Genomic DNA, 115,343 nt, shown 5'->3' with positions numbered 1-115,343 from the left:
TTATTACTCAACTCGTTGAGCAGCGCTTAGATAAGGACATATTTTTTGTTGGAGAAAGGAAGCTAGAAGTTGCTGAGGCAAGTATTTGGCTCTCACGTTTTCTGACTAAAGTAATTGAATATGTGATTAATTCTGTTCCCGCTGATGAGAACCAAGTCTTCAATCAGATCAGTTTGGCTAACCGGTTAGTAATGTGGCTTAAAGAGCATATTAACGATGATGATTTTATTAATGAAAATCTCATCGATAGCCAAGGTCGGATACTCACGGCTCTTTTTAACAAACAAAACCCGATAGCGACTGATTTACCTAAATATACGGCCGCCATATTTCCATTAACAGGGCTCACTCAAAGTGAGCTTTTTTGCGGGAGTAATGCGGGATTATCACTTGAAAGTGAGCTTAAGCGTGAGATCCGCTCATCGGATAAAATCTATTGGCTGGTGTCATTTATCAAGTGGGCAGGGATTCGCATCTTCAAGCATGAACTTGAGGAATTTACACGCAGTGGTAAAGAGTTACGCATCATCACTACATCTTATATGGGCGCGACTGATGCTAAAGCCGTCGAGTTTCTAGCTAGTTTACCCAATACCCAAGTCAAATTAAGTTACAACACAAAACGCGAAAGGCTGCATGCAAAGTCCTATTTATTTTTACGAAATACGGGTTTTCATACCGGCTATATCGGTTCTTCAAATTTATCGCATTCGGCATTGACGAGTGGGCTTGAGTGGAACCTTAAGATCACCACCCAAGAAATTCCCCACATTATTGATAAATCGCTCAGTACCTTTGAAACTTACTGGGAATCGAACGAATTTGAGCTTTTTAGCGGTGATGCGAGCAGTAAAGAAAAGTTAAACAATGCGCTCAAAGAAGCGAAAGGCAGTGGCACTGAATCGAGCTCATTTCATTTTGATATTAAGCCGTTTGCGCATCAGCGAGAAATCCTCGAACAGCTTGCCGTAGAGCGAAGCGTTCATGGCCGTTTTAAAAATCTCATCGTCGCGGCAACCGGCACGGGTAAGACGATTATTTCCGCGTTCGATTTCGCGCGGTTTTATAAACAACATCCAGAAGCCAATTTTTTATTTGTTGCCCATAGGCAAGAAATTTTACAGCAAGCCCTCGGCGCTTATCGCGGTGTGTTAAAGAACGATCAATTTGGCGAGCTATGGGTGGCAGAACATAAACCAAATAGTTACAAACACTTATTCGCATCTATTCAAAGCTTGAATCTGCAACTTGATAACTTGCCATTAGCGGCTGATTTTTATGATTATATTGTTATTGATGAAGTTCATCACGTTGCTGCGAGTAGTTACCGAGGACTATTAGAACATTTTGAGCCGACGATTTTACTTGGGTTGACGGCAACCCCTGAACGGCATGATGGTGTCGATATTCTGGCTGACTTCTGCGGTGTGATTGCCGCCGAAATACGTTTACCCGAAGCCATCAATCAACGGCATTTATGTCCATTTCAATATTTTGCGATCGATGATGAGACCGATCTTCGCAAGTTAAATTGGAGTCGTGGCCGATACGACGTCGCTGAGCTGAGCAATTTATACACTCACAATGAACAACGCGTGACGCGTATTATTCGTAGCCTAGCTGAAACCGTAACTGATATTGGCAATATTAAGGCGTTAGCCTTTTGTGTAACCAAGGAACACGCCGAGTATATGGCGAAGAAGTTCAATTTAGCAGGGGTTAGCGCCGATGTGTTGACCAGTGATAATAGTGAAGAGCGCCACCAAAAGCGGCAGAGCTTGGTCAGTGGCAAATTATCCATTTTGTGTGTGGTGGATATTTTTAACGAAGGTGTCGACATTCCTGAGGTCGATACCTTGTTGTTTTTACGGCCAACGGAAAGCTTGACCATATTCCTGCAGCAACTTGGCCGTGGCCTGCGTCTCACCGATGACAAGCAGTGCTGCACCATATTAGATTTTGTTGGCAATTCACGGGACGAATATGATTTTTCACAGAAATTTAGAGCGTTAGTTGGTAAAACCAATCAGTCGATAAAAGAGGAAATTCTCAATGATTTTCCGCATCTACCACTAGGGTGCCGAATTGAACTTGAGGAGAAAGCGCAGTCGATGATTTTGCGTAATATCAGCCGCGCAACGCTCAATGCCAATCGATTAACCAGTCTAATGGCAAACTTTAAACATCAAACTGACTTGCCGCTCACGCTAGGCAATTTTTTACGCATGAACCCGCAAGTGACCTTGGAAGACATTTATCGCATAAAGATTAATGGCCAAAGTGGATGGACCTTGTTAGTCGAGGCCGTTCAGGGGAATCAAATTGCAGAACCTACTGCGCAGTCCGATTTAGCCAAAGCCTATTATCGCGCGATTAACTTCCACTTACTCAGTTGCACGTCATTATCCTATTTAAAATTTATCAAACAGTTATGCCAAAATGATTTTGTCTTAAATGGGTTGGATCCTATTCAAAATCAGTTTGCTTTGATGTGTCATTATAACTTTTGGGATAAATCAGGAGCTGCTTTAAACGTTAACAGTTTAGCGGCTAGCTTGTTGATGTTACGCAATAAGCCGTTGCAAGAAGAGTTGTTGTCTGTTTTGGCGATACTGATTAACCGGATACACCATCAAGAAATGGATTTGGAATTACTCCAACCCACAGCGTTGAAAGTGCACTCTCGTTATACTCGTGAGCAAATTTTAGCGGCGATGGGTGCAAGCACATTTGCTGCTAAATCGCCTTCAAGGGAAGGTGTGCTTGCGATTAGTGAGCAAAATCTTGAATGTTTATTTGTGACGTTAAACAAATCAGAGAAGCAGTTTTCACCGACAACCATGTATCACGACTATGCCATTAGCGAGCATTTATTCCACTGGCAATCGCAAAATAGCGCACGGCCAGAACGTGGTCGAGGTCTGAGTTATATTGAGCAACAAAAGCTGGGGAAAACCGTGCTGTTGTTTGTTCGAGAGCAATCAAAAGATGAAAATGGCCGCACTATGGGATTCGTGAATTTTGGCAAAGTGCATTATGTCTGTCATAACGGTTCACAACCCATGAATGTCACATGGCGATTAGAACAGCCAATCCCTGATGTAATGTGGCATGACGCGGCCAAACTGGCAGTGGGTTAAATATTACTTTCCTAGTATTTTCCTAACTTCTCCATCAAAAACTCAATTAATACAGTCACTTTGGTCGGTTGGTATTTTCGCTGTGGATACACGGCGTAAATGCCATGTTCGGGTAGCGGATAGTCTGTAAGTAACGCCTGTAAATGTCCGGTTTGCAGAGCTGGCTCAATAATAAAATGTGGCAGGTTGGCGATACCTAGGCCATCGAGACAGGCTTGATGGATGGCATCACTATTATTCACCTGATAGTTGCCTTTGGGTTGAACACGTTGCACGCCATCGGGACTGTGGAAACTCCATTCCACACCATCTTGAAAGTAACTGTAAAACAAGCAGTTGTGCTGAGTTAACTCGCTAGGAGTCATGGGTAAACCGTGCTGCGCGAGATATGCGGGGGACGCGCAAATTACGCTCAAACAAGGGGCAATTTTACGGGCGATAAGGCTGGAGTCGGGTAATTCGCCGATACGAATGGCTAAATCAAAGCCGCCTGCGATTAAATCTGTGGTCTTGTCATCCATCTGCATTTGCAGCTGGATATCGGGGTAACGCCTTAAAAATTCAGCTATTAATGGCGCAATATATCTGCGTCCAAACACCATAGGTACTGAAATCCGCAAATTGCCTCTAGGTGTTTGCTGCAATTCGGAGATGGCATCTAATCCTTCTTGGGTGAGCTTTACAGCCGGGCGAATGTACTCGAAATAGCGCGCGCCAGCGTCGGTTAGGCTTAAGCTGCGGGTAGTGCGTTGTAATAGTTGAATCCCTAAGTGTTGCTCTAACTGTGTGATTCGTTTGCTGATGGCTGATTTACTGAGTCCAAGCTTTTGTCCCGCCGCAGAAAAACTACCGCATTCGACCACAGTGACAAAAATGGGTAGAGCAGAAAAATGTTCCATGTGCGTCCTATTCTGTTGAGGCGAGGTTGGTTACTGCATTTCGATTCGATGTAATCAGTCTTCACTTAAGCGGGCCAAGAGATAAACCAGACAGAGCATGTTTACTGTTGAGTTATGTTCAACGATAGGTTGCATTATCACGGCATTATCCGTCATGGATAAAGATAGTAGACTATTTTGCAACAAAAATGGTGTTCCCATAAATAGAATCTTGCGCCTGTTTTGTGCGTTCGATGTCATGTTGGATGAGGCCGACTGCATGATCCCGAGTTGAGTTTGGCGATGCGTTAATTTGCTATGGTGTTAGCGGCTTCCCTATACTGCCAGTGGTGGCAATTTTTAATTAGTTACATTTTATCTTTTGTTAGGAGTGTTATTTTGTCCTCAAACCAAACCTATTCCTCGGCTACGCCCTATGCTTGGGTGCTTTTCGACGCCGATGAAACGTTATTTTATTTCGATGCCTTTGAAGGACTAAAGTTGATGTTTGCTGGCTTTGGTGTTGAGTTTACTCAGGCCGATTTTGAGGAATACCAAAGGGTAAATAAACCGCTTTGGGTTGCTTATCAGGATGGCAAGATCAGTGCCGCAGAGCTGCAAACTATCCGTTTTGAGCCTTGGGCAGCAAGGCTTAATGTATCGCCACAAATCTTAAACAGTGCATTTTTAGCCGCCATGGCAGAGATTTGTGCGCCGCTGCCCGGTGCGCGCGAATTGCTATCTGCATTGCAAGGTAAGGCTAAGCTGGGGATTATTACTAATGGCTTTACTGAGTTGCAGACGGTGCGTTTACAGCGAACAGGCTTGCAGCATCATTTTGATATTTTAGTTATTTCAGAAAAAGTCGGCATTGCCAAACCCGATGTGGGTATTTTTGAGCATGCACTTGAGTTGATGGGGCGGCCAGCGCGTGAGCAAGTATTAATGGTGGGTGATAATCTCCATTCCGATATCCAAGGTGGTATCAATGCCGGTATTCATACTTGTTGGTACAACGTCCATGGCCATGCTGCGCCAGCGGGGATCACCCCACATTATCAAGTGAATTCCCATCAAGAGCTGCAACAGATACTGGGGCTTTAAGACAACATTTGGGGTACATATTGCCGTGCACATAATGCGAAAAGGGGTTAACCTTTGCAGGTTAACCCCTTTTCTAACAATCACTTAATCGAAAAGATTAGTTCATGCCATAGATTGCATTTTAGTGTTTTCAATGGTTTTCACATGTCTCTGTTTCACATAAGTTTTTATTAGTTATCAACAGCTAAGAGGATTTTAGTGTCTTGGTTGGTATTGATACGTATTGGTTCCTATGATGACATGAGGGTACATATGGGGGTACATGGATTTGACCCTTTTTCTGCCTTTATTGAGTGAAAAATGCCATGTTATACGAAACCAGTCTGCGCGCCTTAAACGGTAAATCTCAACCTAAACCGCTAGAGCTGTCTGATGGAAGAGGTCTTGGCGTACGAGTGTCTAAAGAAGGTAAAATCCGCTTTCAGTATCGCTATAAAATTCAAGGTCGGAATAAGCGAATGGACTTAGGCAGCTATCCTGACCTATCGCTCAGCAAGGCGCGGGATATCGCAGAGGAATGCCGCACATGGCTCGCTGAAGGACATGATCCCAAAATTAAGCGTTCTATGGGGCGAGAAAAATCATTAGCCCCCGTTACTGTTAGGCAAGCGCTTAACTACTGGATAGATGAATACGCCCGCGAGAATCGCGTCAACGTAGCTAAGTGCCTTAAGCAGTTTGAACTTCATCTATACCCCTACATCGGTCATTTTCCATTAGAACAAACGGAAACCCGTCATTGGATTGAGTGTTTTGACCGTATCCGTAAAGGCATTAAGGGCAAGCAGAAGCCAGCCCCTGTAGCATCAGGCCAAATTCTACAAAATGCGAAACAGGCGCTGAGGTATTGCCGAGTTAGGCGGTATGCTGTGAGTCATGTGCTTGATGATTTGATCGCCAGTGACGTAGGCAAGAAACAGGGGAAAAAAGATAGGGTGTTAACCGATGTTGAGTTACACGATTTATTAAGTGCAATTCGTGAGCGGCAAGGCAGTTTATATATGCGCTATCTGTGTCAGTTTTTAATCATTTTTGGTGCCCGTACACAGGAGTTACGGCTATCAACCTTTGATGAATGGGACTTAGAACGCGGCATTTGGACAGTGCCAAAAGCCCACAGCAAAACTGATAAGATCATCATCAGACCCATACCAGCTAAAGTAAGGCCGTTGCTTGATTTACTTTATAAACGCCACGGCCATACGGGTTACCTTTTAGGGGAGCTTAAAAGTGGTGAAACGGTCAGTGCTTCTGGCAGTAAATTTCATCAAAAACTAAAGCAAAATGAATGTTGGTCATTACACGATTTGCGGCGAACCTTCGCAACTAAGCTTAACGATTTAGGCGTTGCCCCCTATGTGGTCGAACAGCTATTAGGGCATACCCTTGGTGGTGTTATGGCTATTTATAACCGCAGCCAATACTTACCAGAAAAACAAGCTGCACTCGATATGTGGTGCGATTGGTTAGATTTACTGATTAATCCCGCTGACAATGTCGTGTCTATTAACGCGAAAAGGGCGGGTTAGGCTGGCCCGATGTTATAGACGTTGTTTGGTTCCGCAACATAGCAGTCTGGTAAATCCCTTTACTGGAAGCGACAGGGTCATTAAGCATGAACTCCATGCGTTCGCGTATGTAGCGTTTACAGCGAACCTCAATAGGGCTCAATGATTACGTCAATAATCGCCCATGACCAGCCATGGTATTCAGGTGCCATTTTTAGCGCCTCTAGTTGGCTTGCCTGTGGCGGTGGTATTTGGCGTTCGGCCAAATCTTCGAGAAACATTTTAGCGGCCTCATGAGCGTTGTTAAGCGCTTCGTCTAGCGTGTCGCCAGCTGAAAAGCAGTTGGGTAAATCGGGAAAGGTAACCCCGTAGGCGTGTTCGTTGTCGCCAGTTTCGATGGCCACTGGATATAACATAGTCATTCCTTAGTGATTTAAGCTTAACAACGTAGAGTCGCCAATCATCCTATAGCTATATGACAACGAGCGGCCCTTGTTATGGGGTGTTAGCTTTTTAAATGAAAAGCGCACGGGGGACATTAAAACGCGCGGCTAACTTTTGGATATGGGTAAGGCTCAATTGCATCTTGTCATTGACTATCATGGATACAGTTGCAGCATCGCCGATTTCGTCTTGAAAATCGCTATTATTTAGGCCGTGCTGAGTCATTAAAACACGCAATACTGCTGCGCCTTTATCGGTGTTATTCACCGTATCGTTAAAATCTTTGAATTCGTCGCTTTGTGCTTCGTACTCGCTAATCCTCAAGACGAGTAAGTCGAGCAACAACCCATTAGTCTCTTGGTCGCCAATTAAATCGTCGACCAAGTTCAGAGCCGCTAAATAATCCTGTTTGCTTCGAATACCAATGATAAATGGAATTTCGGTTTCTAATTCAGCCACCAGCTGCCTTACACGCGCAATATTCATATACGTTGCCATGGATTAACCCGTCGCTAACGATTATGCGCTTTGCTTGGGGCGTTCACAAATTAAACCGAGCTAACCTATTGCTAAATAACAAAAAGGGAGCATTGTATTGATTGGCTCAGATAATTGGCACCCAAACAACGGATTGGAGGTTTAGATGACAACAGTAAGGCTGTTAGTTGATGGCGAGGTTGATGTGTTTTTGCTGGTGGCTGAGCCTCGAGGTATGCGCCGCTCTTATGAGAAGGAGATCGACGCCCCGTATGAATTCGACTCGGTCCCCCCTGAGTGTATCCGCAGTCTTTCACATATTCTTGATGGATTCATGCTGTGTGGGCATATTTCCCATGAGGGCGGGGATGCGGTTATATGCTCAATACCCAAGATGATTGGGCTTTTGCAAAACATGGGTTACGAAGTTACCCCTGATGAAAATTATGATGCCATGGTCGAGGAGGCCGCTATTCCCCTGACCGATGCGCAGTTGCGCGCAATGAAAGCTGATATTCAGAAAGAGCGCGAACAAGGAATAGTGTATTAATGAGCCGAAAACCTCGAGATCGTCAGTTTGGCTGGTTGGCGTATATTTAGCTTAAGGAACCGTGCTCATTGCCTGACTGTGTTAAACCTTCACCACTAAGCTTAACGCTCTCGGTTTTACGTCTTGCATCGTAGAGCTGCTATTAGGTAATACCTTAGGGGTGTTATGGCTATCTATAGTCGCAACCCGTATTACCCGCAAAGGTCATCACACTGAATATAGGGGCATGGCTTAGAGCTCAACCCTGCTGAGAAAGTGCTCTTCATTAACCCCCATTAAAGCAGGCTAACAATGCGTCAGAGCGACGTAATCCGCACTGAGTCATCTACACCTTATTTCCATTATTGCGCGTTAATTCTGTTTTTAGCCGCATTTAAATTGATATTGATTGTTAACGTGGCAAGGAGGATTGATGTCTTCTTTATAACGTCAGGTTGTCAATACCGTTAAGCGCTTAGTATCTTTTTGATCTCGCACTGAATACGCTAAGGAGTATTGTGTATAATCGAGGCCATTATTGGTGCATAACACCCCATTACTTATACTGAGTGCTCATGGTCGAACAACATCAACAAGAGCTAAAAAAGCAGCTTTGGAACATTGCTAATACCCTACGCGGCAACATGTCGGCTGACGATTTCCGTGATTACATCTTAGGGCTGATTTTCTACAAATACCTGTCTGACAAGCTTAATCGTTATGCTGACCTCCTGCTTAAGCAAGACGGTTTACATTTTGCGAAAATTGATGAAACGAGCGCCGACGGCAAAGAGCTGTTAGACGCCGTTAAAGAAGAATCCCTCGATAACCTCGGCTATTTCTTTAAGCCGTCAGAGTTGTTTCATGTGCTTGCTGAGCGCGGTGAAAACGGCCAGTTTATTCTCGATGATTTGACCAACGTGCTTAACCATATCGAGCAAAGCACCATGGGTGAAGACAGCGCCGATGACTTTAATGGCCTGTTTGATGAGCTCGACTTAACCTCAAATAAGCTCGGCAAAAACCCTGATGCGCGCAACAAGCTAATTGCGCAGGTGTTAGCGCACTTAGACAATATCGACTTTCACCTTGAACACACCGAAATCGACATCCTTGGCGATGCCTACGAATACCTGATTGGTATGTTTGCCAGTGGCGCGGGTAAAAAGGCGGGGGAGTTTTACACCCCGCAGATGGTGTCGAAATTACTCGCCAAGCTAGTGACCCAAAATAACCCAAACCTGAAAAGTGTATATGACCCCACCTGTGGTTCCGGCTCATTGCTGCTTAGGGTCGCTAAAGAGGCCAATAATCCCGACCTTAAATTTTACGGCCAAGAGCAAAACCCAAGTACCTATAACCTTGCACGCATGAATATGATTATGCATGACGTGCACTATAGCCGATTCGATATTCAAAACGACGACACCTTAGAAGCGCCGCAGCATTTTGATTTACGCTTTGATGCCGTGGTAGCCAACCCGCCGTTTTCGGCGACATGGTCCGCCAGCCCCCTACACCTTAATAACGACCGTTTTGCCGACTATGGCAAGCTTGCGCCGCAATCTAAGGCCGATTTTGCCTTTGTACTGCATATGCTCCACCAGCTTAACGATACTGGCACCATGGCAGTGGTATTGCCCCATGGCGTGCTGTTTCGCGGTGCTGCCGAGGGCCATATCCGTCAGCATTTGATTAAAGACAAAAATTACCTCGATATGGTGATTGGCCTGCCTGCCAATATTTTCTTTGGCACTTCAATTCCCACCTGCGTACTGGTGTTTAACAAACACCGCCAAGCTGATGACAATGTGCTGTTTATCGATGCCAGCCAATACTTTGACAAGGGCACCAATAACAACCTGATGCGCGAAGAGGATTTGCAGCGCATTTTGGACGCTGTCGCCAAGCGTGAATCCATCGCTAAATTTGCCCATGTTGCCAGCCCTGATGAGCTTAAGGATAACGACTACAACCTTAATATCCCGCGCTATGTCGATACCTTTGAGGAGGAAGACGCAGTCGATCTGGCGCAAGTCGCTAAACAACTGGTGGCCAATGATCAGGCGATGCAGGCAATCGATAACACCATCGCGGCCTTCTGTGCGGAATTGGGGATTGACACGCCGTTTGAGGTGAAGAGCCGTGCTTAAGCCAAACGTTCAATTTTGTGAATTTTCTGGAAATAGCTGGGCAGAGCATTCCCTAGGTGAGGTCGTGAAAATAGAGAGGGGGCGGTTTTCTCCACGCCCAAGAAATGATCCCCAGTACTATGGTGGGGAAATTCCGTTTGCCCAGACGAATGATGTTACGTCATCCGACGGTCGCATAAAGCTGTTTTCTCAGACGCTGAATGAGAAAGGGTTGAAAGTCAGCAAGCTATTCCCAGAAGGGACTATTTTAATGACCATAGCAGCTAATATCGGACACTGCGGCATTTTGACTAGACCTATGGCATGTCCCGATAGCATTGTTGGTATCAATTGTAAGAAAGGGGTCTATAACCACTTTCTTAACATCTACCTCAATAGAGAACAACCTAGGATAGATTATCTAGCTCCTCGAGCAGCTCAAAAAAACATCAACATTGAGTTTTTAGCACCTTACAAGATTAGACTTCCTAAGACTCTCCTCGAACAACAAAAAATCGCTGACTTCCTCACTGCCGTCGATAGCAAAATTAGCCAGCTTACCGAAAAGCATCGCCTGCTTAACGAGTACAAAAAAGGCGTAATGCAACAGCTGTTTAGTCAGCGGCTGCGCTTTAAAGACAAGGACGGCAATACGTTTCCAGAGTGGGAAACCTATGCGCTAAAAAATGTTTTAGCGCTTCAGTCTGATAGTTTGAATATGCTAGACGAAACCACATACGAGCTCATCACCGTTAAACGTGGATTTGGCGGCGTAGTGAGCCGAGGATTTTTTAAGGGCAGAGATGTGCTCGTAAAAAACCAGTTCACAATCCATGAAAATGAGTTCGTTATTTCTAAACGACAGATAGTGCATGGCGCTTGCGGTTTAGTCCCTAAAGCGCTTGAAGGGGCAATTGTATCAAATGAATATAATGTTTTTCGCCCCGTAGAAAGTCGTTTGGATATTGATTACTTCAACCGCTTTGTCATCACGCCATTTATGCGTAAGGCATTCTTTATTAATAGTGATGGTGTCCATATTGAAAAATTACTTTTTAAGACGCAGAGCTGGCTGAAAACCAAAGTCAATTTACCTTGCTTGGCCGAACAACAAAAAATCGCTCAGTTTTTGCAAGCCATAGATAACAAAATCGCGGCCGTAGCCGAGCAAATTGAGCAAACCAAGCAATTTAAAAAAGGCTTATTGCAGCAAATGTTTGTCTAGGGCGTATTTAAGGATAAAGGCTGAATGACTGAAAATAATCAACCCCAAGAAATTGATATCGCCACACTACAAGAGAGCGTTGAGCTTGAATGCAAGCTTGCCAGTGGGCGTGATGGCAAAGGTGCACTGCCCCATGATATGTGGGAAAGCTATAGCGCCTTTGCCAATACCCGTGGCGGGTTGATTTTGTTGGGGGTGAAAGAAAAAAAAGGTCAGTTCAGCGTTGAAGGTATCGCGCAGCCAGCGCCCTTACTGAAAAACCTGTGGGATATAGTCAATAATCCGCAAAAAGTCAGTGTTAACCTGCTGAGTGAGGCCAATGTGCGCTTAGCAACGCTTGAGGGCAAAACCGTGATTGCCATTCAGGTGCCGCGTGCCCCCCGTGAAAGCCGCCCCGTATTTATTAATGGCAATCCCCTTAATGGCACTTATGTGCGCCGTTATGAGACCGACCAAAAGTGCCAACAGCTTGCCATCCAGCGCATGTTAGCCGAGCAAGAGGAAGTGCGTGATAACCGTATTTTTGAGCATTTCGGCTTAGAGGATATCGATGCTGAAAGCCTACGGGTATATCGGCAGATGTTTGTGGCGGCAAAACCGGATCATGTGTTTTTGACCTATACCGACCTTAAGTTTCTGGAGTCGATACGGGCGTGGCGCAAAGACAGGGCTACGGGTAAGCAAGGGCTCACGTTAGCGGGCATTGTGATGTTTGGTACATGGCAGGCGCTGCAAGATGCCTTGCCCTCCTACGCGTTAGATTACCGCGAACAAGACGGGCACAACGAACGCTGGGTTGACCGCATTTATACCGATGGCTCATGGTCGGGTAATGCCTTTGACTTTTATCGTAAGGTGTATCGCAAGCTGACGGCAGATCTCAAGGTGCCTTTTGGCCTTGTGGGCGATCAGCGTATTGACCACACCCCCGCCCATGAGGCAATCCGCGAAGCTTTAGTCAATACCCTTGCCCATGCCGATTACACGGCTGATGGCAATATTTTGATAGAAAAACATCCGGATTTTATTGGCTTTCGTAATCAGGGTTTAATGCGCGTGCCAATACAAGAAGCCATTGCGGGTGGCAATAGCCAATGCCGCAACCCCGCTATTCATCAAATGTTTTTAAACATCGGCTTAAGTGAAAAAGCGGGCTCAGGCGTACCTAACATCTACCGCAATTGTAAGCGGCAAGACTGGCAGATACCGCACCTGTATGAAAATGATGTGTTAGGCCAGACCTTGCTCGAATTGCGCATGGTGAATATTGTCTCAGAAGAGCTAATTCAGCGGCTGGTGGCACGATTTGGCGCGGGCTTTAATCAATTAAGCCAGCTTAAACGTACGATATTAATCACCGCAATGACAGAGGCGTGGTTTAACCATGAGCGTATTTGCTCGCTGACCTCTGAGCATACCCGTGAAGTGACCATTGCCTTAAGCCAGCTGGTTTCTGGCGGCTATTTAGAGTCATCTGGTCAACACAAAAGCAAGATTTATCATTTAAAAGGCATTGAGGTGCCTGCGCCTGATAATAATGCAGGCAAAAGCATTAGCTTTGTAACATCGCCCACAGACGTGCAGCTTTCGCTATTTGCGGCGGATTCGACAGTGCTCGCTACTGACGCTGAACATAGCGACACCGACAGCACTGATGAGCACGCAGTGGATATCGACAATAGAGGTCCGGACCTGACTCCGGATATCGACAATAGAAGTCCGGACCTAGCTCCGGACATGGGTAATAGTGGTCCGGACTTAGCTCCGGCTCATGAGGCCGCTTTCGATAAGCAGGCTCAACATTTATGGGCAAATTTAAAGCAAATTACCCAACCGCTCCTCGCGCAATCTGAACGCAAAAGAACCAAGGCGTCGATTGAGCAAGTGATTGTTGAACTTTGCCAAGCTGCGGAGCCGCGTTGTCTAAAGCTTGCCGACATTGCCCTTTTACTCACGATGAAGCCGGACACGCTTAGAAAAAATTATCTAAGAGAAATGGTAAAACGGCAGCAATTATATTTAGCCTACCCGACAGTGCCTAACCACCCAGAGCAGGGCTATACCACTAAAAATAATACACAACAGAACTAACACCGCTAAGGAAGGCAATACGACGCTATGGATTACCAATCAGAACAGCAACTTGAAAACAACCTAATCAAACAGCTCAGCACGCAAGGCTTTGAGGTTGTGAGCCTGCCAGATAATGCCGCGCTACTGGCGAACCTGAAAAAGCAGCTTGAGCGGGTGAATGGCATCGTGTTGTCTGATCGCGAGTTTACACAGGTGTTGGGTAAGCTTGAGGGCGGTAATATTTTTAGCAAGGCTAAGATGCTGCGCGACCAGCTGGATGTCAGCCTTGATAACGGCGATAGCTGTCATTTGACCTTGTTATTTGACACACCTGAGCTGGGGAAGCCTCATCGGAACCATTTTCAAGTCGCCCAGCAAATTACCGTTAAAGGCGTTTACCTTAATCGTTATGACGTGACGATTTTGGTTAACGGTTTGCCCTTGGTGCAAATTGAGTTGAAGCGTCGAGGGCTTGAGCTTAAGCAGGCGTTTAATCAAGTTAAGCGTTACCAAAAGCACTCCTATCATGCCAATCACGCGTTGTTTAATTATGTGCAGCTGTTTGTGATATCTAATGGGGTGAATACGCAGTATTTTGCCAATAACAGTGAGTTATCCGCTAAGCAAACTTTTGATTGGACCGATGTTAATAATCGGCGCATTGCTAAGTTGCCTGAGTTTGCGAGTGCATTTTTACAACCCGCCCACCTTACGGCCATGCTGTGTAAATACATCGTATTGAACGAGACGGAAAAGTGCTTGATGGTGCTGCGCCCCTATCAGTTTTATGCGGTTGAGGCGATTGTTAAGCAGGTGCAAGAATCGACAGAGCCCCAAGATGAACAGCGCTATCCTAATGGCTATATTTGGCATACAACGGGCTCAGGTAAGACCCTGACCTCGTTTAAAGCGGCGCAAATTATTACGTCATTAAGCGAAGTCGACAAAGTCGTGTTTGTGGTGGATCGAAAAGACCTTGATTATCAAACCGCCCTTGAGTTTAACGCCTTCTCGAAAGGCTGTGTTGATAGCACCGACAATACTAAGGTGCTGTTCCACCAGCTACTGGATAAGGCTGTGACGCCGCGTAAGGGGCAAAAGGAAAACCTCAATCGCAATACTAAGCTGGTGGTTACAACGCTGCAAAAACTCAACAATGTGGTAACGAAAAAGCGCTATCTTGATGAAATGGCCGCATTGAAACACAAGCGCATCGTGTTTATTTTTGATGAATGCCATCGCAGCCAGTTTGGCGACACCCACTTAAACATTACTCAATTCTTTAAAGCGGCTCAGCTATTTGGATTCACGGGGACGCCGATATTTACTAAAAATGCCATTGCTAAGAAATCAATCAAAAAGACGACCAAGGATTTATTTGGCGAGTGTTTGCACACCTATGTGATTGTTGATGCGATTCGCGACCAAAACGTGCTTAAGTTCGCTATCGAGTATGTCGGGCGTTACCAGTACAAAGACGGCTCGAATAATAATCTCGATATTGAAGTGGAAGACATCGACACCAAGGAGCTTTTAAGCTCGCCAGCGCGCTTAGAGAAGATTACCGATTACATTATTGCGAATCACAATCGCAAGACCCATAGCCGCGCTTACAATGCCATGCTGTGCGTGTCGGGCGTGCCTGAACTCATTCAATATTATGAATTGTTCGCTAAGAAAAAGGCTGAGGGTAAGCATAACCTTAAAGTTGCAACCATTTTTAGCTATGAGGCAAACGAAGAAGAGGAATACGAACTCGGCGGTAGCGATGTGGATGAGGTACGTGAGGTTGCCGCTAAGTATCTCAATGAAGGGCAAGCGAGCAAACTGCATAGCCGCGATAAATTAGAGGGCTTTATTGCCGACTACAATGCCATGTTTGGCTCTAGTTATAACACCTCCGACACTAAGCTGTTTTACGATTACTACAAGAACATTGCCAAACGGGTAAAGGCGAAAGAAATCGATATCTTGCTGGTGGTTAATATGTTCTTAACGGGTTTTGACGCGCCTAAGCTCAATACCTTGTATGTAGATAAAAGTCTTAAGCAGCATGGCCTTATTCAAGCATTCTCGCGCACTAATCGATTGTTAGACGAGACAAAGTCCCACGGTAATATCGTTTGCTTTAGAAACCTTAAAAAAGCCGCCGACGAGGCGTTTACGCTGTTTTCTAATAAACAGCCTAAAGAAGACATCGAGACCCCATCCTACAACGAGTTGCTTGCTGATTTTAACAGGGCCCATGCCGCGCTATTGGCAATTACGCCAACCGTGGATGATGTTGATACCTTGCCCGACGAAGACGCGCAAAAGCTGTTTGTATTGCAATTTAGAAAGTTATTACAGCTTAAAAACATGCTAAGCAACTTTGCCGATTTTGATATGGCCGAGACGGGCATGGATGAGCAAACCTTTCAAGATTTTACCAGTAAGTATGCTGACTTAAGCCGCCAGATCCGCGAGAACTCAACCAAAGAAAAAGTGTCAGTTTTAGACGATGTTGATTTTGAATTGGAGCTATTGCACCGCGATGAGGTCAATGTCGCCTATATTTTGCAGCTATTGCGCGACCTTCATGATGAGGATAGCGACGAAGGCAAAATTAAAAAACGCCAAGTTATCGCCAACCTTGTAGCGGCTGATCCAACCCTCTTGAGCAAAAAAGCATTGATCGAGAAGTTTATCAATGACCACCTCGACGGCATACCAGCGGGCGGCGACGTAGAAGAAGAATTTGAATTTTTCTGGGAAAAGGAAAAGCGTCTCGCGTTAGAAGCGCTTGCTCAAGAGCAGCAGCTCAACCAAGAGCGCCTACTCAAGCTGGTGGCGCGTTATGAGTTAAGTGATGAAATGCCGCTGCGAGAGGACTTTGCCGACGCCTTAGAGACTAAGCCGACCTTATTGCAGCGCAAGCGGGTGCTACCCATTATCACGGATAAATTTAAACGTTTTGTCGATACGTTTATGTCAGGATTTTAAACCGTAATTGTCTGGCTTCAGTTTTATGCACCTTGAATGGCGATATGAGAGCGCGTTACGTATCGCAATACACGGTTAAGCGTATCGGTGTATGCCATTGCTGCTAATGCGTTATTCTTAGTTTTGGGGCCATTGATGTCGGCTTTTTTTAATATGATCTCTACTGATTTAACATTTCCTAAAGTTCCGCTCAGTTATGGAGCGGATTGCACTTAGCAGAAAATACTGCGTTGTGACATGCGTTATAACCTGCATTTTGTTCCCGACTGAAAGTCACTTTCATTACAATCCCCATACATATGCTTCGGAATTGGCTGGCTTGAGTGATCACAAAAAAGTGATCACAGGACTATTAGACATATTTTGTGATCAGTTTTTCGAGATTACTAAAGCTCAATTATTTGAAAAATAGATTTTTTACCTAGGGTGTTTGATCAGGATTGTGCATTAAAAATCTAAATATTCAAAAAACAGAACAACGGTTAACATTTTTTTAACGTTATTTATAGCAAAATTACGATGAGTTGAGTAAACGAGGGGGCAGACTGAAAGTCGGCCATTTTATCGTTTATGCTCGATGTGGCTAAAGTAATAACCTTTGGCGGTGCTTGGCTTGCCATCTTTGGAGTCATTTTTAGCTAAATAACTAAGCCTGAATAGCGCTTTTTGAAAGGATGCAAGCGAATTACGTTGAATCTCATAGTCGCAATTTTCGGGGAAATAGGCGTTGATATCTACAACTAAGGCCAAGGCGTGTTGCACAATGTCAAAGGTGGTATTAGTGCTATTGGCTTTATGGCCATTGAGTAACACAAAGCAGTGATAATGGCATTTGTCGTCAGTGCTGTTTTGTTCTCTTACCCAGCCGAAAACTACGGTCGATTGGTAATATGATTCCAGCGACTTAACGACAATGCTTCTGAGTTTACTGATTTTATGATTGTGAGGTAAGGAGTCATATAGCGAGATATCGAAACGGATCATATAAGCCTTAGAATGCCACGACAGGAAAGCGCTGAGAACACTGTATAGCTTGTTAAGCAATGGTCGATTAATCCCTGAGCGAAATGACATTACTTTCCATACACGGCCTTCTATTACGACGTCTACCGTTGGTGTGATACTGGGCAATACCGCAGGCTTTGTATTCGGTGAAATAGTTAAAGCAGGTCTCTTAACAAAAGCTTGAGGCATAATAATATTTAATTACCTAGTGCAAAATCGTAACGGCTCAAGCTGTAAGCCTTATGGCATCCAGTTTTCAGCGTATTTATTTCGATTTATTCAATTCGACAACCCGCTAGAACAGCCCAAGTTGTCTCACTTCAACATTAAGAAAAGGGCAACGTGTTGCCCTTGTATCCTCGGCTAAAGCTATCGCTTAGCTTGACTTTCCCAGCGTAGATAATCTGATAGCCTTACCATCCATTGGTTTTGGTCTTTAAATGCTCTAGGTGCATCCTCGCCCTGTTGCAGCCAACGCCTCACTGTTTTGGTATTCCGACCTAGTCGAGCGGCGATTTGCGCGCAGCTGAGAACAGGCTCAACGGTATGAGTTAATGCGATGTACTCGCATAGTCGAATTTTCTTTGGTCGCTTGACGTTAGCCACAGTTGATTGAGTCATTGATTGCCCTCCATTTGCTTTAGCTCTACCACGGGGCAGGCGCGCACCCATGCGACTATTTCGCTGAGCTTCCAAACGTTAGTATTTGCATTTAGCTTGATGCGCTGAGGGAATTGCCCAAGTCGCTCCAATTGAAAGGCGTGCGCTCGACTTACCGATGTAATGAATCGGCGCTGTTGTTCATTGATGACAATCTCATTGGGCTCAGATTCAGGTGTAAAGAAGGATGTATTCATTCGTCTCTCCTAGGCTTCAAAGGGTTTTTGCCGCTTGCGTCGAGGAGTTTGCTTAAGATGCAACTAAAAATTAAATTTTCGGGGATTTTAGTGTTTGATTTCGAATCTGGGCGTTGAGGGCATTGTTTGCGGTTAAAAATTAATACCTATTCGCTGGTGGTTTGGCCACCAGCGTGCATAGAAGCGTTAGTGTTTTGGGGCGTTGTCTTGGCTTAACTGCCAGCGTTTAAATTCATTCGGGCACCAGCCGAGGGTGCGCCTATTACGATAGACTGGCGCGATAAGCTTTTGCGTTTTAACCCATCTATGGACAGTGGCGCGACTCTTTTGCAATGCTGCGCACATGTCAGTGATGCCTATCAACGGGTTGATGTCAAATTCAATTGACTGATTAACGCGATCGCTCGACATTATTTCGCGCCTTCAATTTGGTTATTTGAGTTAACGGCCTCTCTTGATTTGACCCAATGAAGTAGCTCGGAAAGCAACCATCCTACTGAACGATTTGAGATCCTTCTGCGTCTTGGATACATGCCTTTGCGTTCGAGTTGAAAGGCCTCGGCCCTACTTACCGAAGTAATGAGACGACGCTCTTTTTCCTTAACTATACGGTCGAACACAAGCTCACTGGCAATATCTGTGTCCATCATTGCTAAATTGACGTTTGTCATTCGTTTCTCCTCGTATTCATAACGCTTGAGTGCGCGGAAATGAATGTTGAGGGTGGCGCAAGTAAAAGCGAAATTTTAGGGCGTTTTAGTAAAAAGGCCGCATTCACGACAACTAAAAATTTTTCCATGAAATCTTTTAGGGGTGAATTTGTGAGGATAAAACGCAGAGGCAATAAAACAACGGGGGTACATATGGGGGTACATATAAGCAAAAACGGGCTTTTTCGTGAGAAAAAACCCGTTTTATTACAACAACCTAAGAGGAAATCTTAGTTCATGCCATATTTCTTTAATTTCTTACGCAGAGTACCGCGGTTGATACCTAGCATGTTTGCTGCGCGGGTTTGGTTGCCGCGAGTGTGTTGCATGATGATGTCAAGCAGAGGTGCTTCAACTTCACTTAGCACCATTTCATACACTTCTTGTGCTTCCTGACCGTCCAACTGTGCGAAGAAGTTAGTTACGGCACGCTTAACAGCGTCACGTAATAACTGGGGCTTGATAGTGCCGTTTGCGGTTTCGATTTTGCCAACGGTAAGCTGGTGAACTTCTGTGTTAGTTGTCTGATCAAACATTCTATTCTGCTCTTTATTAATTCTTTACTAATTCATCAAAATAATATTCCACGAGGGAATACTGTTCTGCAGCGGTTTCCAGCTGATTAAAGTCAGCCCGAAACTGGCGCTGATCCTCCTGGTCTAGGTACCATCCGATATGTTTTCTGGCGAAGCGGATACCCTTATATTCACCATACAAATCATAAAGTTTGGTGAGGTGTTCCAGCATCACTTGACGCTGTTCTACCACCTCAATGGGCGCTAGCTTATTACCCGTCTCCAAGTAGTGCTGGATTTCTCTGAAAATCCAAGGTCGTCCTTGAGCACCCCGTCCTATCATCAGAGCATCGACACCGGTGTAATCCAGCACAAAGCGGGCTTTCTCCGGACTGTCGATATCCCCGTTTGCGACAACAGGAATCGAGACATTCTGTTTAATTGCTTTAATGGTGTCGTACTCGGCGTCGCCTTTGTACATGCATTGTCTCGTGCGGCCATGAACGGCCAGCGAGGCGATGCCACAATCCTCGGCAATCTGGGCGATTTGAACACCGTTCCTGTGTTCAGGCTCCCAGCCTGTGCGAATTTTTAACGTAACGGGCACATCTACTGCAGCTACCACGGCTTGTAAAATGTCTTTTACGAGGGGCGGATTTTGCATTAAGGCTGAGCCAGCCAGCTTTTTATTCACTTTTTTTGCAGGGCATCCCATGTTGATATCAATGATATGGGCGCCTTGTTCAACGTTGAACTGGGCGGCCTGCGCCATTAACTCTGGATCTGCACCTGCAATTTGCACTGAGCGAATACCTTCCTCACCAGAATGTGTCATACGCTGGCGGCTCTTATCCGTATCCCAAACCTCAGGATTGGATGAAAGCATCTCTGACACCGCTAAGGCTGCACCATAACGAAGACAGAGATTACGGAAAGCTTGATCGGTGACACCTGCCATTGGTGCCACGATCAGCTGATTCTTCAGTTGATAGGGTCCAATCTGCATTTACTGTTTCACCTTAGCTCTTCAAAGGGGCGCTATAGTAGCCCTTTTTATTGGCCGTGAAAAGGTCAATAAATGACCTAGGAGCAATTTTTTTTCTTGACTTTTTAGCCTTGAGAAGTAATCGGTAAAATTAGTCTAAGCCAGTGGTGGCGCATGTTGCGCCACCCTTTAGCGTTATTTGCGCGTACCTGTCAAGCGGCTCCAATCTTCTTTGTGAGCCGCTTCGTCCATGTTGAACCATTGGCTATAAAAGTCAGAGATTTCTTGCGCTTGCTCTTTTAGGAGTCCAGAGAGGGCTAATTTACCGCCTGTTTTGACTCGGTCGGCGATAAGGGGGGCGAGTTCGCGCAGTGGGCCTGCGAGAATATTGGCAACTAATACATCGGCCTTAAGATCGGCGGGCTGATCTTCAGGCAGGTAAAGCTCGAGTTGGTCGGCGACATCGTTACGCTCGGCATTGGCTTTTGAGGCGTCAATGGCTTGATAGTCGATGTCGATACCGGTGACTTTTTTCGCGCCCAGTTTTAGGGCGGCAACGGCAAGAATGCCTGAGCCACAGCCAAAGTCGATCACTTCTTCGTTGCTTAGATCTAAGCTGTCTAACCACTCTAAACACAGTGCTGTCGTGGGGTGAGTGCCTGTGCCGAAGGCCAGACCCGGATCTAAGATCACGTTGACTGCGCTTGGATCGGGGACTTCACGCCAGCTTGGGCAAATCCACAGGCGTTTACCGAATTGGATGGGGTGGTAGTTATCCATCCATTCGCGAACCCAATCTTTGTCTTCAATTTGCTCGATTTTATGGCTGAAGTGTTCACCTAAAAACGGCAGGGTTTTCAGCATCTCAATGCTTGGGGTTAGATCGGTATCGGCTTCGAATAGCGCGACAACCACGGTATCTTGCCACAGCGGGGTTTCGCCCAGTTTAGGTTCAAAAATCGGGGTGTCTTTACCATCTTCAAAGGTAATGGAGACTGCGCCTTCTTCCATGAGTAAGTCGCTGATGGTTTCTGCATCATCACTGTTAGTGTTAATGCGGAGTTGGATCCAAGGCATGGGTTAAATCCTGTGGCTAGGGTTAAAAAATATCACGCTATTGTATACCCAAACCGCGCTAAATTGCAGAATTCGGTGGCAATTTAGCATTGTTCAATTAGATAAATGAGTTGCTGTGCAGCAGGGGATTGGCGAGTGATAAATGGATTTTATTCTACGCCGACAAAGAGTTAGTCAGTCATCCTTTTTGTGCGAAAATGCGAACCGGTCGTTTCGATTTTAAGTATAAACATATGAAATATAATGGTTAATTGGTTTTACCTTTGTTTGGTTTTTTACTTGCTTTTTGTGATCGCCTTCTAAGAGTTGACGCTGCTCCCGTGAGTTACCTCACGCTTTAAATCTGTGACGCTCAGCCGGGTATTTTGTTACTGCTATGGTGTAGTTTGCAAAGAGGTGTCAACAAACCATCAAAGGTAAAAGCAAGATGATAAGCGTAACGCGCGTTCACACTAGGGTGAAAACACAGGGGATAGGTCACCCTTGGTCGGCTAAGGCTGATCGATTACAGAGCGCGACAGGCATTATGTTGGGATGCTTCCTGTTGTTGCATATGCACTTCGAGTCGAGCATTTTGCTGGGCAAAGAGGCATTTTACCAAGTTGTACAACTGCTTGAAGGCGGTATGTTTAGTAGTACAGGCCATGGCTTTCCGATGGTTACTAAAGTCTTCTCGGTTTTTATGCTGTTAGTGGTGATATTGCATGCCGCAGTTGCGCTTAGGCGGTTTCCGGCACAACTGGGTCAGTGGCGGGCATTGCGCTCGCATTTAGGTGGCATTAATCACCGTGATACCCATGCATGGTTTTGGCAGCTCATTACTGGCTTTATTCTGTTTTTCCTGGTGCCTGTACATCTGTTTACCATGATCTTAAATCCTGAGATTGGCCCACATTTATCCGCCGAGCGTGTTTATCACGATAATGCTTGGCTGCTTTATGCCTTATTGCTGCCCGCAGTGGTGATCCACGCCATGATTGGTTTGTACCGTGTGGCAGTTAAGTGGGGCATTACCACTCAACGCTCCGGCTTACGTAAACTCGCTAAGGTATTGATTATCTATTTGTTGTGCCTAGGTAGCGCTAGCTTAGTTACTTATATGTTGATCGGCAGCGAGTTGAGTGTTCCTGTGCAGCCCTATGTGCCCCAGTAATTTGAATGCCAATCCTGCTGCGCGCGTTGCACTGAGATAATTCGCCGCAGGATTTTGTGTCGCTGCCACTCGTTTTTATTGGTTCTATCGCTAATAGTTAAGCATTCGATTAATTATTCGCCTCCTAGTTGATCTAACTCAGGTTTGTTGTTGGATTTGTGAGCGATATTAATTTTTAAAGATCACTTAATGAGCTTGGCTCAATAGAGCCTGTGGCGCGAGGCGAAAGCAATGGCAATCAAACTAAGTATAAAAAAATGGAGTGCGTGGCTGGATTTAAGCCAGAGTGTGTCGGGTGTCATTTTGGCGGTGTTTTTATGGAGTCACTTAGTGTTGGTGTCGTCCATTTTGTTGGGTGGCGATGCCATGAACTGGGTGGCGCGCACTATGGAGCTAAGTTTTCTCTCTAGTGATGGTCATGGCTATCCCTGGGTGGTGACTTGTATTGCCATCGGTATCGGCGCTTTAGCGTTAGTGCATGTGCTAGTGGCATTGCAGAAGCTACCGATGAGTTTGCGTCAGCAAAGGGCGCTGCAACAGCAGATGCAAGTGATTAATCATAGCGATACTCGCCTCTGGCGTTGGCAAGCCATTACGGGTGTGGTGATCCTTTTATTGCTGCCGGTGCATCTGTGGCTTATCGGCTCGGCGCCTGAAACCATAGGTCCGCAGGGCAGCGCTGAGCGGATTTGGAACCAAGGTGTATGGATGGTGTATTTGCCGCTATTGCTGACGGTTGAGTTACATGCGGCCATCGGGATTTACCGCGTAGCACTGAAGTGGGGCGCGGCGCGTGATCTTAATAGTCGCAGCCGTTTACGTAAGATTAAAACTATTGTGAGTATCGCGTTTGTCACTGTAGGGATTGCCTCTTTATTGGCATTTTTACCCCATGCGAGTTGAGCGAAATATAACAAAAGAGTGTTGTCCTAAAACAATAACAGCAGTACCCGTTAAGGAGCAGGCGTGAAACTGATTTATACCGATTCATTAGTGGTTGGTGCCGGATTGGCAGGGCTAAGGGTAGCCATTGCCTCTAAAGAGCGTGGGCTGGATACCTTAGTGCTATCGCTTATTCCTGCCAAACGTTCTCACTCCGCCGCAGCGCAGGGGGGAATGCAGGCAAGCCTTGGCAACGCAGTTAAAGGCATGGGTGATGATGAAGACGTGCACTTTCAAGACACTGTGAAAGGTTCGGACTGGGGCTGTGATCAAGAAGTCGCCAGAATGTTTGCCCATTGTGCGCCTAAGGCGGTACGCGAATTAGCCAACTGGGGCGTGCCTTGGTCACGCGTCAGTGCTGGTCCACGTGAAGTCATTGTTAACGCACAAAAAGTTACTCTACAGGAAGCCGAAGAAGCCCATGGGTTAATTAATGCCCGCGACTTTGGTGGTACCAAAAAGTGGCGCACCTGCTACACCGCCGACGGTACAGGCCACTCTTTACTCTATGCCATGGATAACAAAGCCATTTCGATGGATATTCCGGTTCATGAGCGCGTCGAAGCGCTGGCGATTATCCACGACGGTCAACGCTGTCACGGGGTGATTGCCCGCTGTTTAATCACGGGCGAGTTGCGTGCCTATGTCGCGAAATCGACCACGATTGCCACTGGTGGCTATGGCCGAATTTATGAAGTCTCAACCAATGCGATTATCTGCGAAGGCATAGGTCAGGCGCTGGCACTCGAAACTGGGGTCGCGACCCTTGGCAATATGGAAGCGGTACAGTTCCACCCAACGGCGATTGTGCCCGTAGGGATTTTAACCACAGAGGGTTGCCGTGGTGATGGTGGTTTATTGCGGGATAAAGACGGCTACCGTTTTATGCCTGACTATGAGCCTGAAAAGAAAGAGCTAGCATCGCGGGACGTAGTGTCTCGCCGCATGACTGAACATATGCGTAAAGGTAAGGGCGTCGATAGCCCCTATGGCCCGCATTTATGGCTCGATATCACCCTGCTTGGGCGCAAACATATCGAAACCAACCTGCGTGAAGTGCAAGAAATTTGTGAGAACTTCCTTGGGATCGACCCTGCAAAGGATTGGATACCCGTGCGTCCGACTCAGCATTACTCCATGGGTGGCATTCGCACCAAAGCCACCGGTGAAAGTCCGCAGCTCAAAGGTTTATTCAGCGTGGGCGAAGCCGCCTGTTGGGATATGCATGGCTTTAACCGCTTGGGTGGCAACTCGCTCGCCGAAACCGTAGTGGGCGGCATGATTATCGGCAAATATGTGGCTGATTTTTGTGAAAATAACAGCCTGGAAATCAACACCCAGCTTGCCGAAAAATTTATGCGGCAAGTACAGACTGAAATTGACACCTTAGTCGATGGCGATGGTCAAGAAAATCCCTTCGAACTTAAGCACGCAATGCAGCGAATTATGATGGATTACGTTGGGATTTTCCGTAACGGCCCAGAGCTTGATAAAGCGGTGAATGAGCTAAAAGCCCTGCTTGAACGTTCACGCAAACTCGGCATTAAGTGTAAAAAACGCCACGCCAATCCTGAGCTGGTAGAAGCTCTAAGGGTTAAGCGTATGCTCAAAGTCGCGCTGACCGTGGCCTGTGGCGCGGCAGCTCGCACCGAAAGCCGCGGTGCCCATGCCCGTGAGGATTATCCGCAGCGTAATGACCGCGATTGGCTTAATCGTACCCTCGCCAGTTGGCCCGATGCCAATGCGTTGGAACCCGTGTTGAGCTACGAGCCGCTAGATGTGATGAAGATGGAACTGCCACCGGGATACCGGGGTTATGGTATCGACAATGCGATTGCTCACCCCGATACCGCTAAACGTGAGCAACAAATTGCTGAAATTTTGGCTGGGCTCGGGGAGGATGCCGATCGCTATCAACGCCAAGCGGCGCTGATGCCTTTCGAGCTGCCGCCCAGCCTGCAAGCTAAAAATGAACGTTTAAGTGATACCTTACAAAAACCCTCTGCCAATGTGTTAGGAGAAAAATCATAATGACCCAAGGTCGCCAGTTAACCTTTAATATTTTTCGTTATGATCCACAGGAGCCAAACGATAAGCCGAAAATGGTGCGTTATCAGCTCACCGAAACGCCGGGGATGACAGTATTTATTGCCCTCAATAAGCTGAGAGAAGAGCAAGATACGTCGTTGCAGTTTGACTTTGTCTGTCGGGCAGGGATTTGTGGCAGTTGTGCCATGGTGATCAATGGTTTTCCGACATTAGCTTGCCGTACCTTAACCGCTAAATATCCCAAAAGTGAGATTACCCTGATGCCGTTACCTGGCTTTGAATTGATCGGTGATTTATCGGTTAACACGGGTAAATTTATGCGTGAACTCGCTGAGCGGTTAAAGCTATGGTTACATCCTAAGGCGAATGATATCAGCATCCATCGCCTCGAAGATCCTATGGCTCCTGAAGAAGCTGCTCGCCTGTATGAGTTGGAGCGCTGCGTCGAGTGTGGCGTTTGCGTATCAGCCTGCGCGACCAAGCAAATGCGCGAGACCTTTGTCGGTGCAGTTGGCATGATGAAAATTGCCCGCTTTGAACTCGATAGCCGTGATGCCCGCACTGCGGAGGATTTTTACCATGTGATCGGTAATCAGGATGGTGTGTTTGGGTGCATGACCTTGCTCGGCTGCCAAGACAACTGTCCGAAGGATTTACCCCATATGCAACAGATTGCTTATCTACGCCGAAAAATGGCGATGACGTTGGTTTAGCTTTATTTACGCAGTTGATTTAAAAATAGAAAGCGCCAAATTTGGCGCTTTCTTGTTGGTGATGCTAGCAAGCATAACTCTTATGGATCTCGACTTTCTCTACTAACTGCTCGGAGGTGGCGACAAAGGTATTAAAGTGTGGGCTTGCCATATGCGCATCCAGTGCTGCTTGGGATTGCCACACTTCATACATCCAGAACTGATTAGCATTATCTAAAGAATGATGCAGCGTATACTCAAAACAACCTGCCTCGGTGTGGGTGTCACTTACCAGTTGTTTGAGGACTTTAAAGAGTGAATCACTCTGGCCTGAATGCGCTTGGATTTGCGCAAAAACCGTGATTTTCATTGGCTAAATCCCTCAAGCACAATTTTACCAATCGCTTTGCCCGACTCAATTTGTGCATGGGCCTTTAGCAAGTTTTGCGCATTAATCGTGCCGTAATGCTCACCAAAGGTGCTTTTTACTTTACCGGTATCGATAAGCTCTGCAATGCGATTGAGTAGATGGTGCTGGGCAATCATATCCTCGGTTTGATACAGGCTGCGGGTAAACATCAGCTCCCAATGCAGCGACAGGCTTTTACGCTTAAGCTTCATCACATCTAACGGGGCTACCGGATCATCAATCAGTGCCAGTTTTCCTTGTGGTTTGAGCACTTTTACAATTTCGTCAAAGTGCTTATCGGTTTGAGTCAGGCTAATCACATGGGTGACATCGGCAATATCTAGCTTAGCCAGCTCTTCCGAGAGGGGTTTATTGTGATTAATCACTGCATCGGCACCTAAGGTTTGCACCCAAGTTGCTGATTCTGGCCGTGATGCGGTACCGATAACCTCTGCTCCAGTCAATTTGACCGCCAGTTGAGTGATAATCGAACCCACACCACCTGCGGCACCGATAATTAAAATACGTGCATCCGTGGCGGAGCCATCTTGTGGTAGACCTAAACGGTCAAACAGCAATTCCCAAGCCGTGATACTGGTTAAGGGTAAGGCTGCCGCCTGTGCGTTGCTTAAGGTTTGCGGTTTATGGCCGACAATGCGCTCATCCACTAACTGATATTCGGCATAACTACCACTGCGGCTAATATCGCCGGCATACCAAACTTCATCGCCTACCTTAAATAGGCTGACTTTGTCCCCGATAGCTTTTACAACGCCAACGGCATCCCAACCGAGGATTTTATACTCCCCAGCAGGCGCTGAGCTTGATGCGCGGATCTTGGTATCGACGGGGTTAACCGATATGGCCTTAACCTCGACTAACAAATCAAAACCCGTTGGAGTTGGTTTGGCTAATGTTATGTTTTCTAATGCATTATGCGCATCGACTGCGCCTGCTGTTTGGTAACCTACGGCTCTCATAATCATTCCTCACTGGCGACTCATGTCTGTCACTTGTCATTGAGCACCATTGTGTGAAATATTAACCTTTAGATAAACGGGGTAAAGTTTGTAATTTTTTCAAAGGAAATTTGATAATCATGTTGCTTAATGATCTCGCCTTATTTGTTCGCGTTGCCGATTGCGGCAGTATTTCGGCCGCAGCGGCCGAAATGGACCTCTCTGCTGCTTCAGCGAGCGCAGCGATTAAACGTCTTGAAAAACAGCTTGATACGAGTTTGTTTGTGCGCACGACTCGCAGCCTTAGATTAACCGCTCAAGGGGAGCGTTACCTGATCCATTGCCGCCGCGCCTTAAGTGATCTCGCCCTTGGAGAGCAGGCGATTGCCAGCGATAAAGGTAAGGTCTCTGGCACCTTAAGCCTGTCGGTTTCATCTGACTTTGGGCGAAACTTATTTGTCCCTTGGCTCGATGACTTTCTCTTGGATTTTCCACAGCTGCAAGTGCGTCTGCATTTGGGCGACAATATCAGCAGTTTTTACCACGATAAAATTGATGTGGCGGTGCGTTATGGTAAGCCGCAGGATTCTAATCAAGTTGCCTTTCCGATTTGCAGTGCCGACAGAGTGTTATGTGCATCGCCGGACTATCTTGCCAAATTTGGTCAACCCGAAACCTTAGAGCAGCTAACACAACATAATTGCTTGTTTTATAAGTTAGATGAGAGAACTCACGATCAATGGCAATTTGAGCGTGATGGCCAGGAATGTAAAGTCCGCGTCACGGGGAATCGTAGTGCCAATGATGCTGAAATTGCGCGCCGCTGGGCGGTAGCAGGAAAGGGGTTAGTGTTTAAGTCGAGCTTAGATTTGGCAGAGGATATTATGGCTGGGCGTTTAGTGCCCTTGTTACCAGAATATCGCGGCGAGTCGGTCAATTTATACTTAGTGTGCCCAGGACGCGAACATGTCACACCCGTGGTGTTACTGCTTCGCGAAATGTTACGTCGCCGTTGTAAAGAATTGCAAACTCAACTGGCTGCTCATCATATTATCCCAAACTACCGTTAAGCTATTTGCATTATGGTGGCATATGTAAATAATCGCACTGCATGTTGTTATTTATTGTTTTTAATCTGTTTTTAAATTGTGTTTTGTGGCGGTTTTTTCTGTTATGAATTGTGTTGTTTATGTTTAATGTCGCTAATTTTTTCTGATCTAACTCATATTTATTTTAATTGCATATGAGTTGTCGCTGGCTTGAGTTGAAAAGCATTTTTTTTCGTGCGTATGATGCGATAGATGTATCGTTTTGTATCTTTAACTGTGGGTCACAGTGGAGATTATTTATAGTATGACGTATTGACTGAAAATGTTAACTAAATTAGCCACAAAAAATTACTCAAAAATACCGAAACATCTTCATCCCATAGTTGGCGGATTACTGGTGCTCGGAATATTATGGTTGAGCTTATCGCTAAGTGTTTCTGCTAAAAATGAAATTTATTCTGTTGAAAAGAATGATTTTTTAATGGCTTCGACACTTGTGGCGCATAGTGAGTTTGTGGGCCATAAATCGACAATCGTACTGAATGAATATAGCGTTACACTTTGGAATTGGTTTTGTGAAACTAATTTTGAAAGCATATTTATTGGACTGTCTTTTTTTGTTTTATTTAGTGTTATTTATTTCATTTCAGCTATTTTTCTGCGTAGTTACATTCTTAATTTGGAACATTGTTATTCCATTTTACTTAATTGGATAAAGTCTATTCAAGCAAGTACATCCTAGCGCTATATAGAGCACATGCTCACTATCAATATTTTCATCAAAATATAAATCAAGGTTTTATTATGCAACCAACGAATAATCAATATTATTCGTCGATTTCTCGTCGACGAAATAAATGGTCTGTGCTTTTCTGCTTGCAGGTGATGCTGGCGAGTTTTTCATTTGTCGGCCAAGTATTGGCTGTCAATGAATTTGAGTTAGCCACGGATGCACAAGCTGCAAAATGGTCTGGCTACGTTAATGTTGGGTTTACCCGAAACATTTATGACTCGGATAGTTATTACGCCTATCAAGCCTATAACATCGATAGCCGGATCGATTACAAGGCAAATTGGGGCAATGTGCTGTTTACCCTTGGGGGCGAAAAGCAAACATTGCATGGCAAAGAGTCCAGTTTTTATGACCCTTTGCTGGAATACCGCACACCACTGTATGCCTTAAGCGATACCGTCTCATTCAAAGGCAGTTTAGGTGTGTATTTGCCCGCAGAGCGCGAATCAAAATTGGATAGGTTGCAATATGCACCGCGTATTGCTGCGTACTTATTTTGGAGCCCGCTAGATAACCTCAGTTTTTATTTTTCACCGCGCTATCGCTACAACGCTTACCAATACAAAACCGCTGGTGAGCGCGTGTTAGTTGAACAGCAACTCGATGGATTACTCGATGCTTATTGGCAAATTACGGCTAATTGGTATTTGGATGTGAGTGGTCGTTATCGAGTCTCCAAAAACTATTACGGTCGCCGACTCGACGATCAATTTACCTTCGCCCAAGAACTCGGTTGGTCGTTTAAGCCTGACTGGGTGTTGGCTGTTGGTCATAACAATAGTGGTCGTTTCTATAACCCAGAAGTGGGGACATCTCAGGGATTTGAGATTTATGACAAAAAGAGTTCAACCTTTTATTTGTCAGTTACTAAATATCTATAAAAACAGTAGTTAAGAGGAATCTATGAAGAAGTCCATGGTATGTCTGGCGATAACCAGCGCACTGACCCTTGTGGGGTGTGGTGCCGGTGATGAGCCTTATAAAGAACTCCCCAAAGATGAAAAGCAAGTCACCACAGCCGACATCGATAAAGCCACTGAGCGGCAATATCTCTACATTCGCAGCGTGGGTAAGGCTCCGCGTTATGCCGCCGAGGTGCGAGGTTTTACCCAAGGTGATCCTAAGTTGGTAACCTTGCATAAAACAGAGAATGGTATCCAAGTACGTCAAATTGACCGAGATAATATCGGATTAGGCCATGACAGCCGTTACCCTAATGAATATAACCAAGCGCCAGTGTTAACCATTCCTGGTGAATATATCGACTTTAAATGTACCGAAGATAAATGGCGTGAGTGTATTAACGTAGAGCAAGTTAACACCGATGCTAATTTAACATGGCAGGATAAGCGCTACTTTGTCCCCGATTTTGCCAAAGCTAAAATTGCCGAGTTGGGCATTAATGACATATTTACCTTTGGTGAATGTGTGACTGAAACAGAGGCCCCGCGTCTAGTGAATACTCAAGGCCAAAAAGGCTATGAGATGGATTTAGCTAAGGGCGTGGTTAACTTTGAAATTGAGCATACCTATCAGGCTTCACCAAGTTGCTTTAACCAATTTTACGGTGGCAACCTCGACAATCTATCCTTTACGACGACTGAGTTTATTTCGATTGTGGCGGTGGATCAGTTAGCCAGTAAAGACTATCAAGCGATTCCCTATGCCGAAAATGAAAAGGGCGCATTTGGTTTCTTTACCTCTTCCCATACTTACCGTGATGCGACTGATTCAGAGGGCGTTGACGGGTATGTGCGTACCTACATGAATCGCTTCAATCCGGCCAAATCGGAACTGACTTATTACTTGAGTAATAATTTCTACGATGCGAAAAATAAACCCTTTTTGGATGCTGCTATCGAGTCCGTGACGGCAATTAACATTCAAAACAAGTTGTATAAAACGGGTTTTCCACAGATAAAACTTGAGCAAGCCCACGATAAACGCCATGGCGACCTGCGCTATAGCAACATCACTTTATTTGATGAACCGCTGGATAATGGTTTGGCGGGTTATGGCCCATCCGCGGCAAACCCGCTTACAGGCGAAATTGTGAGTGCGCGAGTCAATCAATACAGCTCGAATCTAAAACAAGGCGCAGTACGTTACTATCGCCAAGTGCGTTTAGATTATAACAGAGGCAAATTGGACGCGAATTCAGTCACATCGTTAACGGGCGAGCCTTATGTGTCGAATCTGAACAAGCCAGATGTCAGCGTTGATACTGTGCCAGTTGAGGCGGCGGCATTTGAACAACCTACTCAGCAGCTTATTGCAGCACCCAAATCAATGTTATTAACGCCTAAGGATAATAGTCTCGATGCTTTGGCGGATTTTGATGAAAAAACACAAGCGTTTTGGTCTGAAAATTCAATGATGCATGTGGATACCGTGTTTGCTACAGGTGGTAGTAATCGTGAATTACCTCGCGGCATCAAAGGGCATGAAATTGATTGGAAAAAAGCCGAAATGTGGGTTGATGGCAAAGTGGGCGGTAAATTAGCGGCATTTGAAGATTTGCCGATAAGTTTACAAGACTCATTAACTACAGCCCTTGCTGCACAAGCATTTGCCGGCACCTTGACCCATGAATTAGGGCATACATTTGGCTTAAGACATAACTTTGCTGGGAGTCGCGACCACGACAATACCTTTAACCAAGCACAACTGACGGAGTTAAAAGCCGCCTTTAGCGATGCAGGTTACCCAGATATTACTGTTAATGCCGAGTTTTCGAGCCAAATGGACTACAACGTGAATCGGTTTGCAACCACGTTTGAACCCTATGACTTAGCGGCGTTACGTTTTGGCTATGCCCGCGAAGTGGAAACAAAGGCTAACGAATTTGTATCGCTCAAAGCGGAAGATGCTAAGCGTCGCGACGAACTTGCCAAAGGCATTGTTAACGGGGATACCCGATTTGGCGCGCTTTACAATATTGAGCAAAACAATAGCCTACGTCAGTATTCTTATTGCACAGATGAACATGTGTCCCTTAACAGCAACTGTAATCGTGGTGATGCGGGTAAAAACTTAGATGATATTAACCAGTTCTATATCGATAAGTATTTTGATAGCTACGAGACCATGAACCTACGCCATAATCGTCAATCTTTGTTTGAGGATCATAGTCTAAGTTACACCATCAATCGTAAAGTGCAGTTTGATGAGATACGTCAATTCATTGAAGATGTGAGCTTTTTAGAGCAATTATTTGGTCTATCAGAAAACTTTTTTGCTGGTGAGTGCGACCGACTGGCTGCGGCAGGTAGCGAGGCTTGGTATTGTGCGAATCAGCGGGCGATGAATCAGTCGGCCGACTTCTTCCTTAAGCTAGTGGGAGAAAACGACGCCACATTGGACGTCACATACAAGCAAGCTGATGGCAGCGTAGCGTTAAGACAGCAGTACAATTTTGCTAAGGTACTTGAGCAATATCGTTTTAAAAGCGGCGATATGAAGGCGCAATTTGAGCCGGGTGAGGTGATCAGTCAGTTCTCTGATTCCCCAGAAGCCTTGAAAGAGTTGATCATTAAATCGCAAATAAATCCTCAATTTCAGGATTTATTAACGGCTGATGTTAGCTTTTCGGGCCGCTTACTCAATGGTATTAAAACGCCTGCATCCTCACCTAACCATCCGTATGTGAATGAGCGCGACGTGTTAGGTGTATGGCCTGATAAATTGTTAGCCGTGCGAGCCTTAGTATCACGTACAACGCCCCGCAGCACATCGAGTCGTGGTTACAAAGCATTGGTTGATTTACCGAATGTGGGTCCAGTGTTCCAAGATATGTTGTGTAAGATGACCATGGGTGAAGGCCCTGGGCTGACTCGTGGTAATGCACCGCTCTTTACCGAAAGCTGTGGCGTGAGTGGTAAGCTCGATAGCTATCTGCCTTATTACACTGATTTTGCCCAACAAAGTATTGAGCCATTACCTAATTACGATCGTTCAGTTTCACGTTACTTCCAATTTGATACTGTTAACGGCCAACCAAAAGGTAAGAGCAATTTACTGCAGATGATATTACGGCAAGTGGTACTTGCATCGGTTGACAGTGATTATCAAGGCGAGCAAAAAGCCAGAGTATGGCGTGAATACGTCGGTATTCATCTAGCCGGCCCTGCATTAGCCACACAAGCGGAAGTGACAGTAAATGGCCGTGTGTATGCTGCGACCGCAGAAAACACTTTAGCATTGGCGCTGATCAACCGAATTAAAGAAATGGAAACCTTTAAGGCGCAGGTCGGCGAGGCCACGCTTGCCATCAAGTTAAACAACGGTACAGTAGGTGAGATCATTGATGGGCAACTAAGCCGAGATCAGTTAGTTCTCAGTTATTTGCCTGTGCTTGATTAAGTCACTTGAATCGAGTGAGCCGCACCCGCGGCTTTGCAATCCATCACCATGTGTAAAACGTAAAAAAAGGCCGCTCAGTGAGCGGCCTTATTATTCATACAATCTTATATGGCTTAAGACTTTGCGCGTTTCATCGCGGTGAAGAATTCTTCGTTAGTCTTAGTCATCGCCAGCTTATCAATGAGGAATTCCATTGCACTGACTTCATCCATTGGATTGAGGATCTTACGCAGGATCCACATTTTTTGCAGTTCGTCAGGATTTGTCAGCTTCTCTTCACGACGAGTACCGCTGCGGTTAAAGTCAATCGCAGGGAAGACGCGTTTTTCAGCGGCTTTACGTGACAGATGCAGCTCTTGGTTACCAGTACCTTTAAACTCTTCGTAAATCACTTCGTCCATCTTAGAACCGGTATCGACTAACGCAGTAGCGATAATGGTTAAGCTGCCGCCGTGTTCGATGTTACGTGCTGCACCGAAGAAGCGTTTTGGACGGTGCAGGGCGTTTGCATCCACACCACCGGTTAACACTTTGCCTGATGAAGGGATAACAGTGTTGTAAGCACGCGCTAAACGGGTGATAGAGTCGAGCAGAATCACCACGTCTTTTTTGTGTTCGACTAAACGCTTAGCCTTTTCAATAACCATTTCAGCCACTTGTACGTGACGGCTTGCTGGTTCGTCGAAGGTAGATGCAATAACTTCACCTTTAACGAGGCGTTGCATCTCGGTTACTTCTTCTGGGCGTTCATCGATCAGCAGAACCATCAATACTACTTCAGGGTTGTTGTAGGTAATGGATTGCGCAATGTTTTGCAGTAATAGCGTTTTACCCGCTTTTGGTGGCGCAACGATCAGACCACGTTGACCTTTACCGATAGGTGAGCATAAATCCAGAATACGGGCAGTGATGTCTTCAGTTGAGCCATTACCACGCTCCATACGCATACGTTCTTCTGCGTGGAGTGGCGTTAAGTTTTCAAAGAGGATTTTATTGCGAGAGTTTTCAGGTTTATCAAAGTTAACTTCGTTAACTTTTAACAGGGCAAAATAACGTTCACCTTCTTTTGGTGGACGAATCTTACCAAAAATGGTGTCACCCGTTCGCATGTTGAAACGGCGAATTTGGCTTGGTGACACGTAAATATCATCAGGGCCAGCTAAGTAAGATCCATCTGCACTTCGTAAGAAACCGAATCCGTCTTGGAGTATCTCTAATACGCCGCCACCGAAAATGTCTTCGCCACTTTTGGCGTGGGCTTTAAGGATGGAGAAAATAATGTCCTGCTTGCGAGCACGGGCCATATTTTCGAGTTTCATGTTTTCGGCTAGCGAAACTAGGTCGGATATCGGCGTGTCTTTTAATTCAGTTAAGTTCATGTTGGGGATCTTGTGTTACGCGACAAAGCTTACCGCGATCAATCAGTAAAGTTTGTGATTCAGGATAGTGATTGACGAGCGAGAAGTGGTTTAGTTAGAAAGAATCTGGTTATTAAAGTAGCACTAACAAAGCGGGGCGTCCAGAAATTTAGGGGCATTCCGGCACAATTTAATTTCAGCTTGTGCCGGAGGTCACTCATAACGACAACAAATTAGATTTGTGCGTCGATAAACTCTTTTAACTGAGTTTTAGAGAGCGCGCCAACTTTGGTCGCTGCCAATTCACCGTTTTTGAATAACAGCAATGTTGGAATGCCGCGAACGCCGTATTTCGCTGGCGAAACGTTGTTCTGGTCAACGTTTAATTTAGCGATAGTTACGCGACCGGCATACTCTTCGGCAACGTCGTCAAGGATTGGCGCGATCATTTTACATGGACCACACCATTCAGCCCAAAAGTCTACCAATACTGGTAAATCGGCCTTTAATACGTCGTTTTCGAAGCTGTCGTCGCTCAGGTATATAATTTTATCGCTCATGATGTTCTCCAGTTTGGTTGCCATTGCTGGTTTGTTAATGGCTTACCATGTATATTGGGGTTGAAAAATAGCTTTTCAAGTTACCTTTTACAATGTGGCTATTTCAAACGATCGAGTATCTTATTGCAACCCCAAATGGTATGCTTGCGCTATGAGCCAAACACATTTATCAAATCAAAAATTTGCCGACTTACCTCTGCATCCTGAGGTTAAACAGGCCCTTGCCGAGAACGGCTTTGAATTTTGTACGCCGATTCAGGCGTTATCATTACCCGTATTACTTCAATCAAAAGATATCGCTGGCCAAGCTCAGACGGGCACTGGCAAGACAATGGCGTTTTTGGTTGCCACATTTAACCATTTATTGTCGACCCCTGTTCCTGAAGGGCGTCAATTAAATCAACCGCGTGCCATTATCATGGCGCCCACCCGTGAATTAGCCATTCAAATTGCTAAGGACGCGATTTTACTCGCGAAACATACTCGCTTAAAGGTGGGGATTGTTTACGGTGGTGAGAGTTATGACGTCCAACGTAAAGTGCTTGACCAAGGTGTTGACATCTTAATCGGTACAACCGGACGGATTATCGATTATGTGCGTCAGGGCATTATTAGCTTAAATGCGATTCAAGCCGTGGTGTTAGATGAAGCCGATCGTATGTTCGACCTCGGTTTTATCAAGGATATTCGTTTCTTATTCCGACGCATGCCTAATGCCGATCAGCGCCTGAACATGTTGTTTTCAGCGACGCTTTCAATGAAGGTGCAAGAGTTGGCTTATGATCATATGAATGATCCGGTGAAAGTCGAAATTGCCCCCGAAGAAAAAACCTCAAAGAATATCAAAGAAGAAATTTTCTATCCTTCCCAAGAAGATAAGATGCGTTTATTGCTAACGCTGATTGAAGAAGATTGGCCTGAGAAAGCCATTGTTTTTTCAAACACTAAGCATAGCTGTGAGAACTTATGGGCTTGGCTTGAGGGTGATGGTCACCGTGTGGGTTTGCTCACTGGGGATGTGCCACAGAAGAAACGTATTCGAATCCTAGAGCAATTTACGCAAGGTCAATTAGATATCTTGGTTGCGACTGACGTGGCTGCACGCGGCCTGCATATCTCCGATGTTTCCCATGTTTACAATTATGATTTACCTGATGATTGTGAAGATTACGTCCACCGTATTGGTCGTACTGGGCGAGCGGGTAACAAAGGGGTATCAGTTAGTTTTGCCTGTGAAGAATACGCACTAAACTTGCCAGCGATTGAGACTTATATTAATCACTCAATCCCAGTGAGTAATTATGACCGCGATGCCTTACTGGATGATATTCCACAGCCAGCTAAGATTCATCGTAAACATCCAGCGGGAGCTCGTAATTTACGTGAGCGCTCTGGGGTGAGTCGTACTCAAGGTGCACATCGTAGTGGTGGTCGTCCACCTCGCCATGACAGGACGCGTAGACAGCCGTAAATGCCAACACCCGCTTATGCTGCCATTACTTTAGGCTCTAACAGTTTTAATATGCTGATCGCTAAAACAAAAGGTGGTCAGCCACATATTATTGCTAAGTACAAACGTAAAGTAAGGTTAGCCGAAGGGATTGGCGAAGACGGCTATTTATCACAGGAAGTGATGCAACGAGGTTTAGATTGCCTCGCCATGTTTGCCCAAATGTTAGCACTGCATAAAGTCCATCCTAATCATGTTGCTGTGATTGCCACAGCAACACTGCGTACTATCAATAACGCCGACGAGTTTAACCAGAGGGCAATTCCACTTCTCGGTCACCCGATTGAGATTATTTCGGGCATGCGTGAAGCTGAGCTGATTTATCAAGGTATGGTGGCAACAACCTGTGGCCAAGGTCGACGCTTAGTGATTGATATTGGTGGAGCAAGTACCGAATTTATTATCGGGGATGGTCATCAGGTTCAGTTTAAGACTAGCTTGCCTATGGGCAGCGTGACCTTTAACCGCCGTTTCTTCAACAACGCTCCGTTGCAAGAGCTCGATTTTGACGATGCTAAACAGGAAGTGCTAGCAGTCTTAGGTGAACATAGGCAAAGGCTAAAAGACTTAGGATGGCACTGTGTGGTGGGGGCTTCTGGCGCAGTGCAATCTGTGGTCGAAGTGCTAATGCACCGTAAGCAGTCTGAAATAATCACTTTGGCTGTGCTGACACAGCTGAAAGCGGAAATCCTCGCCGAGGAAGATGTGAGTCTTGAGGGGATTATCGGCTTAAGCGCCGAACGTGCGCCGACATTTGCCGCAGGGGTGGCGATTTTACTTGCGCTCTTTGAACTCTTAGGAATTGAGCAGTTGGCGCTATCAGGTGGAGCATTGCGTGAGGGTGTGTTAGTGATGCTGGCGCAGCGGATTTTAGAAGAAACGATTTAATACGATTGGTATAACCTCACATCTATTATTAAAAGACAAAGGCCGCCAAGTTTACTCTTGGCGGCCTTTGTTATTATTCGGGTACAGATTACTTTAAGATCTCGGCTAAATCTTTTTCGAGCGAAACGGTTGGGCGTTCAACAATGCGGCCAATTTCTTTACCTTGTTGTTGCACGATAAAGGTAGGAATACGTTTGAATTCGTATTTTGCCGCCAGTCCTTCAGGGTCTTGCTTGCTGCGATCGACACCAATATAAGTCACTTTAATATTGGGGTTCGCCACTTCTTCGATAATGCGGATAAAACGTGGCGTTTCGCGATGACAGTCTGGGCACCAAGTACCAATAATCACGACGATTTCTGTTGGTTCTGTGACTTTTTTGAGTGGTGCTAAGGCGTCGGTATCGACTTGGTAGCTTTTGTAGCCCTCAGCAAACTCATTGAGATCTTTTACTAAATGTTGCGCTTCAACTACACCGGTTAAAATCACTTCTTGTTTCTCCTCGCTGCAGGTGGCAATCAAGCCCTGTTTTTGCTCTTCAAAGCCACAGCCGCCATTTGCTAGTACTTGGCAACTAAAAAATAACGCGGTCGTGGCGAGTAATGCTTTAACGTTATTGTGCATGATATGCCCTCAAAATCGAAGAAGAATAATGAATTTGCATTCAAGCACTAATTTACGTTTTGTAAAAGTTGTGAATGAATTAGCTGCAAGCCAGATCACGTATCGCTAATGTAAATCTGGCTGTTACCCATAAAAAGATGTGATTAGTTTTGTGCTAATAGCTTGGCGAGGATAAGTTTATTAGCATCAGGGAAGTCGTAATGGGTGAGCTCGTGCTTATCGACCCAGACGATTTGTTGTCCTTCAAGACCTTGCGCCTCGCCCGTAAAGTCACTCACAGTGTGAATATCGAGTAGTACCTGTTTATCTGGGTAGTCGTAGCTTAACGCCATAAAAGGTTCGCTCGAATGGACGTTAAGCGCCACTTCTTCTTTTAACTCACGAATTAAGGCTTGGGTAACGGTTTCGTTTTGCTCCACTTTTCCACCGGGAAATTCCCATTTGCCGCCTTGATGTAAATGCTCTGGGCGCTTGGCGAGTAGGATTTGTCCGTCAGTATTAAGAATAATGCCCACGGCAACATGAATACGTTTTGTCATAAATTTCTACTTATCACTGTATGAACAACAATCCGAGACTCGTCGGTTCTGGTCGTTGGTAAATACACGGAGTTGTTGTATGAGGCTTATTCTTTAAAGAAGCTTTCTTCGTCGTAACCAAGTTCGTCTAAAGCGTCGACATCAAACTCAGATTTGACTGGAATGGCGTGTTTCTCCGATGCCCAATCACCGAGATCGATCATCTTACAGCGCTCACTGCAAAAAGGTTTGAACTCTGACTGAGGGCTCCATTGTACTGGGGTTTTACAAATTGGGCAGTTGACGGTTAACGGCATAATGGGGATCTCTTGATTTACTGCTGAATAACGAATAACGAATAACGAATAACGAATAACGGTTATCAATGGCGTTAGTGTAAAGGCTTCACGCGCAGGTCGCTAGTAAGAATTCGATGCTACGGTCTGAGTGGCGTTGTTGATCGAATTGTACAAAATGAATGGCGTAACGATTTTTATGGCCACTGATCGTGGGATAACAACCGTGGGAAGCATCGACTTTGACTCGAACTAATGACAGGGCTTGAGTGCTATCCCCTTGATAAAAACCGGCATGAGCGGTGGCATTATCGAAATCAGCGGTACTGCGGGTCAGTTGAAGCAAAAGCGTGATGGGTGTGAGTAGGGGATCGAAATGACTTATCCAAGCTTGATAATCCTGGCGTCTTTCTTCCCAGGGTTTGGCGAGCCAAAAATGCAGTTGGGGAAGGTCGAAGTTACAGCAGGCACCTGGCATACCAAAGCGTTGTCTGAGTGCAGATAAGAATCTGTCTTGCTTTAGCTGGCTCCCACAGCGTTCGGGGCGTTGTAATGGTTCTCTGGCTTGGGTTAAGGCTTGAATATAAAAGCGGATTTGTTCGCTATCGACATGCTCGAGTTCTTGCCATTTGCTCAGTTGCAGTAGATTTCGCTCGATATCTTTGAGGACTTCATTGCGGTAATCGCAGCGCTCCGAGAGCTCGCACAGGGAAAATAGAGGGTAGAAACATCTATGCTGGTGGTCGTGATTTAGGTTATTACAGAGCTGCTTGTTGAGGTATTCGAGCCGCAAGTAGCTGCGGATCTTCTCATTTAAAGGCTGTTCATAAACTAAGTCAGTCATGGGCGTTGTGATTACCAGATAATTGTAAATAGCGCTGATGCAATGCTTGCACCTCTTGTTTTAGCGTTGATATCTCTCCCTGATTATCAATAATGTCATCGGCTCTAGCGAGTTTTTCACTGCGGCTACACTGGCTCTCAATGATGTTATTTACTTGAGTTGCATCGACATTGTCCCGCTTTACGGTACGGCTTATTTGTAATTCTGGCGAAATATCCACCACTAAAGTCCGATTGACTAACCTATCTAACCCGTTCTCAAATAGCAAGGGTACAACCATAATTACATAGTCTGAGGTGGCATTTTTGACTTGCAAAAGCATTTCTTGGCGGATCATAGGGTGCAGCAGTTGATTTAACCACTGACGCGCTTGTTCATCGCTAAACACTCGCTGCCTAAGTTTTGCGCGGTCAAGCTCACCCGAGGCCGTTAAGATTTCTGTCCCAAAATGGTCAATAATGGCGTTTAATCCGTAGGTGCCTGGTGCGACGACTTCTCGGGCAACGACATCGGCATCGACTAGGCAAACACCTTCTGCCGCAAACAGATTCGCCACGGTCGTTTTACCACTGCCAATCCCGCCCGTTAAACCAACAACAAATTTGGACATAAAACTCTCTTAAAAGCGATGAAGGACGTGCTTATAGGACCTAGGACCTAGAACGGACTGGACTTCGTCCTGCTAGGGCGTCGCTGCGCTCCTTCTAGAACCTAAAGCCTAGAACCTATAAGGCCGAAGCCAGTTCTATAACGTACTTAAATACCAATCCACTATAGGTTGACCCCATATTAGGGCGATCCAACCTGCGGCGGCAATGTAAGGACCAAAGGGAATCGGATTTGCCAGTTGATTACGTTTGGTCACGATCAGCGTGATGCCTACGAGGGCACCCACTAAGGATGAAAGTAAAATCACCAGTGGCAACATTTGCCAACCAAGCCAAGCACCAAATACGGCAAGCAGTTTAAAGTCACCATAGCCCATGCCTTCTTTACCGGTTAACAGCTTAAATAGCCAAAAAATCGACCATAAACTTAAATAGCCTACTGCGGCACCAATAATCGCATCGGTTGGGTTGGTAAAGGTATGGTTGAGGTTTATTAGTAGTCCTAACCATAGCAGGGGAAGGGTCATCTGGTCGGGAAGCAGCATTTCATCCAGATCGATTCCGGTGAGCGCAATCAACACAAAAGTGAGTATTGCAGCAAATATAAATTGCCCGCTGGGGCCAAAATGCCAGGCGAGTGTTGCAACGAGTAACCCTGTTATTAGCTCAATAATCGGATAGCGTGAGGAAATGGGGGCATGACAGGCAGCGCATTTTCCCCTCAACATTAACCAACCTAAAACGGGTAAATTATGCCAAGGCTGGATGGCGGTTTTGCATTTAGGGCAGGCAGAACCTGGTACCACTAGATTGTATTTTTCAGGATAGTTATCTATAGGCTTGTTAAGCTTTTCTAAACCGACTTGTTTGACTACATCTGCATGATATTCCTGCAGATACTGATTACATTCCTGTTGCCATTCGCGCTTCATCATCACCGGAAAACGATGGATAACCACATTTAAAAAACTGCCAATAGTTGCGGCAAACACAAAACTTAAGCAGATAAAAAGCCATGGTGCTTGGTCAAAAGTGTGACCCAATAAAGTGAAAAATTCAGTCATTATTCTTACTTAATTATATTGTTCAATGTAAAACGGATTTTAGGCCTCTAGGACGCTTCGCTGCTCTAGAACCTAGAATTTATAAGGGGGCAGCCCGCTTTTTCTAGCTGCTGCGGTTTTTGCAGCGTTTTAACCGCCAACCACTTTACCCATTTGGAAGATGGGTAAATACATAGCGACAATAAGACCACCAACAACAGTGCCAATGACCACCATCATGATAGGTTCAATTAGGCTGGATAAACCATCAACAGCATCATCGACTTGCATCTCATAGATAGTTGAAACTTTATTAAGCATATTATCAAGTGAGCCTGATTCTTCGCCAATCATCACCATTTGGATCAGCATATCGGGGAACAGCCCTGTGGTTCGCATTGCCACGTTCATTTGCATTCCGGCCATCACTTCCTGGCGGATTTTTAAGATGGCTTTACGGTATACCGCATTGCCCGATGCTCCGGCCGCGGATTCTAAGCCGTCGATTAAGGGGACACCAGCGGCAAAGGTGGTGGCTAAGGTACGGGCAAAACGCGCCATAGCGCCTTTGTGTAGAATGGGACCAATAGCTGGAATTTTTAAGATGACTTCGTCCACTCTATCCCTCACTATTTGCGAGTTTCGGTGGGCGCGGACAAATAAAAATACGCCAGCCACTATGGCGCCCAAAAAGATATACCAAGAGGATTGTAAGCCCCGGGAGATTTGCAGCACTAATTGGGTAAAAGCAGGCAACTCGGCCCCAAAGCCCTTAAAAATATCTTCAAATTGTGGCACCACAAACAGTAATAATAGTGCTGTTACTAAAATAGCGACTATTACTACTGCTGCCGGATAAAACATGGCTTTTTTAATCTTAGATTTTAATGCTTCAGATTTTTCACGGTAGGTCGCAATACGATCAAACACTACATCGAGTGAGCCTGAATGTTCACCCGCCGCCACTAAATCGACATAAAGATCATCAAAATAACGTCGGTGGGGACGCAAAGCATCAGATAACGGAATACCCGATTGGATCTCCGATAGAATTGTCGCTAACAGCTCACGCATTTTCGCTTTTTCATGGCCGCGACCCAGTAATTCAATGGTAGTCACTAATGGCACCCCTGCGGCAAGCATGGTGGCAATTTGCCGAGTCACCATAGCAATATCCATAGGGGTAATTTTGGCATCGCCTAATTTAAATAAGGCGGCCGATTGTTTGCGAACGGTTTTAGGATTTACCCCTTGAGATTTTAACTTGCTACGAACCTCAGCAGCTGAGGCCCCCCTCAGTTCGCCACTGGTTTTTTGGCCGTCGCGGTTAACACCTTTCCATTCAAAGGTATAAATTTTAGGTTGGCTTTTTTGCTCAATCTTTTTTGGGCGAGGCTTTTTTACTGTGGTTGCCGTAGCCATAAATTATCCCTGTTGGTTGTAAAGCTAAGAAGGACGTTGCTGACAACTGTTAGAACGCTCGCATGCTCGCTCTAGCATCTAGAGCCTAGCTTCTAAAAGGGCGCAGTCCGTCCCGCTATTAAAAACTGGTTACCCGATTCACTTCGGCAATACTGGTGACACCTTGGATCACTTTTAGTAGCCCTGATTGACGCAGATCGCGCATCCCTTGTGCTTTAGCTTGGCCTGCAATTTGTAATGAATTACCCCCTTCCATAATAGTACGGGCAATTTCATCTGACATCTTCATCACTTCGTAAATGCCGACCCGTCCTTTATAGCCACCAGAACAATGCTCACAACCCACGGGTTTATAGGTGGTAAACCCTTGGGCGATTTGTGCATCACTAAAGCCTAAACGTTGTAGCTCATGTTCAGGTATTTGTTCGGGTTGTTTGCATTCAGGGCAAAGCCGTCGTGCAAGTCGTTGAGCAATAATTAAATTAACTGAGCTGGCAATATTATAGCCGGGTACGCCCATATTAATTAAACGGGTGAGTGTTTCTGCCGCCGAGTTGGTATGCAGTGTTGATAATACTAAATGGCCAGTTTGTGCCGCTTTAATGGCAATTTCGGCGGTTTCAAGGTCACGGATTTCGCCGACCATCACCACATCGGGGTCTTGGCGCAAAAAGGAGCGTAGTGCCGAGGCGAAGGTTAAACCCGCTTTTAAATTAATATGAACTTGGTTTACACCCTCAAGGTTAATTTCCACCGGATCTTCGGCAGTGGAGATATTACGCTCGGCGGTATTGAGGATATTTAAGCCGGTGTAGAGCGAAACGGTTTTACCCGAACCCGTTGGGCCTGTCACCAAGATCATGCCCTGGGGTTTGGCTAGCATCTCAAGGTAGAGCTTTTCTTGATCGGGTTCGTAACCGAGTTTTTCGATGCCGAGCTGTGCGGATGAGGAATCCAATATCCGCATTACAATCTTCTCGCCCCACAGGGTCGGCAGGGTACTTACCCGAAAGTCGATGGACTTAGTGCGGGATAGCTTCATTTTAATCCGGCCATCTTGGGGGACGCGGCGCTCGGCAATATCTAGTTTTGACATTACCTTTAAGCGCGCTGAGAGTCGTCCGGCTAGGCTGATTGGCGGCTCGGAGACTTCATGCAAAATACCATCGATACGAAAACGGATACGATAGCGTTTTTCATAGGGCTCAAAATGTAAGTCTGAAGCGCCCTTACGAATAGCATCGGTTAATATCTTATTGATATAAATGACGATAGGGGCATCATCACTGGATTCACCAGCATTGTCTTCATTGCGTTTATCGGTATCGGTAACTTCAATACCAGCAAGTGCTGCTTCATCCATGCCGCTTAAATCAAGGCCAGTAATATCTTCTTCGAGTACCTTTTCAAGGGCCTTAGCGAGCTTATCTTCTTCCACCAAAATCGCTTCGGCATGTAGGCCAGCACTAAATTGGAATTCCTCAAGGGCGGCAATATTTGTGGGGTCGGAAGTGGCGATATAGAGGCGATTGCCGCGCTTAAATAGCGGTAAGCAGCGGTGTTTTTCAATCAGTTTTTTATTTAGAAACTCTTCAGGGATGGCGCTAACATCAAATTCGGCTAAATCCAACAGCGGAGTGCCATATTCCTCATAGCAAAGCTCGGCAATACTGCGAGCAGACACGAGCTTAGTTTGCACTAAGGTAGTGACTAAGGTTTGTTTGTTTTGGCGGGATTTGGTGATGGCACTCGCCATCTGCTCTTCATTAAGCAGACCTTTACGGATGAAAAGGGTGGATAAACCTAAATGAAGACCTGAAGTTGGCATTTATTATTCAATTTGTTGTAAATAGCCTCGTAAAGACTACGCATATACGAGGCTATTATCAGTGTTACTAACTTTTGCTAGCTTATAGCCCAGCAGATTTTTTACAGAGAGCTAAATCGGCGTCGGTTCCAGTACCGACTTTATCCATTACAAAGGTAACAGAGCCAGTGTCAGTGAATGTTGCTGTAAGATTACATTTTGCTTCAGTCCAAACTAAAGTAACACCTTTGTCCTGCGTCACGTCACCGATATCGGTAAATTTAGGATTAGCATTTACTTCATCTTTAATTGTTGCACATCCAACACCAGTTTGAATACAGGTTGGGATTTTTTGTGCAAATGTAGAAACGCCTTTCATTGCACCGCTACCTTGAGCCGAAGTTACATAGTCTTTATAAGCTGGTAATGCTACTGCAGCCAAAATACCGATAATGGCTACTACAATCATTAATTCGATCAAGGTAAAACCCTGAGCTTGCTTGTTCATCTTGATACCTTTCATTTTTTGCTCCAAATATAATGCAAATTGTTGTTTATCGATTGTGTTCGTTTCGGCTGCTTATCTTGATTGCTTGCAATGAATTGCTGGTTTTTTGGCTAGCGACAATTCACTTTGAGCTAATTTTGATAAGGAAGGCCGAAACGGCCATCTCGCCTAGGTAAAAGTTAGTACAAAGTTAAGTAAAATGAAACAACTTTTACGCATAAAGTATTAATTAAATGATTATTTTGTCTAAAAACTTGACGCTAAAACGTATTGCGTTCTAACAAACGTTTGACAATGTTAGTTAAGTTGACGCATTTAAAACAACGTCAAAACATCGGCGCGCACTATACCTGTGTTTTGTTAGGTTATTTAGTGGGTTTATGCTGTAAAGGTTGGGAAGCTCGAATCTAGGACGTTGCTGCGCAACTGCTAGGACGCTGGCAAGCTCGTTCTAGAATCTAGAGCTGAAATGCATAAAGCTGGATCCCCGCGTCGATAACTGCTCCTGCGTTATTCTACCTCCTGCATCCATGCAGTCGTTCGCGAGGATGACGGCTTATGGGCTGCTACTAGAACCTAGTACCTAGAATCTATAAGGGCGCAGCCCGCTCTACTTTTCTAGCCTTTCAGTCGCATTGATAGGTCTAAGGCGCGGACATGCTTGGTGAGGGCGCCAACAGAAATATAATCCACCCCCGTTTTGGCAAATTCCGCTAAGGTGTCTAAGGTCACATTGCCCGATACCTCAAGTTTTGCACCTTTGCCTTTAGCTTGGCTTTTTGCATTCAGTTCAACCGCTTCGACCATCATAGTGATATCGAAGTTATCTAACATAATAATATCTGCGCCAGAATCCAGTGCTAATGCCAGTTCGGCTAAGGACTCGACTTCGACCTCAACAGGTTTATTGGGGTGTAAACTGCGCGCTGCATCTACGGCTTGGCGAATACCACCACAGGCCATAATGTGGTTTTCTTTAATTAAGAAGGCATCAAATAGACCGATTCGATGGTTTTTACCGCCGCCACAGGTCACAGCATATTTTTGGGCGGTGCGCAGTCCTGGAATAGTTTTACGGGTATCGAGCAGTTGTGTGTGAGTGCCAGCAAGTTTGTCTACATAGTGTTTGGTGAGGGTGGCGACACCGGATAAAGTTTGGATAAAGTTCATCGCGGTGCGTTCGCCCGTCAATAAGGCGCGAGCGGGGCCGGATAATTCACACAAGACTTGATTGGGTAACACAAGATCGCCATCATCGACATGCCAATGCAGCGCGACTTCGCCACCTAATTGATTAAAGACTTGTTCTGCCCAGGCTTTGCCACAAAAAACTCCTTCTTCGCGGGTGATTAAGGTCGCTTCGGCATATTTATCTGCCGGAATAAGTTCGGCAGTAATGTCACCGTAGGCAATGGTTTTGGTATGCTCGTTGATTTCAGTGCCGCCAAGATCTTCATTGAGCGCGGTTTTTACGGCATGTCGAATATCGTTCTCTAGCATGATTGGGTCCTTGCTTTATACATCGGGCGAGTGGGCATGGGTTAACATGGGTCAATCGTCTGCCTGCTTGCATTTGGGCTTAAGATTATCATGGCTGCGCCGCTAGGTGCTAGAGCGTCGCTTTGCTCCTTCTAGAATCTAGAATCTAAAATCTAGCGCCTAGAAGGGTGAAGCCCGCTCTGCTTTCCTAGCAGTCGCGTAGCGACGTTCCGTTTTTAAGGAGTAAACATGAGTTTTGAGTTTGGTTGGTATCGCGCGGCGCGGCGCTGTGAATCGCCACATTTTAATCAACGCCCCTTTAGGGAGATTAGTCTGTTGGTGATCCACAATATCAGCCTGCCCGCTGGATGTTTTGGCTTACCTTACATCGATCAATTATTTCAAGGCTGTTTAGATACCAGTGCCGATGAAACTTTCGCCGATTTAGCGGGGCTTAAGGTATCAGCGCATTTTTTAATTCGCCGCGATGGTGAATGTGTGCAGTATGTGAGTTGTGAAGATAGAGCTTGGCACGCTGGCGTGTCCCGTTATGGTGAAAGGGAAAATTGTAATGATTTTTCCATTGGCATTGAGCTCGAAGGGACGGATACTAAGCCCTATACTGCCGCACAATATCAACAACTTGTTGAATTGACTCAAGCCTTGTTTGCACAATACCCTAGCTTGAGTGTCGAGCGGATTGTTGGGCATTGTGATATTGCGCCAATGCGTAAAACTGACCCTGGCCCAAGCTTTGACTGGGAAAGGTATTTAACGGCGCTGCGTTGAAGGCAAAGAAGGATGCTGCTTCTAGAATCTAGGACGCTTCGCTGCTAGGACGCAGCAAAAAGCACTGTTCTAGGACGCCACTTCGTGGATCTAGAACCTAGATGGGCGAAGCCCGCTCTGCTTTTTCTAGTCCGTCCTGCTTTTTTACAAGGAGTACTATCGATGGCATTATTTTCATTACTGGTCGCCATTCTTGTGGAGCGACTAAAGTTTCTTCCCGCCTCTTGGCAGTGTGATCGTGTATTGCAATCTTACCAATCCAGCTTTTTTGGCGATAAAGCGTCGCTTAATAACACTAATATGTTGTTGGCTTTGATATTGCCCGCGGGTGTGGTTTATCTGTTGGGTTGGATTGCGTCGGGTATGTTTTGGGGAGTATTAAGTCTCGCGCTATGGGTGCTGGTGGCGATTATTTGTTTTAATCATCAAAAACAGCGCGATACCTTTAAAAAATATATGCAGGCGGCGTGTCGCTCCGATGTGCAGGCCTGTTATCACTATGCCGCTGAATTAGATTGCAGTGAGTGTTTGGAGGCGGTTTCGGAAAAAGATTTAGGTGCCAAGGTCGGGCAAAGCGTTGCTTGGATTAACTATCGTTACTACGGTGCAGTGGCATTATGCCTTATTTTTCTTGGACCTGCGGGGGCTGTGTTATATTGCACTGCGCGATTTTATGCGGAGGAAAATATACGTAAGTCACTTAATTTACCGCTGATTGAAGATATTATGTTTGCGTTTGATTGGCTCCCAAGCCGAGTGTTTTCCTTTGGCTATGCGCTCAGTGGTCAGTTTAGTGAAGGGCTCGCGGCGTGGCGCAATAATGCGTTAAATATCAATGCCAGTGCTAGGCAAGTGGTCACTGAAACTGCACTCGCTGCCCAGCCTTTGCCCGAGGTGTCTAGCGCGCCTGTTTGTGTGCAGTCGACCTTAGCATTGTTAGTATTAAGCAAACGCAACTTTACGCTGATGGTTGCTGTGTTATCACTGCTGACTATTTTTGGGTTGGTGAGTTAATAAGAAGGATGCAGCGCGGCTTCTAGAATCTAGGACGCTTCGCTGCTTGGACGCAGCAAAAAGCGCTGCTCTAGGACGCCACTTCGTGGCTCTAGAATCTAGCACCTAGAACCTAGAACCTAAAATCTAGAATCTATAAGGGCGCAGCCCGTTTTGCTTTTTCTAGCAGCTGCGCTTTTTGCAGCGCTCCAGAACCTAGCCGCTAGCACTTGTTCTTGCTGTGGTTTAATGGTCTGACCCCATGATGAGTTTTTTAGGCTATGCTCTCTCATCGTGAGCGGTTTTGAGTGAGATCACCTTTTAAGGTTGATTTTCAATCTGGACATCAAAAGTGTGATTTGATAAAGTGCGCTCACTCATAAAAATTGGTAAGACCAATTTACAACGGAGCTGAGCGCCAAATGGCCTATAGTAAAATTAATCAGCCAAAAATTTCTGATGTGATCATGGCGCAACTCGAGCAAATGATCCTCGAAGGCAGTTTACAGCCGGGTCAGAAATTGCCACCGGAGCGTGAACTGGCCATCCAGTTCGAAGTATCTCGTCCCTCATTGCGTGAAGCGATTCAAAAACTTGAGGCGAAAGGGCTATTAATGCGCCGTCAAGGCGGCGGTACTTATGTCAAAGAGCAACTCTGGCAGAGTCTTGCCGATCCTATCGTTGAATTAATGACAGCCGATCCAGAAAGCCAATACGACTTGCTGGAGTTTCGTCATGCGACCGAAGGCATGATGGCCTATTTTGCCGCATTGCGTGGCACAGACGCTGATATGCAGAATATCAAGCGGATGATCCTTGAGGTGGAAGCCGCCACCAATATCGAACAACAAGCTGCTGCTATTGTGCGCTTCTATCGCGCTGTTGCCGAAGCGTCACACAATGTGGCTATGTTGCATCTCGTACTCAGTTTAACCCCTGTGCTGCATAAGAATGTGGCGCAAAACCTGGAGCTTTTAAGCCGCCGCGAAGAAGCTTCCACTATGGCTAACGATCACAGACGTGCTCTGCTCGCTGCAATCGTTCGTCGTGATCCTGAAGCCGCTAGAGAAGCCTCGAATGAACATTTAAGTTACATCGAAGAGGTGATGTTATCTGTGCGGGAAGAAGATAGCCGGTTGCAGCGAAGTTTGCGCCGTTTAAAGAGTGGCGCTTAAGTTCCCGACTTTAGCACTCGCTAAAGCGGAATATGCCGCAAACACCATTCATTATCATGTATATAGAGAAGGACAGTGTCATGTCTGAAGATATGCTACAAGACTTAGATCCGTTAGAGACTCAGGAATGGGTTGATGCCCTGCAAGCTGTATTAGAACAGGAAGGCCCTGAACGCGCCCATTTCTTATTAGAGAAACTGATCGATAAAGCCCGTCGCAATGGCACACACTTGCCTTACACGGCGACCACAGCCTATTTGAACACCATTCCAGCGGGTCAAGAGCCGCACATGCCAGGCAACCAAGAGATGGAACGTCGCATTCGCGCCATCATCCGTTGGAACGCCTTAGCTATGGTGCTACGCGGTTCTAAGAAAGATTTAGAGTTAGGCGGCCATATTTCGAGTTTCGCGTCGAGCGCAACCATTTATGACGTGTGCTTCAACCACTTCTTCCGTGCGCCAAACGAGAAAGACGGCGGCGACTTAGTGTATTTCCAAGGTCATATCGCTCCAGGTATCTATGCGCGTTCATTCTTGGAAGGTCGTTTAACGGAAGATCAACTGGCTAACTTCCGTCAAGAAGTGGATGGCAAAGGTTTATCTTCTTATCCGCACCCTAAGTTGATGCCTGACTACTGGCAATTCCCAACGGTTTCTATGGGTTTAGGCCCAATCCAAGCGATTTACCAAGCGCGCTTCTTAAAATATCTGACTGACCGTGGTCTGAAAGATTGTTCTGAGCAAACCGTTTACTGCTTCTTAGGTGACGGTGAGTGTGACGAGCCAGAAGCCTTAGGTGCGATTGGTTTAGCTGCCCGTGAAGAATTAGATAACTTAGTCTTTATCATCAACTGTAACCTGCAACGTCTGGACGGCCCAGTACGCGGTAACGGTAAGATCATCCAAGAACTGGAAGGTGAATTCCGCGGCGCTGGCTGGGAAGTCGTGAAAGTGATTTGGGGTCGTTACTGGGATCCATTATTGGCCCGTGATACCAGCGGTAAGTTATTGCAGTTAATGGAAGAAACCGTTGACGGTGAATACCAAAACTGTAAAGCCAAAGGTGGCGCTTATACTCGCGAACACTTCTTCGGCAAATACCCAGAAACCGCCGAAATGGTGGCGAACATGTCAGATGATGACATTTGGCGCTTAAACCGTGGTGGTCATGACCCTGTTAAAGTGTACGCGGCATTAGACCATGCGCGTAAGACTAAAGGTCGCCCAACGGTGATCCTGGCGAAAACCGTTAAAGGTTACGGCCTAGGTGATGCGGGTGAAGGTAAGAACATCGCCCACAACGTGAAGAAAATGGGTATCGAGTCTATCCGTTACTTCCGCGATCGTTTCAATATCCCGATTCCTGACGATCAATTAGAAGATCTGCCGTTCTACCACCCAGGTCCAGATTCGGAAGAAGTGAAGTACATGATGAGCCGTCGTGCCGCGCTGCATGGTAGCGTGCCACAACGTCGTGAGAAGTTCAGCGAAGAGCTGGAAGTGCCATCACTGAAGATTTTCGATTCTATCTTAGCAGGCTCAAATGGCCGTGAAATTTCATCGACCATGGCGTTTGTTCGCGTACTGACTGCGCTGTTAAAAGACAAGAAAATTGGCAAAAACATCGTGCCAATTATTCCTGACGAAGCGCGTACTTTCGGTATGGAAGGTCTGTTCCGCCAAGTGGGTATTTATGCGCACGAAGGCCAAAAATACGTACCGCAAGACTCTGACCAAGTGGCTTACTATCGTGAAGATAAAACGGGTCAAGTGCTGCAGGAAGGTATTAACGAACTGGGTGCAATGTCATCTTGGGTTGCTGCTGCGACCAGCTACTCAGTCAACGATACACCGATGATCCCATTCTACATCTACTACTCAATGTTCGGTTTCCAACGTATTGGCGACATGGCATGGGCTGCGGGTGATATGCGTGCACGTGGCTTCTTAGTCGGTGGTACTTCAGGCCGTACAACACTGAACGGTGAAGGTTTACAGCATCAGGACGGTCACAGTCACGTACTGGCTAACACTATTCCTAACTGTATTACCTACGATCCAACTTACGGTTATGAAATTGCCGTTATCGTTCAAGATGGTATTCGTCGTATGTACGGCGAAAAACAAGAAGATATCTTCTACTACCTGACCACAATGAACGAAAACTACATCCAGCCTGAAATGCCAGAAGGTGCCGAGGAAGGTATCGTTAAAGGTATCTACAAGCTGGAAACGGTGAGTGGTTCTGGTAAAGGCAAAGTGCAGTTACTGAGCTGTGGCACCATTCTTGAGCAAACCCGTAAAGCGGCGCAGGCGCTGGCGAAAGACTTTGGTATCACTGCCGACGTATTTAGCGTGACCAGCTTCAACGAACTGACTCGCGATGGTCAAGCGGCAGAACGTTGGAACATGCTGCACCCAACGCAAACGCCAAAACAAGCGTATATCAGCCAAGTGATCTCCAGTGATGCGCCTGCAATCGCAGCGACTGACTACATGAAGATCTACGGCGAGCAGTTACGTGCATTTATGCCAACCGATTACAAAGTGTTAGGTACTGACGGTTTCGGTCGTTCAGACAGCCGTGACAACCTGCGTCACCACTTCGAAGTGGACGCTAAGTTCATCGTTATCGCGGCACTGAAGTCACTGGTTGATCGTAAAGAACTGCCTGTTGATGTGTTAGCGAATGCCATCAAGGAATACGGCATCGACGCTGACAAGATCAATCCACAGTACGCGTAAGAGGCAATAAAAATGGCTGAATTAAAAGAAGTTTTTGTTCCTGATATCGGCGGCGATGAAGTACAGGTTATCGAAATCTGTGCTTCTGTGGGCGATACCTTAGCAGCGGAAGAGTCGATTCTGACCGTTGAAAGCGACAAGGCGACCATGGACATTCCTGCGCCTTTCGCGGGTGTGTTAGCCGAATTGAAAGTGGCCGTCGGTGACAAAGTCAGCGAAGGTACCTTAATTGCGATGATGCAAGCAGCGGGCGCATCCGCTCAAGCTGCTGCGCCAGTTGCTCAAGCTGCCGCTTCTGCGCCAGCTCCAGCAGCACCTGCTCCAGTACAAGCGGCTCCTGCCCCTGTGGCTGCCGTGCCTGCGACGGGCGCAACCCAAGTGGTTGAAACTAAGGTTGTTGAAATCAGTGTGCCTGATATTGGTGGCGACACCGATGTATCGGTTATCGAAGTCTTAGTTGCCGCTGGTGATAAGATTGACGCCGATGCGGGCTTGATTACCTTAGAAACCGACAAAGCGACCATGGACGTACCATCGCCATTCGCGGGTGTGGTAAAAGAAGTGAAAGTGGCTGTGGGTGACAAGGTTTCCCAAGGCTCATTAGTGATCATGCTCGAAGTGGGTGGCGCAGCTCCTGCTGCCGCTGCTCCACAAGCAAGCGCGCCAGCAGCGTCTGCTCCTGAAGCTCAAGCCGCTCCTGCGGTGGCTGTTGCTCCAGTAGCTGCTGCGCCAGTGGTTGCCGTCAAAGAAATCCAAGTGCCTGATATTGGCGATGCCAGCAATGTCGATGTGATCGAAGTGCTAGTGTCTGTGGGTGATATGATCACTGCTGACCAAGGTTTGATCACGTTAGAAACCGATAAAGCGACCATGGAAGTGCCTGCGCCGTTCGCCGGTAAACTGTTGTCGTTAACCGTTAAAGTGGGTGATAAGGTTTCTCAAGGTAGCGTGATTGCGACGATTGAAACTACTTCCGTTGCAACAGTAAGTGCGGGTGCAGCTTCTGCCCCTGTGGCTCAAGCCGCAGCGCCTGCTCCTGTTGCCCAAGAAGCGGCACCAGCCCCTGTTGCTGCCGCTCCTAGCCGTCCACCAGTTCCACATCACCCTAGTGCAGGTGCACCTGTGTCTACTGGTGCGGTTCATGCATCTCCTGCGGTTCGCCGTTTGGCCCGTGAATTTGGTGTGGATCTCACTCAAGTGACGGGTTCTGGCCGTAAAGGTCGCATCATGAAGGAAGACGTTCAGGCGTATGTGAAATACGAACTGTCTCGTCCTAAGGCGACAGCGGCAACTTCCGTTGCAGCGGGTAACGGTGGTGGTCTGCAAGTGATTGCCGCACCGAAAGTGGATTTCAGCAAGTTTGGTGAAGTGGAAGAGATTCCATTAAGCCGTATCCAGAAGATCTCTGGTCCAAACCTGCACCGCAACTGGGTAACTATTCCTCACGTGACTCAGTTCGATGAAGCTGATATCACTGAAATGGAAGAGTTCCGTAAGCAGCAGAACGACGCGGCGGCGAAGAAGAAAGCCGATTATAAGATCACTCCGCTGGTCTTTATGATGAAAGCTGTGGCGAAAACGCTGCAACAGTTCCCAGTGTTCAACTCAAGCTTAAGCAGCGACGGTGAATCACTGATCCAGAAGAAGTACTACCACATCGGTGTGGCGGTTGATACGCCAAACGGTTTGGTTGTGCCAGTTGTGCGTGACGTGGATAAGAAAGGCATTATCGAGTTATCTCGTGAGCTGGCCGATATTTCTATCCGTGCTCGCGATGGTAAGCTCAAATCTGCTGATATGCAGGGTAGCTGCTTCACTATTTCAAGCCTAGGTGGCATTGGTGGTACTGCATTTACCCCAATCGTTAACTACCCAGACGTGGCGATTTTAGGTGTGTCTAAATCTGAAATTAAGCCTAAGTGGAATGGTAAAGAGTTCGAGCCTAAATTGATGTTGCCACTGTCGCTATCCTACGATCACCGCGTGATCGATGGTGCAATGGCTGCACGCTTTAGCGTGACCCTGTCAGGAATTCTGTCCGATATTCGTACTTTGATTCTGTAAACAAATAAGGCTGCTCATCTTGAGTGGCCTTTTGTTTATTGTGATCAGTATCAAACACAGGTTAAAATGCGCCCACCTTACGCGCTGGCGCATTTTCGGTTGGCAGGATTACTCCCCTCCAACGGATTGAATGAGAATTAGAGGAAAACATGAGTAACGAAATCAAAACTCAGGTAGTGGTATTAGGTGCAGGTCCTGCGGGATATTCTGCTGCCTTCCGTGCGGCTGACTTAGGTCTGGAAACCGTTATCGTTGAACGTTTTAGCACTTTAGGTGGCGTGTGTTTGAACGTGGGTTGTATCCCATCTAAAGCCCTGTTACACGTTGCTAAAGTCATCGAAGAAGCCAAAGCCGTTGCTGCACACGGTGTGGTGTTCGGCGAGCCAACCATCGATTTAGACAAGTTACGCAGCTTCAAGCAAAAAGTGATCAGCCAGTTGACTGGTGGCTTAGGCGGCATGTCTAAAATGCGTAAAGTAAACGTTGTTAATGGCTTCGGTAAATTTACAGGCCCTAACAGCTTAGAAGTGACTGCTGAAGACGGCACTGTGACCGTTGTTAAGTTTGACCAAGCGATCATCGCTGCGGGTTCTCGCCCAATCAAACTGCCATTCATTCCCCATGAAGACCCACGTATTTGGGATTCGACCGACGCATTAGAACTGAAAGAAGTTCCTGGCAAACTGCTGGTCATGGGCGGCGGTATCATCGGTTTAGAAATGGGTACGGTTTACTCTTCTCTGGGCAGTGAAATCGACGTGGTTGAAATGTTCGACCAAGTGATCCCTGCGGCTGACAAAGACGTTGTTCGCGTATTCACTAAGCAAATCAAGAAGAAATTCAACCTGATCCTAGAAACTAAAGTCACAGCGGTCGAAGCCCGTGAAGACGGTATCTACGTTTCGATGGAAGGTAAGAGCGCGCCAGCAGAGCCTGTTCGTTACGATGCTGTGTTAGTGGCAATCGGCCGTACGCCAAATGGTAAGCTTATCGACGCTGAAAAAGCGGGCGTTAAGATTGATGAGCGTGGTTTCATCAACGTAGACAAGCAATTACGTACAAACGTACCGCACATCTACGCAATCGGTGACATTGTTGGTCAACCAATGCTGGCTCACAAAGGCGTGCACGAAGGCCACGTAGCGGCCGAAGTGATCGCGGGCATGAAGCACTACTTCGATCCAAAAGTCATCCCATCAATCGCTTACACAGACCCTGAAGTGGCCTGGGTTGGTCTGACTGAGAAAGAAGCGAAAGAGCAAGGTATTGCTTACGAAACAGCGACTTTCCCATGGGCTGCATCTGGCCGTGCAATCGCTTCAGATTGCAGCGAAGGTATGACTAAGCTGATTTTCGATAAAGACACTCACCGCGTAATCGGTGGTGCTATCGTAGGTGTGAACGGTGGCGAACTGTTAGGCGAAATTGGCCTAGCCATCGAAATGGGTTGTGATGCTGAAGATTTAGCATTAACCATTCACGCTCACCCAACGCTGCACGAGTCAGTAGGTCTAGCGGCTGAAATCTACGAAGGTTCTATTACTGACCTGCCAAACCCAAAGGCAAAGAAAAAGTAATTTAACCTTTGTCTCGTCCTGAAATAAGTTGAGACTTATATTCGTAAAAGCGCCTTTAGGGCGCTTTTTTATTGCCTAAGTAAAAATGTAAAGTTAATGTGAATGTGCGGGTGTATTCAGACTGTTGAACTGCTACAGTAAAACTATGGTGTTAAGTAAGTCGTCAAATGAAAAAAATAATAATCCACTTCCTTTTGGCATCAATATTGGTTTTTTGTTCAGGTCTTCATTCGGCTTGGGCGGGTAGTTTTGTACAACGGGTTTTTTCCGACAGGGACGGACTTGAAGCGACCAGTATTCGCGCGCTCACACTCGATGACCATGGTTTTATATGGGCAGCAACCGAGCAAGGTTTATATCGGGTTAGTAATTCTAAAGTGAGGCGAATTGATAAAACGGGTTCTGAGTTACGCCTTGCAGATGAGTTTTTGACAACAGTTGTCAATATCGATCGCGATATGCTGTTAGTCAGTACCAATGCCGCAACCTATCTTTATGACATCGCAAAAAATCAATTTACCCAGATGGGGTCACCTAATTTATTCCCTCATTTCCCTGGTGGAGTGTTAATTTCTGCTGCTCGTAAAAATGCCCAAGAATGGCGCTTGTTGATTGATAACGGCCAGATTTACGACTTATCCCCCTCAACCTTAACCTTAACTTTAGTGAGTCAGTTACCCGTTAATCGCGATCTACCCTGGCGCAAGTTATTGAGCATGCCTGATGGTCAGTTTCTTGTTGCGGGTCAATTTCAATTGTTACTCCTTAACAGTGCCGGGGAAAAAGTTGTTGATTACCAATGGACTGAACCTATGGGCAGTATTCTGGATATGCTTGAGGATTCAAAACAGCGTATTTGGATTGCAACGAGTCGAGGGATTTACCGATTAGAACCAAAAACCTTACAGATTTTCCCTGTTCCTGAATTACCCGATTGGAGCACTGCTATGGCTGAAGGCCATAATGGTGAGATTTGGTTTTCGAGTCGGGCAGGTTTATTAAAGTGGTCTCCAGATACCCATCAGATTGAAAATTATCAACAAGAGCTTAAAACTCAAGCCAATATGGAAACATTAAAGGCGATATTGTTTGATAAATCAGGTTTGATGTGGGTTGGGGGCTCTGGAGATGGTTTAGCCTTACTGGCCTCGCAACCGGATTTCATTCTTGATACTTATACTGGCGAACCGCCACACCAATTATCTGATGCTATGGTGTGGTCAGTGTTTGCGAGTGATGAAGGATTATGGTTTGGAGCGTCAAATGTCAGCTTTGTCGGGCGAAACACTCAAAAAGCAATTACCGTAGATATTGAGGGATTAAAGCCGCACGAGAGTGTTTACGAGATCAGTCGCTTTATTGACCACTATTTATTAGTTTCGACCACGAGTGGTTTGTTTGTCGTGGATAAGTTGACCTTAAAAGGGATCAGTTTTGCCCAGTGGACGCATGGTGGTGAAGCATTTAAAAATAAACTCATCTATGGCACTTATGCCGATCCCAAACTCAAAGGACGGTTTTGGATTGCAACGGGTACGGGGCTGTATTTTTGGGAGCAAGGACTGTTTGAGCCGCAGCCATTTAACTTTGATGGGGCAACTGGGAATTCGCCAGAGCTTAAGCGGCCAACCATTCGTACTTTATATCGAGCCTCTGACGGTAAATTATGGATAGGTGGACGAAAGGTATTTGGTTATATTGACGAGCAAAATCTTTTTCACGATCAAAGACAATTGTTCAGTGGCTTAAACTCTGTGCCCTCAATTAGCCATATTGAAGAAATATCTCCCGGTGTGATGTGGTTTGGCTCCTATGAAAGGGGCTTATTCGAATTAAATCTCCACAGCGGTAAACTGGTTTCGTTAAGTTCACAATGGCAAGTAAATTGTAGTTCAGTATTTTTTATCCAAAAAACAACCAATGCCAATGTCGTTGCCTGTGCTGATTCGCTAATCCGTCAAGATAGAGCTACTGGGCAAATCTCAATGTTTAACCAACTTGATGGCCTAATTTCTAATGAAATGAATGAAGGCGCCTATTTTTATTCTGCCGTTTCAGGTCTGTATATTGGTACTCCTGAAGGGGTGATGAACCTTGATGTGGACAAGATGGTCAACCGTATTGCCGATGATCATGTGATGTTGGAGTCGGTATCGGTTTATTACGACAACAATACCCAAGTCTCGTTGTTACCCAAACCGTTGATGGTGATTAAGCCTGACGCCAATATGGTAAGCCTGCAGATCACTAACCTCGATTACCTTGATGATTCGCCAATACAATTTAAATATCGACTCAGATATCAAGGGGAGGAAGATAACTACGTGCTGCTCCAAGGTGAGTCGCAGGTAAACCTCGCAGGCTTAGCAGCGGGAGAATATCTACTTGAGGTGTTAAGCCAAGTCAATGGAATCTGGTCAGATAAGCCCTTTACTTTTCCCTTCTATGTTGAGCAGCACTGGTGGCTGACTCAAGGGTTTAAAGGTTTATTATTATTAGTGTTTTCGATTATTGCACTGAGTTTAGCTTGGTATCGACAGCGTCAGGTTCGCACCTTTATGGCGATGAATCAAGCGCTAACCGAGAGTGATGATCGTCTCAGGCAATCGTTACGTGGCAGCGACTCTGATCTTTGGGAATGGCACAGGGATAGCCAATGTTTTTATCTCGATAACCGCGGTTATGTCTTGGGAAGTCATGCCAACGAAATTGTACTTACTCTTGAATCACTTCCCGTACATCCTTTGGATCGGGAAAAAGTACTGGTGCAATGGAATAGCATGCTTGCAGGAGAGGTTGATCGGTTTGAAGCCGAATATCGATATCATCGTCGCGATGGTAACTGGGGCTGGTTGAGGGTGCGTGGGCGTCCTGTGGCTCGTAATAAACAAACCCAAGTTATTGAGCGGGTAGCGGGGATTTATAGTGATATAACCTTGCAGCGGCAGCTTGAAGATGAAGTCAGTCTTTTAGCCCAAGCGTTTGAAAATACATCAGAAGGTGTACTTATTTTAGACGTAGATGAAAATATTCGTGTTGCCAATCATGCCGCTCAGCACATTATAGGCTCAGAACAACAGAGCTTAGTCGGCCTATCATTTTCGCAATTTGTGCAAATGAAGGATGGGTTATCTACGGAAGTTGCCCAGTTACTTGGTCAGGATAGCTCATGGACGGGTGAGCGTGAGTTAGTCGGACAAAACGGCCTAGTGTATCCCGTATGGCTTAACGTGTCGGTGATGCAGTCACTGAATGAAAATGCCATTCACTATGTAGTGGTATTTTCAGATATCACTGAGCGGAAACGCACCGAGGCCGACCTTAGACGTCTGGCAAATTACGATGTATTAACAGGACTCCCTAACCGTTCGTTATTCGCCAATCGTTTGATGCAATCTATTCAAGCGGCTGAGCAAAGTGGTGAAAAGTTAGCATTGCTGTTTCTTGACCTAGATAGATTTAAGCATGTCAATGATTCCTATGGCCACAGTATGGGCGATGCACTCTTAGTTGAAGCATCTAATCGATTACAATCCTGTATCGGAAGTGACCATTTACTCTGCCGTTTTGGTGGCGATGAATTTGTTATTTTGCTGAAGAATGTTAAAGAGTTAAGTGATATTAACCACTTAGCTGAACAGTTGTTGGCACAAATCGTCGCGCCATTTAGGTTGTTTGGCCGCGAGTTTTATATTTCAACCAGCATTGGGATCAGTATTTGGCCCGATGATGCAATGCAGCCAGAAGCCTTCATAAAAAATGCGGATCTGGCCATGTATCATGCCAAGGAAGAAGGTCGTGGTAACTTCAAATATTATTCATCAGAGCGCAATGCCCAAGCGTTATACCATTTACGTTTGGAGGCTGATTTACGTAAAGCGATAGAGCGGCAAGAATTTGAACTGTATTATCAACCACAAATTGATATTTTGCAGGGGGATAAATTTATTGGCATGGAAGCACTCATTCGTTGGCGACATCCCGTCGATGGTTTTGTGCGACCCGATATTTTTATTAAAGTTGCCGAAGCTTGTGGTTTGGTTGTTGATATTGATCGCTGGGTTTTACGCCGTGCGTGTTCGGATGGGGCCAAATGGGCAATGCAAACCGCTGAGCCATTTAAATTGTCGGTCAATATTTCAGCTGTGCATTTCCGTCAACCAGACTTTATCGATGGCGTGAAGAAAATTCTCGATGCCACCCGTATGCCCGCTTCATCTTTATGTTTAGAAATTACCGAAGGAGTGTTAATGAAAGAGTTGCAGGTGGCTAAAGCCCACTTAATGCAGCTTGACGAGCTTGGCATTGAAGTCGCGATTGACGACTTCGGCACCGGATATTCCTCTTTAGCTTATTTACGCAATTTTGAGGTGAATACACTCAAAATTGACCGTTCATTTTTGATCGATATCGCCTCGAATTCTGCCGATCAGGCTATTGTGAGTAGTATTATTGAATTGGCACGTAACTTAAAATTAACCGTAGTAGCCGAAGGGGTTGAAACCGTTGAGCAGTTAGAGCAGCTTTTTAGCCGTGGCTGTTATATTGTTCAGGGCTATTACTTTGCCAAACCAATGTCTGTCAGTGATTTTGAAAAATATCTTCAGTTACAGTCTCCGCTTGACTCATGGCAATCTTAATCTGCAATTTATGTGTGCTTAATTGCGCATTTTTAGCCTCGGCTCAAGTTGGGATTTTATGTTGAATTATCTGTTTACAGCACTTGTGTTTAAACGTAAATGAAATAACGCGATCATTAATGGCAAATTTTCAACTCATCGGTTCAGATAAAATATGACTGATGGTTAAATAGATAAATTTGCTAATATTAACTCGAAATTTTTTATCCTATAAAAGTACTCATTATGATGCGCCGAATAGTAGCTTCTCTCTTTTTATGTGTGTTGCTGACTCCCTTATGTGCGGCTGAACGGCCAAAAATAGGATTAGTGTTAAGCGGTGGTGGTGCTAAAGGCGCCGCCCATGTTGGTGTACTTAAAATTTTAGAAGAACATCATATTCCTGTGGACTATATTGCAGGTACGAGTATCGGCGCTTATGTCGCGGGTATGTATGCCTTGGGATACAGTGCAAGTGAAGTCGAAACCATCATGATGGGGGTTGATTGGGATAGTGGTTATTCGGATACCATCCCTCGTAATGTATTGAGTTATCGAGATAAACAGTTACGAGATCGCTATAATATTCCGCTGAATATTGGTTATACCGAAGGCGAGGTGAAAGCGCCAAGTGGGGTATTGCGTGGGCAGACCATGTCGCAGTTATTACGGCAGTCTACGGATTTAGTGGAGCAATTTGGTGATTTTGATGCTTTAGCTATTCCTTATCGTGCCGTGGCGACGGATTTAGAAACCAGTCTACCCGTAGTGCTTAACCATGGCAGTATTATCAAAGCAATGCAGGCTTCTGCTACGGTGCCAGGTGCATTACAACCTACGCAAATCGACGGTAAGTTACTGGTGGATGGTGGTATTGCCAACAATATGCCTGTGGACGTAGTGAAGGCGATGGGCGCTGATATTATCATTGCTGTGGATATTGGCTCACCACTGGTAAAAAAAGATAAGCTCGATAGCACTATTGCCGTATTAGATCAGTTATCTAATTTCTTGACTAATGCCAGCACTGAAAAACAAAAGCAATTATTGACTGATAATGATGTGTTGATCCGTCCTGCGATCGATGCCCTAAGCACAACCGATTTTACTATCATGCCTTTAGCGTTAACCCTCGGCAAAGAAGCGGCGACCAGCCAGTTAGTTAAATTGCAAAAGATGAGCGTTAGCGAAGAACAATATGCCGCCTATGTTGAGAGTAAAAGGGCCAAGGGTAAGACTGTCATGGCGGATATCGCTCATCCTATCAAGGAAATTGTGTTTGATAACCACTCAAAAGTTAGCCTTAATTTATTAAAAGAAACCCTAGAACTTAAACCTGGTCAGAATATTACTAAAGATGAATTGAACGATGCGATAAAACGTATCTATTCCTTAAATAAATTTGAACGTGTTGACGCCGAATTTGTGGAGGGTAAAGAAGGGCGTGTACTTACGGTAACCACGCGCGCTAAATCATGGGGACCTAATTATTTCCAACTAGGCTTTAATTGGGAGGACGATTTTAGCTCTGATTCAGCCATCAGCTTTGATATGGCTTATACCATGACAGACTTAACCTTTAATGGCGGAGAGTGGCGAAACGAAGTTAAGCTTGGATTCGAGAAGCTATTTGCGACTGAGTTTTATCAGCCCTTGAATCGGGATCAAGAGTTTTATAGTCGAGCTCGTTATCAATACGATATCCATAATTGGGACTTATACGATAACAATAATCGTGCGCTAACCTTTGATAAGAAAACCCACACCGTCGAATTAGGTATTGGTTACAACTATGTGCTGCAAGGCGTTGTCGAGTTGGGGCTAGTGGCGGAAAAAGGTGTCATTATTAATGATGCTTGGCTACTTCAGGATTTTGATTTTAATTCCTATGGTGCCTATTTCAGGATGGGGTATGACAGCTTAGACAGTATTAGTTTTCCGACATCTGGCAATCGTGTCAGCTTAAACGTTTATGTTCGTAAAGAGAATTTTGACGATGTCATCGATAATCAGAACGACTATAGCGTGCAGATAGAGGCCGACTGGAAAGGCGCACTGAGCGTTGGCAATCACGCCTTTGTAGGTAAAGCGTCGCTTGCGACAAATAATAATGATGGCCTCAATACCTTGCACTTGTCAGATTTAGGCGGTTTCTTAAATCTTTCTGGTTATCACAAGGACTCGTTGAATGGAGCTCATAAACTCTTTGGTGCCTTTATTTATCAGTATGATTTAGGGCGTGATGCCTTAGGTATGCGAGATTACCCTCTGTACTTAGGCTTAAGTTTAGAGGCAGGTAATGTGTGGTTTGAGCGATCTGAAGTATCGCTTACTGATCTTATTTATGCATCGAGTCTGTACATCGGCACTGATACCACAATGGGACCTGCGGCGATTGGTTTTGGTATTACCGATATGGGTGATAAGTCAGTTTATTTATTTATTGGTAAAGCGTTTTAATGATAAGGGTATAACTAGGGCGTGTTGACGTTTCGAGATTAGATTTTGTTTTAATAAGGTGGGATGAATCGATAAGTGTCATAACCTTTTACAAAATCTTACTACAGCCAAACCAGTCTAAATGCTAAGGTTTTGCAGGAAAAAATAACAACACTCTCAACGGAAGCTGGGGAAAACAATGAAGAAGATAAGCACACTGGCGCTGGGTATTGCCTTGAGCCTAGGTTTAGCCGCTTGCAGCAGCGAGCCTAAAACTGAAGTCGCCGCGGTTTCTGGCATTGAATTACAAAACTTTGATGCCTCAGTTCGCCATCAAGATGATTTTTACTACAGTGTTAACGGTAAATGGTTAGCCAACACACCCATTCCAGCTGATAAATCCAACTATGGTGCATTTTCTGTGCTGTACGATCAAAGCCAAGATGCATTGAAAAAGATCATCGATGCAGCGGCCGCAAAAAAGAATGCTGCCCCTGGCTCCAATGAGCAAAAAATTGGCGACTTTAACGCCAGCTTTATGAATACCGATTTGCTCGAAACCTTAGGTGTAACCCCATTAAATCCATTACTGGCGGACATCTCAGCAGTGAAAAGTCACAGTGAATTACCCGCGGTGATGGGGAAATTACTGACCAGCGGCTCAGGTATTCCCTTTGGTTTCTACGTTAATAACGACGCGAAAAATTCTACCCAATATGCAGTGTATTTAAGCCAGTCGGGCTTAACCTTGCCAGACCGCGATTACTACTTAAAAGATGATGCTAAGTTTGTCGCTAATCGCCAAGCAATGGCGAAATATGTGACTGATATTCTGACTGAAGCGGGCTATAAAAATGCAAAACGTGCCGCGAAAAACGTGGCCGATATTGAAATGATGATCGCGAAAAGTCAGTGGAGCCGTGTAGAGTCGCGCGATGCGAACAAATCCTATAACAAACTGAACCGCGCCGAGCTGCAAAAGCTCATGGGACAGTTTGATTTTAATGCCTTTGCCGCGACTGCTGGCTTAGGTGATAAAGTGACTGACGTGATCGTGCGTCAACCCTCTTATTTTGAAAAGTTAGGTGCAAATTTTGATGCCTTCCCTGTTTCGGCTTGGCAGGACTATTTAACGTTCCACCTCGTGGATAGTTACGCCGAGCTGTTAAGTAAAAACTTTGTCGATCTTAACTTTGCCTTTAAGAGCAAAACGTTGATGGGCATTGAAGAGCAGCAACCACGCTGGAAAAAAGCGGTTGATGGCGCCGACCAAGTAATAGGTGAATTAGTGGGTGAAGAGTACGTTAAGCAGTACTTTAAACCAGAAGCCAAAGCTCGCATGGAAACTATGATCAAAAATCTGATCAAAGGTTTCGAAGTCAGTATTAATGAGCTTGAGTGGATGACGCCAGAAACTAAAGTCGCGGCTCAGGAAAAACTGTCTAAGTTTACCTACAAGATTGGTTATCCAGACAAATGGAAAGACTACACTGCGCTAGAAATCAAGCCTGATGAGCTGGTGGGCAACTATATGCGTTACGCCCAGTTTGAATATCAAGACATGATCAACAAGCTCGGTAAGCCAATCGATCGTACCGAGTGGCATATGACACCGCAAACGGTGAACGCTTATTACAGCCCAGTTGGCAATGAAATCGTATTCCCAGCAGCGATTCTGCAACCGCCATTTTTCAATATGGAAGCCGATGATGCGGTCAACTACGGCGGTATCGGTGCGGTTATTGGCCACGAAATCAGCCATGGTTTCGACGACCAAGGCGCTAAGTACGATGGCGACGGTAACCTGCGTGACTGGTGGTCGGATAAAGACCGTGAAGAGTTCCAAAAACGCGGTAAGCAACTGTCGGCGCAGTATTCTGGCTACGAAGCATTACCCGGTAAGTTTGTGAACGGTGATTTAACCTTAGGCGAAAACATCGGTGACTTAGGTGGGTTAACAGTAGCTGCTCGCGCCTATATGATGAGCTTAAACGGTAAACCTGCTCCCGTGCTCGATGGCTTAACGGGCGAGCAGCGTTTCTTCGTCGGTTGGTCACAGGTATGGCGTCGTAATTACCGTGATGAAGAGTTAGGTCGTCGTTTACTGACGGATCCACATTCACCTAGCCACTACCGCGCGATGGGGACGCCGCGCAATATTGAAGCTTTCTATAAAGCCTTTGAGCTGAAAGAGAGCGACAAGATGTATTTAAAACCAGAAGAGCGCGTAAAAATCTGGTAATCCATAGGATGAAAACGAAAAAGCCAGACATCTGTCTGGCTTTTTACTTGGGTTAGGATTAATGCCCATATCCTAAGGTTTCAATTTTTTCGATTTTTTGATCGGTTGCATAAACCCGCCGCATCAATCGTGTCGGGCCAAAATCATAGGTCCACTCAGCATATTCTATCGGCAACTTGCTTGGATCAATCACGATATCACCCGCGGAGTTTCGATAAGTGGCGGGTTGGCTATATTCTTTGGCTTTGTTTGGCGGTCCGCACTTTTCTAACACTGCGTCTAAGGGATCGCCTACGTTGATGACGAATTGCTTACAGCGCATAGAATCTGTCGCTAAGGCTGGCAAACTCGCCGCCCACAGTATTAACAACACATAATACTTCATCGGTGTATCCTAGCAGTGATTAACCTTTCTCAAATTGATTCGGTGACTTTATTTAGAACACCTTATCAAGCTCCAATAAACTCTCTAATTGATGATGGGCTATGATCCATTTTGCTTCACCGCGTTGTTCTGGCGCAGGAATCGCAACGGTTTGCATATTGGCGGCGCGGGCAGCGATCAGACCATTAAAAGAGTCTTCAATCGCGAGGCAATATCGCGGGTCAACCCCTAAGGCCGCTGCGCAATTTAAGTAAACCTCTGGATGGGGTTTGCCATAGGTAAGCGCTTCAGCAGATTCTACCGCCATAAATTGGCCCTTAAGCTTAAGCCTTGTTAGCACAGCATCAATCAGAGCTGTTGGTGAAGAGGTGGCTAAGCCTACCTTTAAGCCTTTGGCCTGGCAGTATGCCATTGCTTGTTGAACGCCAGACATCGGCTCACCGGATTGCCGAATTTCTTCAGCAACTTTGTCAACTATGGCGTTGCTGACCTTGGCATTATCGTAATCGGCCCAAGGCGCTTTGTGATACCAATAATCGACACATTGATCGATACGTAACCCCGTGGTTTGTTGAATTGTTTCGATAGTGACTGGCACGCCAAGCGCCGATAACACTTCATATTCAACCCTTTGCCAAAGGGGTTCTGAATCAATTAACACGCCATCCATATCAAAAATAACGGCTTGAATACTGAGGGATGTCATTACTACTCCAAGGGATGGGAAATGGGTCATTCAAGCTTGAGTGTAAGTTTAAGCCCGTCATCTTCAAAGCCTAAACACACAAAGTTGAGAAATATTTTTGGTGGAAAGGAATTGATGTCCAAAAAAATAATCGTTCGATTTTAAATTGATGAACGTATGTTAACTATTTGTAGATTATGGTTTTTTATCTGTTTTCAAACTATTGTCTAATTTCCATTGTTTTATTGTTGCCGTAAGTTGAGTTGCACCTCCGGATTTAGCCCTTATTTCGTCTTTTGCCGAGTGTGACCTGATTCATACTTTTGCAAAGCTGTAGTATACTGCTGGCCGGAAATACGGGTCGATCATGTCGGACTGTCAGCTTCAATTGAGAAGACGTGCAGTTTCGTTGTTAGAGCGCCAAACAAAGAGGAATGTTGCCGTGCTAGAAGCATATCGTAAACACGTCGCAGAACGTGCTGCAGAGGGCGTAGTCCCTAAGCCATTAGATGCACATCAAGTGGCTGAACTGGTTAAATTGGTTCAAAATCCCCCCGCTGGTGAAGAAGCTGTTATTCTTGACCTGCTCGAAAATCGAATTCCCCCCGGTGTTGACGAAGCCGCCTATGTAAAAGCCGCTTTCTTAGATGCGGTAGCTAAAGGCACTGCAACTTCACCCATACTATCTGCCGAACGTGCGACTGAGTTATTAGGCACTATGCAAGGTGGCTATAACATCGAGCCGCTAATTGCACAGCTAGATAACCCCGCTCTGGCGCCTTTAGCTGCTAAAGCCTTATCTCACACTTTGCTGATGTTTGACTCTTTCCACGATGTGGTTGAGAAAATGGAAGCCGGTAACGTCTATGCAAAACAAGTGGTTGAAGCGTGGGCAAATGCAGACTGGTACTTAAGTCGTCCAAAATTAGCGGACAAAGTCACCCTGACTGTATTCAAAGTCTCTGGTGAAACCAACACCGACGACCTGTCACCAGCACCCGATGCTTGGTCACGTCCAGATATCCCATTGCACGCCTTAGCGATGCTGAAAAACGCGCGTGATGGTATCGAGCCTGATGTACCTGGCAGCGTAGGTCCAATCAAGAAATTAGAAGAACTGAAAACCAAAGGTTTCCCATTAGTTTACGTGGGTGACGTTGTAGGTACTGGTTCATCACGTAAATCTGCGACTAACTCAGTACTGTGGTTCATGGGCGATGATATCCCATTCGTTCCTAACAAACGTGCTGGTGGTTTCTGCTTAGGTGGCAAGATTGCGCCGATTTTCTTCAATACGATGGAAGATGCGGGCGCACTGCCAATCGAACTCGACGTCAGCAAAATGGAAATGGGCGATGTGATCGACATTTACCCATATGCTGGTGTTGTTAAGCGTCATGGCTCAGATGAAGTGATTTCTGAGTTCAGCCTGAAAACCGACGTACTGTTAGACGAAGTGCGTGCAGGTGGTCGTATTCCACTGATCATCGGTCGTGGTTTAACTGACAAAGCACGTGCAGTATTAGGTTTACCAGCCTCTGACGTATTCGTACGTCCTCAAGACATCGCTGATAATGGCAAAGGTTATACGCTTGCACAGAAGATGGTCGGTAAAGCCTGTGGCGTTGCTGGCGTGCGCCCAGGCCAATACTGCGAACCTAAGATGACTTCTGTAGGTTCACAGGACACTACCGGTCCTATGACCCGTGACGAGCTGAAAGACTTAGCTTGTTTAGGCTTCAGTGCCGATTTGACTATGCAGTCATTCTGCCACACTGCCGCTTATCCAAAACCAGTTGACGTTAACACGCACCACACACTGCCAGACTTCATTATGAACCGTGGTGGTGTGTCGCTGCGCCCAGGTGACGGTGTTATTCACTCATGGTTAAACCGTATGTTATTACCAGACACAGTTGGTACTGGTGGTGACTCACATACGCGTTTCCCAATCGGTATTTCATTCCCAGCGGGTTCTGGTCTTGTTGCCTTCGCTGCTGCGACCGGTGTGATGCCTCTGGACATGCCAGAATCAGTATTAGTACGCTTCAAGGGCAAGATGCAACCTGGTATCACCCTACGTGATCTAGTACATGCTATCCCATTAAAAGCGATTGAAATGGGTCTGCTGACGGTTGAGAAGAAAGGTAAGATCAACATCTTCTCTGGTCGCGTACTGGAAATCGAAGGCTTAGAAACCCTGAAAGTAGAACAGGCATTCGAACTGTCTGACGCCTCAGCAGAACGCTCTGCAGCGGGTTGTACTATCAAGTTAGACAAAGAGCCAATCATCGAGTACCTGAACTCTAACATCACTATGCTGAAGTGGATGATCGCTGAAGGTTACGGTGACCGTCGCACGATAGAGCGTCGTATCAAAGGCATGGAAGAGTGGTTAGCGAATCCTGAGTTGATGAGTGCTGACGCCGATGCCGAGTACGCAGCAGTAATCGAAATCGATCTGAACGAGATCAAAGAGCCAATCCTGTGTGCGCCTAACGATCCAGACGATGCCGTGTTACTGTCATCTGTTGCGCAAACGAAGATTGACGAAGTGTTCGTGGGTTCTTGTATGACTAACATCGGTCACTTCCGTGCGACTGGTAAGATGTTAGATAAGTTTGCTAAGACACTGCCAACACGTCTGTGGATTGCACCACCGACTAAGATGGACAAAGACCAACTGACCGAGGAAGGCTACTACGGTATTTTCGGTCGCGTTGGTGCGCGTATCGAGATCCCAGGCTGTTCACTGTGTATGGGTAACCAAGCACGTGTGGCTGAAGGTGCAACTGTAGTATCGACTTCTACCCGTAACTTCCCGAACCGTTTAGGTACAGGTGCTAACGTATACTTAGCGTCTGCGGAATTAGCGGCAGTAGCAGCACTGTTAGGTCGTCTGCCTACGGTTGAAGAATACCAAGAATACGCGAAAGAGTTAGACGCAACTGCAGCTGACACTTACCGTTACTTGAACTTCGATCAAATCGATTCTTACACTAAGAAAGCATCACAAGTGATCTTTCAATCAGCTGTATAATCGATTGATATGATAATGAAAAAGCCAGCGAAAGCTGGCTTTTTTGTTTCTATTGAATGCTTTGCTCTAACTGTTAATGCGCAAACAATCACATAGCAACTTAACGAAAGATAGAGGATAAATTGATTATTTATCGGTCAGGTATCTCTTTAGCGCAGTGTTTAGCGTGGCTTATCATGCCGCATTAAGCTTGCTGGGCGTGCTCTGAGTATTTGCTGTGCAGCACTTCGAGGAGTTTATCCTCTAACTCGAAACGCGTTTCCATGGTATGCGCCAGTTCGGAAAGATCTTTATCGAGCTGATACATCACTTGATCGTCCTGCGTTTCAGCATACTTATCGTTAAAGTCTAGCGCTGCGTTGGTCGTTGGGGTGATCTTAGGCAAAACCTGTTGAATAGCCGCTTTGCAAGGGGCGCCAAATTTTTCGCAGGCGTTAATCACTTGGTCATACACTTCGAAATGACCTTCAGAAACGTAATCCACTAATAAATCACAAAATGACTTTACGTTCTCAAAAGAGGGAAGCGATTTTTCCGCATTAGTGTAGGGCGGTAGCCCAGCAATTTGGCAATAATGCACCAAGAGTTTGCGACGATTTTCTAGCCATTGATCTATAAGCTTATTTGAACCGCCCCACTTTTGTTCTGCTTTTTCGAGTTCTCTCAGCATGATGCATTCCATTTAAGTGCTAGGACATAACTCTAATGTAGGGGAGAAATAGCTCTTCGATCAACCCTTTTTATCGGGATTTGCGATAATTGGTAAATGGACAAACCAGCTGTTTTGTATAAAAAAATGTGGAAATAAAAAGCCCAACGATAGAAACCTATCGTTGGGCGAGTAATGTATATAGCAGGCTCGATGCGACGAGCTTCTTGATTGTTCTTGCTAGCGCAAACTTTTTATACCAAAGGCGGGGAACTGGTGCAACTTTTTTCTGTCTGACTGTGACTTTGAGTTCGATTAATAAACAGTATGTTATCTGGCTAGCATTTTGAGGATAACTGCTTAAATGGACAGCAATGATGGGGAATAGCTCACATAAATTATCTCATATTGGTTACATTATTCGCGTAAATGCTAAACTACCGACCCAGCGGATCTCAATAAAAGTCTAGGAATCAAGCCAAATGGCAGAATTAAAGAATGATCGTTATTTACGCGCCCTATTAAAACAGCCTGTCGATATGACTCCGGTTTGGATGATGCGTCAAGCAGGCCGCTACCTTCCTGAATATAAAGCGACTCGCGCTCAAGCGGGCGATTTCATGTCTTTATGTAAAAACCATGAATTGGCCTGTGAAGTGACACTACAACCGCTGCGTCGTTATGAACTGGATGCGGCGATTCTGTTTTCCGACATTTTGACTGTTCCCGATGCAATGGGATTAGGTCTGTATTTTGAGGCGGGTGAAGGCCCACGTTTTGAGCGCCCAACAGATACTATCGATGCCATCAAAAAATTATCAATCCCAGACCCAGAAGATGAGCTGGGTTATGTGATGAAGGCCGTTAGCACGATTCGTCGTGAACTGAATGGCCAAGTGCCATTAATCGGCTTCTCTGGTTCTCCATGGACTCTAGCCACTTACATGGTTGAAGGCGGTTCGAGCAAAACCTTCGAAAAAATTAAGAAAATGGCCTACGCCGAGCCTGCTGCATTGCATATGTTGCTTGATAAGCTTGCAGATTCAGTGACCTTATATTTAAACGCACAGGTGGCTAATGGTGCGCAATCTTTAATGATTTTCGACTCTTGGGGCGGCGCGTTATCGCACACTGCTTACCGTGAGTTCTCACTGCGTTATATGCAGAAAATTGTTGATGGCTTAACTCGCTTTGCTGATGGCCGCCAAGTGCCAGTGACCTTATTCACTAAGGGCGGTGGTTTATGGTTAGAAGCGATGGCTGAAACGGGCTGTGATGCTTTAGGTTTAGACTGGACTGTCGATATCGCTGACGCCCGTCGCCGTGTTGGTCATAAAGTTGCTCTGCAAGGCAACATGGATCCATCCATGTTATATGCACCAATCCCACGTATCGAAGAAGAAGTCGCTCAAATTCTGGCTGGCTACGGTGAAGGTACAGGCCATGTGTTTAATTTAGGCCATGGTATTCACCAGCATGTGGACCCAGAGCATGCAGGTGCCTTTATTAAGGCGGTTCACGCTCAATCTAAGCAGTACCATAAATAAGCTGCACTAAATAACAAACGGACCTGAGGGTCCGTTTTTTATGGCGTTTATCACAGCGTCAGAAACTTCCACTTGGGCGTTGTTAATTGGGTATTAACTTGTGGTTTAGCGAGTGCATTAATTAATCGCGTGCTTTATAGCGTATGTCTCCGCGGTGTTAGTGCATTGGAGCTCGGTTACCATCTAACTTTTTAAAACTTTTTTATCGAATAGCTGCGTTAAATCAAAGGCGTTTAAAGCAATTAAATGCATGCTATTGCCTACTTTAGCAACGGATAAAGCAAAGTGATATTTAATACTATTTGCAAATGAGATATGTTGCATGGCGCTATAAGGGACTAAATAAAGCCGTTTGTTAATTTAATTACGTAAGCCGTGGTAAAAGATGCGCATAGGCAACAAAATATTGGTATTTATTGCAGGGTTCTGTTTACCAGCCGTTGTGCTTGTCTCCTATTGCCTCGGGGTTTGGTTTGACCATAGGGTCGAATTGTTACGTCAGGATAATGTACAGCGCGAGCTGGCGAATATTCAGCAGCAGTTCCGCATCGATGTCGATCGGTTAGGGTTTCTCACTAATATTTATGCCTCGCCATTAGCTCATCTCGATAGCGAGCAGTTAAAAGCCCTCGAGTCTTCGTGGCTTGAGAGCTCCATGTCTGCCAATTTAAGTTGGTTTATTCTGCGAGATGGAAATTTGCAGAGTGTTTTTCAAAATGAGCAATCAATAGATGATGTGAATCGGCAGGAAATCGCCAAGGCGATAACAACGCAGGCTAAGCCTGAGTTTGCCAGCGCCTATTTAATTGGCGATAAAGGATATGTCGTCACTGCGGTCGCTTCACATTTGGGTGAGTATGTGCTGTTAGTGCGGCAACTTACTGAGCGCGATCTACTGGAATACGCCCAAACCTCCCTTGTCGCGCGGATCAGCATGTCTAATGCTGTAACAACACATAATACCTTACATCCAAGTTCGGTTGCGCTGCCGAGTCTCATTAGTCAACAACCAATCTATCTCCAGGTTGAATTTTCTGATGATCCTTTTCGAGATGTAAAGCTTAGTCTCGACTGGGTGTCGCTTGCGGTGATATTACTGGGGGTATTCATTGTCGCCTTGGGTTATGTTTGGTTGCGTTCAGGCTTGTTACAGCCCCTTAATAGCTTGATGCAGCAATTAGCGCTCGTTGATCCTATGGCGAGTGTATATCGGCCTGTGACCAGCGAGGGTAATGAAGAGTTATCTGTATTGGCGAATCGCGTAAACAGCTTACTCGCGAGGATTTATCAGCAGAAAGAGCGCGGTAAAATAACCTTAGAGTCGATTGCTGAAGCCGTTATCTTGACCGACATCGATGCAAACGTCATTTACATGAATCCAAAGGCTGAAACACTGCTTGATGTGGCCAGTTGTGATGCCGTTGGTGAGAGTCTTGCTAGCTTATTAAAGGCTGGAGAGCAGTTAAATCAAGCGGTATTTCACTGTATTCGCCTTGGCGAAACGACACCTCAAGTCGCTAAAATCAAACTGTTAACCACAACGCCACGGATTATTGAACGTAGCATTAGTAACGTGCTTAATCATGAAAAAGAGATTGTCGGTACTGTAGTGGTACTGCGGGATATCACCCAAGAAGAACGCCTTAAGCACCAGCTACAAAAACGCGCAAACTTTGATGGTATTACCGGGTTACTTAATCGCCAAGCGTTTGAAGAACAACTGCCCGAGTTCGCCGGTCAAACGAGGAGCCTTGCGGTATGTTATTTGGATTTAGAGCAGTTTAAGTTGATCAATGATAGTTGTGGCCATACTGCGGGTGATCGCATGCTGGCCATGGTCGCTAAGGCAATCCAATCATGTCTTGGGCCTCAGGAGTTATTCGCTCGCTTAGGAGGGGATGAGTTCGGACTGGTGATCTGCGATCGCTCGGCGTTAGCCGTGGTGCAGTTGCTAAAGCACATTATTGCCCAGGTATCGTTGCAAGTGTTACACGATAAAAATTGCAACTACAAAGTCGGTTTAAGTATTGGTGTTGCCTTTGGGCGTGCGCCCTATATCAATGCGCAGGAGTTACTCAAGGATGCGGATATCGCTTGTATTGCCGCTAAAGCTAAGGGCGCCAATCAAATTCATATTTATGATGATAAAGATAAAGAACTGACCTACCAGCGTAATGCGCCTAAATGGGCGATGCGTATTGCCCAAGCAATTGAGGAAAATGAACTCTTGCTCTACTACCAGCCCATCCGAGGATTAGGTGCGAGTTCTAAACGCCAACGGATGGAGATTTTGCTCAGGATCCAAGAGCCTTGTGGTCGCATTTTGGCGCCTGCCCAGTTTATTGCTGCCGCAGAGCGTTTTAAGCTGATGCCTGAAATTGATAAAGAAGTGATACGTAAAGCCTTTTTATGGCTGTCACTAAATTCGCAGCTTTGGCCGGATCACTGCATTTCAATCAACCTTTCGGGCAATAGTCTCGGCGCCGAAGGCATGGTGGAATATATTGCTAAGCAGCAGCAGATTTTTGATATTCCTAGCCAATGCGTTTGCTTTGAAATTACCGAAACGACTGCGATTCAAAACCGTCACCGCGGCATGGAAATGCTCAGGCAATTGCGCAAACTCGGTTTTTCCTTTGCATTGGATGATTTTGGCAGTGGCTTTGCTTCCTACGGCTATTTACGCGAACTGCCCGTGGACTACGTCAAAATCGATGGCTGCTTTGTTAAAAACCTGGCCGTCAATGCCAAGGACTATGCCATCGTTAAATCTATTCAAGACGTTTGCCGAGTAATGGGAATTGAGACGGTCGCCGAATTTGTAGAAAACCAAGAGATTATCGATAGATTGCAAGCGATTGGTATCAACTATGCTCAAGGTTATGCGATAGGACGGCCGCAACCTCTAGCAAGTTATTGTGAGCAGTTTGAGATGAGCTTAGCGCAACGCGCATAGGGGATTGCGCTTTTTAGGTGATTATGCCAATTTACCCTTAACCGAAGTTAACATATTAGTAACAAGGATATGGTTATGGATGGACTGACGGGTAAAGTGGTTATTATTACAGGGGCTTCTGAAGGTATTGGTCGTGCGCTGGCTATTGCCATGGCGCGGGTAGGATGCCAACTTGTATTGAGTGCTCGCAACGAAACGCGTCTTGCCTCACTTGCCCTCGAAATTGCTAACTATGGTCCTACTCCCTTTGTTTTTGCCGCTGATGTCAGCAGTGCCTCCCAGTGTGAAGACTTAATTCAAGCCACGATTGCCCATTATGGCCGTCTCGATATTTTGGTTAATAATGCGGGCATGACGATGTGGTCGCGTTTTGATGAGTTAACCCAACTAGCGGTTCTTGAAGATATCATGCGCGTTAATTACTTAGGCCCTGCCTATTTGACCCATGCCGCCTTACCCTATTTAAAGTCGAGCCAAGGTCAGGTCGTGGTGGTGGCTTCGGTGGCTGGGTTAACAGGCGTACCGACTCGTAGTGGTTATGCGGCGTCTAAGCATGCTGTTATCGGTTTTTTTGATTCGCTGCGGATTGAGCTTGCTGACGATAATGTGGCCGTGACGGTGATTTGCCCTGATTTTGTCGTCTCGCAAATCCATAAGCGAGCCTTAGATGGTGCGGGTAAGCCACTCGGTAAATCGCCAATGCAGGAAGCTAAAATTCTTTCCGCAGAGCAATGTGCCGACATGATGCTACCTGTGATAGCAACCCGAGGCCGGCAGCTTATCACTTCTCTTCGCGGCCGGCTCGGACGTTGGCTTAAGCTGATTGCACCGGGCTTAATCGATAAAATAGCCCGTAAAGCAATTGCCTCAGGCCATTAGCTTTTATTGAGGTGTTTAACGATGGCTTGTTCAGCTTCATTTTGGGTTGCCTTATCACCATCAGCTTGGATGTTGGCTGTTGCCTTATGGCCTGTGAGATCCTCGGCAATATGAAGCCAGTCAGGATGCCAGTAAAAATTCTGTCCCGACAGTGTTTGCCAATTATGCACGCCGGACTTTTCGCCTTGATAAATAATGTCTTTGATTGAATAACCCATAGAAAACCCCTGATTTATTATTGGATATCATTATTGAGGTCAAATAGTGCGCTATCCACTTCGCAACTTGTGTGCGTTAGATCACGCTTTTAGGCAAAAATAAACCTCGCATTTGCGAGGTTTATTTTTTATTGCACTTAATTTTCAGTGTCTTAACGTCTAGTGCTTTAATGTCTAGAGTATTAAGGTTTCGCGCATTGGCTAGGTGAGCCTGTGCCTTTCCAAAGTGTGCTGCTATCGCTCAGTGACAGTGGGATAAAGGTTAAGCCTTGGCTCATATTCGCGGGTGGTAAATCAGTTTCGAGCTCATACATACCCATTGGTACCGTGCCAAGGCTGGCGTTTGCTGTGACTTGCATGGCTGCAAGACTAGAGTAACGCAGTCCTAGCATATCGAAATGGCTGCGCCAATCTTTGCCTGTGAGTTTGCTTAAGGAAACCAACATAAAGTCATTGCCAGGAATGTCTCTGACCGTTTTACCACCGTAGACGCTATGGCCATCGAAGGGGAATAAGTCAAAACCGAGTTTACTGCGGTTTGCCTCCCAATCGCTGGCGTTATTAGCGTATTTACCGAAAATACGGCTGTGCTGATACAGCAAAGTAAAGAGATTAAAGCCATTACTTAAGGTTGTGCCATCACTTAGCGTCATGCCATGGGCCTTGAGGGCCATTTGGATATAAAACCCCATGCGATAGCCATTATGTACCGCATAATCATTACTTGCCCAAGGTGCGGTATATCGGTCTTCGCCGATATCTAACACTTTACAGTTAGCGCCAAAGACTACACGTTTGCCACTGGTATCCTTAGTGCCTATGGCATCGGACATAAACACATAAAAGAGATCTTTGTGATTCATATGGCCATCTTTAATGATGTCGCTATTGCCATCACGCAAATAATGGGTCTTCCATAGCACCACATAGGGGAAGATATTGTTGGAGTTTTCTCCTGCACGGCTGCCATAACCTGTCCAATTATCGCTATTGGCGGCAGTGGCATATTGCACATTGAGGCGGTTGGTTTGCAGATTATGGCCAAGTTCATGGTTATCTCCCCAACCCGTGGGTGAAATATTCCAAGCGGCATCCCAAGGATTGCCACTGCAACCCGATCCACATTGGGCATTCTGGTCATAGTTAGCGTGTTGGATAATCGTGCGAGTGTGCAGATTAACATCGATACAATCTTGCCCAAACAGTGCCTGACAGCTTGATAGCACCTCGGCGGGTAACGACTCACTTAAGCTTTTACCTTGGATCTTAAGTCCTGCTAAGGTGTAAACACTATTGATATGGTCCTCGACGATGCTTTTGAGCAAGGCGGTAACATCGGGGATCTTACCGCCAATGGCATTCATAAAACGGTCGCGGCGTAAATGCTGTTCAGCGCCATCGGTGCGCAGATCCACATGGGGCAGCTCAGTGTTTTGAATTTTGTCATTGAAGGCAGTGATTTCAGAAGGATTAGAAAAATCCATGATACTCGGGTGCTTAGCCACATTTTTTGCTTGCATATCGACACTGAGCGCGCCTTCGCCGCCACTGATATAGAAATAAATCGGGCCGCCATAGGGGGTTGAAAACTCGATGCTTTGCCCCTTTGCGAGCTTAATTCGTTGCTGTGCTAACTCAAGCGGCGCGCGATAAACCTTTTGTTCAAAAGCGCGGTTGGTATTGCGTCTATGATAATTGAGCTTAATTTCGACGTTGGCATTGGTGCTATCCAAACGACTGAGCGTGATGGTTTGTCCCGGTAAGGCGTACCAGCCTGAGCTGGTCCATTGACCCGTATAAGGTACGCTAATGGTTTTGCGCTCTGATACTGTGGCCGGATAAGCGTAGTGAGCATTAGTGCCTTTACTTAGATTGGCTCTGTCGGTGACATATTCCCCTAAATCGGCTTGGGCAAGGTTATGGGCGCGGGCGTAGCTCACCGTCCAATCGGCAAATAGTGCTTGCTGCCATTGGGTGAACTCGCTGTAGGCGATGGGATAATCAATTTCACTACGGTATTTATCGGCGAGCAGTAAACCGGCCTTTATCAGTGGGAAGTTAGTGCGACTAAACGCATCAATGCCATTGATATCTAAGGTTTCAGCGCTGCTGCGATACCAGTCGGCACCCGCTTTAAAGGCCTCAACAAAGGCGCTGCTATTACAGCTCAAATAATTGCCTGTGCAGTCATTTAATACCTGCGTGTCAAAGCGCTGCTCCCGCAGATTTGCCAGTAGTTTCTTAACATCTTCAAGGGCTTTATCTTCAGCCAGAATGGTGCTTACACTCAGATTGTCGGCGTTGAGTTTCGACCAATAGTTGCCCGCAGTCGATAGCCCCATTTCAAGATAGAGTGGCGAGAGCATAGCGCTTTGTTCGCGTCGATAATTTGAGAGTAGCAGGGGAATACCCGCAGCCTTGGCTTTGGCAATCGCCGCTTGAATGCCCGCGTAACCTAGGTTGTCGCGGTCAATATCGCTGATAACGATTAAATCGGGTTTTAAGGTATCGATACAGCTGGCGAGGGCGCTGTAGTCGCAGCTATTGGCGGTATTGATACTGTGAGCATCGGGATAGTACTTGCTTAGCCAAGTGCGGATCCCTTCGTTATGGGGGAAATACCAACTGTCGGCACGGCTCGGCATTTGGGCCGTGACTATGCTGAGGCCATCCTGTTGATCGCCACCTTTAGTCAGCCATGAGATGAGATTTTTCAACAGTATATCTGTCTGCGCAGAAGTGTTGACGCTAAATAAGTTGCCACCCATAGCGGCATAGCGTTGTCCCTGTTGCTCGCCCGCCATCACTAGGCCGCGAACGGCACTGGCGCCACTGCCATCCACATTTGATGGCAGTAGGGTAAAAGTGTTTTCCGGCATAAAGCTCGAAAAGGTAATGGAGTCGCGGGTCGGATGCCAGCTAATGCTGCTACCTACACCTTGATAGAGCTGGGTGGTTTTCGCTTTGCGGGCAGCGTCCACTTTGGCTAGTTCGGTAGTGCTGAAGTCAATCAGCTCAATGGCGCTGGCAAGGGTATGATCTTGATGGCGAATGGCATTTTCAGCATTGCTGATAAAGGCTGGAGTAATCGTGCAATCCGCCGACATCGCCGCTGTGGTATAAGTTAACTCGGCTAATGAACCGCCACAGCCACTAATTTTTTCTAGTACAAAGCCTGCGTCCGCTTGAACACTAAAGCTGGCTCTTTTGCCCGAATCGACTTTTTGGCTTGCAGGAGTGAGTTTGCCGCCCGATACCTGACTTGCACTGGCGGTATATTGGGTGATAGTCGGTGGCTGAACGGGTGGTGTGGTGGTGCTCGCATCCTCAGATCCGCCCCCGCAACCGCCAATCAGTAAGGCGATGGCGGTAGATATAAGTCTAATCTCCATAGGGAGTCCTTATTATTTTGGGAATTAACAATTATGCAGCATTGTAGCGGAATAATACGGGCTAAAGTAGATAATATCTTAATAAAATTTATATAAATCATTATCTTAAATTTGACGATCGTCAAATTTAAGGCATAAAAATACCGGCATTAGGCCGGTATTTTTAGTGGGATTAACCCTTAGCTCTGTTGTTCACGGGCAATGGCGCGATAGCCAATATCAGTACGGAAATACACATCATCCCAATGGATTTCATCAACCAATTGATAAGCGGCTTTTTGTGCTTCGGTCACTGTGTTTCCTAAGGCTGTAGCGCATAACACGCGGCCGCCATTAGTGACTACATGTCCGCCTTTCATTTCAGTACCGGCGTGGAAGACCTTGGCATCATGATTACCTAGGCTTAGGCCGTCAATCACATCGCCTTTGCGGTAGTCATCAGGGTAACCGCCAGCGGCTAATACGACACCGACTGCGGCGCGCTCGTCGTACTCGGCGGTAACTTTATCCAGCTCGCCGCGGGTTGCTGCTAAACAGAGTTCAACCAGATCTGATTTTAAGCGCATCATAATAGGTTGGGTTTCTGGATCGCCAAAGCGGCAGTTGTATTCCAGTACCTTGGCGCTACCGTCTGGTGCGATCATTAGACCTGCATACAGGAAGCCAGTGTAAACATTGCCTTCAGCCGCCATGCCATCAACCGTTGGGCGGATAACATTAGCAATCGTCCAATCGTGTACGCTTTGGGTGACCACGGGCGCAGGGGAGTAAGCGCCCATGCCGCCAGTGTTTGGACCGTGATCGGCATTATCGCGAGCTTTATGATCTTGGCTAGTCGCCATGGCAAGGATATTTTTGCCATCGACCATCACGATAAAGCTGGCTTCTTCGCCTTTTAAGAATTCTTCGATAACCACGCGAGAACCCGCATCACCAAACTTGTTGCCCGCGAGCATATCATCAATTGCAGCATCAGCTTCGGCTTGGTCTTGGGCGATAATAACGCCTTTACCTGCGGCTAAACCGTCAGCTTTGATTACGACTGGGTAACCCGTCTTGCCCGTCAGTTCGCGCACGAAGGCTTTAGCGTCTTGGATTTCGGTACAGTTTTTATAACCCGCGGTTGGGATATTGTGGCGCGCTAAGAAGTCCTTAGTGAAGGCTTTAGAACCTTCTAACTGCGCAGCCGCTTTGGTTGGGCCAAAAATGGACAGACCCGCAGCGTTAAAGGCATCAACCACACCTAATACCAGCGGAGCTTCTGGGCCAACGATGGTGAGTTCGATCTGATTGGTTTTAGCAAAATCGAGCAGGGCAGGAATGTCAGTTGCACTGATATTTAAGTTTTCAAGCTTTGGTTCGAGAGCTGTGCCCGCGTTACCCGGTGCAACATAAACTAGTTCGACCTGAGGTGATTGTGCCGCTTTCCAAGCTAGGGCATGTTCGCGGCCGCCGCCACCAATAACTAATACTTTCATGTTAAGTCATCCCTTTGAGTTTTAAATTCTTGTGGTTAGATACTTATGTTCACTGAGTGCGATAAACGAAACAGCCAGCACTTGGCGTGCTGGCTGTAGGAGGCATTAGTGACGGAAGTGGCGCATGCCAGTCATTACCATGGCCATGCCGTGCTCGTCGGCCGCGGCGATGATTTCAGCATCGCGCATTGAACCACCTGGCTGGATGATGCAGCTGATGCCTGCTGCCGCTGCGGCATCGATACCGTCGCGGAACGGGAAGAAGGCATCTGACGCCATCACAGAGTTCACCACTTCTAAGCCTTCATCGGCAGCCTTGATACCCGCAATCTTAGCGCTGTAGACGCGGCTCATTTGGCCTGCGCCGACACCGATAGTCATGCCGTCTTTAGCGTAAACAATCGCGTTAGATTTAACGAACTTAGCCACTTTCCAGCAGAACATTAAGTCCTTCAGCTCGCTCTCGGTCGGTTGACGCTTAGTCACGACTTTAATGTCATCTAAGCCAACCATGCCTTGGTCGCGGTCTTGCACCAGCAGGCCACCGTTTACGCGCTTATAGTCTAAGGTCTTGGTCTTAGTATCCCATTGACCGCACTCTAACAGACGCACGTTGGTTTTCTTGGCCACTACATCGCGGGCACCTTGGCTCACGACTGGCGCAATAATCACTTCAACGAATTGACGCTCAACGATAGCGCTAGCGGTTGCTGCATCTAACTCGCCGTTGAAGGCGATAATGCCGCCAAAGGCTGACGTTGGGTCAGTTTGATAGGCGCGGTTATAGGCATCGAGCAAGTCTTTACCCAGTGCAACACCACATGGGTTAGCGTGTTTAACGATAACGCAGGCGGGCTCGCTGAACTCTTTCACACACTCAAGGGCGGCATCGGTATCGGCGATGTTGTTGTAAGACAGTGCCTTACCTTGCAGTTGAACGGCAGTTGCGACTGAGGCTTCGTCGATCTTAGTGTCAACATAGAAGGCCGCAGTTTGGTGGCTGTTTTCACCGTAACGTAGATCTTGCTTCTTCACTAATTGAGTGTTGAAGGTGCGTGGGAACTTTGAGTCTTCGAAGCACTCATCAGTGCTATGCGCTGGAACCATAGTGCCGAAGTAGTTGGCGATCATGCCATCGTAACCAGCGGTGTGTTCGAAGGCGGCAATCGCTAAATCAAAACGGGTTGCGTGAGTCGTGCTGCCATTGTTGGCGGCCATTTCGGCTAATACGCGATTATAGTCGGCCGCATTTACCACGATAGTCACGTCTTTATGGTTTTTCGCCGCAGCGCGCACCATAGTCGGGCCACCGATGTCGATGTTTTCAATCGCATCTTCTAAGGTGCAACCGGCTTTAGCAACAGTGTCTGCAAAGGGGTAGAGGTTAACCGCAACCAGATCGATTGCATTGATATTGTTAGCAGCCATGACATTTTCATCAAGACCGCGACGCGCCAAAATGCCGCCATGCACTTTCGGGTGCAGGGTTTTAACGCGACCATCCATGATCTCAGGGTGTCCTGTATAGTCAGATACTTCGATAACAGGCACGCCGTTATCCGCTAACAAGCGAGCGGTGCCGCCCGTTGACAGCAGTTCAACGCCTTGGGCGTGTAATGCTTTGGCGAATTCGAGAATTCCGGTTTTATCTGAAACGCTTAACAGCGCGCGACGAATGGGTCTGGCATTATTTGCAACAGTCATTTGGGTACAGGGTCCAGTTATTTTAGTTTCAAGGATCTTTCGGAAAACAGAACAACTTCTATCGGATTCTGCTTTCCAAAAGTCCCTTGGTCCTACTTATATTTTTTGTCCCAGCGTCAGGCGCGCGTATTCTACCGTAAAACTAGATTTACGGGTGTTTTTTCTGCGCGATTTCACAATATTGATATCAGAACAAAGTGGAATGATTTTTGGGCGAGGTGTAAATTTCAAAATAGCCCTTGACCTTGGAGTAGGCTCTAAGGTTTATACTCGCTTCATCATATTGATTGTCAGTGTTGCTTGAGATGATTCGAGTAAAACTGCAAAGGATTAACTATGTACCGAATTGGTGAGTTAGCCGATTTATGCGAGGTTAAGGCCGACACCCTCAGATTCTATGAGAAACACGGCCTGCTTTCGCCTTCGAGCCGTACCGACTCTGGCTATCGGGTCTATACCGATGCCGACGCGGCGCGGCTGCGTTTTATTCTGCGGGCGAAGGCGGTGGGTTTTACCTTAAGTGAAATCAGTGAGTTGTTGTCTATCGACCTCGACAAATCCAACTGGGCCTGTGCCGATGTAAAGGGCATGGTGGACCTGAAGCTGGCGCAGGTACAGGCGAAGATTGCCGAGTTACTGCATTTTCAAACCAGTTTGCAGAGCTTGTCGGATGCCTGCTGCGGCGGACCGCGTAGCGCCGAACATTGCTCGATTTTAGAGGCGCTAGAGTCGAGTACCGAGCGAGTACGCGTTGAGCATGATCATGGTGCAGTCCACAGCGCTACAACCCTAGATAAGTCAGGGAATTAATTATGTTACTGAAAAACTTTATCGATCTGTTTTTAGATTCCGCTCCTTGGCTGTTGCTTGGCTTGATTCTGGCGGGTTTACTTAAAGTATTCGTGCCTATGGCCTGGATGCAAAAGCAGCTCGGCGGACATGGCTTTAAAACTGTGGTCAAGGCAGCGTTATTGGGCGCGCCTTTACCTCTGTGTTCCTGCGGTGTGATCCCCGCTGCCGTGGGGCTGCGCCGCTCTGGGGCATCGAAAGCGGCAACTACCTCCTTTTTAGTCTCCACCCCTGAAACTGGCGTCGATTCGGTGACCGTTTCCTACGTGTTACTCGGCCCTTTTATGGCAATAGTGCGCCCGATTGCAGCGATCACTAGCGCCATTGTTGCGGGCTTACTGGTGGGACGTGATGATGACGATGGCAAACCTGCGGTTAAGGCCGATTCCCAGTCAGACAAGGCATTAGCTAGCGCAGCGCCTGTCGCTTCATGCAGCGCCTCAAAATCCCCGTCGCCAGAGACAGTGGTAAAAGCCGAAGCGGTAAAAAGCTGCTGCGCCTCGACTAAGGCGCCTGTAATCACGACGGTTAAGTCTTCCTGTTGCGGCAGTGATAACGCGAAAGCGCCATCAACCGAACCGAAAATCAAAATGACACCTATGGCTAAGCCTAGTCTAATGGCGGCTAGTGGCCCAAGTATGGGCACTGTCGGTATGGTTAATGCGGCTAAAGTTAGTGCGGTCAAGGTTGAAAATGCTGGTTCATGCTGTGGTACTCAAACTGCAGCGCCTGAAAAAATAGTCGTAGTGAAGAAGGGCGCTTGTTGTGGTAGCTCTAGCGCGAAAACGGCTGAGAGCCATCAAGCCGAAGGCGAGAGCTGCTGTGCGTCGACTCAGGATATGGCGACTGAGTTGAAGTCTGAATCTGTGATTGCGCGTATTGGGCTTGGGCTTAAATATGCGGCGACGGATCTTGTGCGTGATACGACCCTCTGGCTGCTGGTGGGTTTATTCTTCGCTGCATTAGTACAAACCTATGTTCCTGCTGACTTTTTAGCTAAGTGGGGCGATGGGTTGCTGGCCATGCTGGTGATGGTGCTAGTGTCTGTGCCTATGTATATCTGCGCAACGGCTTCGACGCCGATTGCCGCGGGCTTGTTACTCGCTGGCGTGTCCCCCGGCGCCGTGCTGGTGTTTATGATGGCAGGCCCTGCAACCAATATCGCTACTTTAGGTGTAGTGACTAAGGAGCTGGGAAAGCGTGCGCTCTACGGCTATCTTGGCGGTGTGTTAGGTGTTGCCTTAGTTGCGGGTGCCTTAGTGAACTATCTAGTGGCGAACTTTGGTTTTGAGGTAATGCCACAGATTGGCCATGAACACCAAATGCTACCAAGTTGGTTAGTGGCCACTTCGGGCATAGTACTGGCGTTGTTGATGGCGAAAGTGGTGTTTGAGAAGATCCCAAGAAGTTGGTTACGCCGCAGCGATTGCTGTTCATAGCAATAGCGATAAATAAAAATCCCCAGCAATGTGACTGGGGATTTTTTATGGTAAAGCCTAATGCGTATCGCTAGTGGCAAATAGCTTACTTGCGATGCTTAGTCGTTTGTTAGTTCGACTTCTTTGCATCGATAAACGGGAGGGTGCCCGTGGGTAAGACTGTGGTAGGTAGCTTGCCGTCCCATTTTTCGGCCTTGGTGAGTTCGACAAGGTTTTGATTTTGTGCCAGAGCCTCGGCGCGGCTCTTAATCGCAGAGGCTTCTGCATCCCCTTTGATGCGGATACTTTCAGCTTCAGCCTTCGCGCGGGCGAGTTGCGAGTCTGCTTCCGCTTGCGCTTGGGTCACGGCGATTTGGGCGCTGACTCTTTCTTTCTCTAGGTTTTGCAGTTGGGTCTGTACCTCAACCTCTGCGCGCATTCTGTCTTCAACAGATTTCTCATAGGCATTGGAGAAATCGATATTTTCAATCTGTACCGAGGTGATCTCGATTGGCCCTTTCACCGATTGGGTGATGGCATTGGTCACATCGATACCAAATTTGATCCGCTCCTGTACCACTGAAATTGCGGTGTATTTACCAAAAATATTTTCAACTTGAGTTGGCACTTGGCGGTCGAGTAAGCGCGCCACCATGGCATCAATACTTTTGAAGTTGGCATAGACTTCTTCGACCCGATCCGGCGGTACGCTAAAGGTGACTGAAGCGTTAAGTGTCGCGGGTTGTTGGTCACGGCTATAGGCTTGTAGTGAACTGTAGCTAGTCGTGTGGGTTTGGGTTGAGATTTTTACTACGGTGTCAAACATGGGCAGTTTAAACCCAAGTCCCGGCTCTGCTGTACCAATGATCTTACCGTTACGTAGAATCACCCCGCGTTCACCTTGGTCAACCGTATACCAACTGCCAAAGAGTGAGATAAATAGGATGAGTAAAATCACTAAAGGAATGATTTTAGACAGGCCAAAGGAACTTGGCAGGTTGAGTTCATTTTTTATCATTTAGCTTCCTTTGCTAGGGTCGTCGAGATGGGGTTGGAGTGAGCGCGGATCGTGTTGATGATTATTTATATCGAGACGAAACGGTTGCTGCAAAATGTATCTTAATGGTTAACAGCTGGCAACAATCGGGTATCTAGCTTATCAATATGTGACAGTAATATCACAACTCATCCTTACACTGTAAATCTTATTGCGAATTATTCTCACCATGGCTAGAGTCCTGAGATTCAAATTCTTCCATTGCTTTCATGCGCTTATCTTTTTATAGGATATACACCGAGCATATGCAAATGGGACTCGAATGCTAACGCTTTGTGGTGAGAGGAAAACATCCCGTGTTGCAACTTATATCTGTGTTAGCGACGCTGTTGGCCTGCTTGTTATTTTATTTAACGAATAAGCAGCAAAAACTATTTGCAAGCTCCCTTCCTAAGCGGCCTTGGCGGTTACTCGCCTATGCTTTTGCCTTTGCCAGTTTACTCGGTTGGCTCAGTCTCTTTACCCTTAGCGCCGCGATTTTTATTTGGTTAGCCCTGTTGATGTTATTGACGGGGTTAGTGCCTTTTGTCTCACTTTTGGGGCGGAAATAACTCATGGCACGTTTAGCTGAACAGGACAAATTACAACCTGACTGGTGGACTAAATCACTGGCGGGATTGATTTTAGGATTTACCTTAGCGCTTGGATTGGTGGGGTTATTTGCCTGGTTTGGCCCAGGTGGAATCGATGCCGACACTAAGGTGCAATTCAACATGTGGATGATTACACCCATTTGGTTGCTGATATTAAGTTTTAGCTTTCTGTTTAAAACCGGACTCAGGGCAATCGGCTACTTGGGCCTATTTAACATTTTGACTTATATAGTGTTATATACCTTTAGGTGACAAGGATGAAAGTTCGCAGTGATGTGTTACGGGTGTATCAGTCTATCCATATTTGGACTGGTATCATCGCCGGAATCGTATTGTTTATCGGCTTTTATGCTGGTTCGCTCACCATGTTTAAGGGGGCGATTGACGCTTGGTCAATGCCTCCAGCCCTAACTTTGCCTCAAGTGCCCGCTGACAAACTGGATGACTTAGTCGCTAAAGTGTTAGCGCAGGATGATAAGGCCAAAACCGGTTTTCGTTTGCACTTGAATGATGAGCATCAATCGCCGATGACTTGGTATCAACAGGGCTCGGAGCGTGAACTTAGCATGAGTAATCAGCTTTGGCATGCCAGTCTTGACGAGCAGGGGCAATTAGTCACTCAACTAAGTACGCCCAGTGAGTTAGCTGAACTGATTGACCAATTACATCGCACCGCGGGGATTGCCGGTGAGGTCGGCCACGATCAAGCGGGCGTCTATGTGCTCGGCGTCGCCGCCTTCTTATACTTCTTGGCGCTGGTTTCTGGGGTGATTTTTTTACTGCCCACCTTAACCAAAAGCTTTTTCGCCCTGCGTAAAGATAAAGGTGAGAGTCGTTTCTGGCTTGATGCCCATAATTTAGTCGGTATTACCAGTCTGCCATTTCATTTAGTGATTAGCCTTACCGTGATTGTGTTTGCCTTCCATGATCAGCTTTACGATGGGCTTAAACATGTGGTTTATGGCGAAAAACCGCTCTTTGTCCAGCCCGCGCCTGACAGAACGCCCTATACACTTGCCGATTTGCCAAAGGTCACCACTGTGTTAGCCAAGGTGCAGCAAATCGCCCCCGATTATCAAGTGAATGAAATGACCTTTATGAACTTGGATAATCCCCGTGCGACCTTGCGCTTGGGGTTATATAACCCCAATGGTTTTATGCGTGGGCCTGTCACTGATTATTTATATCTGCATCCCTATAGCCTCAAGGTATCCAATAGCACGATTGACCAAAGTGATAAGGGGATTTGGGCCAGAACCGTTGCGGTATTCTTTGGATTACACTTTGGCAGTTATGGGGGCGATCTCGGGCGCTGGGTGTATTTCTTCTTAGGTTTGAGCGGCGCTTTTTTATTTTACAGTGGCAACTTGCTGTGGCTGGAAAAACGCCGTAAAAAGCAGGCCAGTGAACAAACCCGTGCTTGCCGTTTAATGGCCAGTGCCACAGTGGGGATTTGCTTAGGCTCAGTTGCCGCCTTAACGATAAGTATGTTGCTGGGTAAATGGTTTTACGCGCATGTGAGCAATATTAACCACGTCTATTTGTGGCTGTATTATCTGGTGTTTGGATTGCTGGTGGCTTACGCCTTTTGGCGTGGCGCAGCCAAGGCGGCGCTACTGATTTTGCCTGTGTGCGGCTTGGCTACATTGGCGATGCCAATCACGTCTCTAGTTGCGTTAATCGCGCCAAGTTTAGGCTTATGGGCGCCTTATTCTTCTGCAACTTTGGGCGTTGATCTGGTGGCGTTAGCCTTTAGCGGAGTGTTCTTTTATGGTTACAAGCTGACTCGCCATCGGGTGCTTAATGGGCCGCAGGACAGTGTCTGGGCCATTCCCGCTACAGTGCCCGTGGCAGAATTAACCCAGCAAACATCGTAATAGCAATGGGCGCCGTTATCGGCGCCCATTGTTATTCACAGGGGGGAGAGACTTAACATTAACGGCCCTAGACTAAGCCTTCGCTGTGGGTAGGCGAGCTTTACTTCGGGCCAGTAAGTGCGCACAGAGGTAGCAAGCCGTGACTAAAAAACTTGCGGCTAAATACAGTGGTAAGCCATGTTCTACATCATCGAAACGACTGGCGGCAACCGGACCAATAACCGAACCCACAGAATAGCTGAGCAACATAATCTGAGTGGCGGAGACGATTTGGCTGCTGGGTAAATGATCGCACGCCAGACTGATGGCGATGGGATAGAGAGCAAAGGCGCAGGCGCCGAGTAACACAAAACCCAACCATAACCCCACAAGCGATGTTTGCATCAGTAACAACAGCGCCGCGGCACCCACTAAGCAAAAGGCGGTCATCAACACACTCTTTTGAATGCGGGGAGATAAATAGCTCACTAAGGGCTGGACTATCATGCCGCCCAAGATAATTAGCGCCATAAATTGCCCGGTTTGCTGGGCAAAACCCATGTCTCGCGACACATACACAGGCAATAAGCCGTAGATGGGGCCTAGTAATAATCCCGAGACTAAACAGCCGATCACGGCGGGTTTACTTAAGGTTTTTAGGTCGGAAAGGGCAATAGCGTGTTGTTCACTGGACTGTGGTTGGCCACGTTTAACCAACAGTGCAGGCAAACTGGCGGCGGCCAGCAAACCGATCACCACCAAGTAGGGTAAATTACCCGTGGTGCCTAAATAATCTACGGCGAGTTGCCCGATGGCGGTGCCACCGTAGAGGGCGGTCATATATAAACCTAAACGTTTTGCCCGTTGTTTTTGGGTATCGGCCATTAGTAACCAGGATTCAACTACCACAAAAATCCCCGCCACGGCGATGCCTGCAATCAAGCGTGCTGCTAACCAAACACTGCTCTGTGGCAGCAAAACCATCACTACAACGCTGCACAGTAAGATATTTAAAAACAAAATAAAGGCCTTACTATGACCTATGCGGCTGACAATCGGTGCAATACAAGGTGCGCCCAGTAATAAGCCAAGGTAGAAAATACTCGCCAGCCAAGGTGCAAGATCAAGGCTCAAATCAAAGTAGGTGAGTGAGAGTGGGATCAAACTCATCAAGTAGCCTGACGCTAAAGCAAATAGACTAAGTCCTGCCACTGGAACAAACAGCCCTGGCTTTTGATTGGGTTGAGCTAACAGCGTATTTTCCACAAGCGGTACCAAAACAGGTAAAAAAAATAAACAGAAGGCACGATTACGGTCGCGACTCTAGGCTGGATTGCTGACGGGGTAAAGTGAGTTAGATTGACTGAGATGGTGAATAATATTTGTGTTTATTATTCATATAGATATTGAAGTTTAAATGTTATTGGTTTGGGTGAAAAAGCAACATTCAACGCGTTGTTTGGTGATCACTTACTTATCAGAACGAACAAAATCTAATCTCGAAATATTAACACGCTCTAGTGCTCATAAGCTTTGTTATTAGCGATGAAAAGTCAGTGGGATGATTATCTGGATGTTATGCAATTAATTAGCATTTTATTTTGTTAAAAATTAATATTAAATTAAGGCTTTTATCACTTTGAATTACGCTGTGACTTGATCTTTGTCACAGTTTTAAATATTTATTTAGTTACAGCTTTATCAAGCTTTTGCAGTATTTTTATCCGTTTGAAAGTTTTGTTCATCACTTAAGATCAAAAATAGGTGGTTTTTATCGCGAAAATGGGTTTTTTGCGTTTTAAGTCTTAGCATTTTGTTGTTGCTACGTAGCTAAAGTACAAAATAAACTGCTTTTACTAGTGTGACCTATGCCCTAAATTTGCTAGAAAAAATAATGGTATGAAGGTAGTAGTCACCATGTCCTTAACGCAATCAACGTCGGTTCCCCCTAATCCTTTGCCCGCCAATACTGGGCTTGAAAAGAAAAATATGCTGGTCTTAATGGCGGATATTGTGCTGCTATTTGCACTGTATTACGGATTACCCTTTGAGCAGGGAGTGAATACTGGGCTTGCGATTTTAGTCTTTGCAGCCATTCTGTGGTTAACCGAAGCGATTCATATCAGTATTACTGCGATTTTAGTGCCTATTTTGGCGGTATTCTTTGGGGTATTTGAAACCAAAGAGGCCATGAGTAACTTTGCCAATCCAATTATCTATCTATTTTTCGGTGGTTTTGTGCTTGCAGCTGCATTGCACAATCAAAAGATTGATACCTTAATCGCGCAAAAATTACTGCTGGCCTCTAAAGGCAAGCTGAGTATTGCCTGCTTAATGTTGTTTGGGGTAACTGCGCTGCTGTCGATGTGGATCAGTAATACCGCAACCACGGCTATGATGCTGCCACTGGCACTGGGAATTTTGCAGCAATTAGATCGTAAAACCTATCACAGTACCTATGTGTTCCTATTATTGGGGATCGCCTATTCCGCTAATATCGGCGGTATTGGTACTTTAGTCGGCAGTCCGCCCAACGCGATTGCCGCAGCGCAGGTGGGGTTAAGTTTTAGCGATTGGCTAAAATTTGGCATTCCAACCGTGATCTTAATGCTCCCTATGATGCTCATTGCGCTCTATTGGTACTTTAAGCCAGACTTGTCGGCTAAATGCGAGCTTGCACTTGAAGATCAAAAGCTCACGTTCCAAGGAAAACTGACGCTGGTTATTTTCCTTGCGACCGTATGTTGCTGGATTTTCAGTGTGCCGTTGGCAAAAGCACTTGGCGGAATAACTCAGTTTGATACCGTCGTTGCACTCGGTGCTGTGGTATTACTGGCGGGGCTCGGTTTAGTTGGTTGGAAGAAGATTGAATCGACCACTGACTGGGGCGTATTGATTTTATTCGGTGGCGGTTTGACCTTGAGTGCCGTGCTCAAAACTACCGGTACCAGTGTGTTCCTCGCGCACTGGATGACGGATATTTTTGGCAGCACCCACATGTCGCTGTTTGTGTTTGCGGTGATCGCCTTTGTGGTAATGCTAACCGAATTTGCCAGTAATACCGCGAGTGCGGCGCTGTTAGTGCCTGTATTTGCGGCCATTGCCGAAGCATTGGGGGTATCCCCCGTCATGCTATCCGTGCTAATTGGTATTGCCGCATCCTGCGCCTTTATGTTGCCAGTGGCGACGCCGCCTAACGCCATTGTTTATGGCTCTGGCCATATCAAGCAGTCGGAAATGGTACGAGTGGGCATGATAGTTAACTTCCTCAGCATGATAGTGCTGGGCATTATTGCTCACACCTTCTGGGAAGTGTAATTGCCTCTGATTCATCCAAATAAAAATACCCAGCTTAGCTGGGTATTTTTATGGGCGAAGCACACATTAACTATAACGTTTTAACCATTGATCGAACGCTGGCTTAGGTAAGGCGCCAGCTTGCTGCGCGAGGAGTTGTCCCTGCTTGAAAATCATTAAGGTGGGAATGGAGCGTATATTAAATTGAGCCGCAAGTGCTTGTTGTTCTTCAGTATTGATTTTACCGAAGCGGAATCTTGGCTCCCATACTTTTGCGGCCTCAGAAAATATAGGCGCAAAACTCTTACAGGGACCGCACCAGCTGGCCCAAAAATCAACAACTAAGGGCAACTCTGATTTATGGGCATGATTGATAAAATTGGCACTTGTGAGTTCAATCGGAGTCGCCGCAAACAGATTCTGTTTGCATTTGCCGCAGGTCGGCTGCTCAGTTAACCGCTCTTGGGGTACGCGGTTTAAGGTGTCACAGTGGGGGCAAGCGATAATCATAATCTGGCTCCTAAGCTCGGGGATGATCTAGATATGGGGTTGAATAAGTGGAATTTAAAGGAGGATAGGATCAAGCAAGATTGGTATAAGCCACAAAATCCCCACTGCACGCCGACAAGTAGGAGTGCCGATGTTAGAATAAGCACTTTGATAAATCACTGTGTTAAGTGAAGAGTAAGAGATTAATTAAATGACTGAATTAGAAATAATCGATCTGGTTGTCGGTGATGGAAAAGAGGCCGTAAAAGGCGCGTTGATCACTACCCAATACCGCGGTTTTTTGCAAGATGGTACGCAGTTCGATTCCTCCTATGACCGTGGTCAGGCATTTCAATGTGTGATTGGGACTGGCCGAGTGATTAAAGGTTGGGACCAAGGGATTATGGGGATGAAAGTGGGCGGCAAACGCAAGTTATTGGTGCCAGCTCATTTAGCCTACGGCGAGCGCCAAGTTGGGGCTCATATCAAACCCAATTCTGATCTTACTTTTGAAATCGAATTGCTTGAAGTACTGACTCGCGACTAAGTATGACAAGATAGTAAGACTCTGTATAAGCTCGATAGGGCGAGTATGATCTAGGGTCTTCTCGTCCTTCTCACTATGTCACTTCGGCATTGTTTGTTTTACACTGGACGAGGTTTCCCCACGTTAAGGAAAGAGATTTTTCTGTGGCATCGGATACGGCAGCAGAACAGATTAAGCAACTTCAGGCCGAAATTGCACAGCTTAAACGTGAAAACGCTCAATTAACGGCGTTGAATCGTCGTGCCGAAGAGAAACTATTCGCCGCCCTTGATGGCAATGGTTTGTGCTTATGGGAACAGCATATTCCAAGTGGGAATTTAACCATTTTCAATATGCGCTGGGGCGAAATGCTTGGTTTTAGCCCCGATGAGTTAGCAGCCCATGTTGATATCTGGAAAAGCAAATTACACCCAGAAGATAAAGACTGGGTAATCCAAGCCTTTGAAGATCATGTGAATGGCAAGGCCGATTATTACCAGGCCGTGCACCGAATGCTGCATAAAGATGGCAGCGTTACTTGGGTGTCGGATCGGGGTCGCATTGTAGAACGTTTACCTGATGGTACACCGCTGCGGATGATGGGCAGCCATATCGATATCACCCAAGAAAAGCGTTATGAACTCGATTTAGCGCTACTCGCCCATAGCGACCCACTTACCAACCTGATGAATCGCCAAGCTATAGCCAAGGCCTTCGATGAGTGCTTGCAGCCCGGCATGAGTGGTGCGTTATTTTTTATCGATCTTGATGGTTTTAAAGCCTTAAATGACCGTTACGGCCATAAATTTGGCGACAATTTATTAGTGCACGTTGCAGATTCTTTGGTCGCTCATTCGGGGGAGCAAGCGAAGATCGCACGGTTGGGTGGTGATGAGTTTGTGATCATACTGCCATCCACCGAGATTGAATCATTAAGCATGCTTGCACAATCCTTGCTTGATGTTTATCGACAGGTTTTTTTACTTGAAGGTCATGAAGTGGCGATTGGACTGAGCATCGGCATTGATATTTTTAGTGATGGTGATAGTTTTGCTGAAAGTTGCGAACGTGCAGACGCCGCCATGTATCGCATTAAACATCAAGGGAAAAACGGCTACAGCTTCTCTCGTTAAGAGCATTATTGAGCGCTAATGGGCAGCATCGCGCCTTGCTTGCGCGTCTCTATAAAGTGATATTTCACTGCTCACAACTCCATACCTCAACTGCGGCATCTTGCTTATTTGGAGGGCCAAGCCAATGACTCATGGCTTGGCATTGCACTTTACCAGTGGCGTTGGCGAAACACAGCTCAAAATCTCCCGCTTCGGGGATGCGACCTAAGCGTAATTTGGGCAGCACGGGCAGCTTAGGCTGATAATGCCAACTTCCATTGTTAAACACCGCATCATCTGGGATTTCCATACCCGCACCTGTGCCTTTCACTCTGGCTTCAACTAACACTAAGCCTTGCGGTGTGAGCTGATAATCTTCTTCCCAGCGGATTTTTTCGATGCTGTGGTTCCAGGCCAAAGTAAAGTGCTCTGTGGGCACTTGTGCCCACAGTGTGCCAGCTAGGCCTAAACATAGACCTAGCATGTTATTGCCTTACCTTCGCATAAAATTCCAAAACATTACCCCTGCTCGGCAAGACGTTTCAGTTTGCGGGCTCTGAGGCTGTGCTGCACGATAAACAGTAGCGCCAGTCCAAAGCCAATTTCATCACTGAGCGGGGTGGCAAGGATCAAACTGGCTCCCGCGAGGAAGCCGATAACCCGTTCCCACCAATAGAGTTTTTGCAGCAGGTAGCCGGTAAAGACCACTCCCCAAATCCCAATCGCGACAGTGACTTTGATCAGCACATAAATAGTGGCTAACCAGCTATCGCTTTGCAGCATTAGTGCGGGGTCATAAACCGCCATAAAGGGGATCACAAAGCCCGCGATAGCAATACGAATCGCCCACAGACTGATTTTCAGCCCCGACTCCTTTGCAATCGGCGCGGCCGCAAAACAGGCTAAGGCAACGGGTGGCGTTAAGTCAGCCATAATCCCAAAATAAAACACAAACATATGGGAGACGATCAGCGGCACGCCTAAATCCAGTAACGCCGGTGCGGCAATTGAGCTGGTAATAATGTAGTTAGGGATGGTGGGTATTCCCATGCCTAATACCAGACAAGTGAGCATAGTTAATACTAAGGATAAGAACAGGTTATCCTGCCCGACAGCGAGAATATAGCTGGCAAAAGTGGAGGCTATTCCCGTGAGCGAGACAATACCGATGATCACTCCCACTAAGGCGCACGCAATCCCAACTGGTACGGCGTGGCGGGCACCTTCGACCAATGCATGTAAGCAAATAGTCAGAGTATCTTTACCGCCCTTGATAAACCAACAGATGGCCACGAGTATGGCAATGACTCCAAATACCACGCCAATCCCCATCTGGAAGAAGCCCGCGCACAGTACGCCAAGGGCAATCCAAAAGGCAAAACGCAGGGCATTAGAAGGCAGGCGCAGCACAATGGCTGAGCCTAAGATCACTATCGAGGTCAGCGCTAAACCGACCATGCCCGAGAACAGCGGTGTTCTGCCAGAAAACAGCAAATAAACCAAAATAAACAATGGAATAAGCAGATACCAACGCGCTTTAACCGCCGCCCAAGGATCGGGACATTGATCTTTAGGCAAGCCACAAAGATTGGCGCGTTTGGCTTCTAAATGCACCATCCAAAAAACGGAGCAAAAATACAGTAACGCTGGCAGTAAGGCCGCTTTGGCTATTTCAATAAACGGCACGTTAATGGTTTCGGCCATGATAAAGGCAACTGCGCCCATAATCGGCGGCATGATTTGGCTACCCATACTGGAGGTGGCTTCAACACCACCGGCAAAGGCGGGACGGTAACCAAAGCGTTTCATCAGTGGAATGGTAAATTGTCCAGTGGTCACCACGTTGGCGACGCCCGATCCTGTGATTGTCCCCATCATCGCCGAGGAAACCACGGCAACTTTGGCCGGGCCACCCAGTTTATGGCCGAATAAGCCCATCGCAAAATCGGTAAACAAACGGATCATGCCTGCTTGTTCTAAAAAGGCACCAAACAAAATAAACAGGAAGATATAAGTGGCCGACACATAAGTTGGAGTGCCATAAAGCCCCTCGGTGCCAAAGGATAACTGGTTGATAATTTGGTCAACGCCATAGCCGCGGTGCATTAAGTCGCCGGGGAGGTATTGGCCGAATAAGCCATAGGCTAAGAAAATACAGCAAATGATCGGTAATGCCCAACCCATCACTCGTCGCGCGGCCTCAAACACTAAGACAATCAACACCACGCCAATCACCATATCGGCATCGGTTAATTCACCCGAACGTTGGATCAGATCGGCCTCAAAAATCCATTGATAGGCGGCCGTTGCCATGCCCGCAAGGCCAAGCAACCAAGCTAAGGGTTGCCAAGGGCGAGCTTTGCCCACGGCGGGATAACTTAAAAAAACCACTAAAAGTAAAAAACCAACGTGGGTAGCCCGCAGCACTTGGGTCGATACGGGGTGAAATGCGGCGGTAATGATTTGGAAAATCGAGAAAATAAGTGCCGTATAAAACAGCGCTTTGGGCCAGTCACTGGTGCTTGCACCTAGGCCTTGTTCGGAATCGCTCATATTTATGCCTCACAGCATTAGACTACAGAGGGCGACGCAGCACTTGGGTAAATCACCCAAGTGCTTAGTTGAAAAAGGGTCGCACAGATTGAAGTTACACCCTTAGAGTGCGCCAACTTCTTTAAAATAACGCTCCGCACCTGGGTGCAGCGGCGCTGGCAGATTTTTAGTCGCTTTGTCTAATTGAATCGCTTTTGCCGCTGAGTGTGCGTTACCGAGACGATCTAAATGCTCAAACATCAGTTTAGTCATCTGATAGGCTAAATCGTCCGACACTCCCGCTTGAGTGACAAATAGGTTTTGAATCGCAACCGTTGAGACATCAGCAGTTTGACCTTCGTAGGTCGATGCGGGGATGACTCCATGCTGATAGGCAGGATTATTAATTTTGAGGATGACATCCTCGGGGACTTCAACAAAGTTGATTGGCATCGTCGCAGCTAAATCACGGATCGCCGCCATCCCTAAGCCCGAGGATTGTAAGGTTGCATCTAACTGACGGTTTTTAATCAGCTCAACGGATTCAGCGTAAGGTAAAAACTCAACCTTGCCCATATCCTCATAGCTTAAGCCAGCCGCTTTGAAGATGGCGCGAGCATTGAGTTCAGTACCCGACTTAGGTGCACCGACAGAAATACGTTTACCTTTTAAATCAGCTAAGGTTTTAATACCAGATTCTTTACTCGCCACTATTTGAATATAGTTAGGATAAGCGGCTGCGAGCACGCGAACCTTATCTAACGGTTTTTTAAAGCCTGCATCGGCATCGCCCTGATAGGCCGCAGCCACTGAATCACCTAAGGCTAAGGCCAGCTCACCACGACCGGCTTGCAGCAAGTTGAGGTTTTCAACCGAGGCTTTTGTGGCTTGTACTGAGGTCTTCGCGCCTTCAATACCTGTACCATAAAGTTGCGACAGTGCCACACCAATCGGGTAATACACACCACTGGTACCACCGGTCAGAATATTGATAAAGGCAGGTGCGGCCGCCATCGTGGCTGCACTGAGTGAGAGGGTTAAAGCCGCGCCCACGGCGATAAAACGTTTGTTGATTTTCATGCTTAAATATCCTTATTTTTTATTGTGTTATATAGGTTAAGAACAATAGATATCATTGATTATTTATTTTAGTATCAGACCTTATATACCCAAAACTGTTCAAAATACAAGCTTTAACACGCCTTTCGATACAAGCTAGACAGTGAGTTTTTACGGCTAATGTGCCGAGTTAATCAGTGTAACCATGAGTCGATAATGCGTAGATTACATCTGCATCTAGGAATATATCGGTAAGTGTGTTGCGTTCAGAATGTGTGGATTTGGGTGAAGAAAACCATAGCAAAAGACTCAAGCATTGTAGATATTGCTTTAGTCTAGGTGAGGTCCTAAATAAAGGCGTTCTAGCTTGTTAATATTTAAAAAATCAGTATGTTAGCGTTTTTGTGTTTGCGGAATAAATTATCGTTAAGTGGGTGAGAATAAAAAACGGGCTAATAAAAAGGGCTAACCGTAGTTAACCCTTAATCAAGATATTGGAAGCGCACCCTAAGGTGTCACAATATTACTTAACGTTATCGAGGAGGCCTTTAGTCGCGTTTTTGGCGTGCTTTGCAGCGCGTTTTTCCTTGATCGACATTAACGGCTTTTTCTTGGCCTCTTTGCGATTTTTTTGCTCTTTACTCATAGTTAACTCCATGTACTTTCAGTGGTTGTTCATCAGGCTAATCATGTAAGCCATTTGCATAAAACCCGTTCCATGATGTCCTGATTAAAGCGAAACGTTTAAACTCGAATTACACCATTTTTAAATCACAACTATTTAAAACGATTGGTAATTTATTTGAATTTGTTTGCCTCTCTGAGCTGTACTCGCAAAATAATCTTATCACCGAAATCCTAAGGAAGATCCACTCGCTACTTAGAATAATTCACGCTAATGCTAGTGCTAATCTGTATATAAAATATGCGGTTCAGAACACGGTATTTACACATTTCATTACCTTACCTGCGAGTCGATTTTCCCAGTATACCGCCGAGTAATCCGCGTAAAATTTGTTTTCCGAGTTGATTACCAACGGTTCTCGCCGCTTGTTTCGACAAGGTTTCGGCTAATCCTTGGCGGCGTTTATTACCAAAGATAAGCTCGCTAAACCAGCCTTGCTCAGTTGCTTTGGTCGTTGACGTACTGGTTGTTTGCGCAGTACCGCTGCCATTCGTCTGTTCGGTATGACGTTGATTCAATAGCTCATAGGCGGATTCGCGATTGACTAAAGTATCGTATTTACCACCAATCGGACTCTGATGACGGATAGTGGTTAATTCCTCGGTCGTGGCTGGCCCCATCCGGCAGCGTGGTGGTGCTATTAAGGTGCGCTCAACCATAGTCGGCACACCTTTCTCGGCAAGGGTTGACACTAAGGCTTCGCCCACGGCGAGTTGTGAAATTACCTCGCTGACCACCAATTTAGGATTCGATACAAAGGTTTCGGCTGCGGTTTTAACGGCTTTTTGATCCCTTGGGGTATACGCCCTGAGGGCATGCTGAATGCGATTGCCGAGCTGACCGAGAATTTCATTGGGAATGTCGTCGGGGAATTGCGAGCAAAAATATACCCCGACGCCCTTGGAGCGGATAAGCCGCATAATTTGCTCTATGCGTTTAAGCAAACTTGCTGGGCAGCCCTCAAATAATAGGTGTGCTTCATCAATAAAGAAGACTAATTTAGGTTTATCGAGATCGCCGACTTCGGGTAAATTTTCAAAGAGTTCTGATAGCAGCCAGAGTAAGAAGCTGGAATAGAGGCTTGGGGTCAGGATTAGCTTATTGGCGGCTAACAGGTTGATAATGCCGCGCCCTTGCAAATTAGTGCGCATTAAGTCTTCGAGTTGAAGTGCTGGTTCGCCGAAAAAGTCGTTACCCCCATCGCGCGCTAAACCAAGCACTGAGCGTTGAATGGCGGCAAGGGACTGGGCGCTGATAAGCCCATATTTGGCTGAGATGTCTTTGCGCTCATCGGCCACTAAGTTGAGCATGGCGCGCAAATCGTCGAGGTCGAGTAACAATAAACCTTGGTCGTCAGCCAGTTGAAACACTATGTCTAAAATGCTGCTTTGGGTGTCGTTGAGCTCGAGAATGCGCCCGAGTAATGTCGGCCCCATTTCACTCACGGTTGTGCGTAATGGATGACCTTGCTCTCCTGCCAAATCCCAGCAAACGACGGGGTTTGCCTCGGTTTGATAATCTACTATCCCGATTTCTGCCGCCCGCTTTAATAGCTTGTCGTTTGGTGTGCCTGCGACACCGAGTCCTGAAATATCGCCTTTGATATCAGTAAGAAAGACTGGTACACCTTGGCGGGAAAAGCCTTCGGCTAGCGTCATCAGCGAAACTGTTTTGCCTGTACCTGTAGCGCCAGCGATCAGTCCGTGGCGGTTGGCATATTTAAGATTTAAGTGAACCTGTTGCTCACCTTTACCTAAGAGTAGAGTATTCAAGCGCAGTCCTTGTCTTAATTAACGCCCCAAGGTGAACCAAGGGGGAGTTGGTCATGGGTGGATAAAAAAACATCACTCAGTGTTTGCCTTTCGTGGATCTGTGTCAATATCGTTGAGCACATAATCGATACAGCTCAAGTAAAGCTTGGCAATGTTAGTTTGGCTAAGTGTAGTTATTTTGTAGCATTTGTTGAGGAGCCGAAGATGAAAACCCCATTGATTATGTTAGTCTTGTCCACATTATTATTGACCTCTGGCTGTGCTGAGCTAGCCTGTTCCGCCCGGACGGATGTCGACCCCTATGAACCCATGCTAGATAAACAGCGCTGCGTGGATGAGGCGGATAAGCAGTTAACTGCCCATGAAAAGGCCAAAAAGGCTGAAGAGGAACAACAGCTTAAACAAGCTGTGGATCGGGCGATTCAACAACGTCAATAGCAAGGATTGGTATGAAGGGAGCGGGAGGAACACAGGGCGGTATTGGCCAGTTTTTTATTGGACTTGCCATGATGTGTGCAGGATTCTATCTGTTATTCAATGCGATACAGGTAAGTTCCAGTTTTGGGCTAGGTTACGGCCTCTACCGCATGAATGCCTTTGGACAGGGATTATCGATCACCACAGGTATGGTGATGCTGCCGTTTATCCTCGGGATAGTGATGGTGTTTTTTGATGCCAAGACTAAGCTCGGTTGGCTGCTTACCTTAGGCTCCTTAGTCGCCTTAATTGTTGGCGTGATCAGCTCGATTCAGTTTCACTTTAAAGCCATGTCGGCCTTCGATTTGATCGTGATTTTAGTGTTAGCCTTTGGTGGACTCGGGCTGTTTTTGCGCTCGTTAAAAGCGGCACCGACTGAGCAGAAAGATCCCAAATAACGGCTAAACTGAAATGTCTATTGCATACCCATAGCCGAGGAAATCCAATGCGTTGGCATGACAGTGATCGCAGCTCCAATATCGAAGACAGACGGGACCAACAGATGGCCTCAGCTGGCGTGCCCAGTGCGCTTCTGCTTAGGTTATTGCCTTTTCTACTGCAAACTAAAATCGGCCGAGTGGTATTGCTGCTGGGCGGGTTATATTTTGCGTTTCAATATTTTACCGGCGGATTATCCCTTGAACCGAGTAATCAAGCGGGCTTTAGTCAGTCACAATCGGCCAGTAATACCGCGGCTCAAGATGAAAATGCTCAGTTTGTAGCGGCGATTCTCGGCACGACTGAAACCGTTTGGAATCAATTGCTACAAGGGCGATATATCGAACCTAAGCTAGTGCTTTATCGCAATATAACCTCAACGGGATGCGGTATGGGGCAGGCGCAATCGGGGCCTTTCTATTGCCCCGCTGACAGCAAAGTCTATATCGACTTGAGTTTTCTCGAGGAGCTGAAAAAACTCGGAGCTCCGGGGGATTTCGCCTTTGCCTATGTAATTGCCCACGAGGTCGGTCACCATGTACAGAACCTACTCGGCACCAGCACTAAAGTGCGTCAGGCGCAGCAAGCCGCTGGCAAGGCGCAGGCCAATCAACTGAGTGTCGCCCTCGAATTGCAAGCCGACTGTTACGCTGGCGTGTGGGGGCATTATGTCGATAGACAGCTCAATTTGCTTGAGCCTGGCGATGTAGAAGAAGGCATTGCCGCGGCCAGTGCCGTGGGTGATGATCGCTTGCAAAAAATGGCGGGTCGCGCGGTGCAACCCGAAGCCTTTACCCATGGTAGTTCGGCTGACAGAGTGAAATGGTTTAATATCGGCTTTGCCTCCGGCAAGCTCGCTAGCTGCAATACTTTTAATAGCAAATAGCAAATAGCAAATAGCAAATAGCAAATAGCAAGCTGGTAATCGCGCCAACGTAGGATGGGTAGATGGGATTTGAAGATAGGTTTCGGCTCAGTAGTCATGCAGTTATCACCAATGAATTAGGGCAAGTGCTGCTGCTCAAAGCGAACTATGGCAATTTTGCTTGGGGCTTACCCGGCGGCGCCTTAGAACCAGGAGAGACCATTCACGAAGCGCTGCTGCGCGAATGCCAAGAGGAATTGGGGCTTGAGGTTAGCATCCATTATCTAAGCGGCGTTTATTATCACAGTACCTATCAATCCCAAGCCTTTATTTTTCGTTGTGAGTTTGCATCTGCCGATGCGCTGATTCGCTTAAGCCATGAGCACTCAGAGTTTGCCTTCCATGATATCGACACGCTTAGCGCTGTTCAGCAGCAAAGAGTTGGAGATTGTCTTAATTTCAACGGTATTGTCGTGAGTGCAAAGTTTTAAGGCTTTATCAGTAAACTTGGAGTTAATCGGTTTAGGTTTGCGCGATTAGATTTTTAAGCAATGTACCTTTTAAGCCTAGATTTTCACCCATGTAAAATCATTCAGTTAGGCTGTCTCTTGCTTTTTGTTAATAAAATCAAATGGTTTAGTTCGCGCTCGCCCTGTAAAATTTAACAAAGACTGTCTTGATAAACTCCCATACCTCCGAACTTAACAAAAGCAATCTTAATCATTTTTGATAAAGATGATCAAATTAGCGGTCAGGGGCGCATTGTTAGATTACTGCTATTCGTAAATATCTATTACGTGCTTTGGTTCAAACCATACTTCCATACCAGATCTTATTTCTTCCGTGCAGTAAGGGTCATTATCAAGTTGACCTCTATAAATGTTATTGATGCGGTCTTTAACGATCACCCACATGCGCTCTACATTTACCTCTTCCACGCCAGCGTCATCCTCCGTAATTATCTGGAAGATGAGTTTAACCAGTTGTCCTGTTTTAAGATTGCTCCTTGCCTCAAAAGAGGGAATCCAGAAAGTATCTGAATGCTGATGGTGAATGGCCTCACCATCATTGAGTTCCCATCCATCAATTTCTATGCGGGCAAACTTATCTTCCATAGTGCCTCAGTAATCTAACGTTTAAAGCAAACGCGTGGTGCGAGTTTGTTAGGGTCTTATGCCAGTTTGTATATGACACTGTCCCCTAAACTGTTTTAGTTTTATAGCCGAAAGCTAGCTTGCCATATATGGGAATACTCACACAATTGCTCAATTATCCATGCTGCAATTCCGAGGGATGGTGTATTCCTTTAATTGTTAAGTCGTTTTGGGTGACTTAAAACATTGAAGAGTTGTGGATATCTTGTTTCGCCCGGAGCGCAGTGGAAAATTTGTCCGATAGCTGCGCCTTGTTATGCATCCTCAAGACTCACACCGAACTTCTTGACTCGTCTTTTGTTAATTTCGCTCTCGCCTGCAATTCTTCTTAACGCTTCTGTAGCCCTATTCGCAATTTCCTTTTGTTGATCACTAGCACTTCCAAACTGACCAAATTTCAAACAGGTTGTGACGAAGGATGACAGGTGGCGACCACTTTCAGTTTTGAATAGTTTGTAATAATCATCAACCGATGTGCTCGCTAACACCACCTCGTCACTTGGGTTCCAGCTATTTCTACCAGCTATACGATCTAACACTTGTTTCGCTGTCTCAGTAGTAACTGACCGATTATATGTATCATTGAATTTATCTATAACCTCCTGATCTCTAGTATCACCAAAGAAATTATTCTTCTTTATGTTAAAAAGTTCAGTTTCTTCCTTTCTATTTTTTATGTAGAAATCAATGATTTCAGAAGCCTTTTCTTCCTCACCCAATTCTCTAAATAGCGAGACAGTTCCATTGAGATTTGTAGGCGTTATATATTTACAGTTTTCCTTAAAACTCTCATATAAGCCATTTATTACTTCGTCGCCGTTATCATTAAATGTATCATGGTAGAGACGCCAGGCATTTGTGAATGATCCCTCAGATTTGGATGCTATAATCTGTTGGTTTTTATCAGCAGCTTTTGGTTTGAACTCATCTACAACGAAATAGCCGGTTTTTACCGCTTCAGATAACAACAGGTCTAATTCGTCAGTTAGCAGATAGTTATATGCTTGTAGAGTAGTTTGCCATTTTTTCTGCTGTTCGCTGACTTTCTCGTCCCCAATACCTAACAAGGTATAACCTTTTTTAGTAATAAATTCTAAAGGAGGTATTTCCTCATTAGAGTTTGAGCAAAAATAACTCCACGCAAACAGCACTAGTGAATGTAAAACTTGATCTAATATTTCTGGCTCGTACTCTTCAACCAGTGGGAGTGCTAGAGTTGTTAGCCTCTCAATTTTTTTAAGAATACGGATATTTCGAATTCCGAGACTTGTAGTTAGCTCCCTCAGCCTTAAATAATTAGGTGTTTGTTCAGAATAGGCTATTTCCGCACATTCTCGAGGATCGGGGGCAAATGCAAGCTCAGTATCAATCACTTTTTCACGATACTTTTCATAGTCGCCCAAACCTTCCTCACCATCGTTAAGAAGCAATACTACCTTGCACTCCTTTTGCTCCTTTAGCAGCGAGACCAGCCCCAAAACATCTTTTACATCAAGACCTTTTCCTTTCCTTTCTAAATCATCAATGCATATAAGCGTCTTATTTAATGACAAAAATGAAATTGTTTCTATAGCAGGGCTAAACGACTTAATTAATGGTGCACCTTTAAAGAGGTTAAATGATTGCCTTCCAAATGACTCGATTAGACATGTAGTGTTGTTCCTGAATGTTTCGAGACTAGCCTCAGTGCCGACAATCTCTTTATTTATTACATTTTCAAAAATTGTGTATTTAAAGGCTTCCAATGAGTTAATGCCGAAAAGAGAAACGTAAGAGTAGCGTTTGAGGTTTAACTTATTTTCATCACAAGCCTCTTTAAGAAACTTCTTCCAGCTATAGGTTTTTCCGACACCCCATTCACCTTTGATCGCCATAACTTCTGGCTGATCTGAGGATAAAAACTGAAAAATTTGATCTTTGATTACCTCGACGGACATCGTTGTTCCTTCAAAAATGCATAACTTCTTAGTATTTATGCGCTGCGCTGTTTGCGAGGCATAAATCGCTTGTTGGACTTGGTCGCTGCCACATCCATGTCAATTGGTATAAATGATGCTATAGGAATCTGCTATTTTGCGGTAGCGGTTTTTTATACGGTTCGGTGGGTAATCACTTGATATTGTTTTAGCTTTATCATTCTTTTCTGGCTGGCAAAGATACGCAAAGGTTAATAGGATTAAGCGCTGTCATGGAAGTGACCGTCCGTGACATGGTCGCTCTTTCACATCCATGTGATCGCGACATTCGTAAATCCTTTTACATCAGATGCCGTCGTCGAGCCCTCAGGGATGAGTTAATGGCGTGTCACTGGAATGACAGTGCTTAAGAATGGACTGTGCCATACCGATCATCTTATGGCTATTGTCTCGTACCTCTTGGCTTATGCCTCTTGTCTTGTGGATCAGGCGCGCAGGTGGGATTTCTTCTGTTATAATGCCTCCTCGATTTTTTGGAGGCGAGAATGGACGTATCTTCTTTACTAGACGGCCTGAATGATAAGCAGCGCGAGGCTGTCGCGGCACCGCAATCTAGCATGTTAGTGCTTGCGGGGGCGGGCAGTGGTAAAACGCGGGTGTTAACCCACCGTATCGCGTGGTTAATGCAGGTTGAACAGCAGAGTCCTTACTCGATTTTAGCCGTGACGTTTACCAATAAAGCTGCGGCCGAGATGCGCGAGCGGGTTGAAAAAGTCGCTGGCACCAATATGGGGCGGATGTGGATTGGCACCTTCCACGGGCTGGCGCATCGTTTATTACGCACTCACTTCCAAGATGCGGGATTACCGCAAAGCTTCCAAATTCTTGATTCGGACGATCAGCTGCGCTTGCTGAAACGCATCCTGAAAAGTTTGAATCTGGATGAAAAACAATATCCTCCCCGTCAGGCACAGGCCTATATCAATGGCAAGAAAGACCAAGGTCTTCGTCCTAAGCATATCGATGCGGGTGGTTTTCCGATTGAGCAGAATCTTTTAAAAATTTATCAGGTCTATCAAGAATCCTGCGATCGCGCAGGTCTTGTCGACTTTGCCGAAATCCTGCTGCGTGCCCACGAGCTTTGGCTCAATAAGCCGCATTTGCTGGCACATTATCAAGAACGTTTTAAGCATATTCTGGTGGACGAGTTCCAAGATACCAACGCCATTCAATATGCTTGGATCCGCGTGCTGGCAGGCCAAACCGCTAACGTGATGATAGTGGGTGACGACGACCAATCTATTTACGGTTGGCGCGGCGCTCAGGTTGAAAACCTGCACCGCTTCCTGAAGGATTTCCCGACGGCGACTACGATTCGCCTCGAGCAAAATTATCGCTCCAAGGGCAATATTTTGAAGGCATCAAACGCCCTTATCGCCAATAACCCCGAGCGTTTAGGTAAAGAGTTGTGGACCGACGAAGCCGATGGTGAGCCGATTTCCCTCTACTGCGCCTTTAACGAAATGGACGAGGCGCGCTTTATTGTCGGCCGTATCAATGATTGGTACGAAAAAGGCGGCAATTTAAGTGACTGCGCGATTTTATATCGCTCAAACGCTCAGTCGCGCGTGCTCGAAGAAGCCTTATTGCACAAAGGTTTAGCTTATCGTATTTACGGTGGCCTACGCTTCTTCGAACGCCAAGAGATTAAAGACGCTATGGGTTATATGCGGCTAATCAGCAATAAAAATGACGATGCCGCCTTCGAGCGCGTGGTTAATACGCCGCCCCGTGGGATTGGCGATCGCACCTTAGATATTCTGCGTTCGACCGCGCGTCAGCAGGAACTCACCCTGTGGCAGGCTTGTTTACGGCTGCTGGATGAAAAAGTGCTGGCTGGCCGCGCCGCCTCTGCGGTACGTGGTTTTATGGATCTTATCGTCACCCTGCAGGAAGAAACTCAGGATATGGCGCTGTACCGGATGACGGACACAGTGATCCAAGCCTCTGGGCTTAAGGCCATGTACGAGGCGGAAAAAGGCGAAAAGGCCCACGCCCGTATCGAAAACTTAGAGGAACTCGTTACCGCGGCGCGCACCTTCGAAATGCCAGAAGAGCTTGAGGATATGGGCGAGCTTAACGCCTTCTTATCCCACGCTGCCTTAGAGGCGGGCGAAGGTCAGGCCGATGCCTTTACCGATGCCGTACAGTTGATGACACTGCACTCGGCCAAGGGGCTTGAGTTTACCATGGTGTTTATGGCGGGCGTCGAGGAGGGGATTTTCCCGAGTAAGATGGCGCTCGAAGAGGGCGACAGACTCGATGAGGAACGCCGCCTCTGTTACGTGGGCATGACCCGCGCGATGGAAAAACTCTATATCACCTATGCCGAATCCCGCCGTATTTATGGCCGCGAAGATTATGCCCGTCCATCGCGCTTTATTAAGGAAATTCCGCCGCAATATGTGGACGAAATTCGCTTAAAGGCGCAGGTGTCAACGCCGATGGCGAATAATCGCTTCAGTGCGCAAAAGTCGGCGGTCGCCAACGATACTGGCTTTAGCGTTGGCCAAAGGGTACATCATCCAAAATTTGGTGACGGCAAAGTGACTAACTTTGAGGGTAGTGGCGCACAGGCGCGGGTGCAGGTGAATTTTAGTGATTTTGGCAGTAAGTGGCTGGTGGTCGCCTACGCGCGTTTAGAGGCGCGTTGATTGGCATGAATGTCATGATTTTGTGACAGTTTAAGCCTGCGCAAATTCGCTTAAAAGGGGGCTAGGGTATATGATGCTTACCCTAGCAACCGAGATAAAAAATTAGGTTAGGGAGTAGCTAGTTAATGAATCTAAAGCAGAAGTGGGACGTGTATTCCCGCCTGACTCGACTCGACCGTCCTATCGGCACCTTGTTATTGCTCTGGCCCTGTTTAATGGCGCTGGTACTCGCAGCGGGTGGAATGCCTGATATTAAAGTGTTGATTATCTTTATTATCGGTGTAGTGATCATGCGCGCCTGTGGCTGCATTATTAACGACTATGCCGACCGCGACCTCGACTCCCATGTTGAACGCACTAAATCCCGTCCCCTCGCCAGTGGCGAAATCAGCACCAAAGAAGCGTTATTACTGTTTGTGATCTTAGGTTTAGCCGCTTTTGGTTTAGTCTTACTGCTCAATGGCTTAGTGGTTAAATTATCCGTTGTAGGCATTATCCTCACCATTATTTACCCCTTTACTAAGCGGGTAACAAACATGCCGCAGATGTTTTTGGGTGTGGTATGGAGCTGGTCTATCCCCATGGCCTATGCGGCGCAAACCGGTGAAGTGCCCATCGAAGCTTGGTGGTTATTTGCGGCGAATTGGTTTTGGACCGTGGCCTACGACACTATGTATGCCATGGTCGATAGGGATGATGATTTAAAAGTCGGTATCAAATCGACCGCCATTCTTTTTGGCAAATACGACCGTCAAATCATTGGATTATTTCAACTGGCTGCACTGCTGTGTTTTATTGCAGCCGGTTGGAGTGCCGACCGTGGCCTGCTCTATGGTCTAGGATTGCTGACCTTTATTGGTTTTAGCACTTACCAACAGATGTTGATTTTTGGCCGCGAGAGAGCCCCTTGTTTTAAAGCCTTTCTCAACAATAACTGGGCAGGGTTAGCCTTATTTATTGGTCTGGGAGCCGATTACCTGTTTTAAGTTTTCCTCTCCGTTGGTATGAGTGCTATCAGGCGTGTCGCCTGATAGCCGTTCAAAACTTAGTTCAAGCCGCGACTCACTGACTCGAAGTGGTATCCTGCGTCGCATCAATCTGCGGATACTGACTGGCTGAACTTTGGATGTCAGAGCATTGGTAAGCATTTCCCATCATAGTCACAGAGCCTAAAAACTTAAGCGGTTGATAGAGATAAACAGTATCGGCGCCGAGCGCATGGCTTTTGATGCGCATCTCGTTGAGTGTACCCCACACCATATCCCTATCACTGTGCAGCCAATAATCATAGAAATGCCCCTGCGAACCAATCACTGTGCCTTTATAAGTACAGTTTTCAATAGCTGCGGAGTTTTCCCATAATATTTTGACATGTGCCGATTCCTCAGTAGGAAAGGTAACACACGCTGTTACATTAAGGCCGAGTAATAACATTAATATTGTGCGAAAATTCATTTATTTATGACTCATATTCAGACTATTAATAGAAATCGGCTAGCTGAAAGAATATTATTAGCTGATTAATACTTATTGTTGATGACTTAAGTTATTTACGTCCTAATACTTTTATCCCAGCTTTACTACGATCTGAGTTTCCATATACTTCAATTTTTTTAACACAGCGGCGGGCGCCTAATGATTTCCATTCCGAGTGTTCATCTTTGTCGATATCGGTATCAAATTTGATGGTGCGGGTTTTATCATCCCCATAGGTGACGACAACGCGATCGATACTCACATCTCTTTCTGCTTTGATTTTGATATATTTTGCCTGTCGGCAAATGATCAAAGGTATGGTGGCTGGATGATCGCCAATGCCGAGTAATATGGTGCGGCCAAGGGTGATTTCATCGTCATTATCATCTTTTTTTGCATAGGCAACGGATGTGGTAAACATCAAGAGTAAGCAGATAATTATTCGATTAATATTGAACGTCGAAAATAGACTAGATTTTATTAACATATGGCCTCCAAAAAATGGGGGCGAATCATAAAATATTTAATGTAACCTAAATAGTTTTTTTATCGCTTAGTGCGGCTGATATCACGGGTTTTATTTGAATAAGGTCAATAAGCGTTTTGCGTTATGATACAAATGTAATTTAAATTATGTCGATATTATTTTTACTTTTAATTAGACTTAAATATCCCTTAACGCATGACATTTTATGATCTAAGCCAATTTACCGATTTTTCAATATTTGGCAAATACTATAAGTTGCGTGCAGTTTTCTGGTAGATTGTGATAAATGCCACTCAGTTTGGTGGTAATCGTTGTTTAAGCTGGCGGTCTCGGAGTGAGTAACTGCTGCGGAGTGAGTGACAGCAGGATTAAGTTCAAAGGAGGTGAAGTATGCCGTGTCGACTTACACGATTATTTGGGATTGAATTTCCGATTATTCAAGCGCCTATGGCTGGAGTGCAAGGCAGTACGCTTGCTATCGCCGTGTCTGAGGCGGGTGGTTTAGGTTCATTACCTTGCGCCATGTTATCCCTCGAGGCGCTTGAAGCTGAGTTAACCGAAATCCGAGCCAACACGACTAAACCTATCAATGTGAACTTCTTTTGCCATAGCGAGCCTCTGCCACAGGCGGCCAAGCAAGCGACTTGGCTCGAACAGTTAGCCCCCTATTTTGCGGAATTTAATCTCGACTCAAGTGTGCAGCCTGCTGGCGCCCAGCGTACACCCTACAGCAAGTCACAGGCCGAGGTGTTAGCCAAATTTAAGCCTGAGGTGGTGAGTTTTCACTTTGGTTTGCCCGATGAAGAATTGCTGCTTGAAATCAAATCCTGGGGATCAAAAGTTATCTCTACGGCGACAACCGTCGAGGAAGCACTCTGGCTTGAGGCCCACGGCGCCGATGCGATTATTGCCCAAGGCCTTGAGGCGGGTGGGCACCGAGGGCACTTTTTATCCGAGGATTTAACCGAGCAGCTCGGCACTTTTAGTCTATTACCGCAGGTGATTGCGGCGGTGGATATTCCGGTGATTGCCGCAGGTGGCATTGTCGATGTAGCCACAGTGCGCGCTGCCATGACGATGGGCGCTTCGGCCGTGCAAGTGGGGACTGCTTATTTACTCTGCCCTGAGTGCAATACCAGTGCAATCCATCGTGAGGCGCTGCAAAGCGATGCCGCGCAACATACGGCGCTGACTAATTTATTTTCTGGTCGACCCGCTCGCGGCATAGTAAACCGTTTTATGGCTGAAATGGGGCCGATAAATGAGGCTGTACCGGATTTCCCCTTGGCATCCTCAGCGGTTGCAGGCTTAAGGACGGCGGCGGAGCGACAAGGATTTGGCGATTTTAGTCCGCTGTGGTGCGGGCAAAATGCCAGTGGTTGCCGAATGATTCCCGCAGCTGAACTGACACGGCAATTGGCTTTAGGCTTTGGGTTTAATATCCAATGAATAGTTACAGGTGCAAAGCCTACATCTACTGTTTACTTCCAAGGCTCAAGGCCGCGCCATAAGGATTTTCAGCCATTTGGCCTTCGAGACATTCGAATACCTTTGGGGATGCAAGCACCACTGATACACTACTCACGCTTTTGTTAAATGTCGTTGCCCATGGAAAGCACTGCGCAATAAACTGGCTAACAGAATGGGGAACACCCAAAGGCTGGTTGTTGCTTGGCACTCTGCCGAGTTTTCCACCTTGTTGTTGGATTCTATTGTGGGAGTATGTGGATGGCACAGATTATCAGTAATGCTGCGGTGGGTCGTACCCTATTGATTTTATTGCTGTGTGCTGGTGTTTTCTTTTTTATCGATTTTTTAGTTCCCGCCTTGGCCGCCCTGATCGTCTGCTTCTCCAGTTGGCCGCTGTATCAAAAATTATTGGTTAAATGCGGTGGTCGCTCGGCGCTGTCTGCCACTATCGCGTTAGTTTTGATTATTGTCGGGCTAATTACACCGCTGATATTTGTTTTTTCCTATGCTTTACAAGAGATTAGGATATGGGCTGAATGGTTGGTGTATGCTAACCAGCATGGCGCGCCCGTTCCCCTTTGGATTAAGGATTTACCTTGGGTTGGTGCGTGGTTTACCCAGCAATGGCAACAGTTTATCGGTGAACCCCATGAACTGGGCAAGATAGTCAGTGCAATTAGCGGCCAGAATTTGACAGGCATTTCCCGTTGGGTGCTGCAATTGGGCTGGAACACTTTAGGCTTGCTGCTGACCTTGTTGTTTATGCTGATCACCTTATTTTTCTTATATAAAGATGGCGCGTCGGTGGCGAAGCAGATTGATATTGTCGGTGAGCGTATTCTACCCGCCCGCTGGTATCGCTTTTCCCGCGTGGTGCCCGCGACGGTAAGTTCAACCGTTATCGGCATGACGCTTATCGCCATCGGTGAAGGCATAGTGCTGGGGATTGCCTACTGGATTGCTGGCGTGCCTTCGGCTGTGGCCTTTGGGGTGTTGACTGCTTTTATGGCCTTAGTGCCAGGCGGCGCGCCAACCATGTTTACCCTGATCTCACTGTATTTAGTCGGCACTGGCGATATGACTGCTGGGGTCGGCTTATTCCTCTGGGGCAGTATCGAGCTGTTTATCGTCGATAAAACCCTGCGCCCTAATCTGGTTGGTGGGCCTATTAAGCTGCCTTTCTTACCGACTTTTTTCGGCTTGATTGGTGGAGTGAAAACCATGGGCTTTGTGGGTCTGTTTGTCGGCCCCGTGTTGATGGCGCTGTTAGTCGCTATCTGGCGCGAATGGTTAAGGGATGACCCTGATAGTTCGGTTGTAACTGAATCCCTTGAATCACCGCAGGAACACGGTCATTCAAATTAAGGATGAGTGAGTGCTTGTTTGCGCTCCTCGGTATAAAACCACCAAGGTTGAGGATCGTCGCCCGCCATAAAGCGGGTAATCGAAATAAACACATCGAGCATACAGGGATCGTGGATTTGCCCCGTTTTATCACACAGGGTTTGATACATTTCATAGGGATTTCTCCCAAGCAATTGCGCCGGAGTCTCTATGCCAAGGAGGCGTAAATCTGCCGCGCTCGCTTTACCAATATTCGGTAAATCCGTTAATTGTTTTACTTGGGTTCTGACAACCTTTGCTGGATTCATTCTTTATCCCTAACGAACTGAAATATTCCATCTTTAAGTATAGATTGTTGCGGTTTTCTGCTCGTTATCCGGTATGATCTATCTTGAGAGCTGAAGGTGAGCTTATGTATAAAATCTAGGCTAGTTTGCCGCCTTTCTCTTCCTTGGTAAAGGCGGCAAAAGTTTAGAGCTTACTGATATCGACGTTCAAGCTGTCTAAGTGTTTTAGAATTTCAGGATTCACATTGGTGTCGACACGCCCACCTAAATGCTCAGCAAAAAACTGTTCGGTGGCGACAATCGAGGCTAGCTTGTTGGCACGTTTACTAAAGCCATGTCCTTCGTCTTTTGCCAGTACGTACTTAACGGGTAAAGACTTTTGATACATCTTTTTGGCGATATTATCCGACTCAATTTGCGTGACGCGTGGATCGTTCGCCCCCTGGATCAGCATCAATGGCGCCTTGATATTATCGACATAGTTAATTGGCGAGCGATTTTCCATATCTTGCTTCTGCTCGGCAATTTGCGGGTCGCCAACCGACTCAAACCATTGGCCTAAATAGGGACGCCAGTAGTCGGGGAAGGAATTCATCAGTGTCACTAGGCTCGATGGCCCTACATAGGCGATCACAGCATGGTACAAGTCAGGTGTAAAAGTCGCGCCAGACAGTGCCGCATAACCACCGTAGGAGGCGCCGAAGATCCCTAAACGCTGTTTATCGGCAATACCTTGTTCGACTAAGTAATTGGCACCATCGGTGAGATCGTGCTGCATGCTGCCAATCCCCCAGTTACGGTTGCCTAAGTTTAAGAACTTCTTACCGAAACCCGTCGAGGCACGGAAGTTAGGTTGTAATACGGCATAACCACGGTTGGCATAGAACTGGGCAATCGCGTGGAAGTAGCCCGAGTCGAGCGTCCAAAAATCCCGTGCCCAAGGGCCGCCATGGGGCAGGATAATGGTCGGTAGCTGAGTCTGTTTGCCTTTCGGTAGCGTTAAATAAGCTTGGATTTTCACGCCATCCCGCGCGGTATACACAATCGATTGGCGTGGCGAGAGTTGATCAGCTGGAATTCTGGCCGGAATATCCACTAACAGGTGGATATCCCCCGTGGTGGCATTGTATTGATAGTCAGCGCCTGCGGCTCGGTCGCTGGCGACATGAATTTGCCACAGATGGGTTTTCTCGTTCATCTCGCCAATCGTGATTTCAACATCTTGATTAAAATGACGATTAATCACATCCCAATGACGAGCAAACTCGGCATTTAAGGGATAAACCCGTAAGCGTCCACCATAGTAACCAACCGCTAAGGGCTCACCTGCGTCGCTAAACTGTACCCCAAAGACGTCGGCCTCGTTATCGGGATCCTTGTGAATGGTTTCATATTTACCCGTCATCAGATCGACTTTCAGCAATTCCTGCTTATCGCGATCGCCGATATTGGCGCTGATATAGGCGAGTTTTTTGGCATCATTCACTTTAAGAATATCGATGCTCTCACCCTTGGCACTTTGAATGATCTTGCGCCACTTACCGTCGATCAGCACATACAAGGCATTGGTGTTATCGAGATTACTGCTGCTGGCAATCACAGGTTGACCCTGCTTGTTAAACTTCACCTGAGTAAAGCTATGCTCGTTCTTCAGGATAGGGGTTAACTTGCCGTCGTTGATATTGAGCAGATAAATATCCATGCGGCTCGAATCGTCGTGGTTGGCTTGAACAACCAACAAATCTGGATTGTCTTTTACCTGCTCGAGCACGCTATATTGCACATCGTCCTTATGTGTTAAGCGCTGCTCTTTGGCGGTGATCTTGCCGGCTTTTTCCTCAAAACTCAGCTTATAAATTTGCGTATTTTCGTTACCGCCTTTGTCCTTCATAAAGAATAAGTCATTACCCTTGGCGGACCATTCGAAGGCGCGGATGGGTTCTACCGATTTGGTCAGTGGTGTGGCACTGGCAAGGTCGGCCTTATCGGCCATCAGGAAGATATTGCTGGCTCCTTGGTACTCCTTCACAAAGGCAAGCCACTTGCCATCGTCGGACATTTTTAGATGGCGAATGCTTTGCTCATTGAAGAAGTTTTCGATAGGAATGAGCGGCGCCTCGGTTTGCTGCGTCGCGGCAACTTGAGGTTGCTCGTTGCGAACATCCGCCGTAGTGCAACCCGTCAGCAGCAGTGCGGCGGCAATGGCAGCACTGCATAACTGACTCGTAAAAGGAAATTTTTGCATTGTCGTAACCTTAGTTTAGGAAAATTGACATTATGCTAATACGAAAATTAATTATCGTAAAACAATAAAATTATATTTCTTTGTAATATTTTTTGTCGAAGGATTATACTGGTGTTCGTTCGCTATGAACGG

Annotated in this window: 93 protein-coding genes (1 of these 93 running past the window's edge); 47 read left to right on the top strand and 46 right to left on the bottom strand. The window is 46.3% G+C overall.

Annotated features, from left to right (window positions below):
• Window positions 1-3,140, top strand: partial view of a DEAD/DEAH box helicase gene (locus MMG82_RS05835; protein ID WP_172590758.1) — the 3' portion only. Its footprint begins 28 nt before the window's first position; the window shows 3,140 of its 3,168 coding nt (coding positions 29-3,168); its start codon lies beyond the left edge, outside the window; its stop codon occupies window positions 3,138-3,140.
• Between the two features lie 11 nt (window positions 3,141-3,151).
• Here MMG82_RS05835 and MMG82_RS05830 read toward each other — a convergent pair whose 3' ends face one another.
• Window positions 3,152-4,039 (bottom strand): LysR family transcriptional regulator, encoded by an 888-nt coding sequence (locus tag MMG82_RS05830; RefSeq protein WP_172590759.1) that lies wholly within the window; start codon window positions 4,037-4,039, stop codon window positions 3,152-3,154.
• 378 nt (window positions 4,040-4,417) lie between these two features.
• Between MMG82_RS05830 and yjjG the strand changes: the two genes are divergently transcribed.
• Both yjjG and MMG82_RS05820 read left to right on the top strand, forming a co-directional pair.
• Window positions 4,418-5,122: a pyrimidine 5'-nucleotidase gene (yjjG, locus tag MMG82_RS05825; RefSeq protein ID WP_172590760.1), complete on the top strand. Its 705-nt coding sequence runs from the start codon at window positions 4,418-4,420 to the stop codon at window positions 5,120-5,122.
• A gap of 305 nt (window positions 5,123-5,427) precedes the next feature.
• Window positions 5,428-6,651: a site-specific integrase gene (locus tag MMG82_RS05820; protein ID WP_169547600.1), complete on the top strand. Its 1,224-nt coding sequence runs from the start codon at window positions 5,428-5,430 to the stop codon at window positions 6,649-6,651.
• A gap of 128 nt (window positions 6,652-6,779) precedes the next feature.
• On the opposite strand, the gene MMG82_RS05815 is transcribed toward MMG82_RS05820, so the two are convergent.
• Window positions 6,780-7,046, bottom strand: coding sequence for a type II toxin-antitoxin system HicB family antitoxin (locus MMG82_RS05815; protein WP_088211932.1), 267 nt, complete (start codon window positions 7,044-7,046; stop codon window positions 6,780-6,782).
• 97 nt (window positions 7,047-7,143) lie between these two features.
• Window positions 7,144-7,572, bottom strand: coding sequence for a helix-turn-helix domain-containing protein (locus MMG82_RS05810; protein ID WP_241406601.1), 429 nt, complete (start codon window positions 7,570-7,572; stop codon window positions 7,144-7,146).
• A gap of 145 nt (window positions 7,573-7,717) precedes the next feature.
• Here MMG82_RS05810 and MMG82_RS05805 point away from each other — a divergent pair, with 145 nt between their 5' ends.
• The 5 genes from MMG82_RS05805 to MMG82_RS05785 all read left to right on the top strand — a co-directional run bounded on the left by MMG82_RS05805 (window position 7,718) and on the right by MMG82_RS05785 (window position 16,492).
• Window positions 7,718-8,101, top strand: a complete 384-nt coding sequence (locus MMG82_RS05805; protein ID WP_241406600.1) for a hypothetical protein — start codon at window positions 7,718-7,720, stop codon at window positions 8,099-8,101.
• A 554-nt stretch (window positions 8,102-8,655) separates the two neighbouring features.
• The gene (locus MMG82_RS05800) at window positions 8,656-10,233 is read left to right on the top strand and encodes a type I restriction-modification system subunit M (RefSeq protein WP_241406599.1); all 1,578 of its coding nucleotides are present in this window, start codon (window positions 8,656-8,658) and stop codon (window positions 10,231-10,233) included.
• A complete protein-coding gene (locus tag MMG82_RS21660; RefSeq protein WP_241406598.1) occupies window positions 10,226-11,437 on the top strand; it encodes a restriction endonuclease subunit S in 1,212 nt (403 codons plus the stop codon). Before MMG82_RS05800 ends, MMG82_RS21660 begins: the two co-directional genes overlap by 8 nt.
• 24 nt (window positions 11,438-11,461) lie before the next feature.
• Window positions 11,462-13,528 (top strand): RNA-binding domain-containing protein, encoded by a 2,067-nt coding sequence (locus tag MMG82_RS05790; protein WP_241406597.1) that lies wholly within the window; start codon window positions 11,462-11,464, stop codon window positions 13,526-13,528.
• Window positions 13,529-13,555: 27 nt separating this feature from the next.
• Complete coding sequence (locus tag MMG82_RS05785) at window positions 13,556-16,492, top strand: type I restriction endonuclease subunit R (RefSeq protein WP_241406596.1); 2,937 nt, start codon at window positions 13,556-13,558, stop codon at window positions 16,490-16,492.
• 561 nt (window positions 16,493-17,053) lie between these two features.
• On the opposite strand, the gene MMG82_RS05780 is transcribed toward MMG82_RS05785, so the two are convergent.
• The 8 genes from MMG82_RS05780 to prmA form a co-directional block, all read right to left on the bottom strand.
• Window positions 17,054-17,566 (bottom strand): inovirus-type Gp2 protein, encoded by a 513-nt coding sequence (locus tag MMG82_RS05780; RefSeq protein ID WP_169547594.1) that lies wholly within the window; start codon window positions 17,564-17,566, stop codon window positions 17,054-17,056.
• Between the two features lie 300 nt (window positions 17,567-17,866).
• Window positions 17,867-18,118: a helix-turn-helix domain-containing protein gene (locus MMG82_RS05775; protein ID WP_241406595.1), complete on the bottom strand. Its 252-nt coding sequence runs from the start codon at window positions 18,116-18,118 to the stop codon at window positions 17,867-17,869.
• The gene (locus MMG82_RS05770) at window positions 18,115-18,354 is read right to left on the bottom strand and encodes an AlpA family phage regulatory protein (RefSeq protein WP_088211923.1); all 240 of its coding nucleotides are present in this window, start codon (window positions 18,352-18,354) and stop codon (window positions 18,115-18,117) included. The genes MMG82_RS05775 and MMG82_RS05770 overlap by 4 nt, the downstream gene beginning before the upstream one ends.
• 186 nt (window positions 18,355-18,540) lie before the next feature.
• Window positions 18,541-18,765, bottom strand: coding sequence for a hypothetical protein (locus tag MMG82_RS05765; RefSeq protein ID WP_241406594.1), 225 nt, complete (start codon window positions 18,763-18,765; stop codon window positions 18,541-18,543).
• Window positions 18,765-19,025 carry an AlpA family phage regulatory protein gene (locus MMG82_RS05760; protein ID WP_241406593.1) on the bottom strand — a complete coding sequence of 87 codons (261 nt, stop codon included), beginning with the start codon at window positions 19,023-19,025 and terminating at the stop codon, window positions 18,765-18,767. Before MMG82_RS05760 ends, MMG82_RS05765 begins: the two co-directional genes overlap by 1 nt.
• Before the next feature lie 269 nt (window positions 19,026-19,294).
• A complete protein-coding gene (gene fis, locus MMG82_RS05755; RefSeq protein WP_006083371.1) occupies window positions 19,295-19,600 on the bottom strand; it encodes a DNA-binding transcriptional regulator Fis in 306 nt (101 codons plus the stop codon).
• A 16-nt stretch (window positions 19,601-19,616) separates the two neighbouring features.
• Window positions 19,617-20,585, bottom strand: a complete 969-nt coding sequence (gene dusB, locus MMG82_RS05750; protein WP_037413666.1) for a tRNA dihydrouridine synthase DusB — start codon at window positions 20,583-20,585, stop codon at window positions 19,617-19,619.
• A 174-nt stretch (window positions 20,586-20,759) separates the two neighbouring features.
• A complete protein-coding gene (gene prmA / locus MMG82_RS05745; protein ID WP_241406592.1) occupies window positions 20,760-21,641 on the bottom strand; it encodes a 50S ribosomal protein L11 methyltransferase in 882 nt (293 codons plus the stop codon).
• Between the two features lie 427 nt (window positions 21,642-22,068).
• Between prmA and MMG82_RS05740 the strand changes: the two genes are divergently transcribed.
• From MMG82_RS05740 to MMG82_RS05725, 4 genes are all read left to right on the top strand, one after another.
• Window positions 22,069-22,794 carry a fumarate reductase cytochrome b subunit gene (locus MMG82_RS05740; RefSeq protein ID WP_047534338.1) on the top strand — a complete coding sequence of 242 codons (726 nt, stop codon included), beginning with the start codon at window positions 22,069-22,071 and terminating at the stop codon, window positions 22,792-22,794.
• Window positions 22,795-23,025: 231 nt separating this feature from the next.
• Entirely contained in the window at window positions 23,026-23,697 is a 672-nt protein-coding gene (locus tag MMG82_RS05735; protein ID WP_037413654.1) for a fumarate reductase cytochrome b subunit, read from the top strand.
• A 63-nt stretch (window positions 23,698-23,760) separates the two neighbouring features.
• Window positions 23,761-25,767, top strand: a complete 2,007-nt coding sequence (locus MMG82_RS05730) for a fumarate reductase flavoprotein subunit (protein WP_241406591.1) — start codon at window positions 23,761-23,763, stop codon at window positions 25,765-25,767.
• On the top strand, window positions 25,767-26,498 hold the full coding sequence (locus tag MMG82_RS05725; protein WP_047534351.1) for a fumarate reductase iron-sulfur subunit: 732 nt from the start codon (window positions 25,767-25,769) through the stop codon (window positions 26,496-26,498). The genes MMG82_RS05730 and MMG82_RS05725 overlap by 1 nt, the downstream gene beginning before the upstream one ends.
• Before the next feature lie 64 nt (window positions 26,499-26,562).
• Here the strand turns inward: MMG82_RS05725 and MMG82_RS05720 are convergent, their stop codons facing one another.
• Window positions 26,563-26,847 (bottom strand): putative quinol monooxygenase, encoded by a 285-nt coding sequence (locus MMG82_RS05720; protein WP_047534353.1) that lies wholly within the window; start codon window positions 26,845-26,847, stop codon window positions 26,563-26,565.
• A complete protein-coding gene (locus tag MMG82_RS05715; RefSeq protein WP_037426381.1) occupies window positions 26,844-27,866 on the bottom strand; it encodes a zinc-binding alcohol dehydrogenase family protein in 1,023 nt (340 codons plus the stop codon). The genes MMG82_RS05720 and MMG82_RS05715 overlap by 4 nt, the downstream gene beginning before the upstream one ends.
• A gap of 119 nt (window positions 27,867-27,985) precedes the next feature.
• Between MMG82_RS05715 and MMG82_RS05710 the strand changes: the two genes are divergently transcribed.
• The 4 genes from MMG82_RS05710 (at window position 27,986) to MMG82_RS05695 (ending at window position 34,049) form a co-directional block, all read left to right on the top strand.
• Window positions 27,986-28,915: a LysR family transcriptional regulator gene (locus tag MMG82_RS05710; protein WP_037426378.1), complete on the top strand. Its 930-nt coding sequence runs from the start codon at window positions 27,986-27,988 to the stop codon at window positions 28,913-28,915.
• 301 nt (window positions 28,916-29,216) lie between these two features.
• Complete coding sequence (locus MMG82_RS05705) at window positions 29,217-29,636, top strand: hypothetical protein (protein WP_069453752.1); 420 nt, start codon at window positions 29,217-29,219, stop codon at window positions 29,634-29,636.
• A 62-nt stretch (window positions 29,637-29,698) separates the two neighbouring features.
• Entirely contained in the window at window positions 29,699-30,568 is an 870-nt protein-coding gene (locus MMG82_RS05700) for a hypothetical protein (RefSeq protein ID WP_047534358.1), read from the top strand.
• Between the two features lie 22 nt (window positions 30,569-30,590).
• Window positions 30,591-34,049: a zinc-dependent metalloprotease gene (locus MMG82_RS05695; protein WP_037426369.1), complete on the top strand. Its 3,459-nt coding sequence runs from the start codon at window positions 30,591-30,593 to the stop codon at window positions 34,047-34,049.
• 113 nt (window positions 34,050-34,162) lie between these two features.
• Here MMG82_RS05695 and rho read toward each other — a convergent pair whose 3' ends face one another.
• The gene (rho, locus tag MMG82_RS05690) at window positions 34,163-35,428 is read right to left on the bottom strand and encodes a transcription termination factor Rho (protein ID WP_037413641.1); all 1,266 of its coding nucleotides are present in this window, start codon (window positions 35,426-35,428) and stop codon (window positions 34,163-34,165) included.
• Window positions 35,429-35,640: 212 nt separating this feature from the next.
• The gene (gene trxA / locus MMG82_RS05685) at window positions 35,641-35,967 is read right to left on the bottom strand and encodes a thioredoxin TrxA (protein ID WP_011070766.1); all 327 of its coding nucleotides are present in this window, start codon (window positions 35,965-35,967) and stop codon (window positions 35,641-35,643) included.
• A 151-nt stretch (window positions 35,968-36,118) separates the two neighbouring features.
• Between trxA and rhlB the strand changes: the two genes are divergently transcribed.
• Together rhlB and MMG82_RS05675 are read left to right on the top strand one after the other, a co-directional pair.
• Window positions 36,119-37,438, top strand: a complete 1,320-nt coding sequence (gene rhlB, locus MMG82_RS05680) for an ATP-dependent RNA helicase RhlB (protein WP_037413639.1) — start codon at window positions 36,119-36,121, stop codon at window positions 37,436-37,438.
• Window positions 37,439-38,365 (top strand): exopolyphosphatase, encoded by a 927-nt coding sequence (locus MMG82_RS05675; protein ID WP_037426367.1) that lies wholly within the window; start codon window positions 37,439-37,441, stop codon window positions 38,363-38,365.
• 88 nt (window positions 38,366-38,453) lie between these two features.
• On the opposite strand, the gene MMG82_RS05670 is transcribed toward MMG82_RS05675, so the two are convergent.
• The 10 genes from MMG82_RS05670 to nadC all read right to left on the bottom strand — a co-directional run bounded on the left by MMG82_RS05670 (window position 38,454) and on the right by nadC (window position 47,536).
• Window positions 38,454-38,990 (bottom strand): thioredoxin family protein, encoded by a 537-nt coding sequence (locus MMG82_RS05670; protein WP_011070769.1) that lies wholly within the window; start codon window positions 38,988-38,990, stop codon window positions 38,454-38,456.
• 143 nt (window positions 38,991-39,133) lie between these two features.
• Entirely contained in the window at window positions 39,134-39,529 is a 396-nt protein-coding gene (mutT, locus tag MMG82_RS05665) for an 8-oxo-dGTP diphosphatase MutT (protein WP_241406590.1), read from the bottom strand.
• Window positions 39,530-39,615: 86 nt separating this feature from the next.
• Entirely contained in the window at window positions 39,616-39,825 is a 210-nt protein-coding gene (gene yacG / locus MMG82_RS05660; RefSeq protein ID WP_037413634.1) for a DNA gyrase inhibitor YacG, read from the bottom strand.
• 88 nt (window positions 39,826-39,913) lie between these two features.
• Window positions 39,914-40,648 (bottom strand): cell division protein ZapD, encoded by a 735-nt coding sequence (gene zapD / locus MMG82_RS05655; RefSeq protein ID WP_037413632.1) that lies wholly within the window; start codon window positions 40,646-40,648, stop codon window positions 39,914-39,916.
• On the bottom strand, window positions 40,641-41,258 hold the full coding sequence (gene coaE / locus MMG82_RS05650; RefSeq protein ID WP_047534370.1) for a dephospho-CoA kinase: 618 nt from the start codon (window positions 41,256-41,258) through the stop codon (window positions 40,641-40,643). Before coaE ends, zapD begins: the two co-directional genes overlap by 8 nt.
• 135 nt (window positions 41,259-41,393) lie before the next feature.
• Window positions 41,394-42,320 carry an A24 family peptidase gene (locus MMG82_RS05645; RefSeq protein ID WP_037413628.1) on the bottom strand — a complete coding sequence of 309 codons (927 nt, stop codon included), beginning with the start codon at window positions 42,318-42,320 and terminating at the stop codon, window positions 41,394-41,396.
• Between the two features lie 129 nt (window positions 42,321-42,449).
• The gene (locus MMG82_RS05640; protein WP_047534376.1) at window positions 42,450-43,721 is read right to left on the bottom strand and encodes a type II secretion system F family protein; all 1,272 of its coding nucleotides are present in this window, start codon (window positions 43,719-43,721) and stop codon (window positions 42,450-42,452) included.
• 118 nt (window positions 43,722-43,839) lie between these two features.
• The gene (gene pilB / locus MMG82_RS05635; protein WP_172589290.1) at window positions 43,840-45,549 is read right to left on the bottom strand and encodes a type IV-A pilus assembly ATPase PilB; all 1,710 of its coding nucleotides are present in this window, start codon (window positions 45,547-45,549) and stop codon (window positions 43,840-43,842) included.
• Between the two features lie 82 nt (window positions 45,550-45,631).
• Window positions 45,632-46,051, bottom strand: coding sequence for a prepilin-type N-terminal cleavage/methylation domain-containing protein (locus MMG82_RS05630; RefSeq protein ID WP_277622158.1), 420 nt, complete (start codon window positions 46,049-46,051; stop codon window positions 45,632-45,634).
• A gap of 603 nt (window positions 46,052-46,654) precedes the next feature.
• Window positions 46,655-47,536 carry a carboxylating nicotinate-nucleotide diphosphorylase gene (gene nadC, locus MMG82_RS05625; RefSeq protein WP_088586229.1) on the bottom strand — a complete coding sequence of 294 codons (882 nt, stop codon included), beginning with the start codon at window positions 47,534-47,536 and terminating at the stop codon, window positions 46,655-46,657.
• Between the two features lie 228 nt (window positions 47,537-47,764).
• On the opposite strand from nadC, the gene ampD reads away from it, so the two are divergent.
• The 9 genes from ampD (at window position 47,765) to MMG82_RS05580 (ending at window position 66,160) form a co-directional block, all read left to right on the top strand.
• Window positions 47,765-48,304: a 1,6-anhydro-N-acetylmuramyl-L-alanine amidase AmpD gene (ampD, locus tag MMG82_RS05620; RefSeq protein WP_241406589.1), complete on the top strand. Its 540-nt coding sequence runs from the start codon at window positions 47,765-47,767 to the stop codon at window positions 48,302-48,304.
• A 162-nt stretch (window positions 48,305-48,466) separates the two neighbouring features.
• The gene (gene ampE, locus MMG82_RS05615; protein ID WP_241406588.1) at window positions 48,467-49,318 is read left to right on the top strand and encodes a beta-lactamase regulator AmpE; all 852 of its coding nucleotides are present in this window, start codon (window positions 48,467-48,469) and stop codon (window positions 49,316-49,318) included.
• 401 nt (window positions 49,319-49,719) lie between these two features.
• Window positions 49,720-50,472 (top strand): pyruvate dehydrogenase complex transcriptional repressor PdhR, encoded by a 753-nt coding sequence (gene pdhR, locus MMG82_RS05610; RefSeq protein ID WP_011070781.1) that lies wholly within the window; start codon window positions 49,720-49,722, stop codon window positions 50,470-50,472.
• Window positions 50,473-50,552: 80 nt separating this feature from the next.
• The gene (gene aceE, locus MMG82_RS05605; protein ID WP_037413614.1) at window positions 50,553-53,219 is read left to right on the top strand and encodes a pyruvate dehydrogenase (acetyl-transferring), homodimeric type; all 2,667 of its coding nucleotides are present in this window, start codon (window positions 50,553-50,555) and stop codon (window positions 53,217-53,219) included.
• 12 nt (window positions 53,220-53,231) lie between these two features.
• Window positions 53,232-55,283: a dihydrolipoyllysine-residue acetyltransferase gene (gene aceF / locus MMG82_RS05600; RefSeq protein ID WP_241406587.1), complete on the top strand. Its 2,052-nt coding sequence runs from the start codon at window positions 53,232-53,234 to the stop codon at window positions 55,281-55,283.
• Between the two features lie 149 nt (window positions 55,284-55,432).
• Window positions 55,433-56,860 (top strand): dihydrolipoyl dehydrogenase, encoded by a 1,428-nt coding sequence (gene lpdA / locus MMG82_RS05595; RefSeq protein ID WP_011627382.1) that lies wholly within the window; start codon window positions 55,433-55,435, stop codon window positions 56,858-56,860.
• A 167-nt stretch (window positions 56,861-57,027) separates the two neighbouring features.
• Window positions 57,028-61,500, top strand: a complete 4,473-nt coding sequence (locus MMG82_RS05590) for an EAL domain-containing protein (protein WP_241406586.1) — start codon at window positions 57,028-57,030, stop codon at window positions 61,498-61,500.
• Between the two features lie 225 nt (window positions 61,501-61,725).
• Window positions 61,726-63,939 (top strand): patatin-like phospholipase family protein, encoded by a 2,214-nt coding sequence (locus MMG82_RS05585; protein ID WP_047535167.1) that lies wholly within the window; start codon window positions 61,726-61,728, stop codon window positions 63,937-63,939.
• Window positions 63,940-64,117: 178 nt separating this feature from the next.
• Window positions 64,118-66,160: a M13-type metalloendopeptidase gene (locus MMG82_RS05580; RefSeq protein WP_172587749.1), complete on the top strand. Its 2,043-nt coding sequence runs from the start codon at window positions 64,118-64,120 to the stop codon at window positions 66,158-66,160.
• A gap of 58 nt (window positions 66,161-66,218) precedes the next feature.
• Here MMG82_RS05580 and MMG82_RS05575 read toward each other — a convergent pair whose 3' ends face one another.
• Together MMG82_RS05575 and hxpB are read right to left on the bottom strand one after the other, a co-directional pair.
• On the bottom strand, window positions 66,219-66,545 hold the full coding sequence (locus MMG82_RS05575; protein WP_241406585.1) for a DUF2845 domain-containing protein: 327 nt from the start codon (window positions 66,543-66,545) through the stop codon (window positions 66,219-66,221).
• A gap of 52 nt (window positions 66,546-66,597) precedes the next feature.
• Window positions 66,598-67,251 (bottom strand): hexitol phosphatase HxpB, encoded by a 654-nt coding sequence (gene hxpB / locus MMG82_RS05570; protein WP_088586222.1) that lies wholly within the window; start codon window positions 67,249-67,251, stop codon window positions 66,598-66,600.
• A gap of 421 nt (window positions 67,252-67,672) precedes the next feature.
• On the opposite strand from hxpB, the gene acnB reads away from it, so the two are divergent.
• Window positions 67,673-70,270, top strand: a complete 2,598-nt coding sequence (gene acnB, locus MMG82_RS05565; RefSeq protein WP_047535159.1) for a bifunctional aconitate hydratase 2/2-methylisocitrate dehydratase — start codon at window positions 67,673-67,675, stop codon at window positions 70,268-70,270.
• Between the two features lie 184 nt (window positions 70,271-70,454).
• On the opposite strand, the gene rsd is transcribed toward acnB, so the two are convergent.
• Window positions 70,455-70,940: a sigma D regulator gene (gene rsd, locus MMG82_RS05560; protein WP_086023981.1), complete on the bottom strand. Its 486-nt coding sequence runs from the start codon at window positions 70,938-70,940 to the stop codon at window positions 70,455-70,457.
• A 461-nt stretch (window positions 70,941-71,401) separates the two neighbouring features.
• Between rsd and hemE the strand changes: the two genes are divergently transcribed.
• The 3 genes from hemE to MMG82_RS05545 all read left to right on the top strand — a co-directional run bounded on the left by hemE (window position 71,402) and on the right by MMG82_RS05545 (window position 76,301).
• Window positions 71,402-72,466 carry a uroporphyrinogen decarboxylase gene (hemE, locus tag MMG82_RS05555; RefSeq protein ID WP_037413592.1) on the top strand — a complete coding sequence of 355 codons (1,065 nt, stop codon included), beginning with the start codon at window positions 71,402-71,404 and terminating at the stop codon, window positions 72,464-72,466.
• Window positions 72,467-72,851: 385 nt separating this feature from the next.
• A complete protein-coding gene (pdeB, locus tag MMG82_RS05550; protein WP_047535157.1) occupies window positions 72,852-75,422 on the top strand; it encodes a cyclic di-GMP phosphodiesterase PdeB in 2,571 nt (856 codons plus the stop codon).
• 75 nt (window positions 75,423-75,497) lie between these two features.
• The gene (locus tag MMG82_RS05545; protein ID WP_037413590.1) at window positions 75,498-76,301 is read left to right on the top strand and encodes an SDR family oxidoreductase; all 804 of its coding nucleotides are present in this window, start codon (window positions 75,498-75,500) and stop codon (window positions 76,299-76,301) included.
• On the opposite strand, the gene MMG82_RS05540 is transcribed toward MMG82_RS05545, so the two are convergent.
• The 4 genes from MMG82_RS05540 to purH form a co-directional block, all read right to left on the bottom strand.
• Complete coding sequence (locus MMG82_RS05540; protein WP_037413589.1) at window positions 76,298-76,519, bottom strand: hypothetical protein; 222 nt, start codon at window positions 76,517-76,519, stop codon at window positions 76,298-76,300. The two genes, MMG82_RS05545 and MMG82_RS05540, sit on opposite strands and share 4 nt — an antisense overlap.
• 182 nt (window positions 76,520-76,701) lie before the next feature.
• Window positions 76,702-79,911, bottom strand: coding sequence for an ImpA family metalloprotease (locus MMG82_RS05535; RefSeq protein WP_241406584.1), 3,210 nt, complete (start codon window positions 79,909-79,911; stop codon window positions 76,702-76,704).
• A 179-nt stretch (window positions 79,912-80,090) separates the two neighbouring features.
• Window positions 80,091-81,389: a phosphoribosylamine--glycine ligase gene (gene purD / locus MMG82_RS05530; protein ID WP_172591465.1), complete on the bottom strand. Its 1,299-nt coding sequence runs from the start codon at window positions 81,387-81,389 to the stop codon at window positions 80,091-80,093.
• A 105-nt stretch (window positions 81,390-81,494) separates the two neighbouring features.
• Entirely contained in the window at window positions 81,495-83,093 is a 1,599-nt protein-coding gene (gene purH / locus MMG82_RS05525; RefSeq protein ID WP_023268923.1) for a bifunctional phosphoribosylaminoimidazolecarboxamide formyltransferase/IMP cyclohydrolase, read from the bottom strand.
• Between the two features lie 336 nt (window positions 83,094-83,429).
• Between purH and zntR the strand changes: the two genes are divergently transcribed.
• Both zntR and MMG82_RS05515 read left to right on the top strand, forming a co-directional pair.
• Window positions 83,430-83,903 (top strand): Zn(2+)-responsive transcriptional regulator, encoded by a 474-nt coding sequence (gene zntR / locus MMG82_RS05520; RefSeq protein ID WP_047535147.1) that lies wholly within the window; start codon window positions 83,430-83,432, stop codon window positions 83,901-83,903.
• Window positions 83,904-83,905: 2 nt separating this feature from the next.
• Window positions 83,906-85,381 (top strand): permease, encoded by a 1,476-nt coding sequence (locus MMG82_RS05515; RefSeq protein ID WP_241406583.1) that lies wholly within the window; start codon window positions 83,906-83,908, stop codon window positions 85,379-85,381.
• A 109-nt stretch (window positions 85,382-85,490) separates the two neighbouring features.
• On the opposite strand, the gene MMG82_RS05510 is transcribed toward MMG82_RS05515, so the two are convergent.
• The gene (locus MMG82_RS05510; RefSeq protein ID WP_037413580.1) at window positions 85,491-86,378 is read right to left on the bottom strand and encodes an SPFH domain-containing protein; all 888 of its coding nucleotides are present in this window, start codon (window positions 86,376-86,378) and stop codon (window positions 85,491-85,493) included.
• Between the two features lie 335 nt (window positions 86,379-86,713).
• Here MMG82_RS05510 and MMG82_RS05505 point away from each other — a divergent pair, with 335 nt between their 5' ends.
• Genes MMG82_RS05505 through MMG82_RS05495 form a run of 3 tightly spaced genes read left to right on the top strand, consistent with a single transcriptional unit; the run spans window position 86,714 to window position 88,887 of the window.
• Window positions 86,714-86,968 (top strand): hypothetical protein, encoded by a 255-nt coding sequence (locus MMG82_RS05505; RefSeq protein ID WP_241406582.1) that lies wholly within the window; start codon window positions 86,714-86,716, stop codon window positions 86,966-86,968.
• A 3-nt stretch (window positions 86,969-86,971) separates the two neighbouring features.
• Window positions 86,972-87,262: a hypothetical protein gene (locus tag MMG82_RS05500; protein ID WP_241406581.1), complete on the top strand. Its 291-nt coding sequence runs from the start codon at window positions 86,972-86,974 to the stop codon at window positions 87,260-87,262.
• Between the two features lie 5 nt (window positions 87,263-87,267).
• Entirely contained in the window at window positions 87,268-88,887 is a 1,620-nt protein-coding gene (locus tag MMG82_RS05495) for a PepSY-associated TM helix domain-containing protein (protein ID WP_241406580.1), read from the top strand.
• Window positions 88,888-88,959: 72 nt separating this feature from the next.
• On the opposite strand, the gene MMG82_RS05490 is transcribed toward MMG82_RS05495, so the two are convergent.
• Window positions 88,960-90,132: an MFS transporter gene (locus MMG82_RS05490; RefSeq protein ID WP_241406579.1), complete on the bottom strand. Its 1,173-nt coding sequence runs from the start codon at window positions 90,130-90,132 to the stop codon at window positions 88,960-88,962.
• A 651-nt stretch (window positions 90,133-90,783) separates the two neighbouring features.
• Between MMG82_RS05490 and MMG82_RS05485 the strand changes: the two genes are divergently transcribed.
• Entirely contained in the window at window positions 90,784-92,184 is a 1,401-nt protein-coding gene (locus tag MMG82_RS05485) for a DASS family sodium-coupled anion symporter (protein ID WP_047535129.1), read from the top strand.
• Window positions 92,185-92,250: 66 nt separating this feature from the next.
• Here MMG82_RS05485 and trxC read toward each other — a convergent pair whose 3' ends face one another.
• Window positions 92,251-92,673 carry a thioredoxin TrxC gene (trxC, locus tag MMG82_RS05480; RefSeq protein WP_047535126.1) on the bottom strand — a complete coding sequence of 141 codons (423 nt, stop codon included), beginning with the start codon at window positions 92,671-92,673 and terminating at the stop codon, window positions 92,251-92,253.
• Window positions 92,674-92,863: 190 nt separating this feature from the next.
• Here trxC and MMG82_RS05475 point away from each other — a divergent pair, with 190 nt between their 5' ends.
• Together MMG82_RS05475 and MMG82_RS05470 are read left to right on the top strand one after the other, a co-directional pair.
• Window positions 92,864-93,199 (top strand): FKBP-type peptidyl-prolyl cis-trans isomerase, encoded by a 336-nt coding sequence (locus tag MMG82_RS05475; protein WP_011070807.1) that lies wholly within the window; start codon window positions 92,864-92,866, stop codon window positions 93,197-93,199.
• 143 nt (window positions 93,200-93,342) lie between these two features.
• Complete coding sequence (locus MMG82_RS05470) at window positions 93,343-94,311, top strand: sensor domain-containing diguanylate cyclase (RefSeq protein WP_037427374.1); 969 nt, start codon at window positions 93,343-93,345, stop codon at window positions 94,309-94,311.
• Window positions 94,312-94,375: 64 nt separating this feature from the next.
• On the opposite strand, the gene MMG82_RS05465 is transcribed toward MMG82_RS05470, so the two are convergent.
• The 5 genes from MMG82_RS05465 to MMG82_RS05450 form a co-directional block, all read right to left on the bottom strand.
• Entirely contained in the window at window positions 94,376-94,774 is a 399-nt protein-coding gene (locus MMG82_RS05465) for a DUF1850 domain-containing protein (protein ID WP_037427372.1), read from the bottom strand.
• 35 nt (window positions 94,775-94,809) lie between these two features.
• Complete coding sequence (locus MMG82_RS05460) at window positions 94,810-96,843, bottom strand: TRAP transporter permease (protein WP_088586209.1); 2,034 nt, start codon at window positions 96,841-96,843, stop codon at window positions 94,810-94,812.
• Between the two features lie 102 nt (window positions 96,844-96,945).
• Window positions 96,946-97,902 (bottom strand): TAXI family TRAP transporter solute-binding subunit, encoded by a 957-nt coding sequence (locus MMG82_RS05455; protein WP_037413561.1) that lies wholly within the window; start codon window positions 97,900-97,902, stop codon window positions 96,946-96,948.
• Between the two features lie 502 nt (window positions 97,903-98,404).
• A complete protein-coding gene (locus MMG82_RS21565; RefSeq protein ID WP_037413559.1) occupies window positions 98,405-98,527 on the bottom strand; it encodes a hypothetical protein in 123 nt (40 codons plus the stop codon).
• A gap of 317 nt (window positions 98,528-98,844) precedes the next feature.
• Window positions 98,845-100,338, bottom strand: a complete 1,494-nt coding sequence (locus MMG82_RS05450; protein WP_218677964.1) for a helicase HerA-like domain-containing protein — start codon at window positions 100,336-100,338, stop codon at window positions 98,845-98,847.
• A 204-nt stretch (window positions 100,339-100,542) separates the two neighbouring features.
• Here MMG82_RS05450 and MMG82_RS05445 point away from each other — a divergent pair, with 204 nt between their 5' ends.
• The 4 genes from MMG82_RS05445 (at window position 100,543) to MMG82_RS05430 (ending at window position 102,609) form a co-directional block, all read left to right on the top strand.
• The gene (locus MMG82_RS05445; protein WP_037413552.1) at window positions 100,543-100,776 is read left to right on the top strand and encodes a hypothetical protein; all 234 of its coding nucleotides are present in this window, start codon (window positions 100,543-100,545) and stop codon (window positions 100,774-100,776) included.
• An 11-nt stretch (window positions 100,777-100,787) separates the two neighbouring features.
• Entirely contained in the window at window positions 100,788-101,213 is a 426-nt protein-coding gene (locus MMG82_RS05440) for a hypothetical protein (protein WP_241406578.1), read from the top strand.
• Window positions 101,214-101,260: 47 nt separating this feature from the next.
• Window positions 101,261-102,139: a neutral zinc metallopeptidase gene (locus MMG82_RS05435; RefSeq protein WP_241406577.1), complete on the top strand. Its 879-nt coding sequence runs from the start codon at window positions 101,261-101,263 to the stop codon at window positions 102,137-102,139.
• 62 nt (window positions 102,140-102,201) lie between these two features.
• Window positions 102,202-102,609 (top strand): NUDIX domain-containing protein, encoded by a 408-nt coding sequence (locus tag MMG82_RS05430; protein ID WP_241406576.1) that lies wholly within the window; start codon window positions 102,202-102,204, stop codon window positions 102,607-102,609.
• 285 nt (window positions 102,610-102,894) lie between these two features.
• On the opposite strand, the gene MMG82_RS05425 is transcribed toward MMG82_RS05430, so the two are convergent.
• Together MMG82_RS05425 and MMG82_RS05420 are read right to left on the bottom strand one after the other, a co-directional pair.
• Window positions 102,895-103,233 (bottom strand): DUF2314 domain-containing protein, encoded by a 339-nt coding sequence (locus MMG82_RS05425; RefSeq protein WP_047536802.1) that lies wholly within the window; start codon window positions 103,231-103,233, stop codon window positions 102,895-102,897.
• A 293-nt stretch (window positions 103,234-103,526) separates the two neighbouring features.
• The gene (locus MMG82_RS05420) at window positions 103,527-105,209 is read right to left on the bottom strand and encodes a hypothetical protein (protein WP_047536803.1); all 1,683 of its coding nucleotides are present in this window, start codon (window positions 105,207-105,209) and stop codon (window positions 103,527-103,529) included.
• Window positions 105,210-105,733: 524 nt separating this feature from the next.
• On the opposite strand from MMG82_RS05420, the gene uvrD reads away from it, so the two are divergent.
• A complete protein-coding gene (gene uvrD, locus MMG82_RS05415) occupies window positions 105,734-107,902 on the top strand; it encodes a DNA helicase II (RefSeq protein WP_144345888.1) in 2,169 nt (722 codons plus the stop codon).
• Between the two features lie 125 nt (window positions 107,903-108,027).
• On the top strand, window positions 108,028-108,888 hold the full coding sequence (gene ubiA / locus MMG82_RS05410; RefSeq protein WP_241406575.1) for a 4-hydroxybenzoate octaprenyltransferase: 861 nt from the start codon (window positions 108,028-108,030) through the stop codon (window positions 108,886-108,888).
• Between the two features lie 76 nt (window positions 108,889-108,964).
• Here the strand turns inward: ubiA and MMG82_RS05405 are convergent, their stop codons facing one another.
• Both MMG82_RS05405 and MMG82_RS05400 read right to left on the bottom strand, forming a co-directional pair.
• Entirely contained in the window at window positions 108,965-109,357 is a 393-nt protein-coding gene (locus MMG82_RS05405; protein WP_047536811.1) for a DUF4156 domain-containing protein, read from the bottom strand.
• Between the two features lie 91 nt (window positions 109,358-109,448).
• Window positions 109,449-109,865 carry a DUF2541 family protein gene (locus MMG82_RS05400; RefSeq protein ID WP_047536814.1) on the bottom strand — a complete coding sequence of 139 codons (417 nt, stop codon included), beginning with the start codon at window positions 109,863-109,865 and terminating at the stop codon, window positions 109,449-109,451.
• A gap of 390 nt (window positions 109,866-110,255) precedes the next feature.
• Here MMG82_RS05400 and MMG82_RS05395 point away from each other — a divergent pair, with 390 nt between their 5' ends.
• Together MMG82_RS05395 and MMG82_RS05390 are read left to right on the top strand one after the other, a co-directional pair.
• Window positions 110,256-111,314 (top strand): nitronate monooxygenase, encoded by a 1,059-nt coding sequence (locus MMG82_RS05395; RefSeq protein ID WP_069453721.1) that lies wholly within the window; start codon window positions 110,256-110,258, stop codon window positions 111,312-111,314.
• 279 nt (window positions 111,315-111,593) lie between these two features.
• Entirely contained in the window at window positions 111,594-112,700 is a 1,107-nt protein-coding gene (locus MMG82_RS05390; RefSeq protein ID WP_055648687.1) for an AI-2E family transporter, read from the top strand.
• Here MMG82_RS05390 and MMG82_RS05385 read toward each other — a convergent pair.
• Both MMG82_RS05385 and MMG82_RS05380 read right to left on the bottom strand, forming a co-directional pair.
• Window positions 112,697-112,987 (bottom strand): helix-hairpin-helix domain-containing protein, encoded by a 291-nt coding sequence (locus MMG82_RS05385; protein ID WP_241406574.1) that lies wholly within the window; start codon window positions 112,985-112,987, stop codon window positions 112,697-112,699. The two genes, MMG82_RS05390 and MMG82_RS05385, sit on opposite strands and share 4 nt — an antisense overlap.
• Window positions 112,988-113,150: 163 nt before the next feature.
• The gene (locus tag MMG82_RS05380) at window positions 113,151-115,211 is read right to left on the bottom strand and encodes a prolyl oligopeptidase family serine peptidase (protein WP_241406573.1); all 2,061 of its coding nucleotides are present in this window, start codon (window positions 115,209-115,211) and stop codon (window positions 113,151-113,153) included.
• Window positions 115,212-115,343 lie beyond the last annotated feature (132 nt).

The organism is Shewanella sp. MM_2022_3, from assembly GCF_022557375.1.
GTDB lineage: Bacteria > Pseudomonadota > Gammaproteobacteria > Enterobacterales > Shewanellaceae > Shewanella > Shewanella xiamenensis.
This window is presented reverse-complemented; position numbering and strand designations above follow the sequence as displayed.

Excerpts from the sequence above, each read along its gene's own strand:
- MMG82_RS05830 (WP_172590759.1), bottom strand. The coding sequence starts at position 4,039 with ATGGAACATTTTTCTGCTCTACCCATTTTTGTCACTGTGGTCGAATGC.
- MMG82_RS05820 (WP_169547600.1), top strand. The coding sequence starts at position 5,428 with ATGTTATACGAAACCAGTCTGCGCGCCTTAAACGGTAAATCTCAACCT.
- MMG82_RS05815 (WP_088211932.1), bottom strand. The coding sequence starts at position 7,046 with ATGTTATATCCAGTGGCCATCGAAACTGGCGACAACGAACACGCCTAC.
- MMG82_RS05810 (WP_241406601.1), bottom strand. The coding sequence starts at position 7,572 with ATGGCAACGTATATGAATATTGCGCGTGTAAGGCAGCTGGTGGCTGAA.
- MMG82_RS05805 (WP_241406600.1), top strand. The coding sequence starts at position 7,718 with ATGACAACAGTAAGGCTGTTAGTTGATGGCGAGGTTGATGTGTTTTTG.
- MMG82_RS05800 (WP_241406599.1), top strand. The coding sequence starts at position 8,656 with ATGGTCGAACAACATCAACAAGAGCTAAAAAAGCAGCTTTGGAACATT.
- MMG82_RS05790 (WP_241406597.1), top strand. The coding sequence starts at position 11,462 with ATGACTGAAAATAATCAACCCCAAGAAATTGATATCGCCACACTACAA.
- MMG82_RS05785 (WP_241406596.1), top strand. The coding sequence starts at position 13,556 with ATGGATTACCAATCAGAACAGCAACTTGAAAACAACCTAATCAAACAG.
- MMG82_RS05780 (WP_169547594.1), bottom strand. The coding sequence starts at position 17,566 with ATGTCATTTCGCTCAGGGATTAATCGACCATTGCTTAACAAGCTATAC.
- MMG82_RS05775 (WP_241406595.1), bottom strand. The coding sequence starts at position 18,118 with ATGACTCAATCAACTGTGGCTAACGTCAAGCGACCAAAGAAAATTCGA.
- MMG82_RS05770 (WP_088211923.1), bottom strand. The coding sequence starts at position 18,354 with ATGAATACATCCTTCTTTACACCTGAATCTGAGCCCAATGAGATTGTC.
- MMG82_RS05765 (WP_241406594.1), bottom strand. The coding sequence starts at position 18,765 with ATGTCGAGCGATCGCGTTAATCAGTCAATTGAATTTGACATCAACCCG.
- MMG82_RS05760 (WP_241406593.1), bottom strand. The coding sequence starts at position 19,025 with ATGACAAACGTCAATTTAGCAATGATGGACACAGATATTGCCAGTGAG.
- fis (WP_006083371.1), bottom strand. The coding sequence starts at position 19,600 with ATGTTTGATCAGACAACTAACACAGAAGTTCACCAGCTTACCGTTGGC.
- dusB (WP_037413666.1), bottom strand. The coding sequence starts at position 20,585 with ATGCAGATTGGACCCTATCAACTGAAGAATCAGCTGATCGTGGCACCA.
- prmA (WP_241406592.1), bottom strand. The coding sequence starts at position 21,641 with ATGCCTTGGATCCAACTCCGCATTAACACTAACAGTGATGATGCAGAA.
- MMG82_RS05740 (WP_047534338.1), top strand. The coding sequence starts at position 22,069 with ATGATAAGCGTAACGCGCGTTCACACTAGGGTGAAAACACAGGGGATA.
- MMG82_RS05735 (WP_037413654.1), top strand. The coding sequence starts at position 23,026 with ATGGCAATCAAACTAAGTATAAAAAAATGGAGTGCGTGGCTGGATTTA.
- MMG82_RS05725 (WP_047534351.1), top strand. The coding sequence starts at position 25,767 with ATGACCCAAGGTCGCCAGTTAACCTTTAATATTTTTCGTTATGATCCA.
- MMG82_RS05720 (WP_047534353.1), bottom strand. The coding sequence starts at position 26,847 with ATGAAAATCACGGTTTTTGCGCAAATCCAAGCGCATTCAGGCCAGAGT.
- MMG82_RS05715 (WP_037426381.1), bottom strand. The coding sequence starts at position 27,866 with ATGAGAGCCGTAGGTTACCAAACAGCAGGCGCAGTCGATGCGCATAAT.
- MMG82_RS05710 (WP_037426378.1), top strand. The coding sequence starts at position 27,986 with ATGTTGCTTAATGATCTCGCCTTATTTGTTCGCGTTGCCGATTGCGGC.
- MMG82_RS05705 (WP_069453752.1), top strand. The coding sequence starts at position 29,217 with ATGTTAACTAAATTAGCCACAAAAAATTACTCAAAAATACCGAAACAT.
- MMG82_RS05700 (WP_047534358.1), top strand. The coding sequence starts at position 29,699 with ATGCAACCAACGAATAATCAATATTATTCGTCGATTTCTCGTCGACGA.
- MMG82_RS05695 (WP_037426369.1), top strand. The coding sequence starts at position 30,591 with ATGAAGAAGTCCATGGTATGTCTGGCGATAACCAGCGCACTGACCCTT.
- rho (WP_037413641.1), bottom strand. The coding sequence starts at position 35,428 with ATGAACTTAACTGAATTAAAAGACACGCCGATATCCGACCTAGTTTCG.
- trxA (WP_011070766.1), bottom strand. The coding sequence starts at position 35,967 with ATGAGCGATAAAATTATATACCTGAGCGACGACAGCTTCGAAAACGAC.
- rhlB (WP_037413639.1), top strand. The coding sequence starts at position 36,119 with ATGAGCCAAACACATTTATCAAATCAAAAATTTGCCGACTTACCTCTG.
- MMG82_RS05675 (WP_037426367.1), top strand. The coding sequence starts at position 37,439 with ATGCCAACACCCGCTTATGCTGCCATTACTTTAGGCTCTAACAGTTTT.
- MMG82_RS05670 (WP_011070769.1), bottom strand. The coding sequence starts at position 38,990 with ATGCACAATAACGTTAAAGCATTACTCGCCACGACCGCGTTATTTTTT.
- mutT (WP_241406590.1), bottom strand. The coding sequence starts at position 39,529 with ATGACAAAACGTATTCATGTTGCCGTGGGCATTATTCTTAATACTGAC.
- yacG (WP_037413634.1), bottom strand. The coding sequence starts at position 39,825 with ATGCCGTTAACCGTCAACTGCCCAATTTGTAAAACCCCAGTACAATGG.
- zapD (WP_037413632.1), bottom strand. The coding sequence starts at position 40,648 with ATGACTGACTTAGTTTATGAACAGCCTTTAAATGAGAAGATCCGCAGC.
- coaE (WP_047534370.1), bottom strand. The coding sequence starts at position 41,258 with ATGTCCAAATTTGTTGTTGGTTTAACGGGCGGGATTGGCAGTGGTAAA.
- MMG82_RS05645 (WP_037413628.1), bottom strand. The coding sequence starts at position 42,320 with ATGACTGAATTTTTCACTTTATTGGGTCACACTTTTGACCAAGCACCA.
- MMG82_RS05640 (WP_047534376.1), bottom strand. The coding sequence starts at position 43,721 with ATGGCTACGGCAACCACAGTAAAAAAGCCTCGCCCAAAAAAGATTGAG.
- pilB (WP_172589290.1), bottom strand. The coding sequence starts at position 45,549 with ATGCCAACTTCAGGTCTTCATTTAGGTTTATCCACCCTTTTCATCCGT.
- MMG82_RS05630 (WP_277622158.1), bottom strand. The coding sequence starts at position 46,051 with ATGAAAGGTATCAAGATGAACAAGCAAGCTCAGGGTTTTACCTTGATC.
- nadC (WP_088586229.1), bottom strand. The coding sequence starts at position 47,536 with ATGCTAGAGAACGATATTCGACATGCCGTAAAAACCGCGCTCAATGAA.
- ampD (WP_241406589.1), top strand. The coding sequence starts at position 47,765 with ATGAGTTTTGAGTTTGGTTGGTATCGCGCGGCGCGGCGCTGTGAATCG.
- ampE (WP_241406588.1), top strand. The coding sequence starts at position 48,467 with ATGGCATTATTTTCATTACTGGTCGCCATTCTTGTGGAGCGACTAAAG.
- pdhR (WP_011070781.1), top strand. The coding sequence starts at position 49,720 with ATGGCCTATAGTAAAATTAATCAGCCAAAAATTTCTGATGTGATCATG.
- aceE (WP_037413614.1), top strand. The coding sequence starts at position 50,553 with ATGTCTGAAGATATGCTACAAGACTTAGATCCGTTAGAGACTCAGGAA.
- aceF (WP_241406587.1), top strand. The coding sequence starts at position 53,232 with ATGGCTGAATTAAAAGAAGTTTTTGTTCCTGATATCGGCGGCGATGAA.
- lpdA (WP_011627382.1), top strand. The coding sequence starts at position 55,433 with ATGAGTAACGAAATCAAAACTCAGGTAGTGGTATTAGGTGCAGGTCCT.
- MMG82_RS05590 (WP_241406586.1), top strand. The coding sequence starts at position 57,028 with ATGAAAAAAATAATAATCCACTTCCTTTTGGCATCAATATTGGTTTTT.
- MMG82_RS05585 (WP_047535167.1), top strand. The coding sequence starts at position 61,726 with ATGATGCGCCGAATAGTAGCTTCTCTCTTTTTATGTGTGTTGCTGACT.
- MMG82_RS05580 (WP_172587749.1), top strand. The coding sequence starts at position 64,118 with ATGAAGAAGATAAGCACACTGGCGCTGGGTATTGCCTTGAGCCTAGGT.
- MMG82_RS05575 (WP_241406585.1), bottom strand. The coding sequence starts at position 66,545 with ATGAAGTATTATGTGTTGTTAATACTGTGGGCGGCGAGTTTGCCAGCC.
- hxpB (WP_088586222.1), bottom strand. The coding sequence starts at position 67,251 with ATGACATCCCTCAGTATTCAAGCCGTTATTTTTGATATGGATGGCGTG.
- rsd (WP_086023981.1), bottom strand. The coding sequence starts at position 70,940 with ATGCTGAGAGAACTCGAAAAAGCAGAACAAAAGTGGGGCGGTTCAAAT.
- hemE (WP_037413592.1), top strand. The coding sequence starts at position 71,402 with ATGGCAGAATTAAAGAATGATCGTTATTTACGCGCCCTATTAAAACAG.
- pdeB (WP_047535157.1), top strand. The coding sequence starts at position 72,852 with ATGCGCATAGGCAACAAAATATTGGTATTTATTGCAGGGTTCTGTTTA.
- MMG82_RS05545 (WP_037413590.1), top strand. The coding sequence starts at position 75,498 with ATGGATGGACTGACGGGTAAAGTGGTTATTATTACAGGGGCTTCTGAA.
- MMG82_RS05540 (WP_037413589.1), bottom strand. The coding sequence starts at position 76,519 with ATGGGTTATTCAATCAAAGACATTATTTATCAAGGCGAAAAGTCCGGC.
- MMG82_RS05535 (WP_241406584.1), bottom strand. The coding sequence starts at position 79,911 with ATGGAGATTAGACTTATATCTACCGCCATCGCCTTACTGATTGGCGGT.
- purD (WP_172591465.1), bottom strand. The coding sequence starts at position 81,389 with ATGAAAGTATTAGTTATTGGTGGCGGCGGCCGCGAACATGCCCTAGCT.
- purH (WP_023268923.1), bottom strand. The coding sequence starts at position 83,093 with ATGACTGTTGCAAATAATGCCAGACCCATTCGTCGCGCGCTGTTAAGC.
- zntR (WP_047535147.1), top strand. The coding sequence starts at position 83,430 with ATGTACCGAATTGGTGAGTTAGCCGATTTATGCGAGGTTAAGGCCGAC.
- MMG82_RS05515 (WP_241406583.1), top strand. The coding sequence starts at position 83,906 with ATGTTACTGAAAAACTTTATCGATCTGTTTTTAGATTCCGCTCCTTGG.
- MMG82_RS05510 (WP_037413580.1), bottom strand. The coding sequence starts at position 86,378 with ATGATAAAAAATGAACTCAACCTGCCAAGTTCCTTTGGCCTGTCTAAA.
- MMG82_RS05500 (WP_241406581.1), top strand. The coding sequence starts at position 86,972 with ATGGCACGTTTAGCTGAACAGGACAAATTACAACCTGACTGGTGGACT.
- MMG82_RS05495 (WP_241406580.1), top strand. The coding sequence starts at position 87,268 with ATGAAAGTTCGCAGTGATGTGTTACGGGTGTATCAGTCTATCCATATT.
- MMG82_RS05485 (WP_047535129.1), top strand. The coding sequence starts at position 90,784 with ATGTCCTTAACGCAATCAACGTCGGTTCCCCCTAATCCTTTGCCCGCC.
- trxC (WP_047535126.1), bottom strand. The coding sequence starts at position 92,673 with ATGATTATCGCTTGCCCCCACTGTGACACCTTAAACCGCGTACCCCAA.
- MMG82_RS05475 (WP_011070807.1), top strand. The coding sequence starts at position 92,864 with ATGACTGAATTAGAAATAATCGATCTGGTTGTCGGTGATGGAAAAGAG.
- MMG82_RS05465 (WP_037427372.1), bottom strand. The coding sequence starts at position 94,774 with ATGCTAGGTCTATGTTTAGGCCTAGCTGGCACACTGTGGGCACAAGTG.
- MMG82_RS05460 (WP_088586209.1), bottom strand. The coding sequence starts at position 96,843 with ATGAGCGATTCCGAACAAGGCCTAGGTGCAAGCACCAGTGACTGGCCC.
- MMG82_RS05455 (WP_037413561.1), bottom strand. The coding sequence starts at position 97,902 with ATGAAAATCAACAAACGTTTTATCGCCGTGGGCGCGGCTTTAACCCTC.
- MMG82_RS21565 (WP_037413559.1), bottom strand. The coding sequence starts at position 98,527 with ATGAGTAAAGAGCAAAAAAATCGCAAAGAGGCCAAGAAAAAGCCGTTA.
- MMG82_RS05445 (WP_037413552.1), top strand. The coding sequence starts at position 100,543 with ATGAAAACCCCATTGATTATGTTAGTCTTGTCCACATTATTATTGACC.
- MMG82_RS05440 (WP_241406578.1), top strand. The coding sequence starts at position 100,788 with ATGAAGGGAGCGGGAGGAACACAGGGCGGTATTGGCCAGTTTTTTATT.
- MMG82_RS05435 (WP_241406577.1), top strand. The coding sequence starts at position 101,261 with ATGCGTTGGCATGACAGTGATCGCAGCTCCAATATCGAAGACAGACGG.
- MMG82_RS05430 (WP_241406576.1), top strand. The coding sequence starts at position 102,202 with ATGGGATTTGAAGATAGGTTTCGGCTCAGTAGTCATGCAGTTATCACC.
- MMG82_RS05425 (WP_047536802.1), bottom strand. The coding sequence starts at position 103,233 with ATGGAAGATAAGTTTGCCCGCATAGAAATTGATGGATGGGAACTCAAT.
- MMG82_RS05420 (WP_047536803.1), bottom strand. The coding sequence starts at position 105,209 with ATGTCCGTCGAGGTAATCAAAGATCAAATTTTTCAGTTTTTATCCTCA.
- uvrD (WP_144345888.1), top strand. The coding sequence starts at position 105,734 with ATGGACGTATCTTCTTTACTAGACGGCCTGAATGATAAGCAGCGCGAG.
- ubiA (WP_241406575.1), top strand. The coding sequence starts at position 108,028 with ATGAATCTAAAGCAGAAGTGGGACGTGTATTCCCGCCTGACTCGACTC.
- MMG82_RS05405 (WP_047536811.1), bottom strand. The coding sequence starts at position 109,357 with ATGAATTTTCGCACAATATTAATGTTATTACTCGGCCTTAATGTAACA.
- MMG82_RS05400 (WP_047536814.1), bottom strand. The coding sequence starts at position 109,865 with ATGTTAATAAAATCTAGTCTATTTTCGACGTTCAATATTAATCGAATA.
- MMG82_RS05395 (WP_069453721.1), top strand. The coding sequence starts at position 110,256 with ATGCCGTGTCGACTTACACGATTATTTGGGATTGAATTTCCGATTATT.
- MMG82_RS05390 (WP_055648687.1), top strand. The coding sequence starts at position 111,594 with ATGGCACAGATTATCAGTAATGCTGCGGTGGGTCGTACCCTATTGATT.
- MMG82_RS05385 (WP_241406574.1), bottom strand. The coding sequence starts at position 112,987 with ATGAATCCAGCAAAGGTTGTCAGAACCCAAGTAAAACAATTAACGGAT.
- MMG82_RS05380 (WP_241406573.1), bottom strand. The coding sequence starts at position 115,211 with ATGCAAAAATTTCCTTTTACGAGTCAGTTATGCAGTGCTGCCATTGCC.